This is a genomic window from Clostridioides sp. LIBA-2809, assembly GCF_056688965.1.
Genome location: NZ_CP197004.1, coordinates 887,230 through 1,002,572 on the forward strand (window position 1 = coordinate 887,230; position 115,343 = coordinate 1,002,572).

A 115,343-nucleotide genomic window follows, 5' to 3' on the forward strand; every position below is an offset into this window, starting at 1 on the left:
ACATTTTAAAATTAATTTATGACTTAACTTAATAGATATAAGAAAAAAATAAAATCTATAAGAAAATAAAAATTGATATATGATTTTCATTTGAGAATGAGATTTAACATGTTAATATACACTTTTCCAGAGTGTTGTGAAAAAATGTATATTAGTTCCTCTTTTTCAAATCTTATTTGAAAAAGAGAATATTAATTATCTATATGGTTTAGATTATAATAAAAAATGTAAGATAACAAAGGGGAGAAAAAGATGTCAATGACTTATATGGACCCTAGGGTTTTTTTGATTTTGGAAATGGTGTTGGAAGAAGATACAAATACTCTAGAACAGTTTTCAAATGTTATAGGTGTTAGTACTAGGACTATCAGAAATTATATAAACCAGATTAATCGAGAACTAAAAGATGGCATTGCTAAAATAGTTAAAAATGAAAAAGGTACATATAGTATAAGAATTGAAGATGAAAGTAAATTAATTGAGATTGTAAATTTCAATAGAGGAAAGGCATCAAATTTTATAAATTTAAATTCACCTGAAGAAAGAATAAATTATGTTCTTGATATTTTAACTATGACTAACAATCCAATTACTATAGATGACTTGGCTGAAGAGATATGTATAGGGAGAACAACATTAATAAAGGATTTAAAAAAGGCAGATAAGATTTTAGCTGAGTACGATTTGGAGCTAAAAAGAAAACCCAATATAGGAATGATTTTAGTTGGCGAAGAAATGGATATAAGGTTGCTAGTCCTTGATAGGTTATATGAAAATTATATTGATATACTGGAAAACGTTAATTACATAAGTGTTATTAAAGATAGTGATATTGAATGTCTTAGAGATGGATTAAAAAATTTATTTAATCAAGAAGAACTCTACATAACAGAGCAGGTCTTAAAGGATGTTGAAAGATACATAATAATATCTGTATTAAGAAATCTAAATGGATATAAATTTGAAAAGATAGATAAGAGGTTTGAAGTCATAAGATGTTCAGATGAATATATTTTAGGATTAAAACTTAAATCTTTGTTGGAAAATATATTTAATATAGTTTTAAATGAAAAAGAAACCATATTTTTAACAATGCCATTAATAGGCAGAAAAGCTCCTAGTACAAAGTTAGCACTTAGCAGCATAAAGATAAATGATAGTGTAAAAGAAGTTGTAGATGAAGTAACTAGTTTTCTATTGGAGACATCTGGAATTGATTTTAAAGAAGATAAGAAGCTCATAGAAAATTTGGAATATCATTTGTATTTTGCACTTAATAGAATGAGATTTAACATACGAGTAAAAAATCCATTACTGCAGGAAATAAAGGAAAGATATACATTTCCATATAGTGTTGCAAAAATAGCTGCAATGATAATTGAAGAAAAGTTTGATTTAAAGATATGTGACCATGAAATAGGATACATAGCATTACACTTTGGAAGTTATTTTGAAAAAAATTCAAGGAAAATTTTGAATGTAAACAGAGTAGCTGTTGTTTGTGGTACAGGTCTTGGAACTGCACAACTTATTAGGATAAAAATAGGAAAAATTCTTGGAGAAAGTGTTGAAGTAAATACCTTTTCTGACATAGAAGCTAAATCCAATCTGGAGTTATTAAAGTACTATGACCTAGTATTTACAACAGTAGATTTTAAGACGGACTTAAATGTTCCAATTTTCAGAGTAAATGCCTTATTTAATGAAGAAAGTATAAAAAAAGAAATAGAGAATGCCATACTCTTGAAAAATAGTATAAATCTTAAATCTATAAAGCATATTGAAAAGAACATTCCTTTTATAGGTAAGTTAGTTGAAGAAGATAAGTTTTTTATACTGAATAAGGACACATTTATGGAAAATTTAGAAGAGATGTTAGTAAAGCTAGTACATAAAGGAATTATTGATTTGGAGTTTAAGGAAAATGTATTAAAAAGAGAAAAGAAGTCTTCTACAGCATTAGATAATTACATAGCATTACCTCATTCAGTTAGTTCTAATGGAGAAAATCTTTATCTGGCATTTGGTATATTAGAAAAGCCAGTAGTTTGGGATACAAAGGAAATTAGAATAATAATATTAATGATAATTCCAGATAGGAATGTAGAAAGTACAGATTTGATAATAAAAAGTTATGAAGAGGTACTTGAAATAGGGAGAGACAAGAAAATGGTAGAAGCTCTTGCTAAAGTAAAATCATTTGATGAATTTTATAAAATAATTACTAAGAGGAGGTAATAATATGGACCCAGTAATTTTTATTATAGTATCACTTATTGCAGTTTATTTATTAAACATTTTTCTTGGATACTTACAGCTTAAAGATTTTAATAAAAATTATATTGAACTAAAAAGAAGAGGTAGAGTTGCAATAGGAAGAAAAAAAGGAAGAATATCATCAGGTACAATTGTACTAATACTCATAGATGAGGATGGTGTGATTGTTGAAACTAGAAAAATGCAAGGTGTTACAGTATTAGCAAGAGTAAAAGTATTTGAAGGACTTTTAGGAAAAGACTTAGGAGACCTAAAGGAATCAGATTTAGTTGATTATAATAAACTACTTAAAAAGGCAATACTAGATGCAGTCAAACAGTACACAACATTTGAGAAAAATAGATGTGAGAACACAAATAATATTAGTACTGATGAAGAATGTAAGATGGAAGTAGTTTAAAAATATATATTTATAAGGAGGAGTTAATATGACACAATTTTTTCAAGTATTAGCAAGTGGTGCAGACAGTTTTATGAATTTATTTAGGGCAGGTGGTCAACAATTTGTAGGATTTGTAACAGATATAGTTCCACTTTTAGTAGCTTTATTGGTTACAATGAATGCAATTATCAACTTTATAGGTACAGATAGAGTCGAGAAGCTTGCAAAAAAATGTTCTGCAAATATATTTACTAGATATTTAATATTACCAGTACTTGGTACATTTGTATTTGCAAATCCAATGACATTATCACTTGGAAGATTTTTACCAGAGAAGTTTAAACCTAGTTATTTTGCAGCAGCGAGTTTTTCATGCCATACAATGAATGGATTATTCCCACACATTAATCCAGGGGAGCTATTTATATATCTAGGAATTGCAAATGGTATAACAACTTTAGGATTTTCAACAGCAGATTTAGCAGTTAGATATTTGTTGGTTGGTATAATTGCAAACTTTATTAAAGGTGTGGTTACTGACTATACAACAAAATTTGTAGAGAAGCAACAAGGAATATCATTAAATTCAGATATAAATATTGGATAATTATTTTAAGGAATAATTAAATTATTCTAAGTGGTAAGTAAATTATCATATATAACAAGCAAACTATTTTGAGTAGTAACTGAACTAATTAAGATAAGAAAATTACATATAAAATATAAGAAATTTATTATCAGGTGGAAGAAAATAAATAATAGTATTAAAGAATTTAAAATAAGGGCATTAAAAAAGAAATAGATACAATTTAGATGAAGAGAATAAATTAAATACAAAAATAGTGTATATAGGAGGAGAATTTGTATGTCATTTAATAAAGTTAAAATAGTAAAAGGTTCTGGAGGATGGGGTGGACCATTGATAATAGAGCCAACAGAAAAGAAAAATAAGGTAGTGTATGTAACTGGAGGAGCAAAACCAGAAACTGCCGTAAGAATAGCTGAACTTACAGGGTGTGAATTAATAGATGGATTTTCACAAGGTGTCAAAGATGATGAAATAGCATGTGTAATAATAAATTGTGGTGGTACATTGAGATGTGGTATATATCCTCAAAAGAAAATACCAACTATAAACATAATGAAAACAGGTAAAAGTGGACCATTAGCAATGTTTATAAAAGAAGATATATATGTTTCAGGGGTAAAACCAAACAATGTAGAGCAAGTATAATCGTGGATGTAGGAGGGAAAAAATATGGCTTATGATACTAAAAAGAAGATAAGTGAACAGAGTCAAGGAATTGTCGCAAAAATAGGTATAGCACTAGGTAATGTGACAAGCACTCTTTTTCAAGCTGGTAGAGATACTATAGATACATTAATACATACTATATTGCCTTTTATGGCTTTCGTTGCCGTACTAATAGGTATAATAAATCAATCAGGCGTAGGAAATTGGGTGGCTAACTTGCTTACTCCACTAATAGGAAATGTTGGAGGGCTAGTTGTTTTATCAATAATATGTTCATTTCCGTTGCTATCACCATTTCTTGGACCAGGAGCCGTTATAGCTCAAATAGTAGGGGTATTGGTTGGGACAGAAATAGGAAAGGGAAATATTCCACCAAGTTTAGCATTACCAGCATTGTTTGCAATAAATTCGCAGGCAGCATGTGACTTTATACCAGTAGGGCTTGGTCTTGCAGAAGCTGAACCTGATACAGTTCAAGTAGGAGTTCCATCAGTTTTATATTCTAGATTTTTAACAGGTGCGCCAACTGTTCTACTGGCATGGTTAGCAAGCTTTGGATTATATAAATAAAAGAATACTTTATAAATAATTAGAGAGAGGTTCAGTTGATATGGAATTAATATACAGTACCCGAATAAATAAAATAGGAGACAATGCAAATGAATTTTTAGAACATAATATGTTTGTAACTTTCAAGGATAATGCTCCTCAAGAATTAGAAAATTACTGTTATATACATTCTGAAAATAATTTAGTAAAAGAAATACTTACGAATGATGTGTTATCAATAAATAATGTTGATTATAAAATTACTTCTGTTGGTGAGTTAGTAAATCAAAATCTTTCAGAATTAGGTCATATAACATTTAAGTTTACAGGTGAGAAAGAAGGAGCAATTGGAGGGACCTTATATCTTGAAGAAAAAGAAATAGCACCTATTGGCGTAGGTACTATACTAAAAATAATTAGAAAATAAAATTTAAAACTAATCTAATCATATTATAAGTAAATTATAGATAAAAGTCAATTTAGCTAATCGGGTTAACTTTTAATGTGATATAAAAGGGGAAATTAAAATGAGAAAAGTAGCTTTAGTAGTTGGAGGCGGAAGAAGTTTAGGAGAATTTTTATCTAAACATCTAGCTAAAGTAGGTTATGATGTTGCTATTGCAGATTTAAATGAAGATAATGCAAAAAAAGTAGCTGAAGAAATAGAAAAAGAATTTGATTGTAAATCCATAGGATATGGCTGTAATGCTACTGATGAAGAACAGGTTATAAGTACTGTTAAAAAGATTGAAAATGATTTTGATAGGATTGATTTGTTGGTATACAATGCAGGAGTAGCTGTAAGTAAAAAAATAACCGACTTTGGATATAGAGATTTTAAATTTATTGTAGATGTAAATTTAAATGGATATTTTCTATTTGCAAGGGAAGTATCTAAGGTCATGATATCAAAAGGTATTGAAGGTAGAATAATACAGATAAATTCAAAATCAGGTAGAGTAGGTAGTAAGCATAATTCAGGATATTCAGCAGGTAAATTTGCTGGAGTAGGTCTTACTCAAAGTTTAGCATTAGATTTGGCAGAACATAAGATAACTGTAAATGCATTGATGCTTGGAAATCTCCTTGATTCTGATATGTTTGAAAGTTTAATTCCTCAATATGCAGTAAAATTGGGGATACCTGAATCAGAAGTTAAGCAAGTTTATATAGATAAAGTACCTCTAAAAAGAGGTTGTAGATTTATAGATGTTGCAAATATGCTTACATTTTATGCTTCTAAGGAAGCTGAATACTGTACAGGTCAATCTATAAATGTTACTGGTGGACAAGTTATGTAAAATTTTTATAACCTTTCAATTTATGTATATCAAAGATATATTAATTGAGAGGTTATTTTTATATTTAACAACTATAGTATGCAATCAAAATTATAAGCTAGTAAGTTTTTAAAAGAGAATTTTACAATAATATTATATTTATGAAGTATTTTTAAATTTAATTTGATAAAATGTATTTATGTTTCATATAAAAGTAGTTTTGAGTATATACAATTTAATAAATTATAGGAAATAGGATAGTTTTTAATAAGGAAAGAAGGATATTTTATGGATATAGTAAAGAAATTAAGTCATGGATGTACACTAGATTGCCATGATTGTTGTAAATTTAATGTTTATATTAAAGGAAATAACATAATAAAAATTGAAGGAGATAAAAACCATCCTTACACAAAAGGATTTATATGTAAAAAAGGACTGGCTCATTTAGATAGACTAAATCATAAAGAGAGGATAGAGACACCAATGCTTAAAGTTAATGGAGTATGGAAGGAAATTTCTTTTGATAAAGCTATAGAAATAATGTCAGAAAAGCTTATAGACTATAAAGAAAAGTACACATCAAAGTCTGTTATGCATTATGACCAATATGGAAGTGGGTCTGTACTAAAATACATAGGAGATATATTTTTTAATTTTTATGGAGGAGTTAGTAGGCACAAGGGTGGTCCATGTTGGAGTGCAGGAATGCATGCTCAAAAGTATGATTTTGGAGAAGCTAAAAGTCACGCTATAGAAGATATGTTAAATAGTAAAAGCATATTTGTATGGGGAAAAAATCCAGCATATACTACAATTCATACTATGCAAATAATTAAAAAGGCTAAAGATAAAGGAATACAGATAGTAGTAATTGACCCCATATATACAAAAACAGCTCAAATAGCAGATAAATACATAAAAGTAAATCCTGGAACAGATGGAGCTTTAGCTATAGCTATGGCAAAAGTTATAGTAGAAGATAAATTATACGATGAAGAATATATAAATTCATACGTTATTGGTTTTGAGGAGTACAAAAAATATTTACATTCATTGGAATTAAGCTTTTTAATTAATGAATGTGGAGTTAAAGAGAATGAGATAAGAGAGCTAGTTGATTTATATACCAACAAATATTCAACTATAAACCTTGGGTATGGACTTCAGAAATATAAAAATGGAGGAAATACAATAAGAGCCATAGATGCTTTAGGAGCTATAACAGGTCAAATAGGTTTTAGTGGTGGAGGTATAAACTATGCAAATAAGGTTTATCCAAACATTATAAACTCTGACCCTTATAATAGCCAATCATATGGAGAAGATAGAGAATTTTATGTAAGTAACATTAGTAAGTTTATAGAAGAATCTTTAAAAGATACATCTAAGGGGCTTGATGATACACAATATAAAGCAAATTGTATATCGAATGAATTAAATTACTCGTCAAGTAAATCAATAAAAGCTAATATTCCTATAAAGATGGCTGTTATAACTAAAAGTAATATGTTAAATCAATTGCCAGATTTAGTAGAATTAGAAAGAGTGTTTTCAAAGATTGAATTTAAAGTATGCTTTGACATGTTTATGACTGATACAGCTACGTTATGTGACTTGTTTATACCTTGTACAAATACACTAGAAAGTGAAGATATAATCTATAGTTCAATGACTAATCCATATATAACTTATAATGAAAGGGCAGTAAAGCCAAAACATAAGCTGATGGATGAATACTATTTCTTTATGGAGTTAGCTAAAAAGATGGAACTTAAAGAGTATCCATTTGTGAAAAAAAGAGAATATCTAGCGAAAGTGATTGAACCACTCAAACAATTCGATAAGAATATAGATATAGAAAAACTTAAAAACAATTACTTTACCATACATAGACCTGTTGCTTGGGAAGATAAGATGTTTGAAACTCCATCTGGAAAGTATGAGCTTTATTCAGAACGAATAAAAAGTTTGGGAATAAGCCCAATACCTGTGTATATGAGTCATAAATCTAAAAATATAAAAGAAAAAAATGAAAATACTTATTTTAGATTATTGACTAATCATCATGCAGATACTTTGTTTAGTCAACACTTTATGGACAAGACTTCTATATCGCAAGCATATATAAATAAAAGTATGGCTAAACAATTAGGCATTAAGGATAGAGATATTGTGACTTTAAACTCAAAAAAAGCAAAAATAGATGTACAAATAAATATAGATGATGGAGTAGGTAATTATATAGTAAAAATGTATGTTGGTTGGTGGAAGAAACATGGGAATCCAAACAGTTTGACAGACTCTGGTATATCAGACTTTGGTGGTCAGGTAACATATAATGAAAGCATGGTAGAAATAATACGACAAAACTAGTTAAATTTCATTGAAGGAATAAAAATAGAATTATAGAATTGATTAAAAGTTACTATTTTTACAAAACTATTGAAGGAGGGATTTTGATGGTAAATTATTCCTTAGAACATAAGAATCTATACATAGAATTTATGTGCTCAGAACTAGACCACCATGTAGCCAATGAAATAAGGGAAGAAATAGATAACTTATTAAGTGTAAATCAAGTTAGAAATGTTGTATTTAATTTTGAAAATATTAATTTTATGGATTCTTCAGGTATAGGTGTCATCATAGGTAGATATAAAAAGATTTCTAATGAAGGGGGACGAGTTTCAGTAATTAATATAGGTTCACGAGTTAAGAAAATTTTTGATTTATCTGGGTTAAATAAAATTATTGGCATTTATGATACGTATGAAGAAGCTCTAAGTTCTTTGTAGGGAGGAGTATGTGATGAATAATATTATGGAAGTTAAATTTTCGGCAATATCTGAAAATGAAAGTTTAGCAAGAGTTATAGTAGCATCCTTTGCAGCTAAATTAGACCCAACAGTAGATGAATTAGTGGATATAAAAACTGCTGTCTCTGAGGCTGTTACAAATGCTATAATACATGGATATGAAGAAGATAGTTCTAAGTTTGTTTTTTTAAGATGTGAGATAGAAGGAAATATTATAAAAATTATAGTTGAAGATGAAGGGTATGGAATAGAAAATGTGGAGAAGGCAATGGAACCACTTTATACATCAAAACCAGAACTTGATAGATCAGGAATGGGATTCACAGTAATGAAAAGCTTTATGGACGATGTAGAGGTAAGTTCTGTAAAAGATAATGGTACTAGAATTGAAATGACTAAAAAAATAAATGTGCCTAAATAAAGTCCAAAAGTGAGGTTTTATTATGGAAGTAACTGTTGCCAGAGAAGAAAAAAAACCTCTTCTTAGTCATGAGGAGACTCTAGAACTTATTGACAAAGTTCAAAATGGAGATGAAGAGGCAAAAGAAATATTAATATCAAGCAATTTAGGTCTAGTTAGGAGCGTTGTATCTAGATTTTTAAATATAGGATATGATAGAGAGGATTTATTTCAGTTAGGTTCTATAGGCTTAATAAAATCAATATATAAATTTGACCCAAAATTTAATGTAAAATTCTCTACTTATGCGGTACCTATGATTTTAGGTGAAATAAAGAGGTACTTAAGAGATGATGGTATGATAAAAGTATCAAGGTCATTAAAGCAAATAGCTATAAAGGCTAAGATGGAAAGTGAATCATTGACCAAAAAGTTAGGTAGAGAACCGAGTATAGAAGAATTGTCTAAAGCAATTGATGTAGAAAAAGAAGATTTAGTAATGGCTATGGAAGCTAATTTCAACGTTGAATATTTGCAAGGTGTTATTCATGAAGAGGAAGGTTCTCCAATATGTCTTATTGATAAAATAAGCATGAAAGGAGAAAGTGAGGAAGAAAAAGTAGTAGATAACATACTGTTAAAAGACATACTTGGAAAACTAGATAAGAGAGAACGTCAAATAATAGTTCTCAGATATTTTGAAGATATGACTCAAAGTGAAATAGGAGAAATGCTCAATATATCACAGGTTCAAGTGTCTAGGATAGAGAAAAAGGTGTTGTCTAAATTAAAAGAATATATATCATGAGAATATTTATGATATATAAAACCATAAAATATAATAAGAATATTACTAAAATAAACTGTAATAGATTGTTATATTAAACTTTTAAACTATTATTAAAAGTTTCTAAATTACAATAAAAAATATTAAAAAATAAGGTGTCTTTATGAAAGAAAATAAATTATTTTCTTTATTAGGCATCTTTTTTATTTTTTGATGAAACTTTAAGCTGTCAAAATAAATAATAGGTTTATTTTTTTAAAATTAACAAATAATACTTTAGAGAGGTGTTTAGTATGGATAAAAATTATAAAAAATATGTAGACCAAATAAGCCCAAAACCTACATATTTAAAAAACTATACGCTTGCATTTATTGTAGGTGGAATTATTTGTATGATAGGGCAAGCAATAAATGATTTATACATGAAAGTTGGAGGTCTTGATAAATTAGGTGCTAGTTCTGCAACATCAATAACACTAATATTTATAGGGGCATTTTTAACTGGGTTAGGAGTTTATGACCTAATAGGAAAAAGAGCTGGAGCTGGTTCTATAATTCCAATAACAGGTTTTGCAAACTCAATAGTATCTCCAGCAATGGAATATAAAAGAGAAGGTTATGTATTAGGTGTAGGTGCAAACTTATTTAAAATTGCAGGGCCAGTTCTAGTTTATGGGATAGGTTCTTCTATTTTATGTGGGATTATTTATTATATCTTTAAGATGTTTTAGATGGTTTTTATTTAATTTAAACTCTATTAATTGCAAAATAGCTATGAAAGTTGAAAATTAACTATGAAGCTTGTTAGTTAGAAAATAGTTATGAAGATTTCAATTGATATTAAAAAATTAAATATTAAAATGCAAAATTAAAAAGGTGTGAAAATATGAAAAATAAAAGAATTGGAAAAAGAACAGTAAAATTAGAAAATAAACCAACAATAATATCAACTGGAACTATAGTAGGCTCTAAAGAAGGTGAAGGACCGCTAAAGGACTATTTTGATATGATTATGACTGATGATTTATATGGTGAAAAAACTTGGGAATTAGCTGAAAGTAAGATGGTAGAGACTGCATCTCAGAAAGCTATACAAAAGGCAGGGAAAAAACTAACAGATGTAAATTATATGTTAGGTGGAGATTTAATAAATCAAATAGTCCCAGCATCATTCGCAGCAAGGGAATTAGCAATTCCATTTCTAGGTATATACGGAGCTTGTTCTACAATGGCAGAAGGTCTTTGCATAGGTTCTATGCTTATAGATGGTGGTTTTGCAGATTTAGTACTATCAGGTACATCAAGTCATTATTGTACAGCAGAAAGACAGTTTAGATTTCCTCTAGAACTTGGAAATCAAAAGCCAATGACAGCTCAATGGACAGTTACAGGAGCAGGAAGTGTATTATTAGCTCCTAATGGAGATGGTCCTAAGGTAAAATACGTTACAGTTGGTAAAGTAATAGATGAAGGTATTGATGATGGTAATAATATGGGACCAGCTATGGCTCCAGCAGCAATAGATACAATATATTCTTATTTTGAAGATACTAATGATGACCCAAATAGCTTTGATATAATTGCAACTGGGGATTTAGGTACTCTTGGAAAACAGATAACAGAAGACTTTTTGAAAGAAAAAGGTGTAGATATATCAAAATGTTACACTGACTGTGGTATAGAAATGTTTAATCTTAAAGAACAAGATGTCCATTGTGGTGGAAGTGGATGTGGATGTTCAGCTACAGTATTTGCAGGGTATATATATGAAAAGTTGAGAAAAAAAGAATTTAATAAAGTAATGCTTGTATCAACAGGAGCATTACTATCACCAACAAGTACACTACAAAAGCAGACAATACCATGTGTTGCACATGCAGTAGTAATAGTAAATGAGTAGGAAGTGATATATATGTTAATGGACTATGTAAGAGTATTTATTGTAGGTGGAATTATATGTTTAATAGCCCAAGTAATGATGGATTATTTTAAAATGCAAACTCCATATGTTATGGTAACATATGTAACAACTGGTGTAGTTTTAACTTTTCTAGGTCTTTACGAACCATTAGTTAAGTTTGCAGCAGCAGGTGCAACAGTTCCTATAATAGGATTTGGATATTCACTTGCTACAGGGGTAATAAAATCAATTCAAAGTGATGGTTTTTTAGGTATCTTTTTAGGTGGTACAACTGCTACAGCTGGTGGAATAGCAGCTGCTATATTCTTTGGATATCTTATGTCAGTAGTATTTACACCAAAAGCGAAACCATAAATATTACTTAAGAGAATAATAAATTTTAAAATAATAACTTTTTATAAAATAGGCAGATATCTTTTAGATTCTGTCTATTTTTTATATAAAGAAGCGTTTACATAATTGAAGTTGACAATTATTTACAACATAGTGTAGTATTATATTATCAAAATAAAATGAAGTGAAGTAGGGGATAAAGATGGTAACTATTAAAGATATTGCAAGGAATCTAGGTATCAGTTATTCAACCGTTTCTAGGTGCTTAAATAATAATCCTAATGTATCTGAAAAGACAAAAAAGAAGGTAGTAGAAGAGGCTAATAGACTAGGGTTCCATTTTAATGTAAATGCAAGAAATCTGGCCAAAAAAGAAACAGGCAGAATCGGGGTAATCTTTTCAAATAATTTTAATCACCAAGATACTAGAAAGTTTTTTAGTGATATAATGGACAGTTCTATAAATTCTATTGAGACTAATAAATACGATTTTATAATACAACCTAATAATAATATTAGTGGTGACAGTAATGTATATAAAATGGTAAATGGACAAATGGTAGATGGATTAGTAATTGTGTCTCAATCAATAAAAAAAGAAGAGTATGAATTTTTAAAAGATAATAATTTTCCACATGTATTTATATATTTTAAACCATCTTTTGTAGGAGAAGTAGACAATTTCTTTTGGGATGATAATGTGTATGGTGGTTATATAGCTACTAAGCATTTAATTGACCATGGTCATAAAGATATAATAACAGTAACTTCAGATGATAAGAGCTCAAAAATGCATGAAGATAGAACCAAGGGATATTTGAATGCTATGGAAGAGGCAAATTTAAAGACTGAGGTTATTGAATCTAAAATGGATTTTGAGTCTCAAGTTGAGTTGTTAGAAAAACATATTGATAAAATAAAAAAAGCATCAGCCATATTTGTACAGCAAGATGTACCAGCAATTTCTATAATACAAGAATTAAAAACTACTTATGGTATAAATGTACCAGAAGATATTTCTATAATAGGATATAATAATATTGAATTAATATCATATTTTAGGTCTCATTTATCAACGATAGATGACCCAAGAGAGCAAGTTATAAAAAATGGAGTAGACAGTTTAGTAAATATAATAAATAAAAAGGGAACAGAACATATTCCAAGAAAACTATATCCAAGGTTAATAATACGAAATAGTGTTAAAAGAATAAAGTAGTAAGTTTTTAAGTATAATAAATGTATTAGAAGCATTATACTTTGTATAAATTAATCTAAAAAATAATATGAATTGAGATTAAGAGGAGTAAGTGTATATAAGTACATTGTACTCCTTTATTTATTTAGGTAATTTTTATAAAATCAGTAAATAATTTTGTCAGCTTAGGTAATAATTTACTATCTATATAATGTAATCTAATAAATTATTTGTGTTTTATATCATGAATTTGTAATGTCTTATTTTGATTCATAACTAAAAGTATATAAAAATGATGAATAATATATATTATACATTATCAATGATAGGTTATATAATAAAATCACTAACAATTATATTATAAGAAAATTATAAAAATTACAAGGAGGTATAGAAATGAAAGAAAAAGCAGGGATTAGAAATGCCATAATAGCAGCCTTTATAATCACAATATTGGCGGAATTAATCGGTCCTATTTCATTTAAAGTTATGGGCATTAATATAACTTTACTTAGTATATTATGGGCTATATTTATAGGAATGGCTGTTTCACCTCATTTATTAGGACGAGTTATACCAGCTCTAAAAAAGTTTATAGGGGATAATGAAATAAATGTATCTCCATATTTGCTATCTTTAACACTATATCCATTAGGAATAATGTTTGGAATCAATGCAGGTCCTAAAGTTGGTATATTACTTCAAGCAGGGCCAGCACTTTTATTACAAGAATTTGGTCATATGGGTACAATGTTGATTGCATTACCTGTTGGAGTTGCATTAGGTCTTGGAAGAAGTGCATTAGGAGGTACTTTTTCATTATGTCGTGACACAGCACTAGGAATTATTGGAGATAAGTATGGGTTAAATTCACCAGAAGGTATAGGCACATTAGGAACTTACATAAGTGGTAGTATATTTGGAACATTATTATTCTCATTTTTAGCACCAGTAGGAGTGCTTTTAGGATTTCATCCATATGCTTTAGCAATGGCATCAGGAATGGGTAGTGGTTCAATGATGGGAGCTGCAACAGCATCATTAATGAATACGGTTCCACAGATGTCGGAACAGATTTTAGCATATTCAGCAACTAGTGGTTTGATTACAGCTGTTACTGGAATATACATAGAGTTATTTTTATCTTTGCCAGTGGCCAATTATTATTATAGTAAAGTAGCTCCAATTATTGAAAGATTTAGAGGAAGAAAAACAAAAACAAGTAATGACTTATAAAGGAGGGTGTCTATATGGAAAAAACTTTTAAGACTATTATGGAACAGATAAAAATAGTACTGTTTATATATATTATTATTTGCTTTGGGCAAATGATAGCACTTAAGACTCAGGCTAAGGATTTATTAATAGGAAGTATATTTGGTTTCTTGTTAGTTATAGTTGCTATTATAATCAAGAATTTTGTTAAAAGACCTAATTTGCCAGGTTTTGCATGGGCTACATTAGTTGCATTCGTTTTATCACTTCCAATATCACCAGTGGGGGATATTATAGCAACTAATGTGGGAAAAATCAATTTTATGTCTACAGTGACACCATTGTTAGCTTTTGCAGGAATTTCTGTAGGTAACCAATTGGATATATTAAAGACTTTGAGCTGGAAGTTAGTGGTTATATCATTTATAGTTATGACATCTACTTACTTTGGTTCTGCTTTTATATCTCAAACAGTTTTAAGATTAAATGGAATGCTTTAAGGAGGTAGGTAAATATGAATGAATTAAAAGTAAAAATCAAAGAGGAAATAAAGGTATTATCTGAAGAAAAAAAGACATCATTTGAAAATGTATCTGATTACTTATTTGCAAATCCAGAATTGGCATTTGAAGAATATAAGTCACAAAAAGCATTGTGTGATTTGTTAGAAAAAAATGGATTTAATGTAACTAAAGGTGTAGGAGGATTGGAGACATCTTTTGAGGCTATTTATTCAAATGGGGCTGGAAAAACAGTAGCTTTTTTAGCTGAATATGATGCCCTTCCAGGGATGGGACATGCATGTGGACATAATATTATAGGAACAAGCTCTGTTGGTGCTGGTATCATATTAAAAGAAATAATGGAAAAACATAATATAGAAGGAACTGTAAAAGTTTTTGGAACACCTGCAGAGGAAAGAGTAGGTGGAAAAATAACTATGATTAAAGAGGGAGTATTTAAAGATGTAGATGCTGCATTAATTTTACATCCAAGTGATGCTTCAATGCCTGATGATATATCATTTGCTCAGGTTAACTTAAAATTTGATTTTAGTGGTAAGGCATCACATGCAGCTGCCTATCCTTGGGAAGGAAAAAGTGCCTTAAGTGGGGTAATAGCATTGTTTAACAGTGTAAATAGTATGAGATTGCATCTTAAAGATTATGCAAGAGTACATGGAATTATAACTGATGGAGGTAGCATACATAATATAATTCCTGAAAAATCTACAGCAATATTTAATGTGAGAGCTTTAAGTATAGAATACTTAAATGAGATTTGTGATATGCTTAAAAACTGTGCTAAAGGAGCTTCAATTTCTACTGGAACTAGCGTAGAAATAGTTCAATTAGATGAAGTATACAAAGAAATTAAAAATGATTCAGAATTAGTGAATATAGTTAGAAGTAATTTTGAAGTGTTAGGTGAGGACTATATTGAAAGAGATTTAAGTCAAGGTATTGGGTCAACTGATACTGGAAATCTAACTCATGAAATACCTGCAATACAAGCATATATTAAATTAAAAGAAGACACTGCAACTCATACTGATGAATTTGCTGTTGCAGCTGGTGGTAAAGAAGGTAAAATAGCACTTATGAAAGCAATTAAGGTGCTAGCAATGTGTGGAGTAGATGTTTTATATAGTAAATAATATATAAGAAAGGAAATTAGATTAGACATGATATTAAAACAAGTAATAGAGGTTTATGACATTTTAGATAAAGCAAATGCTAATGGAGAAGAAGTAAAGTCTTATTTACAAAGTTATGGTGAAGTAGATGTAACAGTCAAGGAATTATCTTCAAGTAAAGGTTCAACTGATTTAGTCAAACTTACAATACCTGGTAAGAATGGAAAGCTAAATGGTGGAGATGCTCCTACTCTTGGAATTTTAGGTAGATTAGGAGGTATTGGAGCAAGACCAGAAGTAACAGGTTTTGTATCGGATGGTGATGGAGCATTAGTAGCAATTGCAGTTGCAGCAAGACTGTTGGATATGCAACGAAAAGGAGATATATTAGATGGTGATATTGTAATCTCAACTCATATTTGTCCAGATGCACCAACTAGAGAGCATTATCCTACACCTTTTATGGATTCACCAATAGATATGATGACTATGAATGAAAATGAAGTTGATAATAGTTGTGATGCAATACTTTCAATAGATACTACCAAAGGTAATAGAGTAATCAACAATAGAGGATTTGCAATATCACCAACTGTTAAGGAAGGTTACATATTAAAAACTAGTGATAATCTTTTGGATATTATGCAGACTGTTACTGGAAAGGCTCCATTTGTATTCCCTTTATCAATTCAAGATATAACACCATATGGAAATAATCTATATCACTTAAATAGTATTTTACAGCCAGCAGTTGCTATAGATGCACCAGTAGTAGGAGTAGCTATTACTACAGAGATGCCTGTTGCTGGATGTGCCACAGGTGCAACTAATTTTGCTGATTTAGATTCAGCAGGTAGATTTGCAATTGAAGTGGCTAAGTTATTTGGTAGAAATAAGTGTGAGTTTTATGATAAAGAAGAATGGGAAATGCTTATTGAAAGATATGGTAAATTAAATAGATTTCAGACATTTGGTATACAGTAATTAAAATAATATTGGGTTTATATAATTTGTGATATAACTGTCTGAAATATCTAAACAACTAGGAATAAATAATATGATGTAATTATAGAAAAAGAGTGTCTCATAGATAATTTAAAAAATCATCTATGAGACACTCTTTATATTTATATTTTGATTTTTGTTAGCTTAAGTTGCAGGAGTGCCACCACCATCAGGAGTAGTAGTAGAGCCACCACCATCGCTGTTTCCACCATTATCAGGAGGAGTAGTAGAGCCACCACCATTATTGTTTCCACCATTATCAGGAGGAGTGGAGCCACCACCATTGTTGTTTCCACCATTATCAGGAGGAGTAGTAGAGCCACCACCATTATTGTTTCCACCATTATTAGGAGGAGTAGAGCCACCACCATTATCACCTGAATTGTTGTTATTGTTGTCATTTTCATCTTGTTGATTATTATCTGGTTTCTTTGTATCTTCAGAGGATGGTTGAGAACTTACTCTAGTAGGAGCAGTCCCTTCAATAAATGCTGCTTTAGAGCCAGAAGATTGCTTCCCTCCATCATCTAAATTAATTTTTGTGAAATACACGTTTTTAGGAACTTCAAATTCAGTTACTGTTAAGTTAGCATGTATTTTTGTCATAACTTTTTCCCATAGTTTTGCAGTACTAGTACTTCCATGTGGAACTTCTCTACGCTTTATGGTATTGCCAGAATCATCTTTTCTACCAGCATCATCTCCAATATAAGTTGCTCCAACATAATAAGGTGTGTAACCAACAAACCAAGCATCATATGCACTATTTGTAGTACCTGTTTTACCTGCAACAGGCATTCCATTTGAAAGTGATGCTATGCTACCAGTACCTTCAGTAATTACACTTTCCAACATATCTGTAACAACATAAGCTACTTCAGGTTCTACAACTTTATGTTCCTCAGGAGCGTTTTTAACTAATAATTGACCATCAAAAGTAGTTATAGTAGTGAAAATTGATGGTTCTATATAAACTCCTTGATTTGCCAATGTACCATAAGCAGCAGCCATTTGAAGCGGAGTAATACCATTTGCCATACCACCTAGTGTTAATGATGGGAATTGTCTATCAGTTGCTCCTGACTGACTATTTTTTACAGTCGTTATACCAAAGTTCTTTAAGTAGTCCATCATTATATCTATACATTCATCATAAGAATCTCCAAGCATCTCAGCAGTTTTGACAGCTATTGTATTTGAAGATTTAGCAAGTGCTCTACGTAAACTCATAGAACCATGCCCAGCAGTAGTAGTTCTTGGATTCCACTTAGTATTCTCTTCAAACTTATATCCTCCTCTGGTATCACTTAGAGAAGTTGCTTGTGTAAGTTTTAAAGTATCAATAGCTGGTGTATAAATTGCTAGAGGTTTTATAGCAGAACCAGGCTGATGAGGGTTAGTAGCACGGTTTAAAGTTTTTCTACCACTTATATTTCTTCCTCCAGCTAGTGCCCTTATTTCACCATTTTTATAATCTAAGATTACCATTGCAGATTGCGGTTGACTAACTCCATCAGGACCAACCATATGTCCTGGGAAATTGCTATTTCTATCATATTCTTCTTCTAAAGCATCCTGCATTTTAGGGTCTATAGTTGTATTTACAATTAGACCTCCATTGTAGAATAAGTTTTGTGCTTCATCATTTGTATGTCCTTGTTCCATTAAAGCATTTATAACTTCACTTTCAATAAGGTCTTCTACAGATGAAGAAACTTTGTCTGATGATTTAGGTAATTTTATTTCTATTTTAGCTTTGATTGCTTCGTCATATTCGTTTTGCTTAATATATCCTAATTCTAACATTTTCTTTAGAACAACTTCTTGTCTTTTTTTAGCTTCTGGGTTGCTTACAGCTTTTCTGACAACTAATGTACCTGCCTTTAATTGTCTATAAGTATCATTAGATATAAGTTCCCAAGATTTTATTTTTTCAATCATATCAAAGTCTACCTTTGTAGGGTCATCTAAATCATCATCAGTTGTGTTAACAAAAAATAATAACTTATTTTCTAAATCGCCTTTAGTTTCGCTTCCATCTAATTTAGAAGTTTTATAGGCTGAAAACTTTGATGGATTTTTAGTTGAACCAGCAAGAAGTGCTGACTCAGCTATAGTAAGGTCAGCGGCAGACTTATCAAAATAACCACGTGCACCAGCCTCAGCACCTGCTAGACCTCTACCAACGAAAAAGTTATTTAAATAAGTTTCTAGTATTTTATCTTTACTTACTGTTTTACTCATCTCATATGCATAGTAAATATCCTTTATTTTACGAGGCAGAGTCTGTTGTTCAGTTGTTAACAACATTTTGGATACCTGCATAGGAATAGTACTACCACCTTGTTTAGTACCTGTAAGGGTTTTTAATACTGACCTAAATAAACCTTTAATGTCGACACCCTTATGTTCATAAAAACGTTCATCTTCTATTGCAATTACAGCATGTTGAAGATGTGTTGAAATCTTATCTAATGGAACAGGTGTCTTTTTATTTACACTTGGAGCTGTAGATAATGTTTTTCCATTAGCGTATTTAATTGTAGTTGTTTGGTTTGTTTGCTTATCCAAGACAGCTTCTGTAACTGGAGTAACATCTCTTAGTGATGCAAATACTAAACCAGCAGTACCAGCAGTACCAACAACTAGTAAAACTAAAAATACTATCCCAAATACTCTTAGTTTTCTAAATTTATCGCTTTTTTTAGATTTTTTCTTGTTTTTTGTTGAACGAGTTTTGTTAGATGAACCTCTATTAATTGGTTTGTTTGTATTACTAGAGGAACTAACTTTTTTTCTTCTAATTTTATTTCCATTTTTATCATTATCGTTATTCATAAGATTTTAACCTCCTTACTTAATGCAATATTATAACACAAATAGGAGTAATTTTGTAATTAATAGAAAAAATGAATTTGCTATAATATTCTGTACATTGTAAATATGTATAAACATAATGTATTAAAAAGTCCATATTTTTATTTTATTTATTTTTGACAAATATTATAAAAATTATGCTAAAGCTACATATAAATAAATAGGAGGGGATAATTTTGAATAGAATAGTAGATAGAAAAAAGAAAACTGAATTTAGAAAAATTGTAGCTATTTTTTTGTTAATTCTTTTCTTGTCTGTATTTATAGGCAGTTTTATATATATAGATAAAACTTTAAGACCAACAATAACAGTATTGGCAGAAACTAAAGCTCTTGAATTAGCAAATAGGTCAATAAATAAAGCTGTTGCTGAAATGGTAGAAGGAAAAATAAACTATGAAGATTTAATGGATATACAGCTTGATAATAATGGCAAAATAACAATGATACAAGCAAATACTATAATGATGAATGAGATTGCCTCTGCAATAGCTTTAGAAATACAAGATGAATTAAAAAAAGCTAAGACAGCTAGTTCTTACATACCTATAGGAACAGCATTAGGAAGTCCTATATTAGCCAAATACGGTCCTAGACTTGAAGTTTCTATTGAACCTATAGGAACAGTATCAGTAAACTTTAAAACGGAATTTGAGTCGTCTGGTATAAATCAAACAAGACACAGAATATATCTAGAAGCTCAAACGCAAGTTAAAGTAGTAATACCACTTATAACTTCAACAAAACAAATTAAAGCACAGATACCTATTTGTGAGACTATAATAGTAGGAGATGTTCCAGAAAGTTATGTAAATATACCAGAAAAAAATCTAGGAAATGTTTTACCTAACACTGGAAAAAATGCTAATAAGTAATATAAAGTTATATATTTTTAAATAAATTTGAAAAAGTAGTTTATAAATAAAAATTTTGTAAATAATATTAATATAATTTCAATAAAAATTATATTTTATACTATGTAAAATATCTAATATATTTGGTCTCTTAAGGTAAGTAGAGATACCTTTAGACCAAATATATTATTAATTATCTGTTTAATATTTAAATTATTGTTTATTTGTATTATTTAAAACTATATTATTTACAACATCCATTTAATAAATACAGCATAGCCTACAGCTGGGTCATTTTCGATAGCATGAGATACTGCTCCAATTATTTTATCATTCTGAACTATTGGAGTACCACTCATACCTTGTACAATACCACCAGTTTGAGCTAAAAGTTTTTTATCTGTAATTTTAATTTTAAAACTTTTGCTTTCTGGATGTTTTTGATTTTCTATATCTATAATTTCAATATTATATTTTTTACATTCATTACAATTATCTTGTAGAATTATTTGAGCCTTTCCTAATTTAACTTCATCTAAAGAAGCTACTTTATATTTTTTTAAATTAGAAATATCAAAGTTGTTAATTTGACCTCTTATTCCAAAATCAGTATTGTCTGTAAAACTACCAATAATATTTTCTCTTTTTGCATTTATACATCCAACACTACCTTTATAAGATTTTTCTATATTAAGATGTTTAGTTGTAGAAATTGAACCTGATTTAATAGGTATCTTTCTAGCATTACCAACACTTATTGGGTGACCTACAGCACCAAACTCTGATGTTTCTGGATTAATATATGTTAAAGTAGCAAATCCAGAAAGTAAGTTATTAAAACTAATTTTTTCTAATATGTGTTTAGTAGTTTTCATTGTTATCAGTTGACCACCTCTATTTAATAAAATAGATACTGGTTTTTCTTCTGGTAAAGCATTTAATGTGTTTGCAAAGTCGCTATATCCATCAACTTCAGCATTATTTATCTTTACTATTGCATCACCTAACCTAAGTGGAGATGCTTCTCCAGGATTTCTAACAATGATGTTTTTTAGTTCTGCGTCGATTTGAAGTACGTTTCCAATTGGTATTAAATATTCAGGTTCACTTTTTTGTAAATTTTGTGCATAAATTAAATTATTTGAGAAAAAATATAATAAAAATAAAAAAGTTAAAACAATTGTAAATTTAGACTTAGCTAAGTTGGTTCTTTTATTTAAAGCTTTATCTTTAAAATAAAAATTTTTAAATTGCATAAAACACCTCTTTCTTATTAAATTATTTTAATAATAGAATTGAAGTTTTCTCGCTGCTTCTGTATTATGTTGTGCAAGAATTAGTTTTTGATGCTTGGAAAACTGACGCAATAACTCCTTAGTTTTCATAAAAATAAATAAAATAAAGAGCGTATATGATAAAATAGATACATATTCATATAAGTTAAAATAAATAATAACTGTATATCATTAGAAAGGAGCAAAACATGAAAAAATATAGATTGTTAGTTACTTGTATAATTGCCATGGGAATTATAATTATAGGAACATCAAATCCTGTTAGCAATTTTTACAAGACTACAAATTTGATTAGTTCAGGAAACACTACAAATGAAAAAGCAGATAAAGATAAAAACTCAAATAAAAATACAAAAGATAAAGATGAAGATAAATCAAATTCAAAAAGCAATAAAGAAAAGTCATCAGAAAATAAATCATCAGATAATAAAAACGAAACTCAAAAAAATAAAAAGTTTTTAATTTGTATAGACCCAGGACATCAAGGAAAAGGAGATAGCAATCTAGAACCAGTAGCTCCAGGTTCTTCCTCTCAAAAAGCGAGAGTATCTTCAGGAACAGAGGGTATTGCCACAAAAAAACCAGAATATGTTTTAAATTTAGAAGCATCTCTTGTTTTAAAACATATATTAGAATCTAAAGGTTATAATGTAATAATGACTAGAGAGACTCATGATATAAATATAAGTAATTCAGAAAGAGCGATACTTGCTAATGATAAAAATGCAGATATGGTTGTAAGAATACATGCAGATAGTTTAAATAATTCTTCAAAGACTGGTGCATCCATATTAATTCCTGAAAAGGATGGAAAATATACAGCTCCTATATATGAAGATAGTAATAAATGTGCTGAATTTATTAAACAGAATATGGAACAAGCTGGAATACAAATTAATGGAATCGTTCAAAGAGGCGATTTGACTGGATTTAACTGGTCAAAAGTACCAGCTGTGTTAGTAGAAATGGGATTTATGAGTAACTACAATGAAGACCAAATGATGTCAAATCCAGAGTATCAAAGAAAAATGATGCAATGTGTAGCAGATGGATTAGATGAGTATTTTAAATAAAGTATAAATAGAGAAAAAGTTGGGATGGTATTATGTTCCTGATTTTTATCTCTATTTTTTATTTATTAAAAGCCTCTAAAAAGTCTTATAGGTCTTTGTAGGTATCTCGCAAAGTGAAGTACATACATTATAGTATTGATGAAAATAGCTAATATTATTTTGCGTTGCTGTTTGTATCTTTTCTGTGAATCCCATTGACAAGTATAAAGCTAATAGATATACTAATAATAGTGACCACATGGTCACTATTATTCAACAAATAAAATGACCGAGTGGTCACTATGCGAGGAGAACAGGTTATGCCTACAAAATTATTTTTTGAGCTTAATGAAGATAAACAAATGAAAATCATTAATGTGGTAACATCTGAATTTGCAACATATGGTTACACAAATAGTTCCACGAATAGAATGGTTAAAAACTCTGGCATCAGTAAAGGTAGTCTTTTTAAATATTTTTCTAATAAAGAAGAATTGTATTTCTTCATTCTTGATATTGTTACAGCAGAACTTATTGAAAATCTAGAAAAAATGACATCTAGCCTTCCACCTGAGTTATTTCAAAGAGTAATCGAGTATTCCATTTTAGAATTTACTTGGTATATTCATAATCTCGAAAAAGCAAAATTGGTAATAGGAGCTTTCAAAAAAAATGATACTGTGATTTATCGAAAGACTATGGAACGATATAAAATCAAAGAGATAAATGTGTATTACAAGCTACTTAAAGATATTGATTTGAGTAATCTACGTTGGGATAAGCAGAAAACAATCAATCTTTTAAAGTGGTTTCTAAAAGGTTTTAATGAAGAATTTTTAGGAAGTGTTGAAATTGATAATTATTCATTTGAACATATACAAAATGAGTATATAAAGAGACTAACAGATTACATGGAAATATTAAAAATTGGGCTTTTGAGATAAAAGGAGGAGGCAGCTATGTTTTGGAGAGCAAAAGAAGGAAGTGTCAGTATTGATGATACAGATATGGACTATATCTCTTTTGGAAATGGAAGTGACATTTTAATCATGCTTCCCGGTCTAGGAGACGGATTAAAGACAGTTAAGAGAATGGCTATAACTATGGCTATAACATACAGGATGTATGCAAAAGACTACAAAGTATATGTTTTCAGCAGGAAAAATCATTTGAAAGAGGGCTACTCTACAAGAGATATGGCTAAAGACCAAGCTAAAGCTATGAAAATACTTGGTATATCTAAGGCTAAAGTTTTAGGAATTTCTCAAGGTGGAATGATAGCACAATATCTTGCGATTGATTACCCTGATTTAGTTGAGAAACTTGTATTGGCTGTTACATTATCGAAGCAGAATGAAAATATTCAAGAAGTGGTTGAAAATTGGATTAAGTTAGCAGAGCAAGAAAATTACAAAGGTCTAATGATTGATATAGCAGAAAAATCCTATTCAGAGAACTACTTAAGAAAATATCGTTTACTTTACCATCTACTTGGGAGAATAGGTAAGCCTAAAGATTTTAGCCGATTTCTCATACAAGCAGTTTCTTGTATTCAGCATGATGCATATGTAGAGTTGGAGAATATTATATGTCCTACTTTGGTAATTGGGGGCAATAGGGACAAAATTATTGGAGAGACATCTTTGTTTGAATTAGTTGATAAAATTAAGGACAACGAATTGTTTATATATAAAGGTCTTGGGCATGCAGCATATGAGGAAGCAAAAGATTTTAATAATAGAGTTTTAACATTTTTATCAAAATAAAAATAAAGTATTATGAAAATAGAGTTGATATGCTGTTCTGTATTTAACAATAAAGCAGGGAGAAAAAAGCGTTATCAACTATGCAAGGCAACTTTTTCAGAACTTACATCGAAAGACGAAAAGAGATGCCTCATAAATAAGTGTCTTGTTCAAAATCATGATTGACTAGAATAGATTTTTCTACTATTTTTTATTATAAATAATATAATGATAAAATTTACATTAAGTTAAATTGCTGTAAATATAACTAAAAATATTGGTAATACTTGATTTAAGTTTAAAAAGAATATATTATAGTATAGAATGTGTAAAATTTTTTTGAGAGGTGTTAAAATGCTAGTAGTAGAAAACGTAAGTCACGGATTTGGTGCAAGAACAATATTAGAAAATGTATCTTTTAGACTTAGAAAAGGTGAACATATTGCACTAGTTGGCGCTAATGGAGAAGGAAAATCGAGTTTTTTAAATATAATAACAAAAAAGCTTATGCCAGATGCTGGAAATATAAAGTGGTCTTCAAGAGCTACAGTAGGTTACTTAGACCAACATACAGTACTAAGTAAAGGTAAAAGTATAAGAGAAGTACTTAGAGAAGCTTTTAAGCATATGTTTGATTTAGAGCAAGAAATGATTGTTATGTACGACAAGATGGGAGAAGCTAATGATGATGAGATGAGTAAGCTTCTTGAAGAAACAGCTGAAATACAAACTATACTTGAAAATAGTGGTTTTTATATGATAGATGCGAAGATACAAGAGGTTGCAAATGGTCTTGGTCTTGGAGAGATTGGTCTAGATAAAGATGTAACTGACTTAAGTGGGGGACAGAGAACGAAAGTACTTCTTACTAAACTTCTACTTGAAAATCCAACTATTCTTATATTGGATGAGCCTACAAACTATTTAGATGAAGAACATATAACATGGCTTACTAGATATCTTCAAGAGTATGAAAATAGCTTTGTCCTAGTTTCTCATGATATTGAATTTATAAATAACACTTGTAACGTAATATACCATATGGAAAATGGAGAACTAAATAGATATAAAGGAAACTATGATGAGTTTGTAAGACTTAACGATATAAAGAAACGTCAAGAAGAACAAGCTTATGACAAACAAGTTGAAGAAAGAAAGAGACTAGAGGACTTTGTAGCTAGAAATAAGGCTAGAGTAGCAACTAGAGGAATGGCTAACAGTAGACAAAAGCAACTTGATAAGATGGAAATATTAGAAAGACCAAAAGAAAAGATAAAGCCTACTTTTTCTTTCAAAGAGGCTAGAGCAGCAAGTAAGATAATTTTTGAAACAGAAAGTTTAATTTTAGGATATGATGAAGCATTGACAAAGCCGCTTAATTTCCATCTAGAAAGAGGGAAGAAGATAGCTTTAAAAGGAATGAATGGTATTGGAAAATCTACTTTATTAAAGACTTTACTTGGAATAATAAAACCATTTGAAGGAAGTGTTAAGTTAGGTGACTATCTGGAAGTTGGATATTTTGAACAAGAGAGTTCAAGAGAAAATAGCAACACACCTATGGATGAAATTTGGAGTGAATTCCCAGGACTTACAAACTTTGAAGTTAGACAAGCTCTTGCAAAATGTGGACTTACAAATGAACACATAACTAGTCAAATGAGAGTGCTAAGTGGTGGAGAAGCTGCAAAGGTTAGACTTTGTAAAGTAATGCTAAAAAATATAAATTTCTTAGTACTAGATGAGCCTACAAATCACTTAGATGTTGAAGCAAAAGACGAATTGAAGAAAGCCATAAAAGAATTTAAGGGAACAGTTCTTTTGGTATGTCATGAACCAGAATTCTATTCAGACATTGTTGATGATGTATGGAATATAGAAGATTTTACAACTAAAATAGTGTAGTGATTTAATTTATTACTGGGGGGATTTCATGAAAAAGTTTCTAAATATACTTTTTTCAATATGTATAAGTGTGGTTATAATAGTAGGAGTTATCAATTTTACTGTTGCGTTTAAACAACTATATTATTTTGACATTGATTATTTAAATATATCGGATTTGTCTGGTTTGTCTAAAGATGATATAAAATTAAACTACGATTATCTGATTGATTATAATTTAAATAAGAATGTGTCTGAATTTAAGTTGCCTACATTAAAATCTTCTCCAGAAGGAAAGATACATTTTGAAGAGGTGAGAAATATATTTCAAAATATCAATAAACTAGCTAAAGTACTAATGATAGTATCTTTAGTAGGAATTATATTGAATGCAAAAAATAAAAATATAAAAATTTTAAAAACTACATCAATAACGCTTATAATTATGCCATTATTATTGGCCATTCCAGTTTTATTGAACTTTGAAAAATCATTTATTATTTTTCATAAATTATTATTTAGAAACGATTATTGGATATTTAGTCCAGATTTAGACCCAGTTATAAATATGTTGCCAGAAGAATTCTTTTTTCATGCTGGTGTGATGATTTTAATGTTGATTTTATTAGTAAGCATATTGCTTCTTATAATGTATAAGTTATGCAAATTGTCTAAAATAAAAACAAGATAGATTAAAAGTATACAATAAAAATAGCTATGTAATAATATTTAGACTAAAAGTAGTTAATAAATATTTATGCATAGCTATTTCTAATGAAAAATTATTTTTTACTAGTAATTTTAACTAAATCTTGAAATTTTCCCATAATATAATTATAATTATCTTTTTTATGAGGTAGCATGCAACTACTGCAATCCTTGATACCTTTATCTGTATACTTGAAGTTTCCGCCACAATTTTCTCCTAAAGCATACAATGGACAATAGCAAAATAAACAGTTAAATTCCTCTGGTTTATTAGTTTTATGACAAGGGAAAAATTCACAATCTTTATGATTAAAAAACTTATAATTTTCGCCCATATTTTCCTCCTAAATTAAATAAAATTTAAATCTTTTATAACTATATAAGATTTTGGTGATAATATAATTATACTAAATATTTTTATTAATAGTTGATAATATAGTACTATTAATCATAGTATTAATGGTATAATTAGTCAACAGAAAAATAATGTAAATGTATTTTGTAATTAGAATATGTTTTATAACAAAAAATGAGGTGATTAAGTGAAAGAAATTCAAGAAAGAGCACTTCTTGTAGGTCTGAATTTGACAACAATAGTGAAAAAAAGTGATGATATAGACACTAGTGAATCCATGGAAGAATTAAAAGAATTAACAAAAGCTGCTGGTGCAGAGGTTGTGGGTAGCTTAATTCAAAATAAGCACTCCATAGATGCAGCTTATTATATAGGAAAAGGTAAGGTGGAAGAAATAAGAGCGTATAGTGACTCATTGGATGCTACTTTAGTAATTTTCAATGACGAATTATCTGGTGCTCAAATCAGAAATATAGAAAATGTTGTTGGAAGAAAAGTAATAGATAGAACGACTTTGATTCTAGATATATTTGCTCAAAGGGCACTTAGTAAAGAAGGAAAATTGCAGGTTGAATTAGCACAATTAAAATATAGATTACCACGACTTTATGGAATGGGTGGTGAGATGAGTAGAACAGGTGCAGGAATTGGAACTAGAGGTCCTGGAGAACAAAAACTAGAAATAGATAAAAGACATATACTTAATAAAGCAGCAGACATAAGACGTGAACTTAGAGAAGTAAAAAAGAATAGAGAGACACAGAGAGTTAAGCGTTTAAAATCAAATATACCGATTGTAGCACTTGTTGGGTATACAAATGCAGGAAAATCTACCCTACTAAACGAATTAATAAAGACACACAAGGATTATGAACAAGAAAAAGAAGTTTTTGTAAAAGATATGCTTTTTGCAACTCTAGATGTAACTTTAAGAAAGGCACTTTTGCCAAATAAAAAAGAATTTTTAGTAGTAGATACTGTTGGATTTGTAAGCAAACTTCCCCATGATTTAGTAGAGGCATTTAAAGCAACATTGGAAGAAGTACAATATGCAGATTTAATTTTGCATGTAATTGATGCAACAAATACTAGTTATGAATTGCAAAAAAGTACAACTGAAGGTGTATTAAAAGAACTTGGTGTAAATGATAAAAAACATATACTTGTATATAATAAGGTCGATAAGCTAGAATTGGATATATATCCTAAAAGTCAAGAAGATATTGTGTATATTTCTGCTAAACAAGGCATAAATATGGATAAGCTATTAAATATGATAGAAAGTGCTTTAATGGAAAATACCTATTCGGTAAGCTTGATGTTACCTTATGAGAGAGGTGATATATTTAGTAGAATAAAAGATAAATATAATGTGGAGAATTTTGAGTATGGGGAAAATGGTATAGCATTGGATGTAAACTTGGGTGAAGAAGATTTTAATATCTATAGAGAGTACATATTAGAAAAATAGGTTGAATATGGATATTAATTGGGAAAACATAGATAATCTCGAAGATTATTTTATAACCTATCTTCTTTATAAAGAATCTAAAACAGTATCTCAAATTAGTAAGATTAGAAATATTTCAAATACTGAGGCAAGCGAGCAACTTATACAAGCAAAATTGAAAATAAAAGAAATGCAAAAAGAGGATTTTGAGGCATCTAAGGATATTTTGGATAAATTTTTAGAATTAGATAAAATCAAGAGACTTGATTTTATGGATAGCTTAGATGACGAAAAAATGGTATACTTTAAGAGAAAGGTTTTCAAAAGAATCCTTGTGGAAAAAAATGCTGAAGATTTAATTGTTTTAATTTGGGCGACAGGTGAGCTAAAAGATGATAGATTCTTGAAATTACTTCATCAGCTCACAAACCACAGACACTCAGATATTAGAAGGATAACTTATTCAGCAATAAGAAAGATTGAATCACCAATTAGTAGAGAAGTATTACAAAAAGGTCTCTACGATAAAAATGCACAAACTAGGCAGTATTGTGCAAAAGCTCTTTCAAAATTAGGAGATGAAAACAGTTTAAAGATTTTACATCAGTTGAAAGACAAGAATAAGAATTTTGAAAAAGAGTATGTGCTTAGAGCTTATGACGAAGCCATTAAAGCATTGGAAGATGCGAAAAATTTGAAAAAGTAATTTTTTATTAAAGCAATTTGTTTACTTAATGATGTATTTCTAGAGTTTAACAAGGTAATAAATAAATTAATGGGAGGGGTTTCAAATGATAGTAAGACGTTGTGCAGGTGGAGTAGTTTTTTATGCTAATAAAGTACTTATTGTAAAAAATGATAGAGGTGAATGGACACTTCCAAAAGGTAAGATACTTGGAGGGGGACTTCCATATGAGAGTGCTGTTCAAAGAGTAAAAGTAGAAACTGGCATAGATGCTAAAATGATAGATGTAGCTGGCGATACTATGTATGAATTTTTCTCAAGAAGTAGACAACAAGAAGTTTGTAATGCAATAATGTGGTATGTTATGGAAGCTTGTAACACTGATTGTGTACTTGCTCCTGAATTCCAAGAAGGTGGATTTTATAAAGTTAAGGATGCTTTAGAAATGTTGTCACATCACAAAGAGCAAGCTTTAGTAGAAGTATCTTATAAAAAGTTTAAAGAATTAAAGAAATTAGTTTCAGAGGGCGATGATGTTCCAGCAAATTAATAGTGAATCTAGAGAATTCTGAGGAAGGGTAGCCCCTTCCTTTTTTAATTAAAAATATTTTAAACATAAATTATATAGTTTGTTTAGATTGTGATTTAGAAATCTAAATTTTTAGTGATTTATATCTAAAATTAGTAACTTATATTTGAAATAAAAATTAAAAAGTATACAATTTTATTATATAATTGTTTTATAACGGTTATTAAAGAAATGATAAAAATCTATTTATTTTTTAGTAGAATAATTTTATATATAAATACATGTTTGATGTATACCTTAAAAAATAATTAAAATAGGAGGAAATATAATGAGCAATTACAGGACATTACATGAATTTGGAACTGATGAAATAACAATTGAAAAGTCTGTTTTTATTGGATATGCTAAACCTATAAAGAGCGAAGAGGAAGCATTAGAATTTATAAATGAAATAAAGAAAAAGCACAAAGATGCAACTCATAATGTATGGGCTTATACAGTTGGACAAAATATGAATATACAAAGATATAGTGATGATGGAGAGCCACAAGGAACAGCAGGTATACCTACATTAGAGGTTATAAAAAAAGAAGATTTGAGAGATGTAGCAGTTGTTGTTACTAGGTATTTTGGAGGCACAAAATTAGGTGCAGGTGGTTTAGTTAGAGCTTATACAAAAGGTGCTAAGTTGGGATTGGAAGCAGGTAAGATAATTTATAAGGTAATGTATCAAGAAGTTAAGATTAAAATAGATTATACTCAACTTGGAAAAGTACAAAATGAATTAATGAATTTAGGGTATTTCATAAAAGATACCATATATGAAGATAATGTCGAGATAATAGTGTATTCAAAGTTAGAGGATGTAGAAAAAGTATCAGAAAAAATGATTGATATAACAAATGGAACAGGAAAAATAGTTTTAGGAGAAGAATTCTATTTATCTGAACAAAACGGAGAAATATTATTGTAATCTAAAAAGATTAAAAGAGTTAATTATATTAAACAGTCAAATTTTATCTTAAAATGAAAAGCCATTAAATTGTTTTAATCTAAATCAATTTAATGGCTTTTTATTAGACTTTGCACAGAATCCTTTTTTTACTTCAAATAAACCAACTAAAAGTAGAAATATCCCAAATATTTTTTTTAATATATCTGAAGATAGATAATTAGCTAACAGTGAACCAAATATGGCACCTAAAACCCCAAATACAGCTATGGGTATAACCAATTTAAAAACTACATTTTTATTTTTTATATGTATAGCCAATGCTATAAGTGTCATAGGAATAGATGAAAGTAAATTTACACTTTGAGCTATTTTAGTGTCGATACCAGCAAGTAAAACGAGTGCAGGTATAAGGATGGTTCCTCCACCCATTCCCATTCCTCCGATAATCCCTGCAAAAAATCCAATTAAAGCAAATAACATTAGAACACCATCCTTAATGCTGCAATTATCATGATTATTCCAAAAGAAATCCTAAGAAACTTTCCAGTAACCTTATTTAGTAGCTTAGCCCCTATGATACCGCCAAGAATACTTCCAACTGCAACTTTTATTGTCAAATTAATGTCGTAAGTACCTTTAGATACATATAAGACAGAGCTTGCTGTCGTTAAGAAAATTATTATAGAAAGAGCAGTTGCATGAGATTTATGTTCTTCTACCTTAACGATGTCATTTAATATCGGAACTAAAAGAGTACCTCCTCCAGACCCAAAAACTCCATTTATAAATCCTGTAAAAACTCCAATTATCGTATTTTTTAAATTAAAATCAAAATATTTTTTCTTCAAATCATCAGTTTTTTTCATAAAAATCACCTTCTGAAATAGTTTTACCAAAATAGGCAAATTATATTTATATAAAATAAGATTAAATATAATCTTTCATGTTTACTTAATTTTGCATAAAAAAAAACATATTAAAACAATATATTAATATATGGTATAATATATTAAAACAAAGTAGCAAATTTGAGAGGAGATAACAATGTCAAATATAAAAATACAAATAGACAAAACTGTAGAATGGCTTATAAATAAGGTTAATGAAGCAAATGCAAAAGGATTGATTGTCGGTGTATCTGGGGGAATTGATTCAGCAGTAGTTGCTAATTTAATTAAAAAGGCATTTCCAGAAAACTCTATGGGAGTTATAATGAGCATAAAAAGTAATCCTCAAGATAGAGAAGATGCACTTAAGGTTATAGAAGGATGTGATATAGAATATCTTGATTTAGACCTTATAGAGCCACAAAGTGCTATATTAGACATGGTAGTAGGAAATTTAAAAGAGAAACATTTATATAGAGCAGAATATTTAAAGATGACAGATGCAAATTTAAGAGCAAGAGTAAGAATGAGTACTATTTATACAATTGCTAACAATCTAGGATATCTAGTTGTTGGTACAGATAATGCTGCAGAAATACACACAGGATACTTTACTAAATTTGGTGATGGTGGAGTTGATATTTTACCAATTGCAAATTTGACTAAAGGAGAGGTGTATGAATGGGCAAAAGAACTTGGTGTTCATGAAGATTTAATAAACAAAGCTCCTTCTGCAGGTCTTTGGGAAGGTCAAACAGATGAAAATGAAATGGGAACTACTTACGATATGATAGATGCTGTGTTACAAGGTAGATTAGATGAAGTTCCTCAAAGAGACCAAGAGATAATTGAAAGACTTCATAGAATAAGCGAGCATAAGAGAAAAACGCCTGCGCAACCTCCTAAGTTCTAATTTACTATTTTAAAGATTTGTGATAAAATTTACAAGTGATAAAAATTAGAATAACTAATTGTACGTATTAAGGAGTGGAAATATGGGACGTATAGGTAATATAATTAATAGAAAAGGTAAACAAGATGCTCAAAGAGCAAAAATATTTACTAAACATGCTAGAGCAATAGCAGTTGCTGCCAAAGAAGGTGGAGCAGACCCAGAATATAATGCAGCTTTAAAGACAGCTATAGAAAAAGCTAAGGCAGATAATATGCCAAATGATAATATAGATAGAGCTATCGCTAAAGGTGCTGGAGCAGGTGCTGGTGATGACTATGAAACTATAGTTTATGAAGGTTATGGACCTGGCGGAGTTGCAGTTATAGTAGAAACTTTAACTGACAACAAAAACAGAACTGCTGGTAATGTAAGATACTACTTCGATAAAAATGGAGGAAACTTAGGAACTAGTGGATGTGTTTCTTTTATGTTTGATAAAAAAGGACAGATATTAGTTGGTTCAGGAGATGGAATTTCAGAAGAAGAATTGATGGATGTTGCATTAGAAGCAGGAGCTGAAGATTTTATAACAGAAGAAGATGGTTATGAAATAATAACTACACCAGAAGATTTTTCTAGTGTTCGTGATGAGTTGAAAGCTAAAGGGTATGAGTTTATATCTGCTGATGTAAAGATGATACCTCAAACTACAACTGTACTAACTGAAGAAGCTCATTTAAAAATGATGAATAAATTAGTTGATATGCTTGAAGAAGATGATGATGTTCAAGATATATATCATAACTGGGAAATGGAAGAGTAAATATTTTAATATCTTAGAAATGTATACACCTCTAAACCATGTTTACATAATAATATGTAAATATGATTCAGAGGTGTTTTTATATTTGTAAAAATTGTTTTATAAATACTAAAAACATATCCTGTAAAACTAATAATATTATAAAAGGTTTTGAACAGGACTCGATTGTCTATAGATGATGGATGGGTATATTACTTGACGTTGAATACCACTCATTCTTCCAGTAACAATATCGATAATCATTCGAAGGCTACGTTCTGCTGTTTCCTCCATTTTCAAGTCTATAACTGTTAATGGTGGTGTACTTCTTGCCATTAGCCTTGAAGGTCCATTACTTGCTGCAAATATCTGAACATCATTTCCAATTGAAATCCCTGACTCATTAAATGCATTCATTATACCAAGAGCTACTACATCATGGTTACAAAAGATTACTTTTTTTATTGAGTTCTTTGCAATCATTTTTTTAGCAATATCATACCCACTATCTATTTTGTTAGAACAATAATATATAGAATCTGGTAAATATATTCCATGTTCCTCACATGTCTTTAAAAAAGATTTGCCCCGTAAAGTCATACATGTAAATGAAGACGGGTTAAATACAACAGCTATGTCATTTTTACCATTTTGAATAGCATGTAATGCTGCTATACGACCAGTTTCTTCATTATCAATAGATACACTCGAAAAACCTTCTATTTCACGATTTACAACAACTACAGGAATTTTAGGTTTATTTTTTAATAGGTACTCTATATCATCAGCATTAATACCTGTCAAAACAACACCATCATAATAATTGTTTGAAAAAAGATATTCATCATCGCATAAATGGCCAACAGTATAAGGTCGTATGATAATATTTATATCTAAATGCTCTAAAGAAATGACATGGTTTATTGCTTGAAATATGTTGGTTGATGCCAATTCAAAACCAGAATCTTGCCAATAAAATGCTATTTGAATATGATTATGTACTCTAGGAGTAGAGCGTTTATATCCAAGCTTATCTGCTGAATTTAAAACTATATCTTGTGTATGTAGTGGAATTCTTCGTTCATTTCCCTTACCACTTAAAACATAGGAGACTGTTGCTGAAGAAAGACCACAATCTTTTGCAATATCTTTGATTGTTGCCATGATAAAAATCCTCCTTGAATAGTTGCTTAAACTTGCTTACATTTATTATCTTAACATATATCCAATCAAAGAACAATATTCTACAATATGCAAATCCTAATGAGTGAAAATAAATAAATCTTAAAATATATTTATTGTGTTGACAAAACTTAACAGATAATACTATAATGTGCTTAAATAAGCTTATTAATAAGTTAATATTAAGCAATGTTAAGCAGTAATATAACAATGCTAGCTTGTTATGTCACTGTAAATAAAGGGGGCAAAGAGATGAGTAAGATAAATATACTTGAAGTTGGTCCAAGAGATGGATTTCAAAATCTAAAAGAATTCGTAGATACAGATAAAAAACTAAAAATTATTGATGGTCTTATTGATTCTGGTATTAAAGAATTAGAAATTGGTTCATTTGTAAGTCCAAAAGCCATTCCTCAGATGAAAGATGCAAAGGAAATAGCAACCTACTGTGTAAAAAATTATCCTGATGTAAAGCTTTATGCATTAGTTCCAAATTTATACGGTGCTAAGCTTGCATGGGATTGTGGAATAAGAGATATATCTTATGTTATTTCCTTAAGTGAAACTCACAATAAGAAAAATATAAATAGAACTCATGAAGAATCCATTACTGAACTAAAAAAAATAATAGATTCTTATCCTGAAATGAATATATGTGTTGGAATAGCCACAGTGTTTGGCTGTCCTTTTGAAGGGATACCAAAGATAGAGGATGCGGTAGCATTTAGTAAATGCCTTTGGGAAAACGGTATCAGAGAGATTAACTTAGCAGATACAATAGGTATTGCTGACCCTAAACAAGTTAGAGAGACTATTAGTGCATTAGTTGAAGCATTACCAGAATGTAGATGGCAGGTACATATACATGATACTAGAAATATGGGGATGGTTAATACTCTTGTAGCTATTGAGTCTGGTATTACTACTGTTCAATCTACACTTGGAGGTTTAGGAGGGTGTCCTTTTGCACCTGGTGCATCTGGTAATACTGCGACTGAGGATTTGGTGTATATGCTTGAACGTATGGGATATGATACAGGAGTAGATTTTAATAAACTTCTCGAATTATCTAAATACCAAAAGAGTTTGATAGAGGGTGTATATAGTGGTCATCATGTAAATATAAAATCTGAAATTTCTAGTTGTCAATTGTCTTGATTAAAAAAATAAATGATTTGGGGAGGTCAATATGGATATTATAGCTTTAATTTTATTTTTAGGTGTTATTGTTCTAGCTTTTGTACGTAAGAATAATGCAGGGATTTTAGCTTTAGCTGTTGGTGTCATAGCAGTTAGAATATTTGGCATGGATGAAAAAGAGCTTTATGGAGCTATAAGTAACTCAATGTTTACAACACTTGTTGGAATAACATTACTTTTTGCAATAGTAAATTCAACTGGAGCATTAAAGTTAGTTGCAGAAAAAATAGTAGCTGTTTCTGGTAAGCGAGTTTGGCTTATTCCAATAGCAGTTTTTATTGCAGGATTTATTGTTGCAGGTGTTGGTCCAGGTGCAATTCCAGCACTTGCGATAATTCCAGCAATGGCTGTTCCCGTAGCAATAACTGTTGGTTATAATCCTGTAATGCTTGCACTTATAGGCGAATGTGGATTAATGGCAGGTCGTATGACACCTATTACTCCAGAAGGTCAAATTATAACAACTGTTGCAGAGAGTGTTGGGATTGAAAATGTTATGCCTGCTATTTTAGCATGTCAAACCTTATCAACGATTGTATTTTCAATAGTATTGTTCATAATTTTTAAAGGATATAAACTTAAAAAACCTATAAATATTATAGATAGTAAGAATATAGAAAAGTTTAATGTAAAGCAAATAATTTCTCTTATAAGTATATTAGTCATGATTGCTTTTATTATATTTTTCGATATGAATGTTGGACTTGCTGCCTTTTCAGTTTCGGCTATACTTCTTCTTTTCAATATCGCTGAAGATGGAGAATGTATCAAGGCAATCCCATGGAGTACAATAGTAATGGTCCTTGGGGTGGGAGCAATGATGACAATTGTGGATGCAGCAGGAGGGATTGACTTGATGAGTAATGCATTATCATCACTAATGAATAGTAAAACTGCTACTCCAATTATGAGTATTTCAGCAGGACTTATGTCTATGGTAAGTTCGGCATTAGCAGTAGTGTATCCAACTATGATGCCTATGTGTGTTGATATAGCTAAGTCAGTTGGAGGAGTAGACCCACTAGCACTTATTGCAGCAGTTGGTGTAGGAGGTTCTCTTGCTGGTGTAAGTCCACTTTCTACTGGTGGTGCATTGATTTTGGCAGCTATGGGGTCAAGTAAGAAAGACTTTAATAAAGAAGAACAAAATAAGGTATTTATTCAACTTTTCGTTATGAGTGCAGTTGGATTATTAGTTATTGCAGTAGTATCAGTTTTATTCTTTAATGGAATAGCACATATAATGCATTAATTTCGATAATTGAGGAATTTGTCATTAAACTCAACTTTTAATATTGAGTAATATAATATAAATTGGAGGTATAGATATGAAAAAAGGAGCATTAAGCGATATAAAAGTACTTGACCTTACTAGAGTTCTTGCAGGTCCATATTGCACAATGATGTTGGCTGATTTTGGGGCACAGGTTATAAAAATAGAAGTGCCAGAAAAAGGTGATGATACAAGAAAATTTGGACCTTTTGTAAATGGAGAAAGTTTATACTATGCAAATATAAATAGAAATAAGAAAGGTATAACTTTAAATCTTAAATCAGAAGAAGGTAAAAACATATTCTTAGAAATGGTAAAAGAGGCTGATGTTGTTGTAGAAAATTATAGACCAGGTGTAATGGAAAAGTTAGGGCTTGGTTATGATGAATTATCTAAAGTTAATAATCAAATAATTTATGGAGCTGTGTCAGGTTTTGGCTGTTATGGACCATATTCAGAGCGTCCAGGATATGATATTATTGCACAAGCAATGGGTGGACTTATGAGTATAACAGGAACTGAAGGAGGAGAACCAACAAGAGTAGGAAATGCTATGGGAGATGTATTGGGAGGTATGAATTTAACTATTGGCATACTTATGGCACTTAATGCTAGAAAGATATTTGGAAAAGGACAAAGAGTAGATATTTCCCTCGTTGATTCAGTTGTATCATCTCTTGAAACTGGCATACAAAGATATTTTGATTCTGGTCAGCCTGAACTTATGGGTAATAGATACGCTTCTGCTTACCCTTATGATTCTTTTAAGGCAAGTGATGGTAATTTTGTAATAGGTTGTGGTAATGATAAATTGTTTGAAAAATTGTGTAAAAAAGTACTTTTTAGAGAGGAACTTTTAGAAGATGAAAGATTTAAAACAAATCTTAAGCGTTGTGAACATCATAAGGCTCTTAAACCAGAAATAGAAAAATGGTCTGTTAAGCATACAATAAAAGAAGCAGTTGATTTAATATCAGAAGCTGGCGTTCCTGCTGCACCTATTTATAATCTTGGTAGTGTTACAACAGATGAACACATTGCAAAAGCAAGGGAAATGATTGTAGATATGAGACATCCTATTATAGGAGATATGAGAGTCAATGGAAATCCAGTTAAGTTGATGGCAACAAAAGCCCAAATTAATGTACCAGCACCATCTTTAGGAGAAAATAATGAGGAGATTTATAGTAGTTGGCTTGGTTTTGATAGTGATAAAATAAATGATTTAAAAGAAAATGGAGTTATTTGATTTTAGAGAAAAAGTATAAATATAATATTTATTCTCTCCTAAGAATTGTAAATCAAATCTAAAATTATCATAAGCATTTAAGATAGGAAAATCTATTTAGACATTAAGTCTTTGTGGATTTTCCTATTTTCGTTAAAAATTTATACTATTGGAACAGATATATAGATATACTAAACTAAAGTATTAACAATTTAAATTGATAGAAAATAAGTTACCTATATGTTCTAAAGATTCTTTATTAGACTGTAAAGAGGCTTATGGGCATGTTACTTAAATTATTTTAATGAAAATATCAAAAATGAGACCGCATTCTCAAAAATGAGACTGTGTTTTTTAAGTATTTTCTCTAAAATGAGACAAAAATATTGTTTTATGGGTTTTATTGGATAAAAATTCTTTAGTGAATTACAATTTAATCAATTCTAAAGTTAAAAATTATTAGAAATTAAGTGAAATTTATGTATATTTTGTTTATTTTATCAAAAAAAAACAATTTTTTAATGAAAATAAAGAAATTAAATATAAGTTGGCTTAGAACTTGCTAATATATATTAACAAGAAAGTGTAGAAAAAATAACAATGAATAATGGGGGGAATATGATGGGATTTGTAATGGAAAATTTAAAAAATCTTAAGGTGGAAGTTGAGGATAAAGTCTGTGTTATTACTATAAATAGACCTAAAGCTTTAAATGCTCTTGACAATGACACCCTTAGAGAATTATCTCAAGTTGTTGATGTAGTATCAGAAAAGGAGGAAATATTAGGAGTTATTATTACTGGAGAAGGTAAAGTTTTTGTAGCTGGAGCTGACATACGTCAGATGCAAAACTATAAAAGTGAAGAAGGAAGAAAATATGCAGGTTATGCCCAAGGGATTTTTGATAAAATTGAAGCTCTTGAGAAAACAGTAATAGCAGCAGTTAATGGATATGCATTAGGTGGTGGATGTGAACTTGCTATGAGTTGTGACATTAGAATTGCATCAGAAAAGGCTATATTTGGACAGCCTGAAGTTAATTTAGGAGTCATTCCATGTTTTGGCGGAACTCAAAGATTATCAAGACTTGTTGGAACTGGGATAGCTAAAGAATTAATTTTTACAGGAAGGCAAGTAAATGCAGAAGAAGCTAAATCTATTGGTCTTATTAATAAAGTAGTTCCAAGTGATGTGCTTTTAGAAGAGGCAATGAAGATGATGAATCAAATAGTTGAAAAAGCACCAATAGCAATAAGATATGCAAAAGTAGTTATTAATAAAGGAATAGATATGGATTTAAAAAATGCTCTTGAACTAGAGAAAGATATTGCAGGTTTAACTTTTGCTACAAGAGATAAACAAGAAGGAATGGATGCATTTATAGAAAAGAGAAAACCGATTTTTGAAAATAAGTAGCTATTATAATTAAATTGGAAGAAATGTAGAACATATTAAAAATCTAAATTTCGTGAAAAAATACATATAGTTTAATTTTAAAAGGAGTTAATTTATGAATACGGGAGTAATTATAAGTTTAGTAGGAATTATCATAGCCCTATCCCTTCTAGTTGTAATGGTTATGAAGGGAGTAAATATTTTTATAATAGCAATTGTATGTTCATTACTAGTTGCTATAACAGGAAATTTAAATGTATATAATGCACTTAAGGTGGATTATATGACAGGATTTGTTGGATTTCTTCAGGCAAATTTCTTTATTTTCCTAACGGGTACTTTAATGGGAAAAATAATGGAGATTACTGGCGGGGCAAAATCTATTGCTAAGATGATTGTAAGATGGATTGGTAAGGATAAAGCATTGCTTTCTATTCCAATAGCATGTGGAATATTGGCCTATGGGGGAGTGAGTGTTTTCGTTGTAAGTTTTGCAGTGTTTCCGATAGCTTTAGAAATTTTTAAAGAAGCTGATTTACCACGAAGATTCATACCAGCAGCTTTGACTTTTGGCTGTTCAACTTTTGCTATGGTTGCACCAGGAGCACCACAGATTCATAATATTGTTCCAGCTTCAACCTTAGGGACAGATATTATGGCTGGAGCAGTAAATGGATTTATATCATGTGCAGTAATGTTTGTAGTTGGAAGTATCATTTTATACAAAATGGTTTCAAAGGAAAAGGCTAATGGTGGACATTTTATAGCACATGAATCAGATATATTTGATGAAGTAGCAACAACTAATTCTAAGAGAGAAAATGGTCCTAATGGTCTAATTGCATTAATTCCATTAATAGTATCAATCCTAATAATCAATGTAAAAATTAATGGACAAGCAATAGTACCAATTGAGGTGGGAGTGTTTATAGGAGCTTTATTAGTGTATTTATTGTTAAATAAATATCAAGATAATAGCAAAATAGTTGGACATGTTGGTGATGCATGTAAAACTACAGTAGTAGCAATATGTAATACTTGTGCTGTAGTTGCGTTTGGTTCAGTTGTAAAATCAGCAGTTGGTTTTGACTTTATAGTTAATGCTATGACTAATATTCCTGGACCTCCTATTGCAGGGGCTGCGGTTGGGACTACAGTTATTGCAGGTATCTGTGGGTCAGCTTCAGGTGGACTTGGAATTGCCGCTCCACTTCTTGGACCAGTATTTTTAGCTAAAGGTGTTTCTGCTGCAGCGTTAACTAGAACTATGGCAATTTCATCAGCAGCATTAGATTCACTTCCACACAACGGATATATAGTTACTGTAACAAATGGTCTATGTAAAGAATCACATAAGGATGCCTATATGCCAATATTTTGGGTAACTGTTTTAACCCCAATTATTGGAACTGTAGTAGCAGTTCTTCTCTTTACAATGTTCCCAGGATTACCATAACAGAAAAGATAAAAAAGTATAAATTATATTTTGATATGTAAAATCAATTTTCAAAATATATATAATAAATTTTATGTTTTAGTAACATGAATACCATATTTAAAATACCAAGTTGACAGTATAAGGAGGAATTGAAAGTGTTAAATAAACCATTAGAAGGAGTTAAGGTAATTGACTTAACATATTTTGTAGCAGGTCCAGGTACTTCTAAAATATTAGCTGACTGGGGTGCTGATGTTATTAAGGTAGAGCCGAGTTTTGGAGACCCAGGAAGAAAGACAGGGGCAACAATGACAATGCCAATAGATGATGATAATAATCCTTTTTACAGTACATATAATTCAAATAAAAGAGGTTTGTCTATAAATCTTAAGAGCGAAGCAGGAATTGAAATTATGGATAAGCTTTTAAGTGAAGCAAACGTATTTGTTTCAAGCTATAGAACAGGAGCATTAAAAAGGCTAGGTCTTGACTATGAATCATTAAGTGAAAAGCATCCACATCTTATCTGGGGACAAATAAATGGTTTTGGTGATTTTGGACCTGCTAAGGATAATGCAGGTTTTGATACAGTTGCATTTTGGGCAAGAAGTGGAGCTATGCTTGATATCGCAGAGAAGGATACAAGTCCAATAAATCCACCTATAGCTTTTGGAGATGCCACAACTTCTTGTAGTTTATCTGGAGGTATATGTGCAGCTTTATACCAACAAGCTAAGACTGGAAAAGGGCAAAAAGTAATGGCCTCTTTATTCGGACAAGCAATATGGAATGCATCATCTTTATTAGCATCTACACAGTTTAGCGATGAGTATCCAAAAACTAGAAAGAATGCTATTTCTCCAGTAATAAACTCTTATCGTTGTAAAGATGGAAAATGGATATTCTTAAGTATCCTAGAGCATGAGAGATATTTTGAGTCACTTTGTAGATTATTTGGAAGAGAAGATTTAATAAAAGAAGAGAAATTTGCATCTTCAGTAGAAAGTAAGAAAAATGCTACAGAACTGATTAATATTTTGGATGGTGAATTTGCAAAATTCACTCAAAATGAGATGGTCGAAAAGCTTACTACTGCGGATATAGCCCATGAAAGAATTCAACATGTTAACGATGTAGTAACTGATGAACAGGCTATTGCTAATAACTATATATATGAACATACAAGTAAAAATGGAAATAAGACGATGCTTGCATCCACTCCAGTTAAGTTTGGAAATATTGAAGTTAACATGACCTGTGATGCACCACTTATAGGAGAACATTCAGATGAGATATTAAGAGAACTTGGATACAGTGATTCTGATATAGAAGCTCTAATTGAGTCTGGAATTGTAGCAATGAATAAAGAAACATGTGAAGTATGTCAATAAATAGGAGGAAATTTTATGGATTTTAGATTAACAGAAGCACAATTAATGCTTCAAAGAGTAGCAAAAGAATTTGCAGAGAATGAAATAGCACCAATAGCTGCTGAAATAGATAAAACGGGTATTTTCCCAAGAGAGCTTTTTAGCAAAATGGCTAAAATAGGATTTAATGGTATTGGGACGCCTGTAGAGTATGGTGGCTCTGGTGGAGCGGATATAGAAAAGGTAATTGTTGTTACTGAGGTTGCAAAAAAATGTGCAGCATCTGCAGCAATACTATCAATACACACAATATATGCTCAAGCTATTTTGAAATTTGGTACTGAGGAACAGAAGAAAAAATACCTTCCTATGATGGCTGAAGGTGGGTGTGTAGGTGCTTTTGCATTAACTGAACCTAATGCTGGTTCAGATGCAGCAAGAGCTGCAACAACTGCAATCATTGATGAAGCAACTGATGAATATGTTTTAAATGGGACTAAGTGCTTTATTTCTGGTGGAGGTCAAGCAGAATCGTTAATAATATTTGCATTGACAGACCCATCAAAGGGGATAAAGGGAATGTCTGCTATCATCGTTGACAAAGGTACTCCAGGTTTTTCAATAGGAAAAATTGAAGAAAAAATGGGTATCCATGGTTCAGAAACTGCAGAGTTAATCTTTGATAACTGTAGAGTTCCAAAATCTAATCTATTAGGAAAAGAAGGAAAAGGCTTTAACATAGCTATGACTTGTCTAGATGGAGCAAGAATTGGAGTTGGAGCTCAAGCTGTAGGAATTGCTGAAGGTGCCTTAGAAGAAAGTATAAAATATTCTAAAGAAAGAGTTCAGTTTGGCAAGCCAATTTCAGCTTTGCAAGGTATTCAATGGTATATAGCAGATATGGCTACTATGGTAGAATCAGCAAAGTTGTTAGTATACTATGCGGCAGACTTGAAAGCTAGAGGAGAAAAACACACTAAAGAAGCTGCCATGGCAAAATACAATGCCTCACGCACTGCAAGAGAAGTTACAAATCTAGCTCTTCAAATCCATGGAGGATATGGATATATGAAAGATTATCCATTAGAGAGAATGTACAGAGATGCCAAGATAACAGAAATTTACGAAGGTACTTCAGAAATACACAAGGTTGTTATTTCAAGAGCAGTACTAGGATAGGAGGAAGAGAATGAATATAGTTGTTTGTTTAAAGCAAGTTCCAGATACTAATGAAGTTAAAATAAATAAAGAGACAGGTACTCTAATAAGAGATGGTGTACCAAGTATAATTAATCCAGATGATAGAAATGCTTTAGAAGAAGCGTTAAAAATAAAAGATGAACTAGGAGCAGTGATTAAGGTTGTAAGCATGGGACCTCCTCAAGCTAAAAGTGCTTTAAAAGAAGCTTTGGCAATGGGAGCTGACGAAGCATATTTAATTTCAGATAGAGCTTTTGGTGGTTCAGATACTTGGGCTACATCAACAATTATTGCTGCTGCTATAGAGAAGGTTGGAAAGTATGATGTAATATTCTGTGGAAGACAAGCTATAGATGGAGATACAGCTCAGGTTGGACCAGAGGTTGCAGAATTCTTGGGAGTGGCACAAGTTACCTATGCAAAAGAAGTAAAGGTTCAAGGTGATAAATTACTAGTAACTCGTTATACAGAAACAGGAGATTATTTAATAGAAGCAAAGATGCCAGTATTACTAACTGCTATAAAAGAGTTGAATAGTCCAAGATATCCAAGTGTCAAAGGAATCTTAGAAGCTTACAATAATGGGGATGAAAAGATTACTGTGTTAACACTTGCAGATTTAGATATTGATACAACTCAAATTGGATTAAAAGGTTCACCTACAAATGTTTACAAGTCTTTTGTACCAGTTAAAGACAAGCATAATGAAATAATCGAAGGTATAAATAAAAAGGAAAAAGCTGATAAATTAATAGAAATACTATTCGATTTGAAACTAGTATAGGAGTGTTAAGATGATGAGAGCAAAAGTTAATCAAGGTATAAATTTAAATGATTATAATGGAGTTTGGGTAATAGGAGAGCAAAGGGAAGGCAAAATTAATCCTGTTACTATAGAACTTATTGGTGAGGGAAGAAAGCTTGCTGACCAACTAGGGAAAGAACTTGCAGTTGTAATAGCTGGATATGAAGTAGAGAAAGAAGTAAAGGATTTACTTCACTATAGTGTTGATAAAACATATTATATCAATGACCCTCTTCTTAAAGATTTCACAACTGATGGATATGCAATTTCAATTGCAGGTTTAATTGAAGAGAAAAAGCCAGAGGTTGTACTAGTTGGAGCTACTTCTATAGGAAGAGATATCGCACCTAGAATTGCAGGAAAAGTTGGGACAGGTCTAACTGCTGATTGTACAAAACTTGAAATAGATTCAACAGATAATAAGTTATTACAAACAAGACCAGCCTTTGGTGGAAATTTAATGGCTACTATTGTTTGTCCAAAAAATAGACCACAGATGTCAACAGTTCGTCCAGGTGTTATGTCAAAAGCTGTAAGAACTGAATCAGAGAGTGGAGTTTTAGAGGTTGTTACTCCAAAACTTACTGAAAAAATGATTAGAACTAGACTAGTAGAAATGCTTCCACAAGAAAAGAAATCCATAAATCTAACTGATGCTAGAATAATAGTATCAGCAGGAAGAGGATTAAAGAGAGCAGAAGGATTTGAACTAATAAAAGAATTGGCAGATAAATTGGGGGCAGAAATTGGTGCTTCAAGAGCGGCAGTAGATTCAGGGTGGATAGAACATTCTCATCAAGTTGGACAAACAGGAACTACTGTTAGACCAGAGTTATACATTGCATGTGGAATATCTGGAGCAATACAGCATCTAGCAGGGATGAGTGATTCTAAATATATAGTTGCTATAAATAAAGATTCCAAAGCTCCTATTTTCGATATATGTGACTATGGAATTGTAGGGGATTTATATGAAATTCTACCTGAGATGATAGAGTCATTAAATAGGTAACTTCTAGAAAACATTGAATACATAGAATGGTAAGTCTTATAATATTGTATTGTAAGACTTATTATTTTTGCTGAAGGTGATAGTGGAGGGATGAGACAATGAAAGAGCACTGGTATAAGGATATATTTGCAAGAGTGTTATCCATGACTGATGATGGCTTTATTGTTGTAAATAAAGATGGAGTAATCATAGATATTAATGATAAATATTGTGATTTCTTAGGGAAAGAAAGAGAAGATATAATAGAACATAATATACAAAGTATTATACCAAATACAAAAATGTTAGATATTATGAGAGATAAATATTGTGAAGAAGGAGCCATACATCATTATTTAGGTGGAAAAACAAAAGAAAAAAGTGTAATAGTAAGTAGATCTTATGTGGAAAATGAGAATGGAGAAGTAGTTGCAGGGGTAGCTCAAGTTAAATTTAGACTGCAATCCTTTGATGTAGCTAAAAAGTTAATGTCAGAATATATGGAGCTACAATATTATAAAGAACAGTTCAAGGATAAATGTAGTTTTGACAAGCTCATAGGTGAAAATAGAGATTTCATAGAACTTAAGAAAACAGGTATGAAAGCTTCTAAAACCAACTTCTCAGTACTTTTAACGGGTGAGACAGGTACAGGGAAAGAAGTCTTTGCTAGAGCAATTCACAATAATAGCAGTAGAGCAGACAAACCTATGGTTAGTATAAACTGTGCTGCAATACCAGAAGAACTACTAGAATCAGAGCTATTTGGGTATGATGAAGGAGCTTTTACAGGAGCAAAAAAGGGAGGTAAAAAAGGTAAGTTTTTAGTTGCGAATAATGGTACAATCTTCTTAGATGAAATAGGCGACATGCCTTTGACCATGCAAGCAAAACTTTTAAGAGTTCTTCAGGAAAGTGAGATAGAACCAGTTGGAGGTCTTAAGACTATAAAGATAGATGTAAGGGTAATCTCTGCTACAAGAAAGAATTTAAGTAAAATGGTTGAAGAGGGATTGTTTAGAGAAGACTTATACTATAGGTTAAATGTAATAAATATTCATATGATGGAATTAAAGGACAGACAAGATGATATTTTATTGCTAGCAAATTATATACTAAATAAATTAAATGTTGAATATAAGAAATTGAAAGTTCTAAGTGATAATGTTAAAAATTGTTTTATTAACTATATTTGGCCAGGAAATATAAGAGAGCTAGAAAACGTAATAAAAAGCGCCTATGCTGTAAGTGATGATATGGTCATTATGATGTGTGACCTTCCCTCTAAGATGGATAATATCAGCAGAGTAGCTCAATGTAATGTGGATAGTAATTGTTCAATTCATGAAATGGTTGAGAATTATGAGAAGAGTTTAATTATTGATGTTTTGAAGAAGTACAATTGGAAATGTTCCAAAGCAGCAGAGGTTATGGGAATACACAAAAGTCTTTTATATAAGAAAATAAAAAAGTATGAAATTGAATTAAATAATTAAGGTGAATTGAATTTAATTGGAAATAACAAAACCCTCCTAGCTTTTAGACAGTTTTACATATTTTAACTGTCTGCTAAGAGGGGTATAGTTCAAATTCAGAATTACTTTTACTTATCATTTGCCAAAAATGTTTTAATAGTTCTTCTGTTATTTAGTCATAATTTTCTACTTCTTTATCAAGTTCTTTTCCACAAGAATCACATTTATATATAGCATTATATCCGTAATCATATTCATCAACTATTTTCTTTTGTCTAAATACACCACCACATTCACATAAGAAACCGCTTTTTATAAGTGTAACAATAAATTGAGACTTTATAAATTTTATATCATTACATTTGTCATTAGCATAAAATGTATAAATATAAGAGTTATCACATTCATCTCTTAATTCAAATTTTTCAATATATGTGCTGTTTTTTAATTCCTCAAATTCTTCTTTAGTCAAGTATGATTTTTGTTGCAATTCATGTAAGCGTTTAATTTGGTCCATCATTTACATCCTCCCAATAATTTTAGTATTTTAAGCTTAGACAAGGATTCTAAGTTTTATTAAATTTATCTCAAGGAATTATTTAAATCATATTTAGTTTTATTAATTACAAGATATATAAATTAGATTGATTAAAACTAATTGTAAAAATAATATCCCATGAAAACCTAAATTACTAACCCCTTACTAACCCGAAAACTAAACAAGAAAAAAGAAAAATATATCCAAACATAAGTGATATATAAATAAAAATATTCTATATAAATTTAACTTTAAATATTCTGACAATAATATATAAAAATATATTATAGTTAAAATATACCACATATTTTGGGTATTGTATACTGGAATTAGAGCAATTAATTTATTTTTTAACATACAAATGATTATGTAAAAAAAAACAAGACTCAAAAAATTTTATATTCTTTGATAGAATAAAAATGAGAGTAAATTTATTGAATTTTGTAAAATTTATAAGGGGTGAGTATAAGATATGCAAGAAAATAAAAATGATATATTTGAATCAATAGATAATGATGATTTTGATAATAAGACAGAAGATGAATATTTAGAAATAGTAAGAAAAAACGGATTAAATTTAATATACATAAAAAATCAAACGGAAGATATATGTCTAGAAGCTGTTAGACAAAATTGTAATGCAATAAAATGTGTTCAGAATCAAACAGAAAAAATATGCCTAGAGGCAGTTAAACAAGACTGGAGAATGTTAGAATTTGTGGAAGAGCCAACAGAAGAAATTTGCATGGTGGCCATTAATCAAGATGGAACAGCATTAAAATACATAGAAAATCAAACAGAGGAATTATGCCTAAGAGCTGTTGAAAAAAATGGTGCTGCATTGGAATATGTAAAAGAGCAGACAGAAGAAATCTGTATAGAAGCAGTGAGAAACAGCGAGTTTGGGTTAGCAAGGGTAAAAAAACAAACAGAAAAAATATGCATGGAAGCAGTTAAGCATTGTAGTTATAATCTAAAATGGGTAGAAAATCAAACAGAAGAAATCTGTATGGAAGCAGTGAGACAGAATGGGCTTGATTTGAAGTTTGTAAAAAATCAAACAGAAACAATTTGTTTAAGAGCAGTAAGACAAAATGGAATGGCACTAGAATTTGTAAAGGAACAAACTATTGGTATATGCTTAAAGGCAGTAAGACAATATGGAATGGCATTAAAATTTGTAAAAGAGCAGACAGAAGAAATTTGTACAGAAGCTATAAAACAAGATAAAAGAGCTCTTAGTTTTGTAAAAGAAAATAAGGAAAAATATAAAGTTTTATATGATAATAATGAGCCATTTGCAAAACGCTATGTTAGAAATGTAATAGAAAAAGAAAACAGAGCATTGATTAAAAAGGGTGAAGAAAATGCAAAAATCAAAATTGCAGGAAAACTTTATGACAGAGGAATGTCTTTTGAAGAAATATCAGATATAGTTGAAATTGAAATAAGCAAATTAAAAGTGAGTTTAGGAGTCTTTTAAAGTAATAAATTTAGGGATTTTTTTAAGTGAATAGTTAATAAAAAAATAATCGACTAGTTCTTTGTAGTATATCAAAATTAATGCTATAATTTTACATATAATAAATTATTTTTATTAAATAAGGGGGAATTTAAGTTGAAGATTACGATATTATATCAAACAAGAAGTGGAAACACAGAAAAGGTAGCTAAGCTGATAGAAGATGGGGCTAAAAAAGTGGATGGAATAGATGTTAAACTTATGAGATTTGACAATATTGATTCAGAGTATTTAAGTGAAAGTAAGGCAGTAATATTTGGAACACCAACTTATTTAGCAAATACAACTTGGGAAGTAAAAAAATGGTTTGATGAAGATTCAAAGAAAATCAACTTAGCTGGAAAATTAGGCGCTGTTTTTGCTACATGCGACTATGTCTGTGGAGGTCCAGATGTTGCAATACTTACTATAGTAGGTCACTTGATGGTCAAAGGTATGCTTGTTTACTCTGGAGGAGGCTCTTTAGGAAAGCCATTTATACATTTGGGACATGTACATTCAGTTGAAGGACCAGAAGTACAAAATGAGAAGGCTATAATATTTGGTGAAAGAATTGCTACTAAAGCAAAAGAGCTATTCGCTTAATTTCTATATGTGTATTAAGAATTATAATAAATTTAGATTTTTAGTGGGGATTTGATGTAAAAGTTATAAAATAAAAATTTTTCCATAAAATTACTCAAGATGAATTATAAAATAATTATATTATTAAAATAATTAAAATTAAACATTAATAGTGAGGGAAGTTTATGGTATGGCATATAGAATATGAGATTTTTTCTGCAGTTATAGTTATCTTTTTAATGGTATACTTTTTTAGAAGTAAATTTATACCTACATTACAAAACAAAATATATTGTGCACTTTTAGTATTCTCATTTTTATTTATAATTTCAAATATTTTAGGCTCATTTTGTCTAAACAATGTAGATGAAATTCCAATTTTTATTACTATTTTATTGAATCAAATATATTTATTATTATTGCCAATACCAGCAGCACTTGTATCGTTTTATGTGATGGCTATTATTTATCAAGATATAAGGTATATGAAAAAAAGGTTATTATTTTTATCTATACCACTCATAGTTTGTATAATCTTATCTATTACAAATCCTTTTACAAATATTCTATTTGGATTGTCAAAAGAAACAGGTTATATACGGGGTTATGGGTATGTTGCAACTTTTGCATCTTTTTTCTTTTATGCAATATATTCAGCATTTTTATCTTTTAAATATAGAAAAGCAATGCATGAATCAAAAATATGGGCTATTAGAGGTTTTCTTATAGTTTCAGTTGTAGCAATTATATTACAGGCGGTTTTTTTACAATATCTTCTTACAGGAGCTGCATGTGCATGTAGTTTACTTTTGACATATCTTTCTATGCAGAATCGAGGTCTTATTATTGATGACCTTACTGGTGTACTCAATAGACAATCTTTTATTCAAGAGTTAGATTTGAATATCAATACTGAACAATCAGGATTTATCATCACAATTGCACTTGATGACTTTAAATTTATGAATGAAACTTTTGGGACTAAAAATGGAGATATTGCATTAAAAGAAGTTGGAAAATATTTGATTCATATACATGATGTAAATCATGTATACAGAATAGGAGGAGATATATTTTCTATTGTTGTAAATAGTCAACTAGGTATAGAGCCAGAAGAGATTATTAAAAAAATAGAAGAAAGATTCAAAAAACCTTGGTTAGTAGAAGAGATAAACTTTAATTTAGCAACTAGTATTGCTGTAGTTTATTATCCAGAAAATGCTGAAACAACAGAAGATGTTATAGTTGCTATAGATTTCTCTATACATGAAGCAAAGCGTTCTGACTCAAAACATGTTATTTATGCAGATGCATCTATAAGGGAAAAGATAAAGAAGAAACATATGATTAAAAATTGTTTAAAAGAGGCATTAGAAAATGATGGATTTGAAGTTTATTATCAGCCAATATTTTCTAATAGTAGAGGTAGATTTACCTCAGCTGAAGCATTACTTAGGATGGAACATAAAGACTTAGGTTTTATACCTCCTGATGAATTTATAACAATTGCAGAACAAACAGGGTTGATTAACTTAATTGGATTAGTAGCTTTTGAGAAAGTATGTAAATTTATAGCTAGTGATGATTTTGAGGATTTGAAATTAGATAATATAGCTGTTAATCTTTCTGTAGTGCAATGTATGCAAAAAAATTTGGCTGATGATTTACTTTACATTATGGATAAATACAATGTATCACCAACTAAGTTTAAACTTGAAATTACAGAGACTGTGGCATTGGGTTCTTTTAATATAATTAAAGAAACAATGGAAAGATTAATTGATTTAGGGGTTAAGTTTTCACTTGATGACTTTGGAATTGCTTATTCTGGAGTTACTAATATGCTTTCTTTACCATTTTCAATAATTAAGTTGGATAAGAGTTTGATTTGGTCTATGAATGAAGATAGTAGGCACAAACTTACAGTTGAAACTATTATAGCTCTTATAAATAAATTGAATATGAAGGCTGTAGCAGAAGGTGTTGAGACTGCCGAATGTGCTGAAGAATTAGCGGATATGGAGTGTGAATATTTACAAGGTTATTATTTTTCTAAACCAGTTCCAGAAGACGTTTTGAAAAATTTATTAAAAAGAAATGTATTTGTAGACTAATAACCTTTATTTTTTTAATTACAATTTTGTTCATTGACACTGTTAGTTATATATTATAAAATTAACACAATAACAAATATTAAAATTATTATACATATTATTAATATTAATTCCTAAAGTAAAGATTTATTATATATTTTATAACTTAGAATATATATTTTACTTAATTATTCTAAAGTAAGAAAGGAAGATGTGACATGAATAGAAAGAAAATATTAGTACCAATTGATGGGACAGAGAGAAGTATGCATTCTTTGGAATTTATACAAGGAATATTCAAAAAAGATGAAGTCGAAGTAGAGATAATGAATGTAAAAGAACTAGTATTTATTGATGGCATATCCCTGGCTGAAGAAATAAAGAATTCTGAGAACTTAGGAAGAAGAATCCTGGATAAAGCAGCAGAGATAATGGGTGAGTATGATGTTAAAGTACACTTTACTTTTGGATATCCAGGAGATGAGATAATTAGAAAAGCAAAAGAAGATAATGTAGATATTATAGTTATGACAAAATCTACTAAAAAAGGTCTTACAAGAATGATAGGTTCAGTAACAGCAAGTGTGGTTAAACAAGCCAAATGTATAGTAATGATTGTACCGGAGTAGAATTAGTGAGGTATTTGAAATATGAATAAAAAGATAGTAGCAGTTTGTGAAAGTGAAAGAAGTTTAAATTCTCTTAAGGAAGCTGCAAATGATTTAGGATTTGATTTAGTTTATGAAATTCAAGAGAATGATAATATAAAAAATGAACTTTCAATTTATGATATAGAAGATGCATCTATTGTATTATTTGTTACAAGTGATTCTATAGAAAGTATAGATAAGATTGACAGATTTATAGATAGAGAATTTTATGAAGTTGACCCAAAGTATATAATAGAAGATGCAAAATCTATAGTAAGTGAAATTTTAATAGACTTAAATTAATCGTGGGTGTCGTGCTAAGAATAGGGCGACGCCTTTTTACGTATTTTATAATAAAAAAATCCCAATTTATTTAAATTTGAGATTTTTTTATTATAAATAGATTTAAGATAAAGTAGAAGTTTAATCATGTTGAAATAACTGAATGACATCTTCCAAATGATTGTACATTGCTGTATAACCTAAGTCAGAGTCTTTATTATCAAATGCCATCATTATCTCGTTATGATGACTAATCATATCCTGTAGAGAATTTCTATATTTAAACCCAAAGTATTGGTTAGAAGAAATTGTTTTAGGTATTAACTCATAATATTTTATAAAAATTGGATTATGAGAAGCCAATATTATTTCCTTATGAAATTGTAAGTCAGCATCATAACATTCTTCTATAAAACCTTGAGAAACCTTATCTAGTTCTTCTACTGACTTCAAATAAGCATGTCTTATTTTTTGAAGTTCTTTAGTAGTAGCATTTAAAATTGCCAATCTTGTAGCTTCACTTTCTATAAGTTGTCTTGCTCTTAAAGATTCAACGTAAAATTCTTGTATATTGTGATTTTTATATACTTCATTATCATCAAACAGGTCAATTTTTTTAAATCCTTCAACTACAGGACTTGAGTAAGGTACAGCCCTAAGTATTCCTTCTTTACAAAGTATATCTATAGCATTTCTTACAGGGATTCTGCTTATATTAAACAGGTCAGCAATCTTTCTCTCACTGGGCAATTTACTATTAATTTTAAAAGTTCCATTTAGAATATTTAATTTAATATAATCAATAATTTTTTCAGTGGCATTTAAGTTTTTCATAAAAACTCCTAAACATATAATTTTTTTATGATTGTATTATATCATAGTTAAGAGTTAAATCTACTTTTTTATAATATGTATAAGATAATATAGAAGCTATTATAGCTATAATAGCTAAGGTAAAATAGCCATATTGAATTGAAATATAATCTGATATTTTACCAACTAGCATTGGAAATATAGACATTCCTATAGCATAAATTGCTTGAAAAAAACCCATTGCAGTAGATTTCTGATGTTTTGGTACGTTTTTCATAGACTCACTAGTAAGGTAAGAAAGAAGTATACCTGTAGATATACCTGGTAGCAATTGTAAGCTAAATACTATGGTAATATTTTTTATTGTTGGAACTAAAAAGCAATAGGCTGAAATTAAAAGAAATACTAAAGGAATCCAAAATTTTGGTCCATATTTGGTGCAAAATTTAGTAGAAGCAAAGCCAGAAGAAGCAACAGCACACAGCATGTAAAATATGGAAGATAAGCCTATAAGGGTAGAGCTAGAGCCTAAATTTTTAAGAATTTGAGTAGTAAACGACATTGTTGTGGACATTTGAATACCTTGTTGAATCAATGCCATAAAAGAAAAAAATATAAGTCTTTTATCCATACATATAGATAAATGGTTTTTAATTGATGTTTTTTTGTGTATATTATTTAAATTATGTTCTTTTATATTTAAAGCTAGAATTGTGCCAATAACTGAAGATAAGACACTCATGATACATAAAGTTGTCATTCCTAACCTTTCATAAAATAAAGTACTCATAACAAATCCAATTAACATTCCTAGATTGTTTACTAATATTATCATACTCGTAGCTTTTTGTTGATGTTCTACAGAAAAAAAGTTGGTGTAATGAACCATGTAAGAAATCCAAGTTGATGATGATATTCCAGATAAAATATTAGCTATAAGAAAACCATTGCCTCCAGGAGAAAAGATTCTTATAAGAGATGCTAAACCAGCAAAAAAAATTCCTGATAATATAAATATTTTGTGTTTATTTATATTATCAGCAAAGACTCCAACAGGAAGTCTTAGCAAACATTGTGAAACTCCATAGGCACCTATTATTATGCCAATCATATTTGTAGATACATTACAGGCACTTAAATATGGATTTTGGAAAGGTATGTATACATATTGCGAAAACCAGAAAAATGCAACAATAGTAAGTAAAAGTAGTTCTTGATTAGATGTTTTTTTCATATTATCCTCCGAATGGTATTTTTATAATGCAAATAATATACCATTTAAAAATTTTAATCAAGTACTTTCTATTGAAAAAAATAAATTAAATATATAATTATTATTTACTAAAAAATTATATTTTATAGTTGAATTAAGAAAACGCTTGTGTTACTATTAAATTAACAAATTTGAATATTATAACAGTAGACGTGTTACTGGTAATGCAGGCAAGATCGAATCAATTTTTATAGATTATCTATAGAGTACTATGGGTATAATCTATTTATTTGGTTCGTTTTTTTTGTTTAAATGGCCATAAAACAAAAAGCCTATAATTGAAAATGGAGGATTTTTTTATGGATTATAAAAATATAGCTCAAGAAATTCTACTAAACGTAGGAGGAAAAGAGAATATAAATGAAGTGACTCATTGTATGACAAGACTCAGATTTAAGGTTAAAAGTTCTTCTAAAGTGAATAAAGATAAGTTATCCAAAACTGAAGGAGTAATAACTGTTGTTGAGAGTATGGGTCAAATACAAGTTGTAATTGGTAATAAAGTAAAAAAAGTGTATGATGAGGTTATAAAAATGGTGCCTCAATCAAATGAAGTAAGTAAAAAAAATGAAAATGAAGAAAAACAAGGTATAATGAATTCTATATTATCCGCAGTAGCTGGTATATTTACACCTACAATACCTGCTATAGCAGGTGTTGGTATGATTAAAGGTATTTTATCAGTTCTTGCCATGTATTATATGAATAAACATGGGGTAGATATAAAAGAAACTCAAAGTTATATCATTTTAAATGCTATGGCTGATTCTATATTCTACTTTATGCCAATTATACTAGGATATACTGCGGCTAAAGTGTTCAATGCAAATAAAATAATATCAATGGTACTAGGAGCCACACTTTGCTATCCAGCTTTTACGACTTTGATGGCAGGTGAAGAGACTGTTAGATTTTTAGGGTTGGTGGTAACCAAAGCTACATATACATCATCTGTTATTCCAATAATTATTGCTATATGGGCTCTTTCATATGTTGAAAAAGTATTAGAAAAGTATATTCCTGAAGTAATAAAAATAATAATGGTTCCTACATTATCATTAGTTATAATGTTACCTGCAACATTATTTTTATTTGGACCAATTGGTATCTATATAGGAAATATCATAAACTTTTCTTACAAGTATATTTATGAACTAAGCCCTGCATTGTGTGGAGCATTTGTAGGAGGATTATGGTGTGTTTTAGTTATATTTGGAGCACATAGAGCACTGTTACCAATAGGTATAAGTGATGTAGCTCAGACAGGAAGACAAAATTTATTGGCATTTGCAGGAGCTGCTAACTTTTCACAAGCAGGAGCTGCTCTAGGGGTATTTTTTAAAACAAAAAACCAAGGTTTAAAAACAATCTCTATGTCTGCAACTATAACAGCTCTATTTGGTATAACTGAACCTGCAATATATGGTGCTAATCTTAGATTGAAAAAACCTATGGTATGTGCTGTAATATGTGGTGCAATTGGAGGTGCCATAATGGGAATGGGTGGAGCTTATGGTAATGCATTTGCAAACCAAGGTGTTTTAACTATACCTGTATATGCTGAGGCAGGGGCACTAGGTTTTTTAAGTTATTTAGGTGGTTGTGCTATAGCGTTTTTTGGTTCAGCTATTTCAACGTATCTAGTAGGGTTTGAAGATTTAGAAGAATCTTCTAAAGAAGAAAATTCAGTTATAAAAGTAGAAACACAAGATGGCGTTATTGATATAACTTCACCTGTTGAGGGAGAATGTATAGAGTTGTCAGAAGTAAAGGATGATGTATTTGCATCAAAAGCTATGGGAGAAGGGATAGCTGTATTACCTAAAAAAGGAGTAATAACAGCACCTACTGACTGTGAAGTAGCCTCTTTATTTCCAACATTACATGCGATAGGATTAAAACTGGATAATGGAGCAGAGATGTTAATACATGTTGGAATTAATACAGTAGAATTAAATGGTAAATATTTTACAAAACACGTTAATCAAGGAGATTTAGTTAAGAAAGGTGATAAACTTATATCCTTCGATATAGATAAAATAAAAAAGGCTGGTTATGATGTAACTACACCAGTTATAGTAAATAATACGTTTGATTTTGGACAAGTAATTTCTTGCAAACCTAGTTATGTTTCAACTAATGATAATATAATTTCATTGGTATTAGCTAATAACTAAGTTAATTTAACTAGAAATAAGTAAAAAATAAATAATCAGGCAAGTATATTCAAAAAGTGAACTTATTGCAATGAATTAATGAAGAAAATAATTAATGTAAAAGGAGAAATATTTATGAATACAGGATTTCCAAAGGACTTTTTATGGGGAGCATCATCTTCTGCATTTCAAGTAGAAGGGGCTTGGAATGAAGACAATAAAGGAAGAACAGTAGCTGACTACAATTCTTTTAAAAAATCTCATTTACAAGCAGATACTAAAATAGCATCGGATTTTTATCATAATTATGAAGAAGATATTGAATTAATGAAAGAGTTAGGTATGAAGACCTATCGTTTTTCAATTTCATGGGCAAGAGTAATTCCAGATGGTGAGGGAGAGATAAATCAAAAAGGTATAGATTTTTATAACAAGATAATAGATAAACTAATAGAATGTGATATTGAGCCATTCGTAACTTTATACCATTTTGACCTTCCATTTGTACTAGTAGAGAAATATAATGGGTGGGAAAGCAGAGAGACTGTCTATGCTTTTGAAAGATTTGCTAAAATATGTTTTAAGTATTTTGGAGATAGAGTAAAGTATTGGCAACCACATAATGAACAGAATCTAATTGTTAGAGTGGAGGAGAGAATTAATATATATGATGAAACAGACTCATGGAAGATAGATAAGATGCGAGCTCAGATGGATTATAATCTTTGTTTAGCACATGCCTTAGCAGTTAATGCATGCCATGAAATGATAGAAGAAAGTAAAATTGGAGCAGCTGTATCATCATCTGTAACATATCCTCTTACATCTAAACCAGAAGATGTGTATGCCGCTAGAATGAATGATAACTTCAAAGTGTACTATATGCTTGATATGCATCATTATGGAGAATATCCAGGGTATTATATGAATTATCTTGAAAAAAGAAATATAATTCCTCATATGGAAGAGGGGGATAAAGAAATACTTAAAAAATCTAAAATGGATTTTATAGCTGTAAATTACTATAGAACAAACTGTGCAGAAGCTTTATATGAGGATTCACAACATCCATTTGGATTAAGAGAAGGAACTGTTGATTTTAGTATGTATGGATTATTTAAAATGTCGATGAATCCTAATCTAAATGCTTCAGAATATGGAGCAGCGATAGACCCATCGGGTCTTAGAGTAGCTCTAAACGAATATTGGCAAAGGTACCACTTACCTGTTATAATAACAGAAAATGGGCTTGGAGCAAAAGATATACTAGAAGAAGGACAAATTCATGATGACTATCGTATAGATTATCTAAGAAGTCATATAAATGCATGTAAATTAGCTATTGAAGATGGTGTAGAGATGATAGGATATTGTCCATGGTCATTTACAGACCTTTTAAGTTCTTCACAAGGTTTCAATAAACGTTATGGACTTGTTTATATAAACAGAACAGACCATGAAGTTTTAGATTTAAAAAGAATAAAGAAAGATAGTTTTTATTGGTATAAAGAAGTTATAGAGAACAATGGAATAACAAAATAAACATAAACATATATTGAGGGTTTTAGTATGTATATTACAAAGGTATTGAACAATTCATTGCTACTTGCAAAGGATGATAATGACGAAGAAATAATATTGATGGGGAAAGGTATTGGTCACAATTATAAGGTTGGGTCTGAGTTAAATAAAGAAGATATAGAAAAAACTTTTGTTCTTCATGATGAAAATATAAAAAAGAGTATCATACAACTTGCATCAGAAATAGATGCAGAATACTTTGGTATAGCTCAAATGATAATCACATATGGAATAGAAAAATATAACTTAAAACTTATGAACCATATATATTTGGCTTTAACTGACCACATAGCCTTTGCAGTGAGACGTTTTAAAGAAGGTATAATGATTGAGAATCACTATTTGTTTGAAATTAAGGAGTTTAACCCAAAAGAATATGATATAGGAAGATATGCGATTACTGCTTTTAAGGAGGTTCTTGGCTTAGAGCTACCAGAAGAGGAAATTGGTAATATAGCAGGTCATTTTATAAATGCACAACAAGATAATCCTTATAGTGATAGAAATAAGAGAAGTACTAAAATTGTAAATGCTATTTTACAAATAGTTCATTATCACTTTTCTATTGTATATAATAAAGAGTCATTTTATTATAGGAGATTTGTAATGCATCTAAAGGCTTTTTCACAAAGATTTCTAGCTAATGAACCATCAAAAGAAAAAATAGATTTTATATATGAGCAAGTTCAAAAAAATTGTAAGGAAGAATATGAATGTGTAAAAAAAATAGGAGCTTATATATATAAGGAGTACTCTAGAGAATTACCAAGACAAGAAGAATTGTATTTGATGATTCATATTCATAAGATTTTAGGAGAATTAGATGAAAATAGTTAGAATATCTTAATATGTTAGTAATTTTATAAAAAACTAAAGATTAACTAAACTTTAAATCTGAATAATAGAATTATTTAAGGGAGTTGTCTCAAGATTGATTTTTTTCTAATCAAATTTTAAGCTCAACTCCCTTTTTGAATTTTTATATCATTATATCTTCGACATTTATACGTCTGTGCTTTATATGTTTATAGTAGATGGATTATTGTGTTTGCTTTGTTCAAACACACTTATAATACGCTTGATTTTTTCAAGATGATGAAATATACTAATGGGTGTTAGAAGTATAAATATGAATTACACTTAAATAAGTGAGTGAAAAATGAGGTATAACTCCTCATATGGATAGATTAATACCATGTTGTGGGGTGCATCCTAAGTGCTATCAAGATGCTACAGTATGGCTAATCCCTAGAGAGATAAAAAAGCCTACCAATAGATGTAGAAAGGGGGATTTATATGAATAAAGTTTTAATTATAGATGATGATAAAGATCTTTGTATTTTGCTAAAAAAGAGTATTTCCATTGAACAGATTGAAGCTAACTATTGTCATTCTGGGAAAGATGGACTTACTGAACTTTCAAAACAAGACTATCAGTTAGTGGTTCTCGATGTGATGATGCCAGGTATGGATGGTTTTGAAACTATGGAACAAATACGAAAATACAGCAGTATTCCCATCTTAATGCTGACATCAAAAAGCGATAATTACAGTAAAGTGCATGGCTTGCGAGCTGGTGCAGATGACTATCTGACCAAGCCATTTGAGATTGCCGAATTTACTGCTCGTGTCCTGTCTTTAATCCGACGCTATACCCGTTTTAATCCAAAGAATGAAGAACCACAGCAACTCTCTTTTAAAGGCTTGTTGATTAATCTTGACCAGCATACAGTAATTACCAATGGAGAACCTATGTTGCTTCCACCGAAGGAGTTTGGTGTACTTCTTTTCTGTGCAAGGCATCAGGGGAAGATTTTGACGAAACAGCAGATTTATGAAGCAGTGTGGGGTGAACCATATGTCTATGATGACAGCAATATCATGGCTATTATAAGTCGTCTGCGAAAAAAAATTGAACTAGACCCGTCATCACCCGTATATTTACAAACAGTAAAAGGTATTGGGTATCAATTCAACATGGAGGTATGAAAATGGATTCGCAAACGATAATTTTCCTATTGCTCTTGTTGTCAATTGGTCTACTTCTACTTTCTATATTCGCTTTTTCCAAGCTTGGGAATATTAGGCGTAGACTAAAAGATATAGAAGAAACACTTGCTGATGTACAAAGTGGAAATGAAAATCGCAAGGTACTAGTTAAGCCACGTGATGTTATGGCTCCATTGGTTTATCAGTTTAATGAGATTGTATACGACTATGAAAATAAGCTGATTTCTCTGAAAAAGGCGGATAAAGCTAGTAAGCAACTCATGACCAGTCTATCTCATGATGTTCGTACACCATTAACAACTTTGATTGGCTATCTGGATGCCGCACACAGTGGCATCGTCATCGGGAATGAACGTGAGGAATATATTGAAATTGCTCGGCGCAGAGCTTACGACCTCAAGGATTATATTGATGTTCTTTTTGACTGGTTCCGGTTGAACTCTGATGAATTTACACTATCAATAGAATCTATGGAAATTGCAGAGCTGTCACGGAATATTCTGAAAGACTGGATTCCCATATTCTATGAAAAGAAACTGGATTTTGAAATTGATATCCCAGAAAAGCAACTCATGGTAAGTCTCGATTCAGATGGATATTCACGTGTGGTCAATAATCTGGTTCAGAATGTTCTTGATCACAGTCAGGCTAGTCAAATCAAGATTACCATGAGTGAGGATTCTAAAATGGTATTATTCTGTGTTGAGGATAATGGTGTTGGGATTGCCAAAGAAAATTTACAACACATTTTTGAGCGGCTATACAAGTGTGACAAGGGTCGTTCAGAAAAAGGCAGTGGTCTTGGCTTATCTATCGTCAGTCAGATGGTGGAGCGAATGAGTGGTAAGATTTCAGTAGAAAGCGAAATTGGAAAGTACACCGTATTTACAGTGAGACTACCATTAATATAACGTTATTTTTCCCCATGTGGCATGTGTCCACATGGGGATTTTTTGTAAGTTCTAAAGTTGCAAGGTTAATACAAGGTTGTTGTAAGGTTAATGCAAGATTGAAGTGGTATGATTACTTTGATAAACAAAGGAGGCTTTTATTATCTATGAATAATTTAATTGTTGAAACAAAAAATCTAACTAAACAGTATGGCACTCAAAAGAGTGTTTCTAATTTGAATATTCACGTTCAGAAAGGTCGCATTTACGGCTTGCTGGGAAGAAACGGTGCTGGTAAAACGACCACTATGAAAATGCTGTTAGGTCTAACAAAACCAACCACTGGCGAAATTAAAATCTTTGGTCAAGATATTCAGAAGAACGAAAAGAAACTTCTTCCTCGAATTGGATGTTTGATTGAATCACCAGGTTTTTATCCTAATCTTACAGGGACAGAAAATCTCAAAATCTTTGCAAGGCTTAGGGGGATACCAAAAAAAAATGCAGTGGAATCAGCACTGGAAGTAGTCGGTTTACCTAACAATGATAAAAAGTTATTTTCTCAATATTCTCTTGGTATGAAACAGAGGCTGGCGATTGCTCTCGCCATTATGCATGACCCAGAACTGCTGATTTTGGATGAGCCTATCAATGGACTTGACCCTATTGGTATTGCAGAAGTAAGAAAGTTTATTCGTGATCTCTGCACAGAACGAGGTAAAACCATTTTGATATCCAGTCACATTCTTTCTGAAATTTCCTTGTTGGCAGATGACATAGGCATTATTGACCATGGTATTTTGTTGGAGGAAGAAAGTATTGCCCAACTGGAAGAAAAAAACAATAAATACATACATTTTGCTGTATCTGATGCAGCACAGGCAGCAAGGCTTTTGGAAATTCAACTTAACATGAAAAATTTCAAAGTAGCAGATAATCACAATATTATGCTTTATGATACAGATGTTTCAGTTGCAGCAATAAATCGTGCTTTTATTCAAAACAACATTGATGTATCTGAATCTCATTTGTGTGAGGATACTCTTGAAGATTACTTTAAAAAAGTAACAGGGGGTGAAGGAATTGCTTGATCTAATTTTATGCGAATTTTCAAAAATCAAGCGATTAAAATTTATATTGACCTCTATTTTAGGTGCTTGCTTATTCCCAATTCCTGCAACTGTCTTGATTGCAAAGGACAACTTGCCATTTGAGCAATTGTTCAAATTAGTTATCAATTTTGGATATTTTTTGTTACTACCAATTGTATTGAGTATTGTTGCCAGTCAGCTATTTTTCACAGAAAGAGATAACGACGTATTAAAAAATCTTGCAACAGTGCCAGTGCCAAGAGGAAAACTGGCTCTGGCAAAATTGGCTGTGCTGATGGTGATATCACTTTGCTACTCTGTTGTCGGGTTAGGTGCTACTATCGTTGGAGGTTTCATTGTTGGAACAGTAGAGGGGATTGCTATAAAATTAGGAATGAGCATTACTTTTGGAGCTATGTTTTTTATTACTGCACTTCCTGTTGTAGTACTCATTGTATATTTTAATCGTAGCTATATTTTTTCCATTATACTTTCTTTTGTATATACTATTTTCAATTTTGGTATATCCTTAAATCTTATTAATTTTGAACCAAATAACCCGCTATTAAGCATATTACCTGCGCCCATTGTTATGCGCTGGTGGATGGCATCTTGGGGAGATCCAACTGGTGAATATACAGCACTTAGACAGCCATATCTACTATCAACCCATGCATGTGTAGGCATTTTATGCTTAATAGCAATTATGGCAACTCTGCTAATCTGTGTGATATATAAGAAGCAAGAGAATTAGGAGGTATCTATGATTGATATAATTACTACGGAATTTCAAAAAATAAAGCGATATAATATTCTATGGGTTGGTGTTGTTGCTGTTCTGTTTTCAGTATTACTGGCGGTTTTTCAAATTGTTAGTTCCAACGGAAGCGACCCTCTAACGTATGAGAGTTTTGCAAATGGGGTTATCTGGAACAATTTCAGCCTTACTTTTCCATTTGGAATTACGCTCATTGGAGGCTATCTTATTAACCGCGAATATACAGACCAAACCTTAAAGAACATCTTGACTGCCCCCGTTTCATTACGCAAATTATTAGTGGGAAAATTAATTATGGCTGGAAGTCTTACTGTATTGCTAAGTCTTTTCAGCTTCTTATGCACAGTTATTTTTGGATTAATATTTTGCAATATAGATATATCCATTACACTTGTCGTAAAATCCTTAGCTCAGATTTTAGTTGTTAATCTGTGTTGTTATATTGCTGTTTTGCCGATTATTGTTTATTTTAGCCGTAAACAAAATGCCTTTATGACAGGCGTAGGGATTGCATTTGTGTATGGATTCTGTGGTGTGTTTGTTGCAGGAAGAAATCTCACAGACTTTTATCCGATTACGGCAGGTCTTGGTCTCATTGGATATGACAATGGTACTAGTACTATTTATCAGCCTCTTATTGGCGTTATAACTTTGGCAGTAATTCTAATTCTGACAGCTATTCTACTTGCATTTACGCCCAATTACGATAAAGTTATGACCGTATCTAAGAAAAAAGGGACAAAACATAAAAAGAATTCTCACAAATAACATAAATGGTATTTCTTTTACTTAAGCTGACAGATGGTGACAAAGAAAAAATCTGTCGTACAGTATATATATCCATGTGTCCAAGAAGCGACAGTTTTGATTTTTCAATCTGTCGTTTCTTTTTGTATTTATTAAATCACGATTATTTTAATACTTGCGATAGGTATAGTAGCAAGAGAGGAGACTGTCATGTGTGTTTATATATTATATTAAGTATATTCTAAAATACATGCTTTAAATAAAATATCTGAAAATAAGAATATTTAAATAAAAAAAAGAATATTATATATAGTTGACAAAAAGTGGAAATTGATATATTATATAAATATAGAAATAGTAATCATTACTATTATTGAAAAGGGAGGAATTAATTATGAACTTAAAAGGAACTAAAACAGAAAAAAATTTAATGGCAGGATTTGCAGGAGAATCAGAAGCAAGAAACAAATATACATACTATGCTTCAAAAGCTAAAAAAGAAGGCTATAATCAAATAGCTGCTATATTTGAGGAAACTGCTAACAATGAAAAAGAACATGCTAAGTTATGGTTTAAACTTTTACACGATGGAATGCCTTCAACAGAGGAAAATTTAAAAGATGCAGCAGCAGGTGAAAACTATGAATGGACTGACATGTATGCAAAATTTGCTAAAGAAGCTAAAGAAGAAGGATTTGATAAGATAGCTTATTTATTTGAAGCTGTTGGAAAAATAGAAAAAGAGCATGAAGAAAGATACTTAAAACTTTTAGAAAACTTAAATGAAGGAAAAATCTTTAAAAGAGAAGAAGAGGTTGTTTGGCAATGTCAAAACTGTGGTCATGTGTATGTAGGTACTGAAGCACCAGAAAAATGCCCAGTATGTGATCATCCAAAGGCATACTTCAATATAAAAGCTGAAAACTATTAAAAATTATTATAATTAAAAAGGAATGTTAACTATGAAATTTTCTAAACAAAGAGAACTGATTTTAAATGAAATATTAAATAATCCGGTTCACCCTACTGCGGATTATCTATATGAAAATTTAAAAAAAGATAATCCAAATTTAAGCTTAGGAACTGTGTATAGAAATTTAGCCCAGCTAACAGAACATGGCTTTATAAGAAAGGTTAGTATTCCAGGAAATCCAGATAGATTTGATGGTAGAATGGATAATCACTATCATATAATATGTGAAGTATGTGGAGAGGTGTACGACTTAGAATCTGAAGTTCTTAATAATTTAAAAGAATCAATAGCAGATGAAACAGACATAAAAATAACATCTTATAACATAAGTTTTAAAGGGATTTGTAATAACTGTGAAAAGTGTAGTCAAGTAGGCTAAGCTTTCAAATTCTAAAAAATAATTAATGAGGTGAGTTTATGTGTAGTGAACAAAAATTTTTTATATGTGAGACTTGTGGAAACCTTATAGGAATGATACAAAATAGTGGTGTACCTGTTTTCTGTTGTGGAAAGCCTATGAAGGAACTTGTTCCTAATACAACAGATGCAGCAGTTGAAAAACATGTACCTGTTATTGAAGTAGAAGGAAATATTGTTACTGTTAAAATAAGTAGTGTTGCTCATCCGATGACTAAAGAGCATCATATAGCATGGGTATATCTTATGACTGAGCAAGGTGGTCAACGTAAATGTCTAGCAGTAGATGGAGAACCTGTAGTTAAATTTGCTTTGAATGATGATGATAAAGTAATTTCTGCATATGCTTACTGTAATTTACATGGATTATGGAAGGCTGAACTGTAATATTTAAATAAAGTGAATTAAAGAGGAGGCTATAAATGTATTTTATACAAATAGCCTCCTATAAATTTATATAAATTCAAGTTTTAATTATATTTAATGTCAATATAACATAAGGAGAAAATAATATGTCAATTTATAAATGTAGTGTTTGTGGATATATTTACGATGAATCTAAAAATGATAAAACATGGGATGAATTAAGTGAAGACTGGGAATGCCCTGTATGTACAAAAGGTCGCAGTTATTTTGGAAAAATAAGTACTGTTTACTATGAGGAAGATGAAAAGGAAGCAGAAGATGAAAGCAATGAGGAAGCTAAAGTAACTAGTGAAAAAGCAGGTGATTTAAATTACCTAAATACATATTTAAGAAGAGATGATGAAGTTGAGAAACATATGGATATAATTCACGAAATGGCTGTTACAGGAAAGTCTATAATAGAACCTATGAGAACTAAACTTCCAGTAATTTCTTGGGATGATATTTTAATTATGGGTGCTCAATTAAATCCATTACCTTTAAATGAACATGATGAAGTAAATACAACAACAATAATAGGAAAAAGAGCAAAAAAACCTATGGTTATAGAAAATCCAGTTTATATTTCTCACATGTCATTTGGAGCTTTATCTAAAGAGTTAAAAATAGCTTTAGCAAAGGGTGCAGCTAAAAATAAGACAGCTATGTGTAGTGGAGAAGGTGGTATACTGCCAGAAGAAAAAGAAGCTTCATACAAGTATATTTTTGAATATGTACCAAACAAGTACAGTGTTACTGAAGAAAACCTTAGAAATTCTGATGCCATAGAGATAAAAATTGGTCAAGGTACAAAACCTGGTATGGGAGGTCATCTTCCTGGTGAAAAAGTTACTGAAGAAATAGCAAAGGTGAGAAATAAGCCTGTAGGTCAAGATGTAATAAGTCCATCTTGTTTTGAAGAAATACAGTCTAAAGAAGATTTAAAGAAACTTGTAGATGAGCTTAGAGAAGTTTCAGAAGGTCGCCCAATTGGTGTTAAAATTTCAGCAGGACATATTGAAAAAGATATGGAATTTATAGCTTATGCTAAGCCTGATTTTGTGACTATTGATGGTCGTGGTGGAGCTACTGGAGCAAGTCCAAAATTGCTTAAAGATGCAACTTCAATCCCAACAATATTTGCTCTTCACCGTGCTAGAAAATATATAGATACACATGAATTAGATATAGACTTAGTTATAACAGGTGGACTTCGTATATCTACTGATTTTGCTAAGGCAATAGCTATGGGAGCTGATGCAATTGCCATTGCAAGTTCTGCTCTTATGGCAGCGGCATGTCAACAGTATCGTATATGTGGTTCTGGTAAGTGCCCTGTGGGGGTAGCTACTCAAGATGAGGGATTAAGAAAAAGATTACATATAGAAAATAGTGCTAACAGAGTGGCAAACTTCTTAAATGTGAGTTTAGAAGAACTTAAGACTTTTGCTAGAGTTTCTGGTCATAAGGATATACATGATTTAAGTATTGATGATTTGTATACAGTTAACTCTGAAATATCAAATTATACAAATATACAACATGTATAGATTTTAAGTTTGGGGCTATTTATTGATAAATATTTGTAAAAATAAATAGTGAAGACAGTTTATGAAAGGAGAATTTTACTTTGTAAAGTTCTCCTTTTATTGTGAAAATTAAAGATATTAAATTGTAAAATATTTTGTAATATCGTACTATTAAACTAAATAATAATTTAAGGAGTGATTATCATGGAAAGGTTAAAGATACAAGTTCTCGCTGATAATAATACATATATTGATAGGTACTTTGTTGGAGAACCAGCAGTAAGCTATTATATTGAAATTGATGGAAATAGGATTTTATTTGATGCGGGATATTCAGATATATTTATATCAAATGCCGAAAAACTAGATATAGATTTAAGCAATTTAACTCATATTGCTTTTTCTCATGGACATAATGACCATACAAAAGGTGTAAAGTATCTGAAAAATAAATATGATTTGTCTAAGGTTGAACTTGTCGCACATCCTAATTGTTTTATAACTAAAAAAGAAGGCGAGGAGAATATAGGTGCTCCGTTTTCTGTTGATGAAATTAAACAAATTTTCATGTATAATCCTCAAGAGAAACCTTTTAATATAAGTGAGAACTGTATATTTTTAGGTGAAATACCTTCTATACATAATTTTGAAAAAAGAGCTAAAATGGGCAAATATAAAGCAGGAGACTTATGGGAAGATGATTATGTTTTAGATGATTCTGCCATAGCTTGTAAAACGGATAAAGGGCTTTTTATTATTACAGGATGTTCTCATAGTGGAATTTGTAATATAGTGGAGTATGCTAAAAAGGTATGTGAAGATGACAGAATTATTGGTATATTAGGTGGTTTTCATCTTTTTGAATTGGATAATAGACTAGATAGCACAATCAAATATTTAGATAAAGAAAGAATAAGAATGTTGTACCCTTGTCATTGTGTTTCTTTTAAGGTAAAAGCTAAGATGAATGAAATACTAAGTGTAAATGAAGTTGGAGTAGGGCTGACTATAAGTGTATAAGTTTTGAGATGATATTTAAAAGGAGTTTAACTTAAAATTTGATTAGAAAAAAATCAATTTTGAGATAACTCCTTTTTATTATATTTATTTTAAAAAAAATTAATGTAGTATTACATGAAATATTATAAAAAAATTATTTTTAACGAGAAAATATTTTCATTAATAAACAATTTTATCATGTATTAATAATGATAGAATAAATAAAGCAAGTTTATTTATTTATACATGCACTGTTAAAAAAATTACATTGATTATTATTAGGCTTAATAATTCCAATAAATATGATACTATAGCAAAATTCATATATTATAAGTATTATTAAATAATTATTTAATAATACTTATTTAATAATAAACAATATTTTGTATAAAATTTAACATTAAGAAAGAAATTTCATAAAAGTAAAAAACAAAATAGATTTAAAAAAAGCTAAAAAATAAAATGAATATGTTTAAAATATTTAATATATAAGGAAAAAGGAGTTAAAAATATAATTTTATTAAAAATAGCTGGTTGAATTTAACAAACAAAAATGTTATTGTTTTATCAAGAAAGTGTTAAAATATAAACTTTCATTATCATTTTTAGGGGAGGATGGTTTCATGCAAAAAAATGTAAAGAAAGCAAAAGTAACTGGCTCTATGCTAGCTATTTTTGGAGTTGCAAGTGTTCTTTTTAGTTCACATGCAGGAGGGGGATTTGCAACTGGCAACCAAGAAACTCAGTATTATGTGCAGTATGGATGGACAGCACCATTCATGGCAGTTTTAGCAATGATTATACTTACTGCTACCATGAGAGAAGTTATTATAATGTATAATAATAATGATTGTAGGAATTATAAGGATTTATTTTGTGAACTTTGGAGTCCATATCCAAAACTTGAAATAATATGGGAAATATATTATTATCTTATGGTTTTAATAGCTGTAAGTGCTGTAATAGCGGGTGCAGCAGCAGTATTCCAAAGTATAGGGGTGAATTACTTTATAGCTGTATTTATTATTGGGATTGTACTTCTTGTATTTACTATATTTGGAGCTATGCTTGTATCTAAAGCTGCTACAGCAATGACCATAGCTATATTAGTATGCACACTTACTATTTTTATAGTAGGTATAAAAGCTAAGGTGCCAGAAATAACTGGAATATTATCAAATAGAACGAGCTTTACACCTGGCTATATTAAGCCAATACTAAATACTTTTATTTATGCAGGATTTCAATCAGTTGTTATACCTACACTTGCAGGATGTTCAAGACCACTTCTTAAGAATTCAAAAGAGGCTACTAAGGCAATGGTAATTTCATTTATTATGAATGCAGTTGCATTAGGGCTTGCTGTAACTATGTTAATGGGTTGGTATAAAGAAATTATTGCTGCTGGGCAAACAACACTTCCTACTCTTTATGTAGCAGGTCAATCTGGAAATCATACTATATATATAATTTATAATGTGGCATTATTCCTTTGTTTGATGTCTACAGGAGTAACTACTATATTTGGTCTTGTAAATAGATTTGAAGACCATAAAGCTCTTTCTTTCCTTTCCTCAAAAATGAAAAGAAGGGTATTTACGGCGTGTGCAATAATGGTAGTGTCAATGCTTATATCACTTACAGGATTAAGTAATATCGTTAAATATGGATATGGATATTGTGGTTATCTTGGTCTATTTACTATAGTAGTTCCTTTCCTTACATTAGGGCATTATAAGAATAAGAAATTTGCAAAGGAACATCCAGAGGCTAAATGGCCAGCCGAATTAAACGAAAATATTGAAAATTTATAAAATGAGTAGTACTTTAAATAAAAGAGATAATTTAATTAATAAGACGAAAATATAGTCAAATAAAAATAGAGTATATTACTATTTAGATATGATAAAATAGGGTTAAAAAATAAATTGATAAATTAAAATTTGGCAGATATAATGAACATAATATATTTATTGAGATTATTTGCAAAGCTTAATATTAAACAACTTTGAAACAGATAATATAAAACTAAGAATAGACAGAAAAAGCTGTAATCATAAAGGTTACAGCTTTTTTATTCAATGTAAAAGAGTATTATAATAAAGAAAAGGTTAATACCTACTTTCTGTAGATTATAGTGTTTATATACTATTGGAATTTTAATTAGTTTATAAATTACAATTCTATAATTCTTCTACTAATTTTAGATTCAATAGCTGTCTCTATTTCACTTAACATTCGTTCATTTTTAGGGTCAATAAAAGCACATGTATAGCCTTCCTCACCAGCTCTACCAGTTCTACCAATACGATGAATATAGTCTTCAGATGTTTCTGGTAAGTCGTAATTATATATATGACTTACTCCAGATATATCAAGACCACGAGAAGCCACATCTGTAGCTATCAAGTATTGTATATCTAAATTTCTAAATGATTTCATTATTCTTTCTCGTTTTGACTGAGCAATATCACTATGCAGTTTTTGACAATTGTATCCTCTTATAGCGAGAGCTTCTTCAAGATTGTCAACTCTTCTTTTAGTTCTACAAAATATTATAGCCATAAAAGGATTATCTTCATCTAAAACTCTACACAGGGCATCCAATTTTTTTCTATCTGTAGTTTCCACTACTTCTTGTTTTATATTATTAAGAGTAATTTCTTCTTTTTGGATAGAAACTATAACTGGATTTTTTGTATATCTATAAGCTAATTTTTTTACTTGAGAATTCATAGTTGCAGAAAAACATAATGTTTGCTTTTTGTTTGAAGTTTCTTTTAAAATAGCTTCAACTTCATTTTTAAATCCCATAAGTAACATTTGGTCTGCTTCATCTAAAACAAAAGTTTTTAACTTACTAAGGTCAATCGTTTTTCTATTTAGATGGTCTAAAAGTCTACCTGGTGTAGCTATAATCATATGAATATTTCCTTTTAATTTCTTTATTTGAGAACCAATATCCTTTCCTCCGTATGCAGCTAGGATATTTACATCTTTAGACTCTTTAAGTTTTATTGCTTCTTCTGTTATTTGAATAGCTAGTTCTCTTGTAGGAGAAAGTATAAGCACTTGTATATCATTTATATCTAATGATATGTTTTCAAATATCGGAAGCAAAAAAGCAAGTGTTTTTCCTGTACCAGTTTGAGCTTCTGCTATTACATCTTTTCCTTCTTTTATCAATTGAATACTTTCTTTTTGTATAGGTGTAGGTGTTATTATTCCTGATTTTCCTAGAATATTTATTGTATTTTCACTAATCCCTAAGCTTTTAAAATCCATTATTATCTTACCTTTCATGAAAAATTTTCTTTTTTTATTAATCAATTAATAATATCATATTTGTAAGTATTTTTAGTAATTTTTTTGATTATTATTTATATAGTTTAGAAATATATGAAGATACCTTAAAATAAAATGTAGCTTAAATTAAATTTTAGGAGGAATTTTAGAGGTTTATTTTTAAAGGTTTTTTGAAAATAAATCTATTTAAAGATTAAATTAAAATGCAAGAAAAACATAATAACTTTCATTTTTAAGAAGTTTTCACAAAAAAGAAAAAATATAGTGCAATAAATGATATAAAGTAATATAATAGATTACAAGATATGAAAAGGCAAAAAAATAAATTGCAAATGAAATTAAAATGAATAAAAAATAAAAAAATAATCATAAGTTAGAGGTATCAATGAAAAATAAAATCGAATATTTTTAAAATTAAAAGTATACTAAGGGGGGCATTAATATGTGCATTATATCAAAAGATAGAGCAAAGGAAATAAAAATAGTAGATACTACTTTAAGAGATGGAGAGCAAACAGCTGGGGTTGTATTTGCAAATAGAGAAAAAATAATGATTGCTGAAATGTTAAGCGACCTAGGTGTTGACCAAATCGAAGTTGGTATACCTACTATGGGTGGAGATGAAAAAAACGTAATAAAGCACATATGTAGTAGAAACTTAAAATCAGATATAATGGCTTGGAATAGAGCAGTAATAAAAGATGTAGAAGAATCTATTTCTTGTGGTGTTGATGCAGTAGCTATATCAATATCAGTATCTGACATTCATATAGAGAATAAATTGAGAACTTCTAGAGGTTGGGTTTTAGAAAATATGGCTAAAACAGTTGAATTTGCAAAACAAAATGGATTATATGTTTCAGTAAATGGAGAAGATGCTTCAAGAGCAGATATAGACTTTTTAACTGAATTTATAAAAGTTGGAAAACAAGCAGGGGCAGATAGATTTAGATATTGTGATACAGTAGGAGTTATGAATCCTTTTTCTATAAAGAATGCGATAGAGACTCTTTATGAAAGAACTAATTTTGACATAGAAATGCATACACATAATGACTTTGGAATGGCAACTGCAAATGCACTTGCAGGAATAGCAGCAGGAGCAAATTATGTTGGAGTTACAGTAAATGGATTAGGTGAAAGAGCAGGAAATGCAGCATTAGAAGAAGTTTTAATGGCTCTTAAGTGCGTCTATAAATGTGATTTAAATAATATAGATACTAGAAAATTTAGAGGAATATGTGAGTATGTAGCACAGGCATCAGGAAGAATTCTTCCTACATGGAAACCAGTAGTTGGAGATAACATGTTTATCCATGAATCTGGTATACATGCAGATGGAGCTTTAAAAGACCCACATAACTATGAGCCATTTGACCCAAGTGAAGTAAATCTTGAGAGAAAAATAGTAATAGGCAAACATTCAGGAAGAGCTGCAGTTATAAATAAGTTGAGTGAATATGAAATGTATATTTCTCCAGAAAACGCTACCAAGCTATTAAATGCTATAAGAGCTACATCAATAAGATTAAAAAGAAGTTTAATGGATAAAGAAATTCTTCAATTATATTGTGATATACTAGCACATGAGAAGGAAACAACAGAGGAAGAAGCAGTTAGAGGTTCATATATTTAAGGTATAATTGTTTAGGAGGAAAATATGGGAGATAATATAGTTTATAAAATAATTAAAAAACATATAGTAGATGGAGATGCTGTTGCTGGAAACTCAATTGGTATAAAGATAGACCAGACTTTAACACAAGATTCTACTGGAACAATGACATATCTTCAATTAGAAGCTATGGGTATAGATAAAGTAAAAACTAAAAGAAGTGTAGCATTTGTAGACCATAATATGTTACAACAAGGATTTGAAAATGCAGATGACCATAAATATATACAAACAGTGGCAGATAGATATGGAGTTTATTTCTCTAAACCAGGAAATGGTATTTGTCACCAAGTGTTTTTAGAAAGATTTTCAACACCAGGAGATACACTTTTAGGTTCTGATAGCCACACACCTACAGCTGGAGGTGTGGGCATGATGGCTATTGGAGCTGGTGGATTAGATGTTGCTTTAGCTATGGCAGGAGGAGCGTACTATATAAAAGCACCAAAAGTCTGTAAAGTGAATCTAGTTGGAAAATTAAATAATATGGTATCTTCAAAAGATATAATATTAGAAGTGTTAAGAAAACAAACTGTAAAAGGTGGAGTAGGTAAAGTTTATGAGTATGGTGGAGAAGGTGTTAAAAGTTTATCTGTTCCACAAAGAGCTACAATAACAAATATGGGAGCTGAACTTGGAGCAACTACTTCAATTTTCCCAAGTGATGAAAAAACACTAGAATTCTTCAAGAGTCAAGGAAGAGAAGATGCATGGATAGAGTTAAAATCAGATGAAGATGCAGTTTATGATGAAGAGATTACTATAAACTTGGATGAATTAAAACCATTAGCTGCGAAACCTCATAGTCCAGACAATGTAGATGAAGTTGAAAATATAGGAAAAATTAAAATAGACCAAGTTGCGATAGGAAGTTGTACAAATTCTTCTTATGAAGACTTAATGAAAGTTGCTCAAATTCTAAAAGGAAATAAGGTGCATAAGAATGTGAGTTTGGTAATAGCACCGGGTTCAAGACAAGTTATGGAGATGATTGCTAGAAATGGAGCTTTAGCAGATATAATAAGTGCTGGAGCCAGAATACTAGAAAATTCTTGTGGTCCATGTATAGGTATGGGGCAATCTCCAGGTACTGATTCTGTGTCTTTAAGAACTTTCAATAGAAACTTCTATGGAAGAAGTGGGACTCTATCAGCACAAGTGTACTTAGTGAGCCCAGAAGTAGCAGCAGTAAGTGCAATAAAAGGAGAACTTACAGACCCAAGAGAATTTGATATTAAATTTACAGACTTAGATGTAAATGAGTTTTTGATAGATGATAGCATGATAATAAAACCTGCTGATGTAGGTAGTAATGTAGAAGTAGTTAGAGGACCTAATATAAAACCTTTCCCTCTTAATACAGAGCTAAGTCAGTCTATAGATGGAAAAATTATATTAAAGACAGAAGATAATATAACTACTGACCATATAATGCCATCAAATGCTAAGTTACTTCCTTTTAGAAGTAATATACCATATCTTGCAAACTATTGTTTCAACACTGTAGATACAGAGTTTCCTCAAAGAGCAAAAGACAATAGTGGTGGATTTATAGTTGGTGGAGATAATTATGGGCAAGGTTCAAGTAGAGAGCATGCAGCTTTAGCACCACTATACTTAGGCGTTAAAGGGGTAATAGTAAAGAGCTTTGCAAGAATCCATAAAGCTAATTTAATAAATAGTGGTATAATTCCAATGGAGTTTTATGATGAGAAAGATTATGAAAACTTATCTCTTTTAGATAATCTTGAGATACCAAATATTTTGGATAATTTAGATAATGGAATCTTGGAAGTTAAGAACACAACTAAAGGAACTTCTTTTAAAGTTAAAGTAGAATTATCAGCAAAAGAAGTTGATGTATTAAAAGCTGGTGGAAAATTAAATTACACTAAAAATCAAGCTAATTAGTATGAAAAGAGGGAATATTTAATGTATAAAGTGACACTTATACCAGGAGATGGAATAGGACCAGAAGTTGCGAAAGCTATGAAAAAGGTAGTAGAAGCTACTGGGGTAGAGATAGAATGGGAAGAAGTTAATGCAGGAGAGGCAGTTATTGAAGAATATGGTACTCCTCTTCCTGAATATATTATAGATAGTATAAAAAAGAACAAAATAGCTATAAAAGGTCCAATCACTACTCCTGTAGGGAAAGGATTTAGAAGTGTAAATGTAACTTTAAGACAGGCATTAGATTTGTATGTTAATTTAAGACCGATTAAAAGTTTTAAAGGTATAAAATCAAGATATGAAGATGTTGATTTAGTAGTTGTAAGAGAAAATACAGAAGACTTGTATGCTGGAATAGAGCATAAAATAGGTGACTATGCAGCTGAAAGTATAAAGATAATAACAAGAGGTGCAAGTGAAAGAATAGTTGATTTTGCATGTAACTATGTTAAAGACAATAAGAGAAAAAAGGTTACAGCCATACATAAGGCAAATATAATGAAAATGTCTGATGGATTGTTCTTAGATGTATTTAGGGAAGTAGCGTCAAAACATGATGTAGAGTATGATGATTTAATTGTAGATGCAGCAGCTATGAACTTAGTTTTAAATCCAGAAAATTATGATGTAATGGTAATGCCAAATCTTTATGGGGATATACTATCTGATTTAGGAGCTGGTCTTGTTGGAGGGCTAGGTATAATTCCAAGTGCAAATATTGGTAAAGATTGTGCTATATTTGAAGCTGTGCATGGAAGTGCGCCACAAATAGCTGGTCAAAATAAAGCTAATCCTACAGCACTTATTCAATCATCAGTAATGATGCTTAGATACTTAGGTGAGTATGAAAATGCACAAAAGGTAGAAACAGCTTTAGAGAAGGTATTTCTTGAGGGAAGTAAATTAACTGTGGATTTAGGTGGTTCAGCATCAACTACAGAGTTTGCAGATGAAGTATGTAAATATATCGTATAGATAGTGTTTATAGTAAAAATATAATGTATATTAAAGGAAAGCTGTTAATTGTTGTAGATACAATTAACAGCTTTTAATTTTAACAGTATTTAGTAAAGGGAAAGAGTAATATTAAAAATTTTGTTTTTTTAATTGAACTTTCAACCAATATATGGTAATATCTGAATAAAGTTGAACTTTCAACTAAAAATCAACATATTAATTGGAGGTGTGTTTGATTAAGGCATTAGACAGTAATATATTAAGAGAAGTCGGTACTTTATCTAGAGCAGTAAATTCGATAAATGATATTAAGTACAAGGAGTTAAAGTTGCAAAAAGGACAGTTTACATTTTTGACACGAGTTTGTGAAAATCCTGGTATAAACCTTGTGGAATTATCAAATATGTTGAAGGTAGATAAGGCTACAGCAACCAAAGCCATACAGAAATTAATAAAAGCAGGATATGTAGATAAAAAGCAGGATGAGTCTGATAAAAGAGGATATAATTTAACTCCAACTGATAAATCTTTAGAAGTTTATGAGTTGATAATTGAAGAAGAGAATAGAAGTATAGAGATGTGTTTTGAGAATTTTACAGATGAAGAAAAGCAGGTTGCAACTAAAGTATTAGAAAAAATGAGCAAAAATGCTGAAAAAGAATGGTTTAAAGTGAAGAGATAGTAAATTAATATAAGGAGATATTTTTATGATTAGAAAAGCCAATATGAATGATTTAGAAAAAATTATGAAAATTATAAAATCAACAGTAGAAGAAATGAAGGATTATAATAATACACAATGGGATGAGAATTATCCATCAGACGAAGACTTTGTTTCAGATATTAAGAAACAAGATTTATATGTAGAAGAAATGGATGGAGAAATAGCTGGGTTTATATGTCTTAATTATGAAGATCCAGAAGAATATGTAGGTCTAAATTGGTCTTCTAATAAAAAAGCTATGGTAATACATAGAATGGCCGTAAATCCAAACTTTAGAAAGAAAGGAATAGCATCTAAGTTAGTTGATTTTGCGGAAAAATTGGCTGAAAAAAATAGTGTATCATATTTAAAGAGTGATACATATTCAATAAATTCAAAAATGAATGCACTTCTTACAAAATGTGGTTTTATCAAAATTGGAGAAATGAGTTTTTTAGGAAAGGAGAAATCTTTTTATTGTTATGATAAAATATTGTAAAAGGTATTTATCATACAAAGGGTAAATAATATATTTTTAATGTTAGTAGACGTGTTATATAGACTTATTGAATGATATTATGAAAGGGATGGTTTAGATGATTGAATTTTTAAAGAAAAGAAGAAGTATTAGGAAGTATAAAAATATTGAAGTAGAAAAAGAAAAACTAGATAAAATACTAAAAGCTGCTCTTTTGGCACCATCATCAAAGGGGCTTAGAACATGGGAATTTGTAGTGGTAGATAATAAAGAAAAACTTATTAACTTATCTCAATGTAGAACTAAAGGGGGTGGGTTTTTCTTAAAAAACGCACCTTTAGCTATTGTAATTATTGGAGACAAAGAAAAAAATGATGTTTGGATAGAGGATGCGAGTATTGCTGCTTCCTATATACAACTTCAAGCTCATGAACTAGGATTAGGTTCTTGTTGGGTACAGGTTAGAAACAGGATGCATAATGATGATATAGAAGCTGATAAGTATATTAGAGAAGAGCTTAAAGTACCTGATAAGTACAGTGTAGAATGTATAATTTCTATAGGATATCCTGATGAAGAAAAGAAAGCATATAGTGACTCTGATTTGGAATATGAAAAGGTTCATTTTAACAACTTTTAATATATAATATGTTGTATTAAGACATTATATTTTTTTATATTGTTAATATATACTTAAAATTGTAAAAATATATCTGAATTTTACTAACTTATCTAGTGGTTATGTACAAGGGTTTTAAAGATAAATATAGAAATTAATGTTTATAATCGATACATAACTTGAGTAACAAAATTTAAGGAGGTTAAAGTATGGGTATATTTAAAACAAAAATTGATGAGGACTGGAAAGTAAACTATATTAAAGAATTTAATGAAATGAGAGATTCTTATGAGAGTAAGCTTCAAAAAAAGCAGTTTGAAGTAGATAGTTTGAAATCAGAATTAGATAGACTAAGAAGTTATAAAAATAGTCTTAAGCCAAAAGAAAAACAAATTACGGATGATGATATAAACAATATAAAAAATTTAAGAAGAGATGGTTTAAGCTATAAAGAAATTTCGAATGAAACAAGTTGGAGTAAGGCAACTGTAAGTAGAGTATTAAATGGACTTTACGATTAGCATATACATGGGGTGATTTAAATTGGGATGAAGTATAGTTATAAAAAATGTATTATAGATTCTATTTTATTGATGCTTATAGTTCAAATCTTGAGGATGATTTTGAATTATATACTTCTAAGTCAATTTGAATTTACTCTTGAAAATTTTAATATTATAAACTTAATTTCTTTTACATTAGTTGGCTTATCATTAATTTTATTTTTAAAAGATAATTCTTTGTATAACAGGGTTAAAAATAGAAAAATCACAGAAGCATTTAAAGAAAATAAAAACAATATACTTACTAAAAAATGTAAGTTGATACTTTTTATAGTGGTTTTAGCTTTAGCAATAGTCTCAACTTATTGCAGAAAAGGTTATGTATTTTTTAACATAACAATGATGATTTTGTCTGCATTGATAGTTCCTATATTTGAAGAGTTATTTTTTAGAGAGTATCTATGGAACTATTTAAGTAATTTTATAAAGTCAAAGAGTAAAATTATATGTATAACATCTATATTATCTGGTATTTATAATATAGGATATATAGATGTTATAAGAAATTACATAACTTTGTATAACAATTCTAGCTATACATTTGAAGTAATTATTTCAAAAATCATGATAGGTACTGTTTTGGGTATTGTGCTTGGAATTGTTAAATCAAGATTCAAAGACGTAGGTTTTTGCATATTGTTGAGGAGTCTATTTTCTATTTTTATTAGGCAGATAATATAATTAAATAGAGTGTTTATTTTGTAATCTGTATTTCAAAATAATTAGGAATAGTTATAAATAAAAAATAAACTCTAATATTTGGAGTTTATTTTTTTGTACATACTTATTTTAAGTAATCTATATAAAAACTTAATAAAATATTGTAAAAATAAATGAGACATAAATATATTTTTCATAATAACCAATAACTCAATTATCTCATTGAAGTAATTTATTTTTATGAAATTTAATAATATTTGACAGTTTAGTCTATAATATGATATTTATATAAAATGGGATAAGTATGAAAACTAATTATGAATGAGAGTGATTTACTTGAAAAAATTTTATGAAATATATTTAGATTTAGAGAAAGATATAAGAAATAATGTATATGCAATAGGAGAATTTTTGCCAACAGAAGTAAGGCTTGCTCAAAAATATCAAGTATCAAGAGAAACTATTAGAAAAGCAGAAGCTCTCTTGTTAGAAAAGGGTTTTATACAAAAAAAGCAAGGTAAAGGTGCTATTGTTTTAGATATAAATAAGTTTGAAATAGAAGGGGCAGGGCTAATTAGTTTTGACGAATTACAAAGAAATAAAAATTTGGATACAGAAATAAATGTACTTAAAAACAAAAAGGAAATTATGCCTTTAGAAATTTGTAAAAAGTTGGATATAGACACGAAAACTAAGGTTATATCAGTTGAACGACTTAGAAAAATTAATGGAGAAGCTGTTATTTTAGATAAAGATTACTTCATGTTTGAAATAATACCAGAAATACCATTAATGGCAGTTCAAAGTTCAATATTTAATTATATAGAGAAAAATTTAGAATTAAAAATAGGTTATGCAAATAAAGAGGTAACAGTAAACCCCGTTACAGAAGAGGATAAGTTGTTGCTAGATATTGGAACAGATACACATGTTGTGGTGATACGAAGTGAAGTATATTTAGAAGACACAAGATTGTTCCAATATCATGAATCTAGACATAGAGTTGACACATTTAGATTTGTAGATTTTGCAAGAAGAAGAAATCTTTAATACTAAAAAGGGGCTGTCCCAGAATAGAGATAAGCCTCTTTTCCGTTGTCGAAATGATAAAAATATATTTGATTTAATACAAAAAAGAGTGCCTCATTAACTAAATAGTTCATTTTGAGACACCCTCTTTTTTATTTAATTTGTATATTCTTTTAATTTTCTATATATTCTTTATTAAAATATTTACTCTTTGAGAATAGATATGTAAGTATACAAGTAATCATTATAGAAAGGCCCATCGCTAAGAAATAGACACTCCATTGTTCTGTAAATATAGATAAGAATGCTGGAAGTCCTGATATGCCTATAGAACCTGCTTTAACATTAAAGTAAGATACAATTCCTCCAGAGATACCTGCGCCTATCATAGATGCTATAAAAGGAAAACGATAACGTAAGTTTATACCAAATATAGCTGGCTCAGTAATACCCAACCAAGCTGAAATTGCAGCTGTTAATGCAACACCCTTGATTTTCTTATTTTTTAATATGAAGAACATAGTTAAAGCTGCTGCACCTTGTCCAAGACTAGCCATAACTTGTATTGGCCATAATGTTGCAAATCCTAAGGTACCTATCATTTGTAAGTTTATACCTAAGAATAAATGATGCATTCCTGTTATAACCAATGGAGATAATATAAATCCGAATAATGCACCTGCAAGTATCGCATTAATTTCAAATAATCCAAGGATTCCATTTGTAATTAAGTTAGCAAAAGACATTGTTATAGGTCCTATAATAGAAAAAGTTAAAAAACCCGTTATTAATAATGTAAGAGGAGCAACAAAAATAAGTTGAACCATCTCAGGAATTTTTTTAGTCAGAAACTTTTCTATTGTTGCTAAAATATAAGAAGAACATAGAACAGGGATTACTTGTCCCTGATAACCTATTTTAGCAATATTAAATCCTAATATATTCCAATAAGTAACAGCTTCAGGTGTTTTAGAGTATTGTGCACCAGGCATTAAATCTGGATTAATTAAAATAAGACCTAATACAATACCAAGTACAGGATTTCCTCCAAACTTCTTGACAGCTGACCAACCTATTAGTGCTGGTAAAAATGCAAATGAAGTATTTGCTATAAGGTTAATCATATTAGATATGCCAGCCCAATTACTATGAACCTCTAAAAAAGGTTGCTTATAAAAAATTCCTGGGTTTGCAAGTAGATTGTTTATACCCATTAATAAACCAGAGGCAACTATAGCAGGAAGTATAGGAATAAATATATCTGCCAGTATCTTTATAGCTTTTTGAATTGGATTTAATTTTTTAGCAGAAATCTCTTTAACCTCAGACTTTGTTGCTTCTTTAAGTCCAGTAATCTCTAATAGTGTAGAATAAACTTTGTTTACAAGCCCTGGACCTATAATAACTTGAAATTGACCATTTGAAGTAAAACTTCCCTTTACTATATCTATTTTTTCTAACTGTTTTACATCAACTTTACTTTCCGAATGTAGAGCAAATCTTAACCTAGTAATACAGTGTGTTGCAGATATTATATTTTCTATTCCACCAATTGCTTCAAGAATTTGTTCAACCTGCTCTTTATGGTGTGCACTCTCTTTTTGTGTACTCATAAAATTACCTCCCTCTAAAATATAATGTTGTATAGACAAATCTTGAAATTAATATACCATAGACATTTTTTAATGTCAACGTTATCCTAAGTGTTTTTTAATATTAATATCATAATATAGATTGAATATCCTTGAAAAATCAGAAATATAAGCAAGTTAATAAAAAAATATGGAGATTACATTTTTTATTTAGTCTAAATATTGATTTTGATAACGAAAAGGTTTATCATAAATATATAAAATTTGTCTAGACAAAAAGGAGATTTGTACATGGATTTTAAGAAAAAAGTTATTTATCAGATATATCCAAAGTCATTTAATGATTCCAATGATGATGGAATAGGGGATTTAAAGGGAATTATAGATAAATTGTCTTATTTATATAAATTAGGTGTAGATATAATTTGGATTAACCCATTTTTTGTGTCACCTCAAAAAGATAATGGATATGATATCGCTGATTATACATCAATAGACCCTATGTTTGGTACTATGGAAGATTTTGAAAGATTAGTAAATGAAGCCAAAAGGTATAATATAGAATTAATGCTAGATATGGTATTAAATCACACATCAACAGAACATAAATGGTTTAAAAAAGCTTTAGATGGAGATAAAAAATATCAAGATTTTTATTTTATTAGAGATGGAAAAGAAGATAATCTACCACCAACAAATTGGAAATCTAAATTTGGTGGGAGTACTTGGGATAAATTTGGAGATACAGATAAATATTACTTGCATTTATATGATATTACCCAAGCTGACTTAAATTGGCGTAACCCTGAAGTTAGAGAAGAATTATATAAAGTTATAAATTTTTGGCTGGATAAAGGTGTTAAAGGGTTTAGATTTGATGTAATAAATGTAATTGGTAAAGATGAAGATTTGAAGGACTCTACAAATAATGTAGGAAAAGAAATGTATACAGATAAACCTATTGTTCATGAGTTCATTAAAGAAATGAACAAAGAAACATTTGGAAAGTTTAAAGGGATAACAACTGTTGGAGAAATGTCTTCAACAACTATTGAAAATTGTATATTATATTCTAATCCAAAAGAAAAAGAACTTTCAATGACATTTAATTTTCATCATTTAAAAGTAGACTATGAAAATGGAGAAAAGTGGAGTGACATACCTTTTGATTTTATAATGTTAAAAAATATTTTAAATGAATGGCAAACAGAGGTAGAAAAGGGTGGTGGATGGAATGCATTGTTTTGGAATAATCATGACCAGCCAAGAGCTGTCAGTAGATTTTGTAAGGAAGAATATAGAGTAGAAGCATCAAAAATGTTAGCTGCTACAATACATTTACTAAGAGGAACACCATATATATATCAAGGTGAAGAAATTGGTATGATAAATCCAAGGTTTGAAGAAATCAATGATTATTTGGATGTTGAGACTCATAATGCGTATAATGAATTGCTAAAAAATAAAATTAAAAAAGAAGAAATAATGAATATTGTAAAATCTAAGTCTAGAGATAATAGTCGTACACCTATGCAGTGGTCAAATGAGTTAAATGCTGGATTTACAAATGGAACGCCATGGATTAAAATAGCTGAAAATTATAAAGAGATAAATGTTGAAAAAGAACTTAAAGACGGGTCGATTTTTAAATTCTATCAAAGGCTGATATCTTTAAGAAAAAAATTAGACATTATATCTGAAGGAAGTTATAGAGGTATTTTACTAGATAATGATAAAGTTTATGCCTATGTAAGAAACTTAGAAAATGAACAGCTAATAGTATTTAATAATTTCTATGACCATGAAGTTGAAGTTGATGTTAGTGAGGAATTTTTAGAAAAACCATTTACATATTTAATAGGAAATTATACAGAAAGAGATTTAGAACCTAAGTTAAGATTAAAACCTTATGAAACGGTATCATTTTATAGTAAAGAAATAGACAATAATAGAAAGAGGTAATATTTATGAAACCAAATATTTTACTTATGATTTCTCATGATAGTGGGAGAAAATTTAATAGCTATGGATATAATGTAGATACTCCTTGTATAAATAAATTAGCTCAAAAAGGAATTCAATTTGATAATTATTTTTGTGCAGCACCTCAGTGTAGTCCTAGTAGAGGAAGCATATTAACTGGATTGTACCCTCATAATAATGGATTAATTGGGCTTGCACATCTAGGTTTTTGTATAGATTCTAAGCATACAACACTTCCTATGGAGTTACAAAAAAATGGGTATAAGACAACTTTAATAGGATTAAGTCATGAAACTATAAATGAAGCTCCACCAATAGAAGATAGAGTATTTTCTTCAACTTATGACTTAGGATATGATAACTTCATATCTGTGCCAGGGGACAGGGCTCCAAAAGTTGCTAAAGAAGTGATTAAGTTTTTGGAAGAGCATAAAAAAAATCAAGAAAAACCATTTTATTTAAATGTAGGATTTTTTGAGACTCATAGAGATTTTGATGAATATGAACCATATGCAGATGGATTAGATGAGGTAGAGGTATTTAAATTTTTACCTGATACAGAGGATGTAAGGAGAGATATAGCTCTATACAATGGTTCAGCAAAAGTATTAGATGATGCAATCGGAAAAATATATAATAAATTGGAAGAAACAGGGCTAGATAAAAACACAATTGTTATATTCACAACAGACCATGGTGTTGCATTTCCAGGAGCTAAAGGTATGTTAAAAGAAGCGGGATTAGAGACAGCACTTATAATTGTCTTACATAATTCTTCTCAAAAAAACATTAAAAAAGAAGCACTGTTATGTAATATTGATTTACTTCCAACCATACTAGATTTAATTGAAGCTGAAATACCTAAAAATATAGATGGAGAAAGTTTTGTTAAGTTATTAAAGACAAATGAAGATATAGGAAGAGATTCATTCTTTACAGAAATGACATGGCATGACCAGTATAGACCAATGAGAGGCATAAGAACTAATGAATATAGTTATGTTAGAAACTTTGAAGATGGACCTAAAATATATATTACAGTCGATTCACATTTAAGTTTATCAGGTAAAGCTGTAAGAGATAAATTCTATGTTCCTAATGAAAAAGAAGAACTTTATGATTTAAGAAAAGACCCATTAGAAGAAAATAATGTAATAAATGATTTGAACTATCAAGATATAGCAAATGAATTGAGAAAGAAAGTGGATACTTGGATGATAGAAACAAAAGACCCACTCTTAAAAGGTCCTGTAAAAGGAATTGGTTCAAGTAGATGGAAAACAGAAATAGAAGAAGGTAGAGCTTATCCAGGAAGGGATGAGTATTATAGACTCTTATCTAATAAGTAGAAAATATCAAAAAAGAAGGTTTTATAATGAAGAGTATATCAGTTTTAATTAAACCTGTATCATCATTATGTAATTTGAGATGTAGATACTGTTTTTATGCTAATGTAAGTGATTTAAGAGAAATAAAATCATATGGTATTATGCAAGAAGATACTATAAAAAATATAGTAGATAATACATTTAAAGTTTTGAACGTTGGAGATAGAGTTATGTTTGCTTTTCAAGGTGGAGAACCAACTTTGGCAGGCTTAAAATTTTTTCAATATTTTATTGAGTACATTGAAAAAACGAAAAAAAATATAATAGTAAATTACTCTATTCAAACTAATGGAACACTTATAGATAATCAATGGTGTGAATTTCTAAAGAAAAATAATTTTCTAGTAGGATTATCATTAGACTTATTAAAAGACCTACATGATGAGAATCGTATATATTTAAGTAATGAAGGAACTTATGAAGATATAATAAACACAAAAAAGCTATTAGAAAAATATAAAATAGAGTTTAACATATTATGTGTTTTGACAAATCAGATTGCATGTAATCCCAATAAAGTTTTTAACTTTATAAAAGAAACTGGTATAAAGTATATTCAGTTTATTCCTTGCTTAGATGATTTAGATTGTGAGAATAAATCAGAGTATTCTTTGGAACCTAAACATTTTGCAAATTTTTATAAAATAGTATTTAAACTTTGGAAAGATGAGTTAGATAATGGAAATTACATAAGTATTAATTTGTTTGACAATATTATATCTCTTTTAATTACAGGAACACCAAGTACATGTGGGATAATTGGAAAATGTCAACCACAGTTTGTAATAGAGGCTGATGGAAGTGTATATCCATGTGACTTTTATGTTCTAGATAACTATAATTTAGGTAATATAAAGGACAATACTTTATTGGATATTTTGAGAAAGCCTATAATGCACAAATTTTTACATGAAAATATACAAAAAGAAAGTATTTGTATAAACTGCGATTTCTATAGAATATGTGGTGGTGGTTGTAAAAGAATGAAAAACTTTATGTATATTGATTCTAATAGTAATTATTGTGGATATAAAGATTTTCTAATGGATAACTTTAATGATTTAAAAAAAATAGCAGAGTTAATGTATAAAAATCAAATGCCTAAATAATTTTAGTATTGAGAATTCTAGATTAAGTTATTGAGGATTACGTATGATTAAGGGATTTAAAATATAATAAATTTAGTTAGGATGATTTAAATGAATATAATTTTATTTGTAATAGCTATATTTGCAACAACTATAGGAGCAATAACAGGTATTGGTGGAGGCGTAATAATAAAACCAGTGTTAGACTTGATTGGAGTATTTGATGTGTCTACAATAAGTGTATTGTCATCATTTACTGTGTTATCAATGGCAGTTATTTCTACATATAAACAAATTAAGTTGAAAATTTTTAAAATAGATTTGAGAATTATTTTAATTGCTGGAGCATCAATACTAGGTGGGACTATTGGTCAAAGATTACTAGATTTATCAATTTTATATGTAAATAACTCTGCTATAATAAAAATAACTCAAAATATTATAATGATTATTTTGTTGATAATGGTTTATTTATACAGAAATAAAAGTTTAAATATAAAACTCAATACTAATATTACTTATTTTAGTATTGGCATTTTTTTAGGGATTATATCTTCTTTCTTAGGAATAGGGGGAGGACCTATAAATGTGGTTGCATTTACAATGTTATTTGGTTTATCAGCTAAAGAAGCTGCTTTTAATTCCATTATAACTATTTTATTTTCTAATATTTCCAAGTTGGTGACAGTTTTGATGAATACTGGATTTGGAGTATATGATTTGTCTGGATTACCATTTATGATAATAGGAGCAGTTTTGGGCGGATTTATAGGCTCTTTTATTAGTAAAATGGTTGATGATAGTAAAGTTAAATATATGTTTTCGTATATGACCATAGTTATTACTGGAATAAATATATACAGTATATTTCAAGTGGTGTATTTGATTAAAAAATAGTTACGCACACTCGTGACTTTAGTCATGAGTTAGTAGCTAAAATAGTCAGCATATAGGGAAACTTATATGTAGAAATAGGAGAGAACCTATCCAATACTGCTTGAATTGCTGGAAACCCCTAAAGCTAACCAAACTAAAACATAAGGATGAAATAAACCTAAGTGTGAAAGTTACGAAAGTAGAAAAAATTGGTTAGATGGTATAAGGTTAAACCCTAAGTACTTTAAAATGGGCAATCAGCAGGTAAACTCCGAATAGGAGAAACTTCAACGACTATTCCTCCTGAGGGAAGTACACTACAAGTTATCGGTAGTGGAAGTGGGTAGACCTTAACGGATAATGCCGAAGGATAAGATATAGTCTGTGCTTGCATGAAAGTGTAAGAAGTTCATAAGAAAACTGCATAGGTAGTAGCGAACTTATGTGAACGACAACCTCAAAAATGATAAAAGTTAGGACTTACGGTTCTTACATATGTTATTTAAAAATAGATATAAAAACCTTAAAAATACTTGTTCAAAAAAATTACACTTGTTAATATTAGGATGGGTGGAAAAATCAGAAAAACAAGTAAAGTGAGGTGATAGTAGTGGAAAAAGCATATAAGTTTAGAATATATCCAAATAAAAAACAGCAAGAGCTAATTAACAAAACTTTTGGATGTTGTAGATTTGTATATAATAAATATCTTGCTAAAAGAATAGAAGTTTATGAAAGTGATAAAGAAAATTTTACTTATAAACAGTGTAGTTCTGATTTGACCAACTTAAAAAAAGAATTAGAGTGGCTTAAAGAACCTGACAAATTTTCACTACAAAACACCTTAAAAGATTTAGAAAACGCATATAAAAAATTCTTTAAAGAAAATGCAGGATTTCCTAAATTTAAATCAAAGAAAACTAATAGATTTTCATATAGAACTAACTTTACAAATGGAAATATTATGTGCTGTGGTCAATATATAAAATTACCTAAACTTGGTATGGTCAAAGTAAGGGATAAACAAGTACCTCAAGGGAGAATACTTAATGCTACAGTATCTAGAGAGCCAAGTGGTAAATATTATGTATCATTATGTTGTACTGATATAGAGATTGAAGCACTTGAAAATACTAATAATAAGATAGGTTTAGATTTAGGAATTAAAGAATTTTGTATCTCAAGTTGTGGACAATTTATAGAAAATCCTAAGTATCTTCTAAAGTCATTAAACAAACTTGCTAAATTACAAAGAGAATTATCGAGAAAAACAATTGGTAGTTTAAATAGAAATAAGGCAAGATTAAAAGTTGCAAGACTTCAAGAACATATAGCTAATCAAAGGAAGGATTTTCTACAAAAACTATCTACCAAATTAATACGAGAGAATGATATTATTTGCATAGAAGATTTACAAGTAAAGAATATGACTAAAAATCATAAACTATCTCGCTCTATTTTTGATGTATCATGGTCAGAGTTTGTTCATCAATTAGAATACAAGGCTAATTGGTATGGTAGACAAATTGTAAAGGTAGGTAAATTCTTTGCAAGTTCACAAATATGCAATAAATGTGGGTACAAAAACGAGGAAATGAAGAATTTAAATATAAGAGAATGGATTTGTCCTTGTTGTAATGTAACTCACGATAGAGACATAAATGCGAGTATAAATATACTAAAAGAAGGATTAAGAATAATAACAGTTTAAAATAGATAACGTATGTAAGAACCGTAGGAACTACGGGGATAGCCTGTGGAGAATTGGTAAGACATATTTTAGTATGCGAAATTCTATGAAACAGGAACCCTGTGACTTTAGTCATGGGAGGTTCAGTTGAAAAAGATTAAAGAGAATGCTAAATCTATTATAACTCCTGTAGTTATAACAAATTCTTATGATATAGATAAAATTGAAGTTTTAAAAATAGGTAATATCCATGCTAATGAAGACTTAATTAAAGTTTATATGTAAATAATTTTTATATTTTATTTCTCATAAAATTCTATCTATATAATAACGCCTATTAGAATTACTACTGATTAATTATACTATCTTTTATAAATTCTAATATTTATGAATTATTACACTTTTTAGAACTCTATTTACAGATATATATTGACATATAAATATTATCTATTACAATTTATATAAACTAATAAAAATAAAATAATATTAATCAACTTATTGAATGGAGGAATAAAAATGAAATTTGTGACTTTTTGTAGTAGTAGTGAAGAAAAAATAGGTGTATTTAATTCAGAAACAAATAGTATATATGAAATAAATAGTTTGGGGTTAAGTAGAATCTATATGGATATGAATGATTTTATTGAAAATGTATCTACAGAAGAGTTAGAAAAAATAAAGAAGAATTCATTTGAAAGTGCTAAGTGTTATAAATTAGAAGAAGTTAAATTATGTTCTCCAATTGTAAGACCTAAGAAAGATATAATATGTTTAGGTCTTAATTATAGAGACCATGTTAATGAAATCCCAGATGGAGTTATAAAAAATGTAGTTATGCCTGATTATCCAATTTATTTTTCTAAGAGAGCAGATAAAATTATTGGAGTGGATGATAAGATAAGCTTACATGGTGATTTGGTTGAAAAGTTAGATTATGAATCAGAACTTGCAGTAATTATAGGCAAGGAGGGCATAAACATATCAAAAGAAGATGCTTATGAATATATATTTGGATATACAATAGTGAATGATATAAGTGAAAGAGCACTTCAAGATAAACATGTTCAATGGTTTAGAGGTAAAAGTTTAGATACACATACATCTATGGGACCTTGCATAGTACATAAAGAAGAATTTGAACATCCTTTAAAATTAGATATAAGTAGTGTAGTAAATGGAGAAGTAAGACAGAATTCTAATACACAATACTTTATATTTGATATACCTACTGTAATAAGTGACTTATCAAGAGGAATGACTCTAAAGCCAGGAGATATAATTTCAACTGGAACTCCAGCTGGTGTAGCTATGGGGATGAATCCACAAGTATATTTAAAACATGGTGATGTAGTTGAATGTAAAGTTGAAGGTATAGGAGTTTTAAAAAATATAGTTGATTAATGGATAAATATGCCATATAATTTTATTAGTACGAATAATTTAATTAATATGGAATTAATCAAACTTATGATTAATTTACTATAGAGAGGGATGAGTATATGGCAAGAGAACTAGAACTAAAATATGGCTGTAATCCAAATCAAAAACCATCAAAGATTTATATGAAAAATGGAGAACTTCCTATAGAAGTATTAAATGGAAAACCTGGATACATAAACTTTTTAGATGCATTTAATAGTTGGCAACTTGTAAAAGAATTAAAAGAAGCCACAGGTCTTCCAGCGGCGACTTCATTTAAACATGTTAGTCCAGCAGGTGCAGCAGTAGGAGTACCTTTATCAGATACTTTAAAGCAAATATATTTTGTTGATGATTTAGAGCTTTCTCCATTAGCTTGTGCTTATGCAATGGCAAGAGGAGCAGATAGAATGTCTTCTTATGGTGATTTTATAGCACTTTCAGATATATGTGATAAAGAGACTGCAACTATTATAGCAAGAGAAGTCTCTGATGGTGTAATAGCTCCAGGGTATACAGATGAAGCTCTCGAAATATTAAAAGGAAAGCGTAAAGGAAACTATAATATTGTAAAAATAGATGAAAATTATACTCCTGAGCCTATTGAGACAAAGGATGTTTATGGAATTACTTTTGAGCAAGGCAGAAATGAAATACTAATAAATGAGGAACTATTAAAAGACATTCCAACTGATAATAAAATTTTTACAGATAATGCAAAACGTGATTTAATTATAGCCTTAATAACATTAAAGTATACACAATCAAACTCTGTTTGTTATGCTAAAGATGGACAAGTAATAGGAGTAGGAGCAGGTCAGCAATCACGTATTCATTGTACTAGACTAGCAGGTAATAAAGCTGATATTTGGTATCTTCGTCAACATCCTAAAGTATTAAACTTAAAATTTAAAAAAGATATAGGTCGTCCAGATAGAGATAATACTATTGATGTATATCTTTCTGATGATTATATGGATGTCCTTGCTGATGGTATATGGCAAAACTTCTTTGAAGAAAAGCCAGAGCCTTTAACTGGAGAAGGAAAAAGAGCGTGGCTTAAAACTTTAACAGGAGTAGCACTTGGTTCAGATGCATTTTTCCCATTTGGAGACAATATAGAACGTGCAAAAAGAAGTGGGGTAAGTTTTATCGCACAGCCAGGTGGTTCTATTCGTGATGATAATGTTATATTAACTTGTAATAAATATAATATAGTTATGGCTTTTACTAAAAATAGATTATTCCATCATTAAATATAAAGTAAATATAGATTAAGTTAAAATCTACAACAAGTTTTGTTGTAGATTTTTTTATTTACTGTATAATTTTAAATAGAACTTTATTTTTAGATATTCAATTTGGAGGTTGATATGGCTTTAAATATAAGAGACTATAGCCTATTATGTAGTCAAGGAACAGCTAAGTTTAATGAAGATGTGGTTGGTATAAATCCATTTGGGGCATGGGTTTTAGATGGTGCTACGGGACTTAATGGAAAAAACTTAATATCAAATGAAAGTGATGCTAGATGGTATGTTCAATGGTGGAATAAGTATCTATATAAAAATATAAATAGAGAAGAGTCATTAAAAAGTATTGTTAATAGTGGAATAGTAGAAGTGAAAAAAGAGTATGAGCTAAGATTAAATGGAATTAAAGTAGAAAAATTAGATTTACCATCGAGTTCTATAGTTATTGTAAAATTTCATGAAAATAAAGTGGAGTATTTTTTATTAGGAGATTGTGCTTTGTTTATTAAAAATGGAGACTCAAAAGTTATAAAGGATAGAAGTATTTGTAAATTTGATAATATTGTATTTGATGAAATGAGTAAACTTTCTAATTTGGAAGAAATGACATTTGATGAGATTAAAGCTAGTGTTATGGATACAATAGTGAGCAATAGGTTGAAGAAAAATACAAAAGATGGATATTGGATATTGGATTTTGATGAGGAAGCTGTGAAAAATTCTATATATGGATATCTTGAAATAAAAAAAGATTTTCAACTGATGTTGACAAGTGATGGTTTTACAAGTGCATGTGACAGATATAATCTCATGAAAGAAGACGAATTAATACGTATAGCAGAAAAATTTGGTATAGGATATATACACAATAAGGTAAGAGATTTTGAGGATAACGATTATAAAGCAGTTAAAGTTCCAAGGTTTAAAGTAAAAGACGATTCATCTTGTTTGTATTTAGATATATATAATGATTAGACTTATGAAATTATTTAAATTTAGAAGGGAGGTAAGTGAAAAATGAAAATTCTTCATATAATAACACAAAAACCAAATAGTACAGGTAGCGGTATATATTTATCTGGTATGATAAAAGGGTTTGAAAAGGTAGGTTATGAGCAAGCTGTAATTGCAGGAATAGATGTGAATGATGATGTAAACTGCTTTTCAAATGATGTAAGCTTTTATCCAGTAAAGTATAATTGTGGAGAATTAAATTTTCCTGTTGTAGGCATGAGTGATTCTATGCCGTATGAAAGTACAAGATATAGAGATTTAAATATAGACATGATAAACAGATTAAAACATCAATTTAGAGTAAATATAGATAAGGTTATGAATGATTTTAAGCCAGACATTATAATATGCCACCATTTATATCTCTTAACTGCATTTGTTAGAGAGATTGTAAAAGGCATAAAGGTAATGTCTATCTGCCATGGGACTTGTTTAAGACAATTAAATACTATTGATTTAGAGAAAGAATACATAATATCAAATATAAGGAAACTGGACTTAATATTTGCTCTTCATGAAAATCAAAAATATGATATTATAAAGACTTTTGGTGTAAGTGAAAGTAAAGTAGTTGTAATTGGTAGTGGTTATAATGATGATATATTTTATAACAAACATTATAAAAGAAAAGATGATAAAATAAAAATAGTATTTGCAGGTAAGATATGCAAGTCAAAGGGACTAATTCCATTTATAAAAGCTATGTCTAAGTTAAAATATCATAAAGATTTAATAGAAGTTAATTTTGCAGGTACTGGAAGTGATATTGAATCATATAATGAGATAGTTAAACTTGCAAACAAGTCTCCGTTTAAGATGAATTTTCTAGGGAAATTAGAGCAAAGAGACTTAGCTGAGTTGTTTAATATGTCACAAATATTTGTGTTACCATCATTCTATGAAGGATTACCAGTTGTTGTTTTAGAAGCTTTATCCTGTGGTACAGACGTGATTACTACTGATATTCTTGGTGTTAAAGAATGGATTGGGAGCGAGATTAATAACTCTGGAAAGATAGGGTATGTACCTCTACCTTTTATGCAGGACGAAAGTATTCCAAAAGAGGAAGATTTGTATATCTTTGAGAAGAACCTGTATAATTCCATAGATACTAAAATACAATCTTTATTAAACAACTCAAATGAAAGGGCGTCTGTAGATATGTCTAAAAAAACTTGGGATGGTTTAGTATATAGGATGAATGAAGTTATTTTAATGGATGAAGTATGCTTGATTTAATATTATTTAATTTATAAAAAATGTAACTATTTTTATACTACTTTTAGGCGATTTTATATTATACTAGTACTAAATATATTTGTTTTTAGGGAGGTAATTTATGAGGTTTAGTAAAAAGATATTAGCGTTAGGTATTTCAGCATTATTATTAAGTGCTAGTTTTCCAGTATCAATAAATGCGCTAGATAAGATTGAAAATATTCAAGGGGTAGATAAATATGAGACAGCTGGGCTTATTTCAGATAAGCAAGATTTTACAACAGCAGTTTTAATTAACTCTGATTCTACAATGGTAGATGGTATTGCGGCTAGTGGTCTTGCAGGAGTAAATAATGCAGCTATTTTATTAACTAATAAGAATGATATACCAGAAGCAACATTGCAAAGATTAAATAGAGTTACTAAGATATATGTAATAGGTGGAGAAAATACTATAAGTAAAGATGTAGAAAAAATGTTACTTATGAGAAGAATGCAAGTTATAAGAATTGATGGAGTAGATAGAGTAGATACAAGTTATAAAATTGCAGGTGAAATAGAAAAAATTAAAAGCAGTGATAAGATGTTTTTAGTAAATGGATTTAAAGATGAAGCTGATGCAGTAAGCGTTGCATCTGTTGCCTATAGAGATGGGTCTCCTATAATATTGACAAAAGATATAGCTTCAGCGGAAGAAGATACGGATTTAGACCCATTATTCGGTGTTTCTCCTGTTCCAGTATATGCTATTGGAGGAGAGTCTACATTAAGCGATTACATAGTGAATAGATATAGAGCGACTAGAATTGGTGGTGTTGATAGATACCAAACTAATAAAAACGTGATTGAAAAGTTCTATAATGGAGCAAAAGAATTTTATGTAACAAGTGGAGATGATTTGGTTTATGCTCTAGTTGCATCACCACTTGCAAAAAATGCTCCTGTTGCTTTAGTTTCAAGTAAAAGTGATAAGAGTATATTAGAGGGAGCTAATAAAGTAACAGCAATAGGTATAAGTGATAAGAATATTATAGAGCAGTGTTTGAATGCTGTAAAAAAGTAATAGAGTGTTATTAGCAAAATAAATATGCATCTTGAAAAATTAGTATATTCATTTATAGTGGCATAGATTCTATAAGAAGGGGCTGTCTCAGAATAGAGATAGGCCTCTTTTTCGTTGTTGAAATGATAAAAATATATTTGATTTAATACAAAAAAGAGTGCCTCATTAACTAAACAGTTCATTTTGAGACACCCTCTTCTTTACTTATGTTACACAACTTTTATATAGAATAAATTTCATAAGAATTATCTTCTTTTAACTTTTCCAACCAAACCATTTCTAAAATATCTAGTTCTTCTAAGTAGTCTTTTTCAGTTTTATTATCATCATGTTTTATAAGTTCTAAGATTTCGAATGTAAAAGCTTTTTCTCCATGTTTTTTCCAATCGTTATTTAAATCTTTTATCATACAGGACCCAGCACTAAGCTGGAATTTGAGGGAGTTAAATTTGCTTTTTATATCGTTGCTCTTTCCGAAGTAAATCTTTTTGGTAATATCACTTTTTATTATAAATACACCAATGTCAAATTTCATTTCTTTATATAGTTGTTTTAATTCACGTTTTCTATCCATGTTTTAGATTCCTCTTTTCATAATTTGTATGTAATATGTAAAATTAAAAATATATTACATATTAATTATAAAGAGATTAATTTCAGATGTAAATAGTTTTTATAAATTTAATTATGAATTAATCTATAATATAAGAATATTAGGCTGACAGACTTAGTATATTTTGATGTGATATAAATATAAAAAGAATAGTTGACATGGTAGAAATTATAGAATAAACTAAAAATGTAATAGTAAAAAATATTTAATTATTACATTGGGAGGAGCGCACAATTATTATGAATAAAAAAATAGAATTAATAGGAAATTTTGCAAGTGATTGGATTAGATATAGTGATTATGAATATAAAATTACTGAAGACGATGAATTGTATATAGTACCAACTGAAGATGCTGTATTCACTATGTACAATCCATTTGATGTTGTAGATGATATAATAGTAGATATAATCTGTATAGGACAAGAAGCATTGCAAGATATACCAAAAGAGACGAAAGAAATGAGATTAAAAAAAGAAGTACTTGAATTTGTAAAAAAATATGGATTGTTGGGTTTAATTTATTCAAGTGTATATAATAGAGACATAGTTGGAGAAGAAAGAGTGCTGATGATTGAAAAGAACTATATTACAAAAGATAATATATTGAGTACTGATGAATATGTAAATATGTTTATACCATTTGCAAGTGATGACGATGTGTATTTTAAAAAATATAGACGAGGTATAGATGTATCAAAAAGAGAGGAATCGCCTAAGTTTTTTGGAAAAAGACCATTAATTTTAGATTTAGTGTTTTCAAGATTTTATACTGAACAATTAGACTGGATTGTAAGTTTTGCTAAGGATATGTGTAGACACTTTAATCAAGTTTGTGTATATAAAAATACATCAAATCTATTAACTGAAAGTGTTACTATTATGTCTGGAGGGTTTAATCCTCAAAAGATAGGTTTTTCTATAAGTCAATTGGATAAACCAACTATTGCATGGGAGTTTGACTCTCTAAAGACAGCGATTGAGACTATATATGCGTTTGCAATTACAAGTGAACCTCCTTCTTTAAATAAATGTAAGTATTGTGGTAAGATTTATATTCCTACAAATTCCAAATCTCAATATTGTTCACCTTCTTGTAGAAATTGTTCAAATGTAAAGAAAAGTAGAAGTAGAGCTAAAAAAGATAAATAAATTAATAAGGATATCATTGTTTAGATTTTAATTGTAAATAACTGTGGAATAAAAAGAAGTTATATAAAATTATATGTCTAGGTGATGGTATTTTTTTATTGAGAAATTTAATTAAGATACTAATTTTGAGTTGACAAAAACTACTTATGATAATATTATTATAAGTAGTTAGAAAAAAATAAATATACTAATTTAAATATAACATAAAAATATAAAAAAGTCAATAGAAAAAATAAAAAAAGGAGAATTTTAAATGATATCACCTATTATTTTGAGTTCTATGCATCAAGGTTTAAAAGAAATAGAAAGGAATGAATTGCTTGATACTAATAGAGAATCTAAGGCATATGGTTTAACCCTTTCAGAATCTGATGTAAAAGATATAATAACTTCAAGAAATTATACTTTAAAGGGGTATGGCAGGATAGAGTTGGATATAAAAGTTACAAAACAATTGATAGAATATATATATACATCACAGTTTACAAATATGGATGATTATTTAGAAACTATTAATGATATGCAAGAACTTTTTTATTATTTAAAAAATGAAACGGATGATAAGATATGTGATGATGAGATTATAGAAATGCTAGATGAACTTTATGAAAAATTTTCAGGAAATCTCGATAATGTAAGAGGAGAAGCAGATGAATTCGCAAAGAAGTTTAAGTTTGGAGAAGTTTAATATATGATAGGAGAGAGTAGCTATGTCAAATAATCTAAGCAATATTAATATAAATGAAAAAAATTTAATAAAAAATCAATATTCAATATCTTTGCTCAAGGAATGTCTAGACTGTAAAGTAATAGATGAAAGAGAAGTATATAGCATACAGCAAGAAATATCTCTAATACTCATAGATTTAATTAAAAAATATACAAATGGTCAAAGTACATCAGTAAGGACAGAAGTTGCTGAAAAGTTGTTGATTTCATTATGGTATGCTATTGATGCATATATAAATAAGCTAGAAAATTTAGAAAAGAGAGTTGTAGAGCTGACTGCTAAAAATATAAAAAACATGTATCTAGAAGGTATTAAAATATTAGAAAATGATTTAATTGAGTTAGAGAGTTTTTATAAATTAATGATAAATAGAAAGTTAGATACCAACTCAATAGCCTATAATGATACTTTGGTAGAATTATCAAGCTTCTTTAAAAATTATGTTATAAAATTTGAAGCTTATGACATTCCAGTGAGTATAGATTATCCATTGGCATTAGACGATATGGATGTTCAAGGTATCTATTATGTAAAGAATTATATCGAGAGTATAGACATAGAAAATAGGTTTTGTAATTTATTTAAGAAGAAAGATAGAGAAAAATTATTTTATGATTATGGAGTGACTTATAAAATAGATTGTGATGTCATACTTATAAATTTATTTGAACTTATTATAAATAATTGTATTTTTTCTACGATTTTAGGAAATGAAGTAACTAATCTAGAAATCTCAGAATATGAATATGAGTTTTTAGAAAAACAGTTTAAAAACATATACAATAATAATGTTGAAGATGAAGTTAGGGATTATGAGGAAAATAATATAGTTGAATTGATTGATGCAGATAATAATTTAAATTATAGTGATTTTGAAGAAGTTAATAGAAAAATTAGAAGAAATAAAAAGATAACCTCATTACTTATGCAAGCAATTGAAGTATTAATAAAAAGATTAAGTATAGAAGATGAAGTAATGATAAGATATATTAAAAGATATGAAAATATATTTATTGAATCTGTGCTGAGTTCAATAAAAAATGATACTTTTAAAAGTATGATAACTGTAAGTAGTAGTGCAAATGAGTCTTTAGAGAATTACATTATTGATGATGAACGTAAACTAGACGATGAATCATTTAGAGAGATATTCAATCAAATATTAGATAGTACATCTATAGTTGAAAAAATAAGAATAATAAAGGAAAATATCAATGCTAAAAAAGATTTTGTTGATATTCTTGAAGCGGAATGTTTATTCGGAGAAGAGTATTTAATGTTGTTTGCATCATTAAGTGAATTAGAATTGGCAATATTGGGTAGTGTTGTATTTTGTGAGGACATAATAATGAAAGAAATTAATTTATTAGAATTTATATTAAATAAGAAAACTGAAACTACATTATGGAAAATGAAATACATTGAATTTATGAAGATACAAAATGAAGAGAAGATACAATCTATAGAAGAATATATGAATCAAATTAATTAACAAAAAATTATGAATAAATAGAATGTTAGTATATAATATAATCTGTAAAGCATATCAAAAATACATATATCTGGAGGGAATTATGAAAGAGTATATCATAAATAATATTGAAGAAATAAGAGAAGAACTAATAGACTTGTCTAAAAAAATATGGGAAAATCCAGAACTAGCTTTTGAAGAAAAGTATGCAAGTAACATTCAAAAAGAATATCTAAAATCAAAGGGATTTGAAATTGAAGAAGTAGAAAATCTACCTACTGGATTTATAGCAAGTTTTGGAGAAGGTAAGCCAGTGATTGGAATACTTGGAGAATATGATGCTTTACCAGAGTTGTCACAATCTGTAAGTACAGAAAAAAAGCCATTGGTAGAAGGTGAAGCAGGTCATGGATGTGGGCATAATCTGCTAGGTGTAGCAGGTGTAGGAGCGGTTGTTTCTATAAAAAAATTAATAGAAGAAAATAAGTTTAATGGAACAATAAAATATTTTGGTTGTCCTGCTGAAGAAGAAGGTGGGGGAAAGACCTATATGTGTGTAAATGGATGTTTTGATGACGTAGATTGTGCATTTACATGGCATCCTTTTGATATAAACGCACCTTGGAGAGGAGGAAGTCTAGCAAACTTATCTATAAAGTTCAAGTTTAAAGGAATAACAGCACATGCAGCTCAAGCTCCACATAATGGTAGAAGTGCACTCGATGCTGTTGAAATTATGAATGTTGGAGCAAATTATTTAAGAGAACATGTTATTGATTCTATAAGAATGCACTATGTTATAACTAATGGTGGTGGAAGACCTAATGTAGTCCCTGGTTTTGCTGAGAGCTGGTATTTTATTAGAGGGAAAAAAGCAAAGGATGCAGAGCATGTTCTTGATAGATTGATAAAAGTGGCACAGGGAGCAGCAATGATGACAGAAACTGAGATGGAGTATACTGTTACAGATGGAATATATGATTATATACCAAATCAATGTTTGACTGATTTGGTTTACAATAATATGGTTTTTGTTGGTTGCCCTAAAGCTACTCCTGAAGAAGAAGAATTTGCTAAAAAACTATGTGAAACTCTTACTAGAGAAGAAAGACTAGGTGTAGCAACATCATTACAAAATGATAAATCTATCGTAGAAAGTTATATACATCAGGAGATAGTTGATGGAGACCAAGATAAAGGACTAGCTGGCTCTACTGATGTTGGAGATGTAAGTTATGTTATACCAGTGGCTCAATTTGCAATGGCGGCATGGCCTGTTGGAATTGCAAGTCATACATGGCAGTCATGTTCATCAGCAGGTTCAAGCATGGGATTTTCTGCTATGATAAATTCAGCTAAAGTGTTGGCTTGTAGTGCTTATGATGTATTTATGAATACTGAAATTATTAATGAAGCAAAAACTGAATTTGACAAATCATTAGATGGACAAAAATTTAAACCATTGGTATAATCTTGGTAATAAAATATTTCTGGGGGGAATAACTATGAGAGAAAAGGTTGAAAAAGTACTTGAAGAAAAGATAAAACCAGTATTACAAAGAGATGGTGGAGATGTAGAACTTATAGATGTAAATGAAAATGGCGTAGTTTTAGTTAGATTACAAGGTGCATGTAGTGGATGCCCAGGAGCAACTATGACAATAAAAGCCATTATTGAAAATGTTTTAGTGAGTGAAGTTCCAGGAGTAACTCAAGTATTAGGTGTTTAATAAATAAATTTTATACATAAGTATATATAAATCAATTTAAAAAGTTATTTAAAATATAATATAATATATAAAAAGTGTGTAAGTGTATATTTACTTTCTTACACACTTTATTTTATATATTTTACTACATATCTATTATCCAGCCATGCCAATAAACATACCTATAAAGTATGGAATTAGCCATATAGTCCATACAACTATACTAAATTTATGGAAGAATTTTTTCTTATCTTCATCATCTTTATATAGGACAAAGGTAGCCCAACCTGCATGAAAAAGCATAAGTACGATTGCAAGAAGACCTGTTATACTATGAAGGTTTTGAGATAAAGCGGATTTTACATAAAATGTATTGCTTTTAGCTATGTTACTCATTGTAAATGTTCCTAAAGTATCAAATATCAAACCAAGCCAAAATATGATTACATGCTTCTTTTTTAAAATTTTAGCTTTCCTTTCTCCAAATACACCTATAGTGTAAAAAATTAAAGCTGATGTTATAAATACTATTGCAAGTATTAATTTAGAATTCATAATTATCTCTCCTTTATTTTTGCTAATATATTTCTAAGATTTTTTACTAAGTCATTTAATTCTTGTTCATCACAGTTTTTAAAGATATCATCAAAACTTTCCTGCATTTTAGTTTTAAAACTTGTGGCAAATTCAAGTCCTGATGTTGTAAATTTAACATATGTATTTCTTTTATCCTCAGATTTCTTGAATTTTTCTATATATCCAATCTGTTCTAATCTGCTGATTATACCTGAAACTGTACCCTTAGCTAGAGACATTTCATCACATAATTGTGATATTGTAAGCTCTTGATTATGAGCTATTAGTTTTATAACTATAATCTGTTGATGTGTCAATCCATTCTCTTTAAAATTTTCTTCTACTGTGTACATAGTTTTAGAATAGAGTTCTTTTAAAAGCATAGCTATTCTAAAACAATCATAATTAGTCTTCAATAAAATCACCTCTTAAATAGTTTGCATAGAAACTAATATAATATAATTTATCAATATAGTCAACCTAAAAATTAATAATTTTATACTAAATAGTGGAAAATGCTGTATAAAAATTTTATTTTAGGTATAAATAAAATAATTTGATGAAATTTTAACAATTTTTAAAAAGTTTGTTTACACAGTGAATAAATGATGCTAAAATTAACTCATAGATAAATAGTGAAAATTTAATTATTTAATGATAATGAAACCACGAAGGTTTTAACGTTACTTTACGTTTGCTTTTATGTGGTTTTTTTTATTGCAACAAAGGGGGAATTGGGGTTTGTTAAAGGATGTACTGAAAAAGTTGTTGCAGTTTATTTTAGTAATGTTTTTATTATCGTTTGTTGTTTTTTATATAGCAAGACTTGCTCCAGGAGACCCATTAATCTCTTACTATGGAGATGGGGTAGAAAGAATGAGTACTCAAGAAAAAGAAAATGCCATGAGAAAACTCGGTTTGGACGAACCAATATACAGTCAATATGTAAAATGGATTTCAAATGCATCAAAAGGGGAATTTGGAATTTCATTTAAATATAAACAAAATGTTACTTCTGTTATAAATGATGTCTATATAAATACTATAATATTAGGTGGTTCAGGGTATATACTTACCTTTGTACTAGCTTTATTGTTAGGCATATTTTGTACACTACATGAAGATAAGCTCATTGATAGAATTATATGTAAACTAGGAACAATAACCAACTGTATTCCATCATTTTGGGTTGCTTTGGTACTTATACTCATATTCAGTATAAACCTAAACATACTTCCAAGCAGTGGTGCTTATGCAATGGGAGAGGAGACCAGTATATTAAGTAGGATATCGCATTTAATCTTACCTCTTACAGTACTTATATTGAGTCACTTATGGTATTACACATATATGATAAGAAATAAATTGCTAGAAGAAATAAGAGAAGATTATGTACTGTTATGTAAAGCAAAAGGTTTAAATAATAGAACCATTGTTTTTAAGCATTGCCTGAGAAATATAATGCCATCATATATCAGTATAATGGCCATTTCAATACCTCACATATTGGGAGGAACTTATGTAGTTGAAAAAGTTTTTTCTTACCCAGGGTTAGGAACTCTTTGTTTTGAAAGTGCAAAGTATCATGATTATAATATGTTATTAGTTTTATGCTTAATAACAGGGGCTTTAGTAGTATTTGGTAATATGCTAGCTCAAATTATAAACAATAAAATAGACCCTAGAATGAAATATGATAGAGGTGATACTAATGAAGCCACAATGTAGTGATTTTGAAATTGTAGGAGAAAATTATATTTTAGTAGCAGAAGAGGAACATGTAGAAACAAAGAAAACCTTATTAAACAAAATTAAAGAATTACCATATATATCAATTATTATTTTATCAATTATTATTATTGGAAGTGTGTTTTCATCTTTCATAATGACACATGAACCAACCTACATGGATTTAGTAAGCTCTAATTTAGCTCCAAATAAAACTTTTTTATTTGGAACAGATTCAATGGGTAGAGATATATATTCTATGATATGGTATGGAGGAAAAATATCTTTATTTATAGGATTATTTTCTACTGTAATATCAACTTGTATAGGAGTTATTTATGGAAGTATAAGTGGCTCAGCATCTGAACTTGTAGATGATGCAATGATGAGATTTACAGAAATCATCCTTAGTATACCTTCAATATTAATCATAATATTTGTACAAGCTATACTTGGAAATTCGAGTCCAATATCTATGTCTATAGTAATAGGGATAACAAGTTGGATGAACATATCTAAGATTGTAAGAACAGAGGTTAGGCAAATAAGAAATAGCGAATACATATTAGCAGCTAAAAGTATGGGAGGAGGATTCTTCTATACACTAAAGCAACACTTACTTCCAAATTTTGTAGCATCAATAATGTTTATGGTTGTAACAAATATAGGTGCAGCTATTGGGACTGAATCAACACTAAGTTTTTTAGGAATAGGTCTACCAATAGAAATTGTTTCTTGGGGAAGTATGTTATCTTTATCAGAAGAAGCATTACTTTCAAATAGATGGTGGATTATACTGATTCCAGGTATATTTTTAGTTACTACATTGGTGTGTATAACTAATATAGGTAATTATATAAGAAAAAATAATAATAAAAAATCTAGTAATTTATAAATCAGCATTTGAGAACTAAATAAGCAAATACTGAGGTATTTGAAATATCTATTTAAATAAATGGGGTCAAAGCTTTGAAAAATATTTTATAAAAAGCAAAAGGGGGAGCATCATGAAATTAAAGAAGTTAAAAGTTTTAAGTTTAGTAATGATACTTAGTCTAATGGCAGGTTGTTCTAGTGGAGGAGACAAAGATAAAAAAGCAGATACATCTAAAGATGGAAAGGTGCTTGTTTATGGAAGTAATGACTACACAAGTATAAATCCTGCACTATATGAGCATGGGGAGATAAATTCACTAATATTTAATGGATTAACAGCTCATGATGAAAATAATAAAATAGTTCCTTGTTTAGCAAAGGACTGGAAATTTGATGAGGCAACAAATACATATACTTTTAATTTAAGAGATGATGTTAAGTGGCATGATGGAGAGAAATTTACAGCAAATGATGTTAAGTTTACAATAGAAACTATAATGAAACCAGAGAATGCTTCTGAAATAGCATCAAATTATGAAGATATAACAAAAATTGATGTAGTTAATGATAATACTATAAAAATCACTTTAAAAGCTCCAAATACAGCGATGCTTGATTATCTTACAATAGGAATATTACCAAAACATGTATTAGAAGGTAAGGATATAGCTACTGATGAATTTAATCAAAAACCAATAGGAACTGGACCATTTAAACTTGAAAAATGGGATAAAGGTCAAAGTATAACACTTGTTAAAAATAGTGATTATTTCGTAAAAGAGCCAGGTTTAGATAAAGTAGTATTTAAAATTGTTCCAGATGATAAGGCTAAAGCAATGCAATTAAAATCAGGAGAATTAGACTTAGCTCAAGTAACTCCTAAGGATATGTCTAATTTTGAAAAAGATGAAAAGAACTTTAAAATAAATATAATGAAAACAGCAGATTATAGAGGTATATTATACAATTTTAATTCTAAGTTCTTTAAAGATGAAAAAACTAAAGGATTACCAAATGCTTTAAGCTATGCAATAGATAGAAAAGCAATAGTTGATAGCGTATTATTAGGACATGGTGTGCCAGCATATTCACCTTTACAAATGGGAGAATATAATAATCCTGATATAGAGAAGTTTGAATATAACCCAGAAAAAGCTAAACAAGAAATTGAAAAATTAGGATGGAAATTAGGTTCTGATGGAATTTATGAAAAAGAAGGTACTAAATTAGCTTTTGAAATAACAGCAGGAGAGAGTGACCAAGTTAGAGTTGATATGGCTAAAATATGTGCACAACAGTTAAAAGAAATAGGTGTGGATGCTAAAGCTGTGGTTGTAACTGAAACAGATTGGGCTAATCAAGATGCTCATTTAATAGGTTGGGGAAGTCCATTTGACCCAGATGACCATACATATAAAGTGTTTGGAACAGATAAAGGTTCAAATTACAATGCTTACTCTAATCCTACTATAGATACAATACTTCAAAAAGCAAGAGAAACAGAAAATAAAGATGAAAAGTTAAAGTTATATAAACAATTCCAAGTAGAAATGACTAAAGATATGCCTTATACATTTATTGCTTACATAGATGCAATCTATGTTGGAAAACCAAATATCAAAGGGCTAACACCTGATACAGTTCTAGGTCATCATGGTGTAGGTATATTCTGGAACATAGCTGATTGGACAATTGAATAATAGTTAAATTAATTAGAAACCTTAGGGATAAAAATATATCCCTAAGGTTTGAATAGCATAGGGGTTGATGGTTTTTGGAACATTTATTGGAGGTTAATAATCTATCTGTAAGTTTTAAAGTAGAAGAAGGAGAAGTACAGGCTGTAAGAAATGTATCTTTTAATCTAAAAAAAGGTGAGACATTGGCTATAGTTGGAGAATCTGGTTGTGGTAAATCTGTATTATGTAAGAGCTTAATAAGGATACTCCCATATAATGGATATATTAAAAATGGAGAGATTTTACTTAAATCAAATGATTTAGTTAACAAGTCTGAAAAAGAGATGGAGTCTATCAGAGGAAAGAATATGTCAATGATATTTCAAGACCCTATGACGTCTCTTAATCCAACTATATCAATAGGAAAGCAAATAGCAGAAGCTATAGTGATTCATCAAGGTATAAGTAAAAGTGAAGCTAAAAAAAGAGCTATGGAACTTATTGAATTAGTTGGAATAGATAACCCTGAAAAGAGATTTAAACAATTTCCACATCATTTTTCTGGTGGGATGAGACAACGTATAGTAATAGCTATAGCACTTGCTTGTAATCCAGATGTATTGATTGCTGATGAGCCTACAACAGCCTTAGATGTAACTATACAAGCTCAAATAATTGACTTAATAAAGGATTTACAAGATAAGATAGGTTTATCAATAATATTTATAACTCATGATTTAGGCGTAGTTGCAACTATAGCTGATAGAATAGCAGTCATGTATGCAGGAAAGATTGTAGAAATAGGAACAGTAGAAGATATATTTTACGACCCTAGGCATCCATATACTTGGGGTTTATTAGGCTCATTACCTACTTTAGATTCACAGGATGACTATTTATATAATATACCTGGTATGCCTCCGAATTTATTAAATCCTCCAAAAGGAGATGCGTTTGCAGTAAGGAATAAAAATGCTCTTAAAATAGATTATGAAAAAGAACCGCCGATGTTTAAAATTAATGATACACATAGTGCGGCAACTTGGTTATTGCATCCAGATGCACCTAAAGTAGATATACCAGTTAGAGTAAATTGTGGAAGGGTGATTTCTAATGAATAGAGAAAAAATACTAGAAATAAAAAACTTAAAACAATATTTTCATTTGGATAAAAGTACTACTGTAAAGGCAGTTGATGATATAAGTTTTGATATATATAAAGGTGAGATATTTGGATTAGTAGGAGAGTCAGGTTCAGGAAAATCTACAACTGGCAAAACTATAATAAGATTACATGAATCTACTGGTGGAGAAGTAATTTACAAAGGAAATTGTATCTCAGATAAAAAAACGTATAAATTTATAAAAAAAGATGTAAATAAAAGCATGCAGATTATTTTTCAAGATTCTACTTCATCATTAAATCCACGTATGACAATTGCAGATATAATTTCAGAACCACTAAAAATTCAAGGTGTCTGTAAAAATAAAACAGAGAGAATGAATAAAGTATATGAGATGTTAAATCTAGTTGGACTTGATAGAAGTTATGCAAATAAGTATCCTTCTGATTTTTCAGGTGGACAAAGACAGCGTATTGGCATAGCACGAGCTCTTTCAGTAGACCCAGAATTTATAATAGCTGATGAACCTATAGCTTCTTTAGATGTATCTATACAAGCGCAAATTGTAAATTTATTTAAGAAATTACAACAAGAAAAGAATTTGACTTGTTTATTTATAGCGCATGATTTATCTATGGTGAGACATATTAGTGACCGTATAGGAGTTATGTATAATGGAAAATTAGTAGAATTAGCAAGTTCAAATGAATTATATAATAATCCTATTCATCCGTATACAAAATCTTTGCTTTCTGCAATTCCTATTCCTGACCCTAAGTATGCTAAGGCAAAAAATAGAGTAGAGTACAATTCTAATATATCTAATTGTTCAAATGAGAAGTCATTGAGTTGGATTGAAGTTTCAGAGGGTCACTTTGTATATTCTTCTAAAGCAGACATAAATAAATACCAAGAAAATTTAAAAGTTGTTTAGTATAAGGTCACTCTAAGTAATGGCTGATTATTTTAACTATAAACTAAAAACCTATTTTTGGAAAAATTTTAAAACCATTCCAAAAATAGGTTTTTTTATTTCCATTTTTCAAATATAATAAAATTAAAAACAAGGAAAATATATTATTCAGAAAATACCATAAAATTTTTAAAATAGAAATATAGAAAAATGACCAATAATACTAATGTTTCTAAAAGAATTCTATATAGGTAAGCAAAGGAGCATTAAGAAACTGCAGTTAGAATCAGAGAATAAGGTTTATTAAAAATAAATAAAGCGAATATAAAAGCTTTAGCTAATAAAATATTACAAATGTGGAGGGAGGGCGTAATGATATATAAAAAAGATAAAGTAATGGAAGTTTTAAAATCATCATATAGAGAGAATGGAAAAGGTATTACAGCTAATCGATTGTCAGAAAAAACTGGAATAGCAAGAAACAATATAAGTACATATTTAAATCAATTATTCAATCAAGGGATGGTTACAAAGATAAAAGGAAGACCTGTATACTATATCCCTGCAAATGTTAATATTGATAAAGAGGAATCGTTTGATGCACCAAAAGAAATAAAAATAGAAACTAAAATAAAAAAAGATAGTTTTGAAACCTTAATAGGTAGAACACAAAGTTTAAGACCTATAATAGAAAAATGTAAAGTCGCAATGCTCTATCCTACAAATGGACTCCATACCATTATCTATGGAGAAACAGGAGTAGGAAAAAGTATGATTGCTAGGTACATGTATGATTATTCTATAGATAGTGGAATTAGAGGAGAGAAAGCACCCTTTGTAACATTTAACTGTGCAGATTATGCAAATAACCCACAATTACTTATGGGACATATTTTTGGAGTAGAACAAGGTGCCTACACAGGAGCAGAATCTTCAAGAAAGGGACTTTTAGAGATTGCAAATGGAGGGATACTTTTTTTAGATGAAATTCATAGGTTACCAGCAGAAGGGCAAGAAATGTTGTTTACTTTTATAGATAAAGGAACATTTAAAAGACTAGGAGATGCAACTAAGGAAAGAGAGTCTAAGGTGTTAATAATATGCGCTACTACAGAAAATCCAACATCAACATTATTAGACACATTTAATAGAAGAATACCTATGAAAATAGAAATACCTTCATTGAGAAATAGAACTATGATTGAAAGAATAGAATTAGTTAAAAATTTTTTTAAGCAAGAATCAAAAAGTATTTCTATTTCTATAAAAGTACATAGGGAAATAATTAAATCATTACTACTTTATGATTGTAAAAATAATGTAGGTCAACTTCAAAATGATATAAAGTTAGCTGTTGCAAATGGATACTTAAGATATAAAATAAACAATAAAGAGCCAATTTATATAGAGAAAAAATACTTTGATAAGTCGATAAATGAAGTGAATGATGATTATAGAGATAAGTCTATTAAAGCAGATGAAGTTATAACACATGGAATAGAATTTTTTATATTCACACCATTAGGAGAAGAGGAAATTATTAAATATGATGACATGAATATTATTAATGCAGTAAATTCTAATCTTAATGAATCTGTAGAAATGAATATGGCAGATGCCCAATTATTCAATGATGTTAAGTTTAAAAATATGTGTAAATCAATAAGACAAATTATTAAAGAAGATGAAGAAATAAATATAAATGAATCAATATTTAGGTCAATGGCAATATACATAAAAAATGTATTAGATAAAAGTAATTCTACAAATAACATAGACTTAAATCAAATTAGAAGAAATAATAGAAGTGAATTTAAGACAGCCTTAAAAATAGTTGGAATAATTGAGAATGAATTTGATTTATTTTTATCTATAGAAACTGTGGCATATATTACATTATTTATAGTACAAGCTAAACAAGAGGAACAAAATAAAATAGTGAATAAGCTTAATATTATAGTTGCTATGCATGGAGAAACTACAGCAAGTAGTATGGTTAAAGCAGTTAGTGATATTATTGGAGAATGTAGTGCTATTTCGTTTGATATGAAGTTAGATAAAAGCTATGACAAAGTAATTATAGATTTTAAAAAACTGATTAACAGTATAGACAATAAAGATATACTACTATTTACAGATATGGGTTCATTAAATTCTTTTGATGAAATTATAAAGAAAGAAAAAAAGTGTGATATAAGAGTAATTCCTATGGTGACCACATTAACTGTGTTAGAAGCAGTTCAAAAAGCTAACATGGGGCTATCATTAAATGATGTATATAATTCCATTGTCAATACAAGAAAGTACTATTTTGGAGCTAATGAAATTCAAAATAAAGAAAACTTATCTAAAACAATTATTATAGCATCGCATGTTTCAGAGGGTGTAGATAACAAGACAAGAAAAATACTAGAAGAAAAAATGAATAGGTATTTAGATGGAATAGATATTATATCTGTACCATATAAAACAGAAAAAGATTTAAGTTTAAATATTGCAAAACTAAAAGAAAGCAGTAATGTTGTAGCATTAATCAATGAACAAAGAATTAATGTTAAAGGGATTGACTATATAAGTAAAAAAGATATAGATAAAGATGAAAATATAAATAAATTAAAAAATATTATAAAGATAAGTATTGGTTATGACGATGTAGTTGAAGGACTAAGAACCTCTCTAAAAAGTTCTAATTATAACAGAATATTTAAAGATATAAAATCTGTTTCGGATGAACTATTTTTAATATTTAATGTAGAAAAAAAATATGACAAAGTAATTGGGCTTATGATGCACTTGGCTTTCATGGTAGATGGATTAATTGGAAATACTAGAGTAATTGAAGAACTTGATAGAGAAAAAGCACTTAATTATGAAAAGAATTTAAGTAAGATAAAAAATATATTAGCTCAACTAGATAAAAAATACAACATAGAAATTAATAAAAAGGAATGTTATCAAATATTATTAATATTAGAGTATGTATAAATACTAAAAAAGATTACCAATAAGTATGAAAACTTATTTGGTAGTCTTTTTTAGTCTAAAATGACATTAATATTAGACACATACAAATAAATTTAGACAAAGTATCTGAGTATTGGCAATAAATATGATTGAAATAATCACATTTAAAAGTGTCTAAAAAAACTGGCACAATACTTGCTTTATATATTAATAAATAATATAAAGAATTAAAATTTAAATCAAAAGGAGTAAATAATATGCATGAGAAAATATTAAGAGATAAAAAGGCAAATGACCCATGGGCAAGAATGACTACAAGAAACGGATTTAGTGCAGATGAAATAATATCATCATTTCAAAAGGCCATAAGAAGAAATATGGTAGAAGAAGCATGCGAATTTGCGTATGAGTTATATATATCATCACCAGAATTAGAAGATAAGCTATGGAGAAGAATACTTACAATATCAGTTGAAGATATAGGAATGGGAGACCCATCAGCTATAATAATCATAAATAATTTAAATCAAGTGAGAAAGGAATATTCATATGCAGATGGAGATAGACCTTTATTTTTCATACATGCAATAAGATATCTTTGTGCATGTGAGAAAGATAGGTCAAGTGATTTATTAAAAAATATAATTATAAAAGGATTTGCAATGGGCAAAGTTCCAGAAATTATGGATGTGGCACTAGATAAGCATACATATAGAGGATTAGAAATGGGAAGGGATTCATTCCACTTTTTAAATGAAGCTAGTATAGTAATTCCAGAAAAAGAAGTAGATAATGATTATAAAGAAAGATACTTAAAAATATTAGAAGAATATAAACCAGAAGAAGCTATAGATACAGCCTTTAAATTTAATCACTGGCAGTACTAAAAATTAAAATAATAATTAGAGTATATAAAATAAAAAATAAAAGCGATTAAATATTGCAGGAGGGAATTTATTATGAATATTTTATTAGTATGTGCAAACGGAGCGTCAACAGGAGTACTCGTAGAAAAAATGAAAAGTTTTTGCAGTGAGCATGTAAAGTTAAAAACAAAGACTATAAATATAGATGCAACATCATTTGAAAATTTAAAATCATATATTCAAGTTAATGATATAGATGTAGTTCTTGTAGCACCACAGATTAGATTTAAAGAGGAAGATATAGTTGAAGCTTGCAAAAACCATAAAATAGCAGTTGGTGTAATAGATACTAAACATTATGGTCGTATGGATGCCCCTTCTGTCATGAAGTCGGCAATAGAGTTATATAAAAATAGATAATTAGGGAGAAAATAAACATGGAAGCACTTCAAAATAATTTGAGAAAATTTCTTCTTCCAATAGCACAAAAGATTGAAAGGCAAAGGCATCTTCAAGCTATAAAAGAAGGTATGATAAGCATCACCCCAGTAATAATTGTTGGTTCTTTAAGTATGTTATTTGTAGCACTAAATAATATGTTACCTGAAGGAAGTGCAAAAACTTTATTATCTGAGAATATGGATACATTACTTATTCCTAATAAATTTACTATGAGTTTATTATCTATATACTCAGCATTTTTTATAGCTCAAGCATTAGCTAAAAAATATAATCTTAATCATGTAGAAATAGGGATGACAGCCGTTATAGCACAACTTGTTGTATGCGGACAAGTAGTAGATGGTGCGTTAGATACAAGCTATTTAGACGCTCAAGGTTTATTTGTAAGTATATTAATAGCACTTTTAGTAGTTGATATTACTAAGTTTATGAATGATAAAAACCTTGTTATTAGATTTCCAAAAGAAGTACCAAGTGTAGTAAATAAAAGTTTTAGAAATTTAACACCAATGATAGTCTGTATAATGTTATTTACAGCAATAGCAGCAATAACTAAAAATGTACTAGGTCAACCCTTACCAGCTATTATAATGAATTTCTTGGCTCCAGCTATAAGTAGTGTAGACAATGTTTTTGCAGTAATTATAATACTTTTCATAACTCAATTACTATGGTTCTTTGGACTTCATGGGGCAGCAATAACTTCAAGTATATGGATGCCAATAGCAGCTACATATATGGCAGAAAATGCAACACTAATAGCAGCAGGAGGAGACCCAAAATATGTATTTACGATAGGATTTTACTATGGATTCCTACAAGTAACTGGGTCAGGAATAACTTTAGGGCTAGTATATCTTATGTCAAGAAGTAAGAGTAAGAGTTTAAACAGTATGGGAAAAGTTGTACTGTTACCATCATTATTTGGAATAAATGAGCCAGTAATATTTGGAACACCAATAGTTATGAATCCATATATGTTTGTACCATTTGTATTTGGCCCTGTACTAGTTGGAGCACTTAACTTTATGGCTCTAAAATTAGGATTAGTAGGATTGCCTATTGCAGAGCCACCAGGTTTTTTACCTCCAGGAGTTGCAGCATTTTTAATGACATTAGACTGGAAGGCTGTAGTATTAGTATTTGCAAGTATAATACTTATGACCTTGATATATTATCCATTCTTTAAGATAATGGAAAAAGAAGAATTAAACAAAAATGCAGAATTAGCTACGGAATTAAATGACGATAGCTTTGATTTTTAATTAGTCATTAGAAGGAGAAGGATATGATACCTGAAATAGAAGAAAAAGTATTTAGCATAATATCAGAATCAGGAGATGCTAAAAGTGATGTAATGATGTCTCTTAAAGAAATAAAAAAAGGTGACTATGATAAAGCGAAAAAACTTTTAGAATCAGCATCAGAAAAAATACAAACAGCATCAAAACATCATTTAGAATTACTATCAAATGCTATGGATAGTGAAGATAGTGGAACTAATTTTTTAGTTGTACACTCTGAAGACCATTATTCAAATGCATTATTTGCTCACTCTTTAGTATCTGAACTTGTAGACATATTTGAAATAATGGACCCAAGAAGTGATGAAAATTAATTTTCATATAGATAGTGCTTGAAGTTTGGCTATAGTTTATTAATTTAAAAAATTTAATAAATGAACTCCCTTTTACTTTAAAGTGCTAGTATTTATAAAGTTATTTATAAATATAGTAAATTTTTAAATAGAAAAGGAGAAATTGTTATGGAGAAGTTTTCAGTAGTAATAGCTGGAGGGGGAAGTACATATACTCCAGAAATCATATTAATGTTGTTAGATAATTTAGATAGGTTACCATTAAGAGCTATTAAATTATATGATAACGATGAAGAAAGACAAAATAAAGTAGCTAAAGCATGTGAAATATTAATAAAAGAAAAAGATTCTACTATAGAATATTTAGCAACAACATCCCCGAAAGAAGCTTATATAGATGTAGACTTTTGTTTAGCTCATATAAGAGTTGGAAAACTTGAAATGAGAGAACTAGATGAAAAAATACCTCTAAAGCATGGGATAGTTGGTCAAGAAACCTGTGGCCCAGGTGGAATAGCTTATGGAATGAGGTCTATAGAAGGTGTACTTGAAAATATAGACTATATGGAAAAGTATTCTCCAAACTGTTGGATGTTAAATTACTCTAATCCAGCATCTATAATAGCAGAAGCTGTTAGAAGGTTAAGACCCACTTCTAGAGTAATAAATATCTGTGATATGCCAATAGGTATGGAACATAGTATAGCGAAGATTGCAGGACTTGAATCTAGAAAAGATATGGATATAAGATACTTTGGATTAAATCATTTTGGTTGGTATACTTCAATTAAAGACAAAAAAGGAAATGAACTTTTGCCAAAGTTAGTAGAGCATATAAAAGAGTATGGATTTATAAATGGCGAAGAAGGAATGAAAAATAACAAGAAAGATAGTTGGTTTGAAACTAATTTATTTACTAGAGAAATAGTAAAAACAGATTTAACTACAATACCAAGTAGTTATTTAAAGTACTATCTATTCCCAGATTATGTTGTAAATCATTCTGATGTAAATTACACTCGTGCCAATGAAGTGATTGATGGAAGAGAAAAAGAGGTATTTAGCTCATGTGCATTAATAGAAAAGCAAGGGCATTCTACTGGTAGTGGACTTGAGATAGGAATACATGCAGAGTTTATAGTTGATTTAGCTACAGCTCTAGCTTTTAATACTCATGAACGTATGCTCTTAATAGTTCAAAATAATGGAGCTATAGAAAATATACAATCTGATGCAATGGTTGAGATTCCATGTATAGTTGGCAAAGACGGGTATGAACCATTATCAATAGGAAAAATACCAACATTTCAAAAGGGCTTAATAGAACAACAATTAGCAGTTGAAAAGTTAGTGGTTGATGCTTGGATTGAGAAATCATATAATAAACTGTGGCAAGCGCTTATGTTATCTAAAACAGTTCCAAGTGCAACAGTAGCAAAAGAACTATTAGATGATTTAA

General features: G+C 29.6%; 111 protein-coding genes and 1 pseudogene (1 of these 112 running past the window's edge). 98 read left to right on the forward strand and 14 right to left on the reverse strand.

Annotated elements, in window-relative coordinates; translation table 11 throughout:
• Positions 1 to 252: 252 nt before the first annotated feature.
• The 19 genes and pseudogenes from ACTG44_RS04380 to ACTG44_RS04470 all read left to right on the forward strand — a co-directional run bounded on the left by ACTG44_RS04380 (position 253) and on the right by ACTG44_RS04470 (position 17,036).
• A complete protein-coding gene (locus ACTG44_RS04380; protein ID WP_479921374.1) occupies positions 253 to 2,238 on the forward strand; it encodes a BglG family transcription antiterminator in 1,986 nt (661 codons plus the stop codon).
• A gap of 4 nt (positions 2,239 to 2,242) precedes the next feature.
• The gene (locus ACTG44_RS04385) at positions 2,243 to 2,677 is read left to right on the forward strand and encodes a transcriptional regulator GutM (protein WP_021383624.1); all 435 of its coding nucleotides are present in this window, start codon (positions 2,243 to 2,245) and stop codon (positions 2,675 to 2,677) included.
• Positions 2,678 to 2,705: 28 nt separating this feature from the next.
• Positions 2,706 to 3,266 carry a PTS glucitol/sorbitol transporter subunit IIC gene (srlA, locus tag ACTG44_RS04390; RefSeq protein ID WP_021383626.1) on the forward strand — a complete coding sequence of 187 codons (561 nt, stop codon included), beginning with the start codon at positions 2,706 to 2,708 and terminating at the stop codon, positions 3,264 to 3,266.
• Between the two features lie 258 nt (positions 3,267 to 3,524).
• Positions 3,525 to 3,977, forward strand: a pseudogene (locus tag ACTG44_RS04395) (PTS glucitol/sorbitol transporter subunit IIB); the annotation flags it as partial.
• 87 nt (positions 3,978 to 4,064) lie between these two features.
• Complete coding sequence (locus ACTG44_RS04400) at positions 4,065 to 4,484, forward strand: PTS glucitol/sorbitol transporter subunit IIB (RefSeq protein WP_407813854.1); 420 nt, start codon at positions 4,065 to 4,067, stop codon at positions 4,482 to 4,484.
• Between the two features lie 40 nt (positions 4,485 to 4,524).
• A complete protein-coding gene (locus tag ACTG44_RS04405) occupies positions 4,525 to 4,890 on the forward strand; it encodes a PTS glucitol/sorbitol transporter subunit IIA (RefSeq protein WP_021383629.1) in 366 nt (121 codons plus the stop codon).
• 100 nt (positions 4,891 to 4,990) lie between these two features.
• Positions 4,991 to 5,764 carry a sorbitol-6-phosphate dehydrogenase gene (gene srlD / locus ACTG44_RS04410; protein ID WP_479921375.1) on the forward strand — a complete coding sequence of 258 codons (774 nt, stop codon included), beginning with the start codon at positions 4,991 to 4,993 and terminating at the stop codon, positions 5,762 to 5,764.
• A 267-nt stretch (positions 5,765 to 6,031) separates the two neighbouring features.
• Positions 6,032 to 8,119: a molybdopterin-dependent oxidoreductase gene (locus ACTG44_RS04415; protein WP_021383572.1), complete on the forward strand. Its 2,088-nt coding sequence runs from the start codon at positions 6,032 to 6,034 to the stop codon at positions 8,117 to 8,119.
• An 86-nt stretch (positions 8,120 to 8,205) separates the two neighbouring features.
• Positions 8,206 to 8,541: an anti-sigma F factor antagonist gene (gene spoIIAA, locus ACTG44_RS04420; RefSeq protein WP_021383577.1), complete on the forward strand. Its 336-nt coding sequence runs from the start codon at positions 8,206 to 8,208 to the stop codon at positions 8,539 to 8,541.
• Between the two features lie 13 nt (positions 8,542 to 8,554).
• Positions 8,555 to 8,983, forward strand: a complete 429-nt coding sequence (gene spoIIAB, locus ACTG44_RS04425) for an anti-sigma F factor (protein ID WP_021383646.1) — start codon at positions 8,555 to 8,557, stop codon at positions 8,981 to 8,983.
• A 22-nt stretch (positions 8,984 to 9,005) separates the two neighbouring features.
• Positions 9,006 to 9,770, forward strand: coding sequence for an RNA polymerase sporulation sigma factor SigF (gene sigF / locus ACTG44_RS04430; RefSeq protein WP_021383657.1), 765 nt, complete (start codon positions 9,006 to 9,008; stop codon positions 9,768 to 9,770).
• A gap of 272 nt (positions 9,771 to 10,042) precedes the next feature.
• Entirely contained in the window at positions 10,043 to 10,480 is a 438-nt protein-coding gene (gene spoVAC / locus ACTG44_RS04435) for a stage V sporulation protein AC (protein WP_003418420.1), read from the forward strand.
• A 155-nt stretch (positions 10,481 to 10,635) separates the two neighbouring features.
• A complete protein-coding gene (gene spoVAD / locus ACTG44_RS04440; protein WP_021383664.1) occupies positions 10,636 to 11,649 on the forward strand; it encodes a stage V sporulation protein AD in 1,014 nt (337 codons plus the stop codon).
• A 12-nt stretch (positions 11,650 to 11,661) separates the two neighbouring features.
• Positions 11,662 to 12,024, forward strand: coding sequence for a stage V sporulation protein AE (gene spoVAE / locus ACTG44_RS04445; RefSeq protein ID WP_021383580.1), 363 nt, complete (start codon positions 11,662 to 11,664; stop codon positions 12,022 to 12,024).
• A gap of 181 nt (positions 12,025 to 12,205) precedes the next feature.
• Positions 12,206 to 13,222 carry a LacI family DNA-binding transcriptional regulator gene (locus ACTG44_RS04450; protein WP_021383596.1) on the forward strand — a complete coding sequence of 339 codons (1,017 nt, stop codon included), beginning with the start codon at positions 12,206 to 12,208 and terminating at the stop codon, positions 13,220 to 13,222.
• A gap of 375 nt (positions 13,223 to 13,597) precedes the next feature.
• Entirely contained in the window at positions 13,598 to 14,437 is an 840-nt protein-coding gene (locus tag ACTG44_RS04455; protein WP_021383560.1) for a DUF3100 domain-containing protein, read from the forward strand.
• A 14-nt stretch (positions 14,438 to 14,451) separates the two neighbouring features.
• On the forward strand, positions 14,452 to 14,916 hold the full coding sequence (locus ACTG44_RS04460) for a putative membrane protein (RefSeq protein WP_021383661.1): 465 nt from the start codon (positions 14,452 to 14,454) through the stop codon (positions 14,914 to 14,916).
• 14 nt (positions 14,917 to 14,930) lie between these two features.
• On the forward strand, positions 14,931 to 16,073 hold the full coding sequence (locus tag ACTG44_RS04465; protein WP_479921376.1) for a M20 family metallopeptidase: 1,143 nt from the start codon (positions 14,931 to 14,933) through the stop codon (positions 16,071 to 16,073).
• A gap of 27 nt (positions 16,074 to 16,100) precedes the next feature.
• Positions 16,101 to 17,036, forward strand: coding sequence for a DUF1177 domain-containing protein (locus ACTG44_RS04470; protein ID WP_479918240.1), 936 nt, complete (start codon positions 16,101 to 16,103; stop codon positions 17,034 to 17,036).
• 165 nt (positions 17,037 to 17,201) lie between these two features.
• Here the strand turns inward: ACTG44_RS04470 and ACTG44_RS04475 are convergent, their stop codons facing one another.
• A complete protein-coding gene (locus tag ACTG44_RS04475) occupies positions 17,202 to 19,895 on the reverse strand; it encodes a transglycosylase domain-containing protein (RefSeq protein ID WP_479918241.1) in 2,694 nt (897 codons plus the stop codon).
• A gap of 215 nt (positions 19,896 to 20,110) precedes the next feature.
• Here ACTG44_RS04475 and yunB point away from each other — a divergent pair, with 215 nt between their 5' ends.
• On the forward strand, positions 20,111 to 20,809 hold the full coding sequence (gene yunB, locus ACTG44_RS04480; protein ID WP_021383616.1) for a sporulation protein YunB: 699 nt from the start codon (positions 20,111 to 20,113) through the stop codon (positions 20,807 to 20,809).
• Positions 20,810 to 21,036: 227 nt separating this feature from the next.
• On the opposite strand, the gene ACTG44_RS04485 is transcribed toward yunB, so the two are convergent.
• Positions 21,037 to 22,044, reverse strand: a complete 1,008-nt coding sequence (locus tag ACTG44_RS04485) for a SpoIVB peptidase S55 domain-containing protein (protein WP_479918242.1) — start codon at positions 22,042 to 22,044, stop codon at positions 21,037 to 21,039.
• 227 nt (positions 22,045 to 22,271) lie between these two features.
• Here ACTG44_RS04485 and ACTG44_RS04490 point away from each other — a divergent pair, with 227 nt between their 5' ends.
• The 6 genes from ACTG44_RS04490 to ACTG44_RS04515 all read left to right on the forward strand — a co-directional run bounded on the left by ACTG44_RS04490 (position 22,272) and on the right by ACTG44_RS04515 (position 27,455).
• The gene (locus ACTG44_RS04490) at positions 22,272 to 23,156 is read left to right on the forward strand and encodes an N-acetylmuramoyl-L-alanine amidase (RefSeq protein WP_021383605.1); all 885 of its coding nucleotides are present in this window, start codon (positions 22,272 to 22,274) and stop codon (positions 23,154 to 23,156) included.
• A gap of 299 nt (positions 23,157 to 23,455) precedes the next feature.
• Entirely contained in the window at positions 23,456 to 24,079 is a 624-nt protein-coding gene (locus tag ACTG44_RS04495) for a TetR/AcrR family transcriptional regulator (RefSeq protein WP_479918243.1), read from the forward strand.
• Positions 24,080 to 24,094: 15 nt separating this feature from the next.
• A complete protein-coding gene (locus ACTG44_RS04500; RefSeq protein WP_479918244.1) occupies positions 24,095 to 24,901 on the forward strand; it encodes an alpha/beta fold hydrolase in 807 nt (268 codons plus the stop codon).
• Between the two features lie 12 nt (positions 24,902 to 24,913).
• Positions 24,914 to 25,066, forward strand: a complete 153-nt coding sequence (locus ACTG44_RS04505) for a hypothetical protein (RefSeq protein WP_479921377.1) — start codon at positions 24,914 to 24,916, stop codon at positions 25,064 to 25,066.
• A gap of 168 nt (positions 25,067 to 25,234) precedes the next feature.
• Positions 25,235 to 26,785, forward strand: coding sequence for an ABC-F family ATP-binding cassette domain-containing protein (locus ACTG44_RS04510; RefSeq protein ID WP_479918245.1), 1,551 nt, complete (start codon positions 25,235 to 25,237; stop codon positions 26,783 to 26,785).
• A gap of 28 nt (positions 26,786 to 26,813) precedes the next feature.
• Positions 26,814 to 27,455 (forward strand): TIGR01906 family membrane protein, encoded by a 642-nt coding sequence (locus tag ACTG44_RS04515; protein WP_479921378.1) that lies wholly within the window; start codon positions 26,814 to 26,816, stop codon positions 27,453 to 27,455.
• Positions 27,456 to 27,546: 91 nt separating this feature from the next.
• On the opposite strand, the gene ACTG44_RS04520 is transcribed toward ACTG44_RS04515, so the two are convergent.
• Positions 27,547 to 27,807 carry a cysteine-rich small domain-containing protein gene (locus ACTG44_RS04520; RefSeq protein ID WP_003418451.1) on the reverse strand — a complete coding sequence of 87 codons (261 nt, stop codon included), beginning with the start codon at positions 27,805 to 27,807 and terminating at the stop codon, positions 27,547 to 27,549.
• 207 nt (positions 27,808 to 28,014) lie between these two features.
• Between ACTG44_RS04520 and hflX the strand changes: the two genes are divergently transcribed.
• The 4 genes from hflX to ACTG44_RS04540 all read left to right on the forward strand — a co-directional run bounded on the left by hflX (position 28,015) and on the right by ACTG44_RS04540 (position 31,464).
• On the forward strand, positions 28,015 to 29,298 hold the full coding sequence (gene hflX / locus ACTG44_RS04525; RefSeq protein WP_479921379.1) for a GTPase HflX: 1,284 nt from the start codon (positions 28,015 to 28,017) through the stop codon (positions 29,296 to 29,298).
• A gap of 7 nt (positions 29,299 to 29,305) precedes the next feature.
• Positions 29,306 to 29,983 carry a HEAT repeat domain-containing protein gene (locus ACTG44_RS04530; protein WP_479918248.1) on the forward strand — a complete coding sequence of 226 codons (678 nt, stop codon included), beginning with the start codon at positions 29,306 to 29,308 and terminating at the stop codon, positions 29,981 to 29,983.
• 85 nt (positions 29,984 to 30,068) lie between these two features.
• Positions 30,069 to 30,512, forward strand: a complete 444-nt coding sequence (locus ACTG44_RS04535; protein ID WP_003437525.1) for an NUDIX domain-containing protein — start codon at positions 30,069 to 30,071, stop codon at positions 30,510 to 30,512.
• Between the two features lie 307 nt (positions 30,513 to 30,819).
• A complete protein-coding gene (locus ACTG44_RS04540; RefSeq protein WP_479918249.1) occupies positions 30,820 to 31,464 on the forward strand; it encodes a YigZ family protein in 645 nt (214 codons plus the stop codon).
• An 84-nt stretch (positions 31,465 to 31,548) separates the two neighbouring features.
• Here the strand turns inward: ACTG44_RS04540 and ACTG44_RS04545 are convergent, their stop codons facing one another.
• Together ACTG44_RS04545 and ACTG44_RS04550 are read right to left on the reverse strand one after the other, a co-directional pair.
• Entirely contained in the window at positions 31,549 to 31,926 is a 378-nt protein-coding gene (locus ACTG44_RS04545) for a sulfite exporter TauE/SafE family protein (protein ID WP_021383663.1), read from the reverse strand.
• Positions 31,926 to 32,312, reverse strand: coding sequence for a sulfite exporter TauE/SafE family protein (locus tag ACTG44_RS04550; RefSeq protein ID WP_227821561.1), 387 nt, complete (start codon positions 32,310 to 32,312; stop codon positions 31,926 to 31,928). Before ACTG44_RS04550 ends, ACTG44_RS04545 begins: the two co-directional genes overlap by 1 nt.
• A gap of 178 nt (positions 32,313 to 32,490) precedes the next feature.
• Here ACTG44_RS04550 and nadE point away from each other — a divergent pair, with 178 nt between their 5' ends.
• Positions 32,491 to 33,246, forward strand: a complete 756-nt coding sequence (gene nadE / locus ACTG44_RS04555; RefSeq protein ID WP_021383617.1) for an NAD(+) synthase — start codon at positions 32,491 to 32,493, stop codon at positions 33,244 to 33,246.
• An 82-nt stretch (positions 33,247 to 33,328) separates the two neighbouring features.
• A complete protein-coding gene (locus ACTG44_RS04560) occupies positions 33,329 to 34,051 on the forward strand; it encodes a YebC/PmpR family DNA-binding transcriptional regulator (RefSeq protein WP_021383652.1) in 723 nt (240 codons plus the stop codon).
• Between the two features lie 138 nt (positions 34,052 to 34,189).
• On the opposite strand, the gene ACTG44_RS04565 is transcribed toward ACTG44_RS04560, so the two are convergent.
• Positions 34,190 to 35,194, reverse strand: coding sequence for a substrate-binding domain-containing protein (locus ACTG44_RS04565; protein WP_479918250.1), 1,005 nt, complete (start codon positions 35,192 to 35,194; stop codon positions 34,190 to 34,192).
• 270 nt (positions 35,195 to 35,464) lie between these two features.
• Here ACTG44_RS04565 and ACTG44_RS04570 point away from each other — a divergent pair, with 270 nt between their 5' ends.
• The 10 genes from ACTG44_RS04570 (at position 35,465) to ACTG44_RS04615 (ending at position 47,608) form a co-directional block, all read left to right on the forward strand.
• Positions 35,465 to 36,370, forward strand: a complete 906-nt coding sequence (locus ACTG44_RS04570) for a hydroxymethylglutaryl-CoA lyase (protein ID WP_021383600.1) — start codon at positions 35,465 to 35,467, stop codon at positions 36,368 to 36,370.
• Positions 36,371 to 36,401: 31 nt separating this feature from the next.
• Positions 36,402 to 37,664 carry an SLC13 family permease gene (locus tag ACTG44_RS04575; RefSeq protein ID WP_021383604.1) on the forward strand — a complete coding sequence of 421 codons (1,263 nt, stop codon included), beginning with the start codon at positions 36,402 to 36,404 and terminating at the stop codon, positions 37,662 to 37,664.
• Between the two features lie 76 nt (positions 37,665 to 37,740).
• Entirely contained in the window at positions 37,741 to 38,934 is a 1,194-nt protein-coding gene (locus ACTG44_RS04580) for a CaiB/BaiF CoA transferase family protein (protein ID WP_479918252.1), read from the forward strand.
• 600 nt (positions 38,935 to 39,534) lie between these two features.
• Positions 39,535 to 40,329, forward strand: a complete 795-nt coding sequence (locus ACTG44_RS04585) for an enoyl-CoA hydratase-related protein (protein WP_479921380.1) — start codon at positions 39,535 to 39,537, stop codon at positions 40,327 to 40,329.
• Between the two features lie 94 nt (positions 40,330 to 40,423).
• Positions 40,424 to 41,764, forward strand: coding sequence for a GntP family permease (locus ACTG44_RS04590; RefSeq protein WP_021383672.1), 1,341 nt, complete (start codon positions 40,424 to 40,426; stop codon positions 41,762 to 41,764).
• A gap of 137 nt (positions 41,765 to 41,901) precedes the next feature.
• Positions 41,902 to 43,137, forward strand: coding sequence for a CaiB/BaiF CoA transferase family protein (locus ACTG44_RS04595; protein WP_479921381.1), 1,236 nt, complete (start codon positions 41,902 to 41,904; stop codon positions 43,135 to 43,137).
• Between the two features lie 15 nt (positions 43,138 to 43,152).
• Positions 43,153 to 44,295: an acryloyl-CoA reductase gene (gene acrC, locus ACTG44_RS04600; protein ID WP_479921382.1), complete on the forward strand. Its 1,143-nt coding sequence runs from the start codon at positions 43,153 to 43,155 to the stop codon at positions 44,293 to 44,295.
• Positions 44,296 to 44,305: 10 nt separating this feature from the next.
• Positions 44,306 to 45,100 (forward strand): electron transfer flavoprotein subunit beta/FixA family protein, encoded by a 795-nt coding sequence (locus ACTG44_RS04605; RefSeq protein WP_021383678.1) that lies wholly within the window; start codon positions 44,306 to 44,308, stop codon positions 45,098 to 45,100.
• Between the two features lie 13 nt (positions 45,101 to 45,113).
• Positions 45,114 to 46,133 carry an electron transfer flavoprotein subunit alpha/FixB family protein gene (locus ACTG44_RS04610; RefSeq protein ID WP_479920281.1) on the forward strand — a complete coding sequence of 340 codons (1,020 nt, stop codon included), beginning with the start codon at positions 45,114 to 45,116 and terminating at the stop codon, positions 46,131 to 46,133.
• Between the two features lie 98 nt (positions 46,134 to 46,231).
• Positions 46,232 to 47,608 carry a sigma-54 interaction domain-containing protein gene (locus tag ACTG44_RS04615; protein ID WP_021383613.1) on the forward strand — a complete coding sequence of 459 codons (1,377 nt, stop codon included), beginning with the start codon at positions 46,232 to 46,234 and terminating at the stop codon, positions 47,606 to 47,608.
• 151 nt (positions 47,609 to 47,759) lie between these two features.
• Here ACTG44_RS04615 and ACTG44_RS04620 read toward each other — a convergent pair whose 3' ends face one another.
• Entirely contained in the window at positions 47,760 to 48,107 is a 348-nt protein-coding gene (locus ACTG44_RS04620) for a hypothetical protein (RefSeq protein WP_234781094.1), read from the reverse strand.
• Between the two features lie 490 nt (positions 48,108 to 48,597).
• Between ACTG44_RS04620 and ACTG44_RS04625 the strand changes: the two genes are divergently transcribed.
• From ACTG44_RS04625 to ACTG44_RS04645, 5 genes are all read left to right on the forward strand, one after another.
• Positions 48,598 to 49,608 carry a DUF4116 domain-containing protein gene (locus ACTG44_RS04625; RefSeq protein WP_021383621.1) on the forward strand — a complete coding sequence of 337 codons (1,011 nt, stop codon included), beginning with the start codon at positions 48,598 to 48,600 and terminating at the stop codon, positions 49,606 to 49,608.
• A gap of 135 nt (positions 49,609 to 49,743) precedes the next feature.
• Positions 49,744 to 50,232 (forward strand): flavodoxin family protein, encoded by a 489-nt coding sequence (locus ACTG44_RS04630; protein WP_021383614.1) that lies wholly within the window; start codon positions 49,744 to 49,746, stop codon positions 50,230 to 50,232.
• A gap of 164 nt (positions 50,233 to 50,396) precedes the next feature.
• Positions 50,397 to 52,325: an EAL domain-containing protein gene (locus ACTG44_RS04635; RefSeq protein ID WP_479918255.1), complete on the forward strand. Its 1,929-nt coding sequence runs from the start codon at positions 50,397 to 50,399 to the stop codon at positions 52,323 to 52,325.
• A gap of 197 nt (positions 52,326 to 52,522) precedes the next feature.
• Positions 52,523 to 52,933 (forward strand): universal stress protein, encoded by a 411-nt coding sequence (locus tag ACTG44_RS04640; RefSeq protein WP_021383594.1) that lies wholly within the window; start codon positions 52,523 to 52,525, stop codon positions 52,931 to 52,933.
• Between the two features lie 21 nt (positions 52,934 to 52,954).
• Complete coding sequence (locus ACTG44_RS04645) at positions 52,955 to 53,257, forward strand: PTS Lactose/Cellobiose specific IIB subunit (protein WP_021383628.1); 303 nt, start codon at positions 52,955 to 52,957, stop codon at positions 53,255 to 53,257.
• A 120-nt stretch (positions 53,258 to 53,377) separates the two neighbouring features.
• On the opposite strand, the gene ACTG44_RS04650 is transcribed toward ACTG44_RS04645, so the two are convergent.
• Together ACTG44_RS04650 and ACTG44_RS04655 are read right to left on the reverse strand one after the other, a co-directional pair.
• Entirely contained in the window at positions 53,378 to 54,070 is a 693-nt protein-coding gene (locus ACTG44_RS04650; RefSeq protein WP_479918256.1) for a FadR/GntR family transcriptional regulator, read from the reverse strand.
• A gap of 25 nt (positions 54,071 to 54,095) precedes the next feature.
• Positions 54,096 to 55,283: an MFS transporter gene (locus tag ACTG44_RS04655; RefSeq protein ID WP_479918257.1), complete on the reverse strand. Its 1,188-nt coding sequence runs from the start codon at positions 55,281 to 55,283 to the stop codon at positions 54,096 to 54,098.
• Between the two features lie 338 nt (positions 55,284 to 55,621).
• Here ACTG44_RS04655 and ACTG44_RS04660 point away from each other — a divergent pair, with 338 nt between their 5' ends.
• From ACTG44_RS04660 to ACTG44_RS04730, 15 genes are all read left to right on the forward strand, one after another.
• The gene (locus tag ACTG44_RS04660; RefSeq protein ID WP_021383656.1) at positions 55,622 to 57,499 is read left to right on the forward strand and encodes a beta-glucoside-specific PTS transporter subunit IIABC; all 1,878 of its coding nucleotides are present in this window, start codon (positions 55,622 to 55,624) and stop codon (positions 57,497 to 57,499) included.
• Positions 57,500 to 57,577: 78 nt separating this feature from the next.
• Positions 57,578 to 59,020, forward strand: a complete 1,443-nt coding sequence (locus ACTG44_RS04665; protein WP_479921383.1) for a glycoside hydrolase family 1 protein — start codon at positions 57,578 to 57,580, stop codon at positions 59,018 to 59,020.
• A 27-nt stretch (positions 59,021 to 59,047) separates the two neighbouring features.
• Positions 59,048 to 59,896, forward strand: coding sequence for a PRD domain-containing protein (locus ACTG44_RS04670; protein WP_021383556.1), 849 nt, complete (start codon positions 59,048 to 59,050; stop codon positions 59,894 to 59,896).
• A 341-nt stretch (positions 59,897 to 60,237) separates the two neighbouring features.
• Positions 60,238 to 60,363, forward strand: a complete 126-nt coding sequence (locus ACTG44_RS04675; RefSeq protein ID WP_021383660.1) for a hypothetical protein — start codon at positions 60,238 to 60,240, stop codon at positions 60,361 to 60,363.
• On the forward strand, positions 60,356 to 61,048 hold the full coding sequence (locus ACTG44_RS04680; RefSeq protein WP_021383665.1) for a response regulator transcription factor: 693 nt from the start codon (positions 60,356 to 60,358) through the stop codon (positions 61,046 to 61,048). The genes ACTG44_RS04675 and ACTG44_RS04680 overlap by 8 nt, the downstream gene beginning before the upstream one ends.
• Before the next feature lie 2 nt (positions 61,049 to 61,050).
• Positions 61,051 to 61,980, forward strand: coding sequence for a sensor histidine kinase (locus ACTG44_RS04685; protein WP_479921384.1), 930 nt, complete (start codon positions 61,051 to 61,053; stop codon positions 61,978 to 61,980).
• Between the two features lie 146 nt (positions 61,981 to 62,126).
• Positions 62,127 to 63,050, forward strand: a complete 924-nt coding sequence (locus ACTG44_RS04690; protein ID WP_479921385.1) for an ABC transporter ATP-binding protein — start codon at positions 62,127 to 62,129, stop codon at positions 63,048 to 63,050.
• Positions 63,034 to 63,804, forward strand: coding sequence for an ABC transporter permease (locus tag ACTG44_RS04695; RefSeq protein ID WP_479921386.1), 771 nt, complete (start codon positions 63,034 to 63,036; stop codon positions 63,802 to 63,804). The genes ACTG44_RS04690 and ACTG44_RS04695 overlap by 17 nt, the downstream gene beginning before the upstream one ends.
• Positions 63,805 to 63,813: 9 nt before the next feature.
• Positions 63,814 to 64,596 (forward strand): ABC transporter permease, encoded by a 783-nt coding sequence (locus ACTG44_RS04700; protein ID WP_479918261.1) that lies wholly within the window; start codon positions 63,814 to 63,816, stop codon positions 64,594 to 64,596.
• Positions 64,597 to 64,969: 373 nt separating this feature from the next.
• On the forward strand, positions 64,970 to 65,506 hold the full coding sequence (rbr, locus tag ACTG44_RS04705) for a rubrerythrin (RefSeq protein ID WP_021383568.1): 537 nt from the start codon (positions 64,970 to 64,972) through the stop codon (positions 65,504 to 65,506).
• A gap of 31 nt (positions 65,507 to 65,537) precedes the next feature.
• The gene (locus ACTG44_RS04710; protein WP_021383669.1) at positions 65,538 to 65,927 is read left to right on the forward strand and encodes a Fur family transcriptional regulator; all 390 of its coding nucleotides are present in this window, start codon (positions 65,538 to 65,540) and stop codon (positions 65,925 to 65,927) included.
• A gap of 38 nt (positions 65,928 to 65,965) precedes the next feature.
• On the forward strand, positions 65,966 to 66,352 hold the full coding sequence (locus ACTG44_RS04715) for a desulfoferrodoxin family protein (protein ID WP_021383667.1): 387 nt from the start codon (positions 65,966 to 65,968) through the stop codon (positions 66,350 to 66,352).
• 125 nt (positions 66,353 to 66,477) lie between these two features.
• Positions 66,478 to 67,920, forward strand: a complete 1,443-nt coding sequence (locus tag ACTG44_RS04720; RefSeq protein ID WP_021383583.1) for a glutamate synthase-related protein — start codon at positions 66,478 to 66,480, stop codon at positions 67,918 to 67,920.
• Positions 67,921 to 68,103: 183 nt separating this feature from the next.
• Positions 68,104 to 68,919 (forward strand): MBL fold metallo-hydrolase, encoded by an 816-nt coding sequence (locus ACTG44_RS04725; RefSeq protein WP_021383566.1) that lies wholly within the window; start codon positions 68,104 to 68,106, stop codon positions 68,917 to 68,919.
• Positions 68,920 to 69,521: 602 nt separating this feature from the next.
• Entirely contained in the window at positions 69,522 to 70,712 is a 1,191-nt protein-coding gene (locus tag ACTG44_RS04730; RefSeq protein ID WP_479921387.1) for a YkvI family membrane protein, read from the forward strand.
• Between the two features lie 361 nt (positions 70,713 to 71,073).
• Here the strand turns inward: ACTG44_RS04730 and ACTG44_RS04735 are convergent, their stop codons facing one another.
• Positions 71,074 to 72,201 (reverse strand): DEAD/DEAH box helicase, encoded by a 1,128-nt coding sequence (locus ACTG44_RS04735; protein WP_479921388.1) that lies wholly within the window; start codon positions 72,199 to 72,201, stop codon positions 71,074 to 71,076.
• A gap of 445 nt (positions 72,202 to 72,646) precedes the next feature.
• Here ACTG44_RS04735 and nifV point away from each other — a divergent pair, with 445 nt between their 5' ends.
• The 9 genes from nifV (at position 72,647) to treR (ending at position 80,862) form a co-directional block, all read left to right on the forward strand.
• Positions 72,647 to 73,840 carry a homocitrate synthase gene (gene nifV / locus ACTG44_RS04740; RefSeq protein ID WP_021383551.1) on the forward strand — a complete coding sequence of 398 codons (1,194 nt, stop codon included), beginning with the start codon at positions 72,647 to 72,649 and terminating at the stop codon, positions 73,838 to 73,840.
• 24 nt (positions 73,841 to 73,864) lie between these two features.
• Positions 73,865 to 75,790 carry an aconitate hydratase gene (locus ACTG44_RS04745; protein WP_479921389.1) on the forward strand — a complete coding sequence of 642 codons (1,926 nt, stop codon included), beginning with the start codon at positions 73,865 to 73,867 and terminating at the stop codon, positions 75,788 to 75,790.
• 21 nt (positions 75,791 to 75,811) lie between these two features.
• Positions 75,812 to 76,807 carry an isocitrate/isopropylmalate dehydrogenase family protein gene (locus tag ACTG44_RS04750; protein ID WP_479921390.1) on the forward strand — a complete coding sequence of 332 codons (996 nt, stop codon included), beginning with the start codon at positions 75,812 to 75,814 and terminating at the stop codon, positions 76,805 to 76,807.
• A 214-nt stretch (positions 76,808 to 77,021) separates the two neighbouring features.
• Positions 77,022 to 77,471 (forward strand): MarR family winged helix-turn-helix transcriptional regulator, encoded by a 450-nt coding sequence (locus ACTG44_RS04755; RefSeq protein WP_021383602.1) that lies wholly within the window; start codon positions 77,022 to 77,024, stop codon positions 77,469 to 77,471.
• A 25-nt stretch (positions 77,472 to 77,496) separates the two neighbouring features.
• Positions 77,497 to 77,991, forward strand: coding sequence for a GNAT family N-acetyltransferase (locus tag ACTG44_RS04760; protein WP_479921391.1), 495 nt, complete (start codon positions 77,497 to 77,499; stop codon positions 77,989 to 77,991).
• 97 nt (positions 77,992 to 78,088) lie between these two features.
• Positions 78,089 to 78,610, forward strand: a complete 522-nt coding sequence (locus ACTG44_RS04765) for a nitroreductase family protein (protein ID WP_479918263.1) — start codon at positions 78,089 to 78,091, stop codon at positions 78,608 to 78,610.
• A 188-nt stretch (positions 78,611 to 78,798) separates the two neighbouring features.
• Positions 78,799 to 79,110 carry a helix-turn-helix domain-containing protein gene (locus ACTG44_RS04770; protein WP_021383670.1) on the forward strand — a complete coding sequence of 104 codons (312 nt, stop codon included), beginning with the start codon at positions 78,799 to 78,801 and terminating at the stop codon, positions 79,108 to 79,110.
• Positions 79,111 to 79,137: 27 nt separating this feature from the next.
• The gene (locus tag ACTG44_RS04775) at positions 79,138 to 79,833 is read left to right on the forward strand and encodes a CPBP family intramembrane glutamic endopeptidase (protein WP_479921392.1); all 696 of its coding nucleotides are present in this window, start codon (positions 79,138 to 79,140) and stop codon (positions 79,831 to 79,833) included.
• 315 nt (positions 79,834 to 80,148) lie between these two features.
• Complete coding sequence (treR, locus tag ACTG44_RS04780) at positions 80,149 to 80,862, forward strand: trehalose operon repressor (RefSeq protein ID WP_044212861.1); 714 nt, start codon at positions 80,149 to 80,151, stop codon at positions 80,860 to 80,862.
• A 152-nt stretch (positions 80,863 to 81,014) separates the two neighbouring features.
• Here the strand turns inward: treR and treB are convergent, their stop codons facing one another.
• Complete coding sequence (gene treB, locus ACTG44_RS04785; protein WP_479921393.1) at positions 81,015 to 82,454, reverse strand: PTS trehalose transporter subunit IIBC; 1,440 nt, start codon at positions 82,452 to 82,454, stop codon at positions 81,015 to 81,017.
• A 270-nt stretch (positions 82,455 to 82,724) separates the two neighbouring features.
• Between treB and treC the strand changes: the two genes are divergently transcribed.
• The 11 genes from treC to ACTG44_RS04840 all read left to right on the forward strand — a co-directional run bounded on the left by treC (position 82,725) and on the right by ACTG44_RS04840 (position 95,425).
• Positions 82,725 to 84,395, forward strand: coding sequence for an alpha,alpha-phosphotrehalase (gene treC, locus ACTG44_RS04790; RefSeq protein WP_479919926.1), 1,671 nt, complete (start codon positions 82,725 to 82,727; stop codon positions 84,393 to 84,395).
• A 5-nt stretch (positions 84,396 to 84,400) separates the two neighbouring features.
• Entirely contained in the window at positions 84,401 to 85,765 is a 1,365-nt protein-coding gene (locus ACTG44_RS04795; RefSeq protein ID WP_479921394.1) for a sulfatase family protein, read from the forward strand.
• Positions 85,766 to 85,791: 26 nt separating this feature from the next.
• Positions 85,792 to 86,913, forward strand: coding sequence for an SPASM domain-containing protein (locus tag ACTG44_RS04800; RefSeq protein ID WP_479918270.1), 1,122 nt, complete (start codon positions 85,792 to 85,794; stop codon positions 86,911 to 86,913).
• Positions 86,914 to 87,003: 90 nt separating this feature from the next.
• A complete protein-coding gene (locus tag ACTG44_RS04805) occupies positions 87,004 to 87,789 on the forward strand; it encodes a sulfite exporter TauE/SafE family protein (RefSeq protein WP_479921395.1) in 786 nt (261 codons plus the stop codon).
• Between the two features lie 580 nt (positions 87,790 to 88,369).
• The gene (gene tnpB, locus ACTG44_RS04810; RefSeq protein WP_479921396.1) at positions 88,370 to 89,479 is read left to right on the forward strand and encodes an IS200/IS605 family element RNA-guided endonuclease TnpB; all 1,110 of its coding nucleotides are present in this window, start codon (positions 88,370 to 88,372) and stop codon (positions 89,477 to 89,479) included.
• A 126-nt stretch (positions 89,480 to 89,605) separates the two neighbouring features.
• Positions 89,606 to 89,743 carry a PTS sugar transporter subunit IIA gene (locus tag ACTG44_RS04815; RefSeq protein ID WP_021383557.1) on the forward strand — a complete coding sequence of 46 codons (138 nt, stop codon included), beginning with the start codon at positions 89,606 to 89,608 and terminating at the stop codon, positions 89,741 to 89,743.
• A 231-nt stretch (positions 89,744 to 89,974) separates the two neighbouring features.
• Positions 89,975 to 90,859, forward strand: coding sequence for a fumarylacetoacetate hydrolase family protein (locus tag ACTG44_RS04820; protein ID WP_021383609.1), 885 nt, complete (start codon positions 89,975 to 89,977; stop codon positions 90,857 to 90,859).
• A gap of 98 nt (positions 90,860 to 90,957) precedes the next feature.
• The gene (locus ACTG44_RS04825) at positions 90,958 to 92,133 is read left to right on the forward strand and encodes a phosphoribosylaminoimidazolecarboxamide formyltransferase (RefSeq protein WP_479921397.1); all 1,176 of its coding nucleotides are present in this window, start codon (positions 90,958 to 90,960) and stop codon (positions 92,131 to 92,133) included.
• 117 nt (positions 92,134 to 92,250) lie between these two features.
• Positions 92,251 to 93,105, forward strand: a complete 855-nt coding sequence (locus ACTG44_RS04830) for a hypothetical protein (RefSeq protein ID WP_021383575.1) — start codon at positions 92,251 to 92,253, stop codon at positions 93,103 to 93,105.
• A gap of 42 nt (positions 93,106 to 93,147) precedes the next feature.
• The gene (locus ACTG44_RS04835; RefSeq protein ID WP_479921398.1) at positions 93,148 to 94,383 is read left to right on the forward strand and encodes a glycosyltransferase family 4 protein; all 1,236 of its coding nucleotides are present in this window, start codon (positions 93,148 to 93,150) and stop codon (positions 94,381 to 94,383) included.
• Positions 94,384 to 94,483: 100 nt separating this feature from the next.
• Positions 94,484 to 95,425, forward strand: a complete 942-nt coding sequence (locus tag ACTG44_RS04840) for a cell wall-binding repeat-containing protein (protein WP_021383582.1) — start codon at positions 94,484 to 94,486, stop codon at positions 95,423 to 95,425.
• A 220-nt stretch (positions 95,426 to 95,645) separates the two neighbouring features.
• Here the strand turns inward: ACTG44_RS04840 and ACTG44_RS04845 are convergent, their stop codons facing one another.
• Positions 95,646 to 95,999 (reverse strand): GIY-YIG nuclease family protein, encoded by a 354-nt coding sequence (locus ACTG44_RS04845; protein WP_021383576.1) that lies wholly within the window; start codon positions 95,997 to 95,999, stop codon positions 95,646 to 95,648.
• Positions 96,000 to 96,277: 278 nt separating this feature from the next.
• On the opposite strand from ACTG44_RS04845, the gene ACTG44_RS04850 reads away from it, so the two are divergent.
• From ACTG44_RS04850 to ACTG44_RS04870, 5 genes are all read left to right on the forward strand, one after another.
• The gene (locus ACTG44_RS04850) at positions 96,278 to 97,189 is read left to right on the forward strand and encodes a CGNR zinc finger domain-containing protein (RefSeq protein WP_479918275.1); all 912 of its coding nucleotides are present in this window, start codon (positions 96,278 to 96,280) and stop codon (positions 97,187 to 97,189) included.
• A 253-nt stretch (positions 97,190 to 97,442) separates the two neighbouring features.
• Positions 97,443 to 97,877, forward strand: a complete 435-nt coding sequence (locus tag ACTG44_RS04855) for a DUF6323 family protein (RefSeq protein ID WP_021383637.1) — start codon at positions 97,443 to 97,445, stop codon at positions 97,875 to 97,877.
• 22 nt (positions 97,878 to 97,899) lie between these two features.
• Entirely contained in the window at positions 97,900 to 99,411 is a 1,512-nt protein-coding gene (locus tag ACTG44_RS04860; protein WP_479919935.1) for a DUF6179 domain-containing protein, read from the forward strand.
• Positions 99,412 to 99,493: 82 nt separating this feature from the next.
• Positions 99,494 to 100,861: a M20 family metallopeptidase gene (locus ACTG44_RS04865; RefSeq protein WP_479919936.1), complete on the forward strand. Its 1,368-nt coding sequence runs from the start codon at positions 99,494 to 99,496 to the stop codon at positions 100,859 to 100,861.
• A 34-nt stretch (positions 100,862 to 100,895) separates the two neighbouring features.
• Positions 100,896 to 101,120: a NifU family protein gene (locus tag ACTG44_RS04870; RefSeq protein WP_009888660.1), complete on the forward strand. Its 225-nt coding sequence runs from the start codon at positions 100,896 to 100,898 to the stop codon at positions 101,118 to 101,120.
• Between the two features lie 135 nt (positions 101,121 to 101,255).
• On the opposite strand, the gene ACTG44_RS04875 is transcribed toward ACTG44_RS04870, so the two are convergent.
• Positions 101,256 to 101,654: an HsmA family protein gene (locus tag ACTG44_RS04875; protein WP_021383588.1), complete on the reverse strand. Its 399-nt coding sequence runs from the start codon at positions 101,652 to 101,654 to the stop codon at positions 101,256 to 101,258.
• Positions 101,655 to 101,656: 2 nt separating this feature from the next.
• The gene (locus tag ACTG44_RS04880; RefSeq protein WP_479919937.1) at positions 101,657 to 102,091 is read right to left on the reverse strand and encodes a MarR family winged helix-turn-helix transcriptional regulator; all 435 of its coding nucleotides are present in this window, start codon (positions 102,089 to 102,091) and stop codon (positions 101,657 to 101,659) included.
• A gap of 325 nt (positions 102,092 to 102,416) precedes the next feature.
• Here ACTG44_RS04880 and ACTG44_RS04885 point away from each other — a divergent pair, with 325 nt between their 5' ends.
• The 11 genes from ACTG44_RS04885 to ACTG44_RS04935 all read left to right on the forward strand — a co-directional run.
• Positions 102,417 to 103,403 carry an ABC transporter permease gene (locus tag ACTG44_RS04885; RefSeq protein WP_479921399.1) on the forward strand — a complete coding sequence of 329 codons (987 nt, stop codon included), beginning with the start codon at positions 102,417 to 102,419 and terminating at the stop codon, positions 103,401 to 103,403.
• Entirely contained in the window at positions 103,387 to 104,298 is a 912-nt protein-coding gene (locus ACTG44_RS04890; RefSeq protein WP_479921400.1) for an ABC transporter permease, read from the forward strand. Before ACTG44_RS04885 ends, ACTG44_RS04890 begins: the two co-directional genes overlap by 17 nt.
• A 112-nt stretch (positions 104,299 to 104,410) precedes the next feature.
• The gene (locus ACTG44_RS04895; protein ID WP_479921401.1) at positions 104,411 to 105,979 is read left to right on the forward strand and encodes an ABC transporter substrate-binding protein; all 1,569 of its coding nucleotides are present in this window, start codon (positions 104,411 to 104,413) and stop codon (positions 105,977 to 105,979) included.
• Between the two features lie 74 nt (positions 105,980 to 106,053).
• Positions 106,054 to 107,079, forward strand: coding sequence for an ABC transporter ATP-binding protein (locus ACTG44_RS04900; protein WP_479921402.1), 1,026 nt, complete (start codon positions 106,054 to 106,056; stop codon positions 107,077 to 107,079).
• On the forward strand, positions 107,072 to 108,016 hold the full coding sequence (locus ACTG44_RS04905) for an ABC transporter ATP-binding protein (RefSeq protein WP_479919939.1): 945 nt from the start codon (positions 107,072 to 107,074) through the stop codon (positions 108,014 to 108,016). Before ACTG44_RS04900 ends, ACTG44_RS04905 begins: the two co-directional genes overlap by 8 nt.
• A 351-nt stretch (positions 108,017 to 108,367) precedes the next feature.
• The gene (locus tag ACTG44_RS04910; RefSeq protein ID WP_479921403.1) at positions 108,368 to 110,980 is read left to right on the forward strand and encodes a sigma 54-interacting transcriptional regulator; all 2,613 of its coding nucleotides are present in this window, start codon (positions 108,368 to 108,370) and stop codon (positions 110,978 to 110,980) included.
• Between the two features lie 236 nt (positions 110,981 to 111,216).
• Complete coding sequence (locus tag ACTG44_RS04915) at positions 111,217 to 111,846, forward strand: mgsA AAA+ ATPase (protein ID WP_021383615.1); 630 nt, start codon at positions 111,217 to 111,219, stop codon at positions 111,844 to 111,846.
• A 72-nt stretch (positions 111,847 to 111,918) separates the two neighbouring features.
• Positions 111,919 to 112,245 carry an NAD(P)-dependent oxidoreductase gene (locus tag ACTG44_RS04920; RefSeq protein ID WP_479919940.1) on the forward strand — a complete coding sequence of 109 codons (327 nt, stop codon included), beginning with the start codon at positions 111,919 to 111,921 and terminating at the stop codon, positions 112,243 to 112,245.
• Between the two features lie 17 nt (positions 112,246 to 112,262).
• Entirely contained in the window at positions 112,263 to 113,552 is a 1,290-nt protein-coding gene (locus tag ACTG44_RS04925; protein ID WP_021383625.1) for a PTS sugar transporter subunit IIC, read from the forward strand.
• 23 nt (positions 113,553 to 113,575) lie between these two features.
• Positions 113,576 to 113,905 carry a PTS sugar transporter subunit IIA gene (locus ACTG44_RS04930; RefSeq protein ID WP_479921404.1) on the forward strand — a complete coding sequence of 110 codons (330 nt, stop codon included), beginning with the start codon at positions 113,576 to 113,578 and terminating at the stop codon, positions 113,903 to 113,905.
• Between the two features lie 147 nt (positions 113,906 to 114,052).
• A protein-coding gene (locus ACTG44_RS04935) for a 6-phospho-alpha-glucosidase (protein WP_479921405.1) crosses the window boundary here: on the forward strand, positions 114,053 to 115,343 show its 5' portion. 38 nt of this gene lie beyond the right edge of the window; only the first 1,291 of its 1,329 coding nucleotides appear in the window; it begins with the start codon at positions 114,053 to 114,055; its stop codon lies beyond the right edge, outside the window.

Excerpts from the sequence above, each read along its gene's own strand:
- ACTG44_RS04680 (WP_021383665.1), top strand. The coding sequence starts at position 60,356 with ATGAATAAAGTTTTAATTATAGATGATGATAAAGATCTTTGTATTTTG.
- srlD (WP_479921375.1), top strand. The coding sequence starts at position 4,991 with ATGAGAAAAGTAGCTTTAGTAGTTGGAGGCGGAAGAAGTTTAGGAGAA.
- ACTG44_RS04400 (WP_407813854.1), top strand. The coding sequence starts at position 4,065 with ATGGCTTTCGTTGCCGTACTAATAGGTATAATAAATCAATCAGGCGTA.
- ACTG44_RS04715 (WP_021383667.1), top strand. The coding sequence starts at position 65,966 with ATGTGTAGTGAACAAAAATTTTTTATATGTGAGACTTGTGGAAACCTT.
- nifV (WP_021383551.1), top strand. The coding sequence starts at position 72,647 with ATGTGCATTATATCAAAAGATAGAGCAAAGGAAATAAAAATAGTAGAT.
- ACTG44_RS04405 (WP_021383629.1), top strand. The coding sequence starts at position 4,525 with ATGGAATTAATATACAGTACCCGAATAAATAAAATAGGAGACAATGCA.
- ACTG44_RS04385 (WP_021383624.1), top strand. The coding sequence starts at position 2,243 with ATGGACCCAGTAATTTTTATTATAGTATCACTTATTGCAGTTTATTTA.
- ACTG44_RS04735 (WP_479921388.1), bottom strand. The coding sequence starts at position 72,201 with ATGAAAGGTAAGATAATAATGGATTTTAAAAGCTTAGGGATTAGTGAA.
- treC (WP_479919926.1), top strand. The coding sequence starts at position 82,725 with ATGGATTTTAAGAAAAAAGTTATTTATCAGATATATCCAAAGTCATTT.
- ACTG44_RS04635 (WP_479918255.1), top strand. The coding sequence starts at position 50,397 with ATGGTATGGCATATAGAATATGAGATTTTTTCTGCAGTTATAGTTATC.
- ACTG44_RS04890 (WP_479921400.1), top strand. The coding sequence starts at position 103,387 with ATGAAGCCACAATGTAGTGATTTTGAAATTGTAGGAGAAAATTATATT.
- ACTG44_RS04470 (WP_479918240.1), top strand. The coding sequence starts at position 16,101 with ATGATATTAAAACAAGTAATAGAGGTTTATGACATTTTAGATAAAGCA.
- ACTG44_RS04560 (WP_021383652.1), top strand. The coding sequence starts at position 33,329 with ATGGGACGTATAGGTAATATAATTAATAGAAAAGGTAAACAAGATGCT.
- ACTG44_RS04765 (WP_479918263.1), top strand. The coding sequence starts at position 78,089 with ATGATTGAATTTTTAAAGAAAAGAAGAAGTATTAGGAAGTATAAAAAT.
- ACTG44_RS04650 (WP_479918256.1), bottom strand. The coding sequence starts at position 54,070 with ATGAAAAACTTAAATGCCACTGAAAAAATTATTGATTATATTAAATTA.
- ACTG44_RS04895 (WP_479921401.1), top strand. The coding sequence starts at position 104,411 with ATGAAATTAAAGAAGTTAAAAGTTTTAAGTTTAGTAATGATACTTAGT.
- ACTG44_RS04605 (WP_021383678.1), top strand. The coding sequence starts at position 44,306 with ATGAATATAGTTGTTTGTTTAAAGCAAGTTCCAGATACTAATGAAGTT.
- ACTG44_RS04620 (WP_234781094.1), bottom strand. The coding sequence starts at position 48,107 with ATGATGGACCAAATTAAACGCTTACATGAATTGCAACAAAAATCATAC.
- ACTG44_RS04800 (WP_479918270.1), top strand. The coding sequence starts at position 85,792 with ATGAAGAGTATATCAGTTTTAATTAAACCTGTATCATCATTATGTAAT.
- ACTG44_RS04655 (WP_479918257.1), bottom strand. The coding sequence starts at position 55,283 with ATGAAAAAAACATCTAATCAAGAACTACTTTTACTTACTATTGTTGCA.
- ACTG44_RS04615 (WP_021383613.1), top strand. The coding sequence starts at position 46,232 with ATGAAAGAGCACTGGTATAAGGATATATTTGCAAGAGTGTTATCCATG.
- ACTG44_RS04640 (WP_021383594.1), top strand. The coding sequence starts at position 52,523 with ATGAATAGAAAGAAAATATTAGTACCAATTGATGGGACAGAGAGAAGT.
- ACTG44_RS04855 (WP_021383637.1), top strand. The coding sequence starts at position 97,443 with ATGATATCACCTATTATTTTGAGTTCTATGCATCAAGGTTTAAAAGAA.
- spoVAD (WP_021383664.1), top strand. The coding sequence starts at position 10,636 with ATGAAAAATAAAAGAATTGGAAAAAGAACAGTAAAATTAGAAAATAAA.
- treB (WP_479921393.1), bottom strand. The coding sequence starts at position 82,454 with ATGAGTACACAAAAAGAGAGTGCACACCATAAAGAGCAGGTTGAACAA.
- ACTG44_RS04475 (WP_479918241.1), bottom strand. The coding sequence starts at position 19,895 with ATGAATAACGATAATGATAAAAATGGAAATAAAATTAGAAGAAAAAAA.
- ACTG44_RS04840 (WP_021383582.1), top strand. The coding sequence starts at position 94,484 with ATGAGGTTTAGTAAAAAGATATTAGCGTTAGGTATTTCAGCATTATTA.
- ACTG44_RS04455 (WP_021383560.1), top strand. The coding sequence starts at position 13,598 with ATGAAAGAAAAAGCAGGGATTAGAAATGCCATAATAGCAGCCTTTATA.
- ACTG44_RS04550 (WP_227821561.1), bottom strand. The coding sequence starts at position 32,312 with ATGAAAAAAACTGATGATTTGAAGAAAAAATATTTTGATTTTAATTTA.
- ACTG44_RS04490 (WP_021383605.1), top strand. The coding sequence starts at position 22,272 with ATGAAAAAATATAGATTGTTAGTTACTTGTATAATTGCCATGGGAATT.
- ACTG44_RS04865 (WP_479919936.1), top strand. The coding sequence starts at position 99,494 with ATGAAAGAGTATATCATAAATAATATTGAAGAAATAAGAGAAGAACTA.
- ACTG44_RS04500 (WP_479918244.1), top strand. The coding sequence starts at position 24,095 with ATGTTTTGGAGAGCAAAAGAAGGAAGTGTCAGTATTGATGATACAGAT.
- srlA (WP_021383626.1), top strand. The coding sequence starts at position 2,706 with ATGACACAATTTTTTCAAGTATTAGCAAGTGGTGCAGACAGTTTTATG.
- ACTG44_RS04725 (WP_021383566.1), top strand. The coding sequence starts at position 68,104 with ATGGAAAGGTTAAAGATACAAGTTCTCGCTGATAATAATACATATATT.
- ACTG44_RS04870 (WP_009888660.1), top strand. The coding sequence starts at position 100,896 with ATGAGAGAAAAGGTTGAAAAAGTACTTGAAGAAAAGATAAAACCAGTA.
- ACTG44_RS04675 (WP_021383660.1), top strand. The coding sequence starts at position 60,238 with ATGGATAGATTAATACCATGTTGTGGGGTGCATCCTAAGTGCTATCAA.
- ACTG44_RS04745 (WP_479921389.1), top strand. The coding sequence starts at position 73,865 with ATGGGAGATAATATAGTTTATAAAATAATTAAAAAACATATAGTAGAT.
- ACTG44_RS04690 (WP_479921385.1), top strand. The coding sequence starts at position 62,127 with ATGAATAATTTAATTGTTGAAACAAAAAATCTAACTAAACAGTATGGC.
- ACTG44_RS04570 (WP_021383600.1), top strand. The coding sequence starts at position 35,465 with ATGAGTAAGATAAATATACTTGAAGTTGGTCCAAGAGATGGATTTCAA.
- ACTG44_RS04750 (WP_479921390.1), top strand. The coding sequence starts at position 75,812 with ATGTATAAAGTGACACTTATACCAGGAGATGGAATAGGACCAGAAGTT.
- ACTG44_RS04925 (WP_021383625.1), top strand. The coding sequence starts at position 112,263 with ATGGAAGCACTTCAAAATAATTTGAGAAAATTTCTTCTTCCAATAGCA.
- ACTG44_RS04720 (WP_021383583.1), top strand. The coding sequence starts at position 66,478 with ATGTCAATTTATAAATGTAGTGTTTGTGGATATATTTACGATGAATCT.
- ACTG44_RS04730 (WP_479921387.1), top strand. The coding sequence starts at position 69,522 with ATGCAAAAAAATGTAAAGAAAGCAAAAGTAACTGGCTCTATGCTAGCT.
- ACTG44_RS04905 (WP_479919939.1), top strand. The coding sequence starts at position 107,072 with ATGAATAGAGAAAAAATACTAGAAATAAAAAACTTAAAACAATATTTT.
- ACTG44_RS04565 (WP_479918250.1), bottom strand. The coding sequence starts at position 35,194 with ATGGCAACAATCAAAGATATTGCAAAAGATTGTGGTCTTTCTTCAGCA.
- ACTG44_RS04495 (WP_479918243.1), top strand. The coding sequence starts at position 23,456 with ATGCCTACAAAATTATTTTTTGAGCTTAATGAAGATAAACAAATGAAA.
- ACTG44_RS04540 (WP_479918249.1), top strand. The coding sequence starts at position 30,820 with ATGAGCAATTACAGGACATTACATGAATTTGGAACTGATGAAATAACA.
- ACTG44_RS04770 (WP_021383670.1), top strand. The coding sequence starts at position 78,799 with ATGGGTATATTTAAAACAAAAATTGATGAGGACTGGAAAGTAAACTAT.
- ACTG44_RS04875 (WP_021383588.1), bottom strand. The coding sequence starts at position 101,654 with ATGAATTCTAAATTAATACTTGCAATAGTATTTATAACATCAGCTTTA.
- spoVAE (WP_021383580.1), top strand. The coding sequence starts at position 11,662 with ATGTTAATGGACTATGTAAGAGTATTTATTGTAGGTGGAATTATATGT.
- ACTG44_RS04415 (WP_021383572.1), top strand. The coding sequence starts at position 6,032 with ATGGATATAGTAAAGAAATTAAGTCATGGATGTACACTAGATTGCCAT.
- spoIIAB (WP_021383646.1), top strand. The coding sequence starts at position 8,555 with ATGAATAATATTATGGAAGTTAAATTTTCGGCAATATCTGAAAATGAA.
- ACTG44_RS04665 (WP_479921383.1), top strand. The coding sequence starts at position 57,578 with ATGAAGAAAATAATTAATGTAAAAGGAGAAATATTTATGAATACAGGA.
- ACTG44_RS04575 (WP_021383604.1), top strand. The coding sequence starts at position 36,402 with ATGGATATTATAGCTTTAATTTTATTTTTAGGTGTTATTGTTCTAGCT.
- ACTG44_RS04915 (WP_021383615.1), top strand. The coding sequence starts at position 111,217 with ATGCATGAGAAAATATTAAGAGATAAAAAGGCAAATGACCCATGGGCA.
- ACTG44_RS04845 (WP_021383576.1), bottom strand. The coding sequence starts at position 95,999 with ATGGATAGAAAACGTGAATTAAAACAACTATATAAAGAAATGAAATTT.
- ACTG44_RS04670 (WP_021383556.1), top strand. The coding sequence starts at position 59,048 with ATGTATATTACAAAGGTATTGAACAATTCATTGCTACTTGCAAAGGAT.
- ACTG44_RS04590 (WP_021383672.1), top strand. The coding sequence starts at position 40,424 with ATGAATACGGGAGTAATTATAAGTTTAGTAGGAATTATCATAGCCCTA.
- ACTG44_RS04910 (WP_479921403.1), top strand. The coding sequence starts at position 108,368 with ATGATATATAAAAAAGATAAAGTAATGGAAGTTTTAAAATCATCATAT.
- ACTG44_RS04585 (WP_479921380.1), top strand. The coding sequence starts at position 39,535 with ATGGGATTTGTAATGGAAAATTTAAAAAATCTTAAGGTGGAAGTTGAG.
- acrC (WP_479921382.1), top strand. The coding sequence starts at position 43,153 with ATGGATTTTAGATTAACAGAAGCACAATTAATGCTTCAAAGAGTAGCA.
- ACTG44_RS04850 (WP_479918275.1), top strand. The coding sequence starts at position 96,278 with ATGAATAAAAAAATAGAATTAATAGGAAATTTTGCAAGTGATTGGATT.
- ACTG44_RS04460 (WP_021383661.1), top strand. The coding sequence starts at position 14,452 with ATGGAAAAAACTTTTAAGACTATTATGGAACAGATAAAAATAGTACTG.
- sigF (WP_021383657.1), top strand. The coding sequence starts at position 9,006 with ATGGAAGTAACTGTTGCCAGAGAAGAAAAAAAACCTCTTCTTAGTCAT.
- ACTG44_RS04820 (WP_021383609.1), top strand. The coding sequence starts at position 89,975 with ATGAAATTTGTGACTTTTTGTAGTAGTAGTGAAGAAAAAATAGGTGTA.
- ACTG44_RS04685 (WP_479921384.1), top strand. The coding sequence starts at position 61,051 with ATGGATTCGCAAACGATAATTTTCCTATTGCTCTTGTTGTCAATTGGT.
- ACTG44_RS04830 (WP_021383575.1), top strand. The coding sequence starts at position 92,251 with ATGGCTTTAAATATAAGAGACTATAGCCTATTATGTAGTCAAGGAACA.
- ACTG44_RS04450 (WP_021383596.1), top strand. The coding sequence starts at position 12,206 with ATGGTAACTATTAAAGATATTGCAAGGAATCTAGGTATCAGTTATTCA.
- ACTG44_RS04545 (WP_021383663.1), bottom strand. The coding sequence starts at position 31,926 with ATGTTATTTGCTTTAATTGGATTTTTTGCAGGGATTATCGGAGGAATG.
- ACTG44_RS04795 (WP_479921394.1), top strand. The coding sequence starts at position 84,401 with ATGAAACCAAATATTTTACTTATGATTTCTCATGATAGTGGGAGAAAA.
- ACTG44_RS04535 (WP_003437525.1), top strand. The coding sequence starts at position 30,069 with ATGATAGTAAGACGTTGTGCAGGTGGAGTAGTTTTTTATGCTAATAAA.
- ACTG44_RS04580 (WP_479918252.1), top strand. The coding sequence starts at position 37,741 with ATGAAAAAAGGAGCATTAAGCGATATAAAAGTACTTGACCTTACTAGA.
- ACTG44_RS04825 (WP_479921397.1), top strand. The coding sequence starts at position 90,958 with ATGGCAAGAGAACTAGAACTAAAATATGGCTGTAATCCAAATCAAAAA.
- ACTG44_RS04505 (WP_479921377.1), top strand. The coding sequence starts at position 24,914 with ATGAAAATAGAGTTGATATGCTGTTCTGTATTTAACAATAAAGCAGGG.
- ACTG44_RS04805 (WP_479921395.1), top strand. The coding sequence starts at position 87,004 with ATGAATATAATTTTATTTGTAATAGCTATATTTGCAACAACTATAGGA.
- ACTG44_RS04775 (WP_479921392.1), top strand. The coding sequence starts at position 79,138 with ATGAAGTATAGTTATAAAAAATGTATTATAGATTCTATTTTATTGATG.
- ACTG44_RS04920 (WP_479919940.1), top strand. The coding sequence starts at position 111,919 with ATGAATATTTTATTAGTATGTGCAAACGGAGCGTCAACAGGAGTACTC.
- ACTG44_RS04515 (WP_479921378.1), top strand. The coding sequence starts at position 26,814 with ATGAAAAAGTTTCTAAATATACTTTTTTCAATATGTATAAGTGTGGTT.
- ACTG44_RS04510 (WP_479918245.1), top strand. The coding sequence starts at position 25,235 with ATGCTAGTAGTAGAAAACGTAAGTCACGGATTTGGTGCAAGAACAATA.
- rbr (WP_021383568.1), top strand. The coding sequence starts at position 64,970 with ATGAACTTAAAAGGAACTAAAACAGAAAAAAATTTAATGGCAGGATTT.
- ACTG44_RS04625 (WP_021383621.1), top strand. The coding sequence starts at position 48,598 with ATGCAAGAAAATAAAAATGATATATTTGAATCAATAGATAATGATGAT.
- ACTG44_RS04530 (WP_479918248.1), top strand. The coding sequence starts at position 29,306 with ATGGATATTAATTGGGAAAACATAGATAATCTCGAAGATTATTTTATA.
- ACTG44_RS04520 (WP_003418451.1), bottom strand. The coding sequence starts at position 27,807 with ATGGGCGAAAATTATAAGTTTTTTAATCATAAAGATTGTGAATTTTTC.
- ACTG44_RS04610 (WP_479920281.1), top strand. The coding sequence starts at position 45,114 with ATGAGAGCAAAAGTTAATCAAGGTATAAATTTAAATGATTATAATGGA.
- ACTG44_RS04700 (WP_479918261.1), top strand. The coding sequence starts at position 63,814 with ATGATTGATATAATTACTACGGAATTTCAAAAAATAAAGCGATATAAT.
- spoVAC (WP_003418420.1), top strand. The coding sequence starts at position 10,043 with ATGGATAAAAATTATAAAAAATATGTAGACCAAATAAGCCCAAAACCT.
- ACTG44_RS04760 (WP_479921391.1), top strand. The coding sequence starts at position 77,497 with ATGATTAGAAAAGCCAATATGAATGATTTAGAAAAAATTATGAAAATT.
- spoIIAA (WP_021383577.1), top strand. The coding sequence starts at position 8,206 with ATGGTAAATTATTCCTTAGAACATAAGAATCTATACATAGAATTTATG.
- ACTG44_RS04645 (WP_021383628.1), top strand. The coding sequence starts at position 52,955 with ATGAATAAAAAGATAGTAGCAGTTTGTGAAAGTGAAAGAAGTTTAAAT.
- ACTG44_RS04380 (WP_479921374.1), top strand. The coding sequence starts at position 253 with ATGTCAATGACTTATATGGACCCTAGGGTTTTTTTGATTTTGGAAATG.
- nadE (WP_021383617.1), top strand. The coding sequence starts at position 32,491 with ATGTCAAATATAAAAATACAAATAGACAAAACTGTAGAATGGCTTATA.
- ACTG44_RS04660 (WP_021383656.1), top strand. The coding sequence starts at position 55,622 with ATGGATTATAAAAATATAGCTCAAGAAATTCTACTAAACGTAGGAGGA.
- ACTG44_RS04485 (WP_479918242.1), bottom strand. The coding sequence starts at position 22,044 with ATGCAATTTAAAAATTTTTATTTTAAAGATAAAGCTTTAAATAAAAGA.
- ACTG44_RS04930 (WP_479921404.1), top strand. The coding sequence starts at position 113,576 with ATGATACCTGAAATAGAAGAAAAAGTATTTAGCATAATATCAGAATCA.
- ACTG44_RS04465 (WP_479921376.1), top strand. The coding sequence starts at position 14,931 with ATGAATGAATTAAAAGTAAAAATCAAAGAGGAAATAAAGGTATTATCT.
- ACTG44_RS04835 (WP_479921398.1), top strand. The coding sequence starts at position 93,148 with ATGAAAATTCTTCATATAATAACACAAAAACCAAATAGTACAGGTAGC.
- ACTG44_RS04860 (WP_479919935.1), top strand. The coding sequence starts at position 97,900 with ATGTCAAATAATCTAAGCAATATTAATATAAATGAAAAAAATTTAATA.
- ACTG44_RS04710 (WP_021383669.1), top strand. The coding sequence starts at position 65,538 with ATGAAATTTTCTAAACAAAGAGAACTGATTTTAAATGAAATATTAAAT.